The sequence below is a fragment of the Mycobacterium sp. GA-1199 genome, assembly GCF_001500045.1.
Classification (GTDB): domain Bacteria; phylum Actinomycetota; class Actinomycetes; order Mycobacteriales; family Mycobacteriaceae; genus Mycobacterium.
In genome coordinates, this window is the sequence record NZ_LQIX01000005.1 from 1 (window position 1) to 113866 (window position 113866).

At 66.6% G+C, this 113866-nt stretch carries 116 protein-coding genes and 1 tRNA gene; 80 read left to right on the plus strand and 37 right to left on the minus strand.

Annotated elements, in window-relative coordinates:
• Positions 1-195 precede the first annotated feature (195 nt).
• Positions 196-699: a methylated-DNA--[protein]-cysteine S-methyltransferase gene (locus AU198_RS05080; protein WP_064346542.1), complete on the minus strand. Its 504-nt coding sequence runs from the start codon at positions 697-699 to the stop codon at positions 196-198.
• Between the two features lie 244 nt (positions 700-943).
• On the opposite strand from AU198_RS05080, the gene AU198_RS05085 reads away from it, so the two are divergent.
• Positions 944-1510, plus strand: a complete 567-nt coding sequence (locus AU198_RS05085) for a dihydrofolate reductase family protein (RefSeq protein WP_064346427.1) — start codon at positions 944-946, stop codon at positions 1508-1510.
• Between the two features lie 107 nt (positions 1511-1617).
• Here the strand turns inward: AU198_RS05085 and AU198_RS05090 are convergent, their stop codons facing one another.
• On the minus strand, positions 1618-3135 hold the full coding sequence (locus tag AU198_RS05090) for a DNA-3-methyladenine glycosylase 2 family protein (protein ID WP_064346428.1): 1518 nt from the start codon (positions 3133-3135) through the stop codon (positions 1618-1620).
• A 170-nt stretch (positions 3136-3305) separates the two neighbouring features.
• Between AU198_RS05090 and AU198_RS05095 the strand changes: the two genes are divergently transcribed.
• Positions 3306-4130: a mycofactocin-coupled SDR family oxidoreductase gene (locus AU198_RS05095; protein ID WP_064346429.1), complete on the plus strand. Its 825-nt coding sequence runs from the start codon at positions 3306-3308 to the stop codon at positions 4128-4130.
• Positions 4131-4154: 24 nt separating this feature from the next.
• Here the strand turns inward: AU198_RS05095 and AU198_RS05100 are convergent, their stop codons facing one another.
• A complete protein-coding gene (locus tag AU198_RS05100; protein WP_064346430.1) occupies positions 4155-4961 on the minus strand; it encodes a FadR/GntR family transcriptional regulator in 807 nt (268 codons plus the stop codon).
• Between the two features lie 159 nt (positions 4962-5120).
• Here AU198_RS05100 and AU198_RS05105 point away from each other — a divergent pair, with 159 nt between their 5' ends.
• Entirely contained in the window at positions 5121-6293 is a 1173-nt protein-coding gene (locus tag AU198_RS05105) for an amidohydrolase family protein (RefSeq protein WP_064346431.1), read from the plus strand.
• A gap of 16 nt (positions 6294-6309) precedes the next feature.
• Here AU198_RS05105 and AU198_RS05110 read toward each other — a convergent pair whose 3' ends face one another.
• From AU198_RS05110 to AU198_RS05120, 3 genes are read right to left on the minus strand one after another with little or no spacing between them, the layout of a single operon-like run.
• Positions 6310-7527 (minus strand): CaiB/BaiF CoA transferase family protein, encoded by a 1218-nt coding sequence (locus AU198_RS05110; RefSeq protein ID WP_064346432.1) that lies wholly within the window; start codon positions 7525-7527, stop codon positions 6310-6312.
• A 1-nt stretch (position 7528) separates the two neighbouring features.
• Positions 7529-7948, minus strand: a complete 420-nt coding sequence (locus tag AU198_RS05115) for a Zn-ribbon domain-containing OB-fold protein (protein ID WP_064346433.1) — start codon at positions 7946-7948, stop codon at positions 7529-7531.
• A gap of 7 nt (positions 7949-7955) precedes the next feature.
• Positions 7956-9149 (minus strand): thiolase C-terminal domain-containing protein, encoded by a 1194-nt coding sequence (locus tag AU198_RS05120; protein ID WP_064346434.1) that lies wholly within the window; start codon positions 9147-9149, stop codon positions 7956-7958.
• A gap of 114 nt (positions 9150-9263) precedes the next feature.
• Between AU198_RS05120 and AU198_RS05125 the strand changes: the two genes are divergently transcribed.
• Positions 9264-10472, plus strand: coding sequence for a cytochrome P450 (locus AU198_RS05125; protein WP_064346435.1), 1209 nt, complete (start codon positions 9264-9266; stop codon positions 10470-10472).
• Between the two features lie 85 nt (positions 10473-10557).
• On the plus strand, positions 10558-11061 hold the full coding sequence (locus AU198_RS05130; protein ID WP_064346436.1) for a hypothetical protein: 504 nt from the start codon (positions 10558-10560) through the stop codon (positions 11059-11061).
• A gap of 86 nt (positions 11062-11147) precedes the next feature.
• Here AU198_RS05130 and AU198_RS05135 read toward each other — a convergent pair whose 3' ends face one another.
• A complete protein-coding gene (locus AU198_RS05135; RefSeq protein ID WP_231744575.1) occupies positions 11148-11804 on the minus strand; it encodes a TetR/AcrR family transcriptional regulator in 657 nt (218 codons plus the stop codon).
• Positions 11805-11868: 64 nt separating this feature from the next.
• Between AU198_RS05135 and AU198_RS05140 the strand changes: the two genes are divergently transcribed.
• Positions 11869-13302, plus strand: a complete 1434-nt coding sequence (locus tag AU198_RS05140) for a carotenoid oxygenase family protein (RefSeq protein ID WP_064346438.1) — start codon at positions 11869-11871, stop codon at positions 13300-13302.
• Positions 13303-13311: 9 nt separating this feature from the next.
• Positions 13312-14604 (plus strand): glutaminase A, encoded by a 1293-nt coding sequence (gene glsA, locus AU198_RS05145; RefSeq protein ID WP_064346439.1) that lies wholly within the window; start codon positions 13312-13314, stop codon positions 14602-14604.
• Here glsA and AU198_RS05150 read toward each other — a convergent pair.
• Positions 14593-16194 carry an adenylate/guanylate cyclase domain-containing protein gene (locus AU198_RS05150; RefSeq protein WP_064346440.1) on the minus strand — a complete coding sequence of 534 codons (1602 nt, stop codon included), beginning with the start codon at positions 16192-16194 and terminating at the stop codon, positions 14593-14595. The genes glsA and AU198_RS05150 overlap by 12 nt on opposite strands.
• 45 nt (positions 16195-16239) lie before the next feature.
• Between AU198_RS05150 and nucS the strand changes: the two genes are divergently transcribed.
• Both nucS and AU198_RS26560 read left to right on the plus strand, forming a co-directional pair.
• Entirely contained in the window at positions 16240-16911 is a 672-nt protein-coding gene (gene nucS / locus AU198_RS05155; protein ID WP_064346441.1) for an endonuclease NucS, read from the plus strand.
• The gene (locus tag AU198_RS26560) at positions 16911-17207 is read left to right on the plus strand and encodes an Rv1322 family protein (RefSeq protein ID WP_082690874.1); all 297 of its coding nucleotides are present in this window, start codon (positions 16911-16913) and stop codon (positions 17205-17207) included. The genes nucS and AU198_RS26560 overlap by 1 nt, the downstream gene beginning before the upstream one ends.
• A 9-nt stretch (positions 17208-17216) precedes the next feature.
• On the opposite strand, the gene mce is transcribed toward AU198_RS26560, so the two are convergent.
• Positions 17217-17690 (minus strand): methylmalonyl-CoA epimerase, encoded by a 474-nt coding sequence (mce, locus tag AU198_RS05160; RefSeq protein WP_064346442.1) that lies wholly within the window; start codon positions 17688-17690, stop codon positions 17217-17219.
• Between the two features lie 83 nt (positions 17691-17773).
• On the opposite strand from mce, the gene AU198_RS05165 reads away from it, so the two are divergent.
• The 3 genes from AU198_RS05165 to AU198_RS05175 are packed head-to-tail and all read left to right on the plus strand — an operon-like array spanning position 17774 to position 20290.
• Entirely contained in the window at positions 17774-18955 is a 1182-nt protein-coding gene (locus AU198_RS05165; protein WP_064346443.1) for an acetyl-CoA C-acetyltransferase, read from the plus strand.
• A gap of 44 nt (positions 18956-18999) precedes the next feature.
• Positions 19000-19383, plus strand: a complete 384-nt coding sequence (locus AU198_RS05170) for a DUF3817 domain-containing protein (RefSeq protein ID WP_156431497.1) — start codon at positions 19000-19002, stop codon at positions 19381-19383.
• Between the two features lie 13 nt (positions 19384-19396).
• Positions 19397-20290 carry a tetratricopeptide repeat protein gene (locus AU198_RS05175; RefSeq protein WP_197416028.1) on the plus strand — a complete coding sequence of 298 codons (894 nt, stop codon included), beginning with the start codon at positions 19397-19399 and terminating at the stop codon, positions 20288-20290.
• A gap of 88 nt (positions 20291-20378) precedes the next feature.
• Here AU198_RS05175 and glgB read toward each other — a convergent pair whose 3' ends face one another.
• Complete coding sequence (glgB, locus tag AU198_RS05180) at positions 20379-22589, minus strand: 1,4-alpha-glucan branching protein GlgB (RefSeq protein ID WP_064346445.1); 2211 nt, start codon at positions 22587-22589, stop codon at positions 20379-20381.
• A 4-nt stretch (positions 22590-22593) separates the two neighbouring features.
• Complete coding sequence (locus tag AU198_RS05185; RefSeq protein ID WP_064346446.1) at positions 22594-24678, minus strand: alpha-1,4-glucan--maltose-1-phosphate maltosyltransferase; 2085 nt, start codon at positions 24676-24678, stop codon at positions 22594-22596.
• A 231-nt stretch (positions 24679-24909) separates the two neighbouring features.
• Here AU198_RS05185 and glgP point away from each other — a divergent pair, with 231 nt between their 5' ends.
• From glgP to AU198_RS05200, 3 genes are all read left to right on the plus strand, one after another.
• Positions 24910-27534 carry an alpha-glucan family phosphorylase gene (gene glgP / locus AU198_RS05190; RefSeq protein WP_064346447.1) on the plus strand — a complete coding sequence of 875 codons (2625 nt, stop codon included), beginning with the start codon at positions 24910-24912 and terminating at the stop codon, positions 27532-27534.
• Positions 27531-28379, plus strand: a complete 849-nt coding sequence (locus tag AU198_RS05195; RefSeq protein WP_064346448.1) for a virginiamycin B lyase family protein — start codon at positions 27531-27533, stop codon at positions 28377-28379. The genes glgP and AU198_RS05195 overlap by 4 nt, the downstream gene beginning before the upstream one ends.
• Before the next feature lie 105 nt (positions 28380-28484).
• Positions 28485-29216, plus strand: a complete 732-nt coding sequence (locus AU198_RS05200) for an MspA family porin (RefSeq protein ID WP_502689270.1) — start codon at positions 28485-28487, stop codon at positions 29214-29216.
• 6 nt (positions 29217-29222) lie between these two features.
• Here the strand turns inward: AU198_RS05200 and AU198_RS05205 are convergent, their stop codons facing one another.
• The 3 genes from AU198_RS05205 to AU198_RS05215 form a co-directional block, all read right to left on the minus strand.
• Positions 29223-30662, minus strand: a complete 1440-nt coding sequence (locus tag AU198_RS05205) for a neutral zinc metallopeptidase (RefSeq protein WP_064346449.1) — start codon at positions 30660-30662, stop codon at positions 29223-29225.
• Between the two features lie 67 nt (positions 30663-30729).
• Positions 30730-32697, minus strand: coding sequence for an ATP-dependent DNA helicase (locus AU198_RS05210; protein ID WP_064346450.1), 1968 nt, complete (start codon positions 32695-32697; stop codon positions 30730-30732).
• 27 nt (positions 32698-32724) lie between these two features.
• Positions 32725-33984: a nicotinate phosphoribosyltransferase gene (locus AU198_RS05215; RefSeq protein WP_231744577.1), complete on the minus strand. Its 1260-nt coding sequence runs from the start codon at positions 33982-33984 to the stop codon at positions 32725-32727.
• 103 nt (positions 33985-34087) lie between these two features.
• Between AU198_RS05215 and clpS the strand changes: the two genes are divergently transcribed.
• From clpS to AU198_RS05275, 12 genes are read left to right on the plus strand one after another with little or no spacing between them, the layout of a single operon-like run.
• Positions 34088-34402, plus strand: a complete 315-nt coding sequence (gene clpS, locus AU198_RS05220) for an ATP-dependent Clp protease adapter ClpS (protein WP_064346452.1) — start codon at positions 34088-34090, stop codon at positions 34400-34402.
• Positions 34403-34409: 7 nt separating this feature from the next.
• Complete coding sequence (aosR, locus tag AU198_RS05225) at positions 34410-34994, plus strand: oxidative stress transcriptional regulator AosR (RefSeq protein ID WP_064346453.1); 585 nt, start codon at positions 34410-34412, stop codon at positions 34992-34994.
• Complete coding sequence (locus AU198_RS05230; RefSeq protein WP_064346454.1) at positions 34991-36010, plus strand: P1 family peptidase; 1020 nt, start codon at positions 34991-34993, stop codon at positions 36008-36010. The genes aosR and AU198_RS05230 overlap by 4 nt, the downstream gene beginning before the upstream one ends.
• Before the next feature lie 59 nt (positions 36011-36069).
• A complete protein-coding gene (locus AU198_RS05235) occupies positions 36070-36504 on the plus strand; it encodes a M67 family metallopeptidase (RefSeq protein WP_502689268.1) in 435 nt (144 codons plus the stop codon).
• Positions 36505-36517: 13 nt separating this feature from the next.
• Positions 36518-36799 (plus strand): MoaD/ThiS family protein, encoded by a 282-nt coding sequence (locus AU198_RS05240; protein ID WP_064346456.1) that lies wholly within the window; start codon positions 36518-36520, stop codon positions 36797-36799.
• Positions 36800-36809: 10 nt separating this feature from the next.
• Positions 36810-37772, plus strand: a complete 963-nt coding sequence (locus tag AU198_RS05245; protein ID WP_064346457.1) for a cysteine synthase — start codon at positions 36810-36812, stop codon at positions 37770-37772.
• On the plus strand, positions 37763-38446 hold the full coding sequence (locus AU198_RS05250) for a rhomboid family intramembrane serine protease (RefSeq protein WP_064346458.1): 684 nt from the start codon (positions 37763-37765) through the stop codon (positions 38444-38446). Before AU198_RS05245 ends, AU198_RS05250 begins: the two co-directional genes overlap by 10 nt.
• 5 nt (positions 38447-38451) lie before the next feature.
• Positions 38452-39276 (plus strand): glutamate racemase, encoded by an 825-nt coding sequence (murI, locus tag AU198_RS05255; protein WP_064346545.1) that lies wholly within the window; start codon positions 38452-38454, stop codon positions 39274-39276.
• A gap of 58 nt (positions 39277-39334) precedes the next feature.
• Positions 39335-40114: a cyclic nucleotide-degrading phosphodiesterase gene (locus tag AU198_RS05260; RefSeq protein WP_064346459.1), complete on the plus strand. Its 780-nt coding sequence runs from the start codon at positions 39335-39337 to the stop codon at positions 40112-40114.
• A gap of 44 nt (positions 40115-40158) precedes the next feature.
• Positions 40159-40941: a ribonuclease PH gene (rph, locus tag AU198_RS05265; RefSeq protein ID WP_064346460.1), complete on the plus strand. Its 783-nt coding sequence runs from the start codon at positions 40159-40161 to the stop codon at positions 40939-40941.
• On the plus strand, positions 40938-41546 hold the full coding sequence (gene rdgB / locus AU198_RS05270; protein ID WP_064346461.1) for an RdgB/HAM1 family non-canonical purine NTP pyrophosphatase: 609 nt from the start codon (positions 40938-40940) through the stop codon (positions 41544-41546). Before rph ends, rdgB begins: the two co-directional genes overlap by 4 nt.
• A gap of 43 nt (positions 41547-41589) precedes the next feature.
• Positions 41590-43050 carry an MFS transporter gene (locus tag AU198_RS05275; protein WP_064346462.1) on the plus strand — a complete coding sequence of 487 codons (1461 nt, stop codon included), beginning with the start codon at positions 41590-41592 and terminating at the stop codon, positions 43048-43050.
• On the opposite strand, the gene AU198_RS05280 is transcribed toward AU198_RS05275, so the two are convergent.
• Together AU198_RS05280 and AU198_RS05285 are read right to left on the minus strand one after the other, a co-directional pair.
• Positions 43028-43360, minus strand: coding sequence for a DUF3817 domain-containing protein (locus AU198_RS05280; protein ID WP_064346463.1), 333 nt, complete (start codon positions 43358-43360; stop codon positions 43028-43030). The two genes, AU198_RS05275 and AU198_RS05280, sit on opposite strands and share 23 nt — an antisense overlap.
• The gene (locus tag AU198_RS05285; protein ID WP_082690875.1) at positions 43357-43734 is read right to left on the minus strand and encodes a hypothetical protein; all 378 of its coding nucleotides are present in this window, start codon (positions 43732-43734) and stop codon (positions 43357-43359) included. The genes AU198_RS05280 and AU198_RS05285 overlap by 4 nt, the downstream gene beginning before the upstream one ends.
• 94 nt (positions 43735-43828) lie before the next feature.
• Here AU198_RS05285 and AU198_RS05290 point away from each other — a divergent pair.
• Positions 43829-43912 (plus strand) — tRNA-Leu (locus AU198_RS05290).
• Between the two features lie 5 nt (positions 43913-43917).
• On the opposite strand, the gene AU198_RS05295 is transcribed toward AU198_RS05290, so the two are convergent.
• The 3 genes from AU198_RS05295 to AU198_RS05305 all read right to left on the minus strand — a co-directional run bounded on the left by AU198_RS05295 (position 43918) and on the right by AU198_RS05305 (position 45065).
• On the minus strand, positions 43918-44409 hold the full coding sequence (locus tag AU198_RS05295; protein ID WP_064346465.1) for an SRPBCC family protein: 492 nt from the start codon (positions 44407-44409) through the stop codon (positions 43918-43920).
• 35 nt (positions 44410-44444) lie between these two features.
• Positions 44445-44663 (minus strand): hypothetical protein, encoded by a 219-nt coding sequence (locus tag AU198_RS05300; protein ID WP_064346466.1) that lies wholly within the window; start codon positions 44661-44663, stop codon positions 44445-44447.
• Between the two features lie 87 nt (positions 44664-44750).
• Entirely contained in the window at positions 44751-45065 is a 315-nt protein-coding gene (locus AU198_RS05305; RefSeq protein ID WP_064346546.1) for a WhiB family transcriptional regulator, read from the minus strand.
• 124 nt (positions 45066-45189) lie between these two features.
• On the opposite strand from AU198_RS05305, the gene AU198_RS05310 reads away from it, so the two are divergent.
• The gene (locus AU198_RS05310) at positions 45190-45819 is read left to right on the plus strand and encodes a TetR/AcrR family transcriptional regulator (protein ID WP_064346467.1); all 630 of its coding nucleotides are present in this window, start codon (positions 45190-45192) and stop codon (positions 45817-45819) included.
• Between the two features lie 9 nt (positions 45820-45828).
• On the opposite strand, the gene AU198_RS05315 is transcribed toward AU198_RS05310, so the two are convergent.
• A complete protein-coding gene (locus AU198_RS05315; RefSeq protein WP_064346468.1) occupies positions 45829-46680 on the minus strand; it encodes an AraC family transcriptional regulator in 852 nt (283 codons plus the stop codon).
• Positions 46681-46704: 24 nt separating this feature from the next.
• On the opposite strand from AU198_RS05315, the gene AU198_RS05320 reads away from it, so the two are divergent.
• Positions 46705-47967: an amidohydrolase family protein gene (locus AU198_RS05320; protein WP_064346469.1), complete on the plus strand. Its 1263-nt coding sequence runs from the start codon at positions 46705-46707 to the stop codon at positions 47965-47967.
• Positions 47968-48000: 33 nt separating this feature from the next.
• On the opposite strand, the gene AU198_RS05325 is transcribed toward AU198_RS05320, so the two are convergent.
• From AU198_RS05325 to AU198_RS05335, 3 genes are read right to left on the minus strand one after another with little or no spacing between them, the layout of a single operon-like run.
• On the minus strand, positions 48001-48234 hold the full coding sequence (locus tag AU198_RS05325) for a hypothetical protein (RefSeq protein ID WP_064346470.1): 234 nt from the start codon (positions 48232-48234) through the stop codon (positions 48001-48003).
• Positions 48235-48257: 23 nt separating this feature from the next.
• A complete protein-coding gene (locus tag AU198_RS05330; protein WP_064346471.1) occupies positions 48258-49331 on the minus strand; it encodes an NAD(P)H-dependent amine dehydrogenase family protein in 1074 nt (357 codons plus the stop codon).
• 16 nt (positions 49332-49347) lie between these two features.
• Complete coding sequence (locus AU198_RS05335) at positions 49348-50136, minus strand: SDR family NAD(P)-dependent oxidoreductase (protein WP_064346472.1); 789 nt, start codon at positions 50134-50136, stop codon at positions 49348-49350.
• A gap of 74 nt (positions 50137-50210) precedes the next feature.
• On the opposite strand from AU198_RS05335, the gene AU198_RS05340 reads away from it, so the two are divergent.
• From AU198_RS05340 to AU198_RS05405, 15 genes are all read left to right on the plus strand, one after another.
• Entirely contained in the window at positions 50211-50810 is a 600-nt protein-coding gene (locus tag AU198_RS05340; RefSeq protein ID WP_064346473.1) for a TetR family transcriptional regulator, read from the plus strand.
• Positions 50811-50877: 67 nt separating this feature from the next.
• Entirely contained in the window at positions 50878-51567 is a 690-nt protein-coding gene (locus tag AU198_RS05345; RefSeq protein ID WP_064346474.1) for a hypothetical protein, read from the plus strand.
• 59 nt (positions 51568-51626) lie between these two features.
• Positions 51627-52229, plus strand: coding sequence for a TetR family transcriptional regulator (locus tag AU198_RS05350; protein WP_064346475.1), 603 nt, complete (start codon positions 51627-51629; stop codon positions 52227-52229).
• Positions 52230-52383: 154 nt separating this feature from the next.
• Positions 52384-53916, plus strand: coding sequence for a nitric oxide reductase activation protein NorD (locus AU198_RS05355; RefSeq protein WP_064346476.1), 1533 nt, complete (start codon positions 52384-52386; stop codon positions 53914-53916).
• Positions 53917-53947: 31 nt separating this feature from the next.
• On the plus strand, positions 53948-54751 hold the full coding sequence (locus AU198_RS05360) for a CbbQ/NirQ/NorQ/GpvN family protein (protein ID WP_064346477.1): 804 nt from the start codon (positions 53948-53950) through the stop codon (positions 54749-54751).
• A gap of 12 nt (positions 54752-54763) precedes the next feature.
• Positions 54764-54892 carry a hypothetical protein gene (locus tag AU198_RS26785; RefSeq protein WP_255361544.1) on the plus strand — a complete coding sequence of 43 codons (129 nt, stop codon included), beginning with the start codon at positions 54764-54766 and terminating at the stop codon, positions 54890-54892.
• Positions 54889-55572 carry a hypothetical protein gene (locus tag AU198_RS05365; protein ID WP_418769950.1) on the plus strand — a complete coding sequence of 228 codons (684 nt, stop codon included), beginning with the start codon at positions 54889-54891 and terminating at the stop codon, positions 55570-55572. Before AU198_RS26785 ends, AU198_RS05365 begins: the two co-directional genes overlap by 4 nt.
• A gap of 16 nt (positions 55573-55588) precedes the next feature.
• Positions 55589-56026, plus strand: coding sequence for a hypothetical protein (locus AU198_RS05370; protein ID WP_064346479.1), 438 nt, complete (start codon positions 55589-55591; stop codon positions 56024-56026).
• On the plus strand, positions 56023-57246 hold the full coding sequence (locus AU198_RS05375; protein ID WP_064346480.1) for a cytochrome P450: 1224 nt from the start codon (positions 56023-56025) through the stop codon (positions 57244-57246). Before AU198_RS05370 ends, AU198_RS05375 begins: the two co-directional genes overlap by 4 nt.
• Complete coding sequence (locus AU198_RS05380; RefSeq protein ID WP_064346481.1) at positions 57243-58292, plus strand: NAD(P)H-dependent amine dehydrogenase family protein; 1050 nt, start codon at positions 57243-57245, stop codon at positions 58290-58292. Before AU198_RS05375 ends, AU198_RS05380 begins: the two co-directional genes overlap by 4 nt.
• Positions 58285-59343 (plus strand): NAD(P)H-dependent amine dehydrogenase family protein, encoded by a 1059-nt coding sequence (locus tag AU198_RS05385; RefSeq protein WP_064346482.1) that lies wholly within the window; start codon positions 58285-58287, stop codon positions 59341-59343. The genes AU198_RS05380 and AU198_RS05385 overlap by 8 nt, the downstream gene beginning before the upstream one ends.
• Positions 59340-59759, plus strand: coding sequence for a VOC family protein (locus AU198_RS05390; protein ID WP_064346483.1), 420 nt, complete (start codon positions 59340-59342; stop codon positions 59757-59759). The genes AU198_RS05385 and AU198_RS05390 overlap by 4 nt, the downstream gene beginning before the upstream one ends.
• Positions 59756-60931, plus strand: a complete 1176-nt coding sequence (locus AU198_RS05395) for a cytochrome P450 (protein WP_064346484.1) — start codon at positions 59756-59758, stop codon at positions 60929-60931. Before AU198_RS05390 ends, AU198_RS05395 begins: the two co-directional genes overlap by 4 nt.
• Entirely contained in the window at positions 60928-62154 is a 1227-nt protein-coding gene (locus tag AU198_RS05400; RefSeq protein WP_064346547.1) for a cytochrome P450, read from the plus strand. Before AU198_RS05395 ends, AU198_RS05400 begins: the two co-directional genes overlap by 4 nt.
• A complete protein-coding gene (locus AU198_RS05405; protein WP_064346485.1) occupies positions 62154-62723 on the plus strand; it encodes an isomerase in 570 nt (189 codons plus the stop codon). The genes AU198_RS05400 and AU198_RS05405 overlap by 1 nt, the downstream gene beginning before the upstream one ends.
• On the opposite strand, the gene AU198_RS05410 is transcribed toward AU198_RS05405, so the two are convergent.
• From AU198_RS05410 to AU198_RS05435, 6 genes are all read right to left on the minus strand, one after another.
• Positions 62640-63944: an MFS transporter gene (locus AU198_RS05410; protein ID WP_064346548.1), complete on the minus strand. Its 1305-nt coding sequence runs from the start codon at positions 63942-63944 to the stop codon at positions 62640-62642. The genes AU198_RS05405 and AU198_RS05410 overlap by 84 nt on opposite strands.
• A 119-nt stretch (positions 63945-64063) precedes the next feature.
• Positions 64064-65362, minus strand: coding sequence for an MFS transporter (locus tag AU198_RS05415; RefSeq protein ID WP_064346549.1), 1299 nt, complete (start codon positions 65360-65362; stop codon positions 64064-64066).
• A 29-nt stretch (positions 65363-65391) separates the two neighbouring features.
• Positions 65392-66858, minus strand: coding sequence for an adenylate/guanylate cyclase domain-containing protein (locus AU198_RS05420; protein ID WP_064346486.1), 1467 nt, complete (start codon positions 66856-66858; stop codon positions 65392-65394).
• A 13-nt stretch (positions 66859-66871) separates the two neighbouring features.
• Entirely contained in the window at positions 66872-67174 is a 303-nt protein-coding gene (locus AU198_RS05425; protein ID WP_064346487.1) for a hypothetical protein, read from the minus strand.
• Positions 67175-67187: 13 nt separating this feature from the next.
• Positions 67188-68687: a class I adenylate-forming enzyme family protein gene (locus AU198_RS05430; protein WP_064346488.1), complete on the minus strand. Its 1500-nt coding sequence runs from the start codon at positions 68685-68687 to the stop codon at positions 67188-67190.
• A complete protein-coding gene (locus AU198_RS05435) occupies positions 68684-69535 on the minus strand; it encodes an SDR family oxidoreductase (RefSeq protein WP_064346489.1) in 852 nt (283 codons plus the stop codon). The genes AU198_RS05430 and AU198_RS05435 overlap by 4 nt, the downstream gene beginning before the upstream one ends.
• 209 nt (positions 69536-69744) lie before the next feature.
• Here AU198_RS05435 and AU198_RS05440 point away from each other — a divergent pair, with 209 nt between their 5' ends.
• Genes AU198_RS05440 through AU198_RS05455 form a run of 4 tightly spaced genes read left to right on the plus strand, consistent with a single transcriptional unit; the run spans position 69745 to position 73807 of the window.
• Positions 69745-71322 (plus strand): methylmalonyl-CoA mutase family protein, encoded by a 1578-nt coding sequence (locus AU198_RS05440; protein WP_064346490.1) that lies wholly within the window; start codon positions 69745-69747, stop codon positions 71320-71322.
• Positions 71322-71738 (plus strand): cobalamin B12-binding domain-containing protein, encoded by a 417-nt coding sequence (locus AU198_RS05445; protein WP_064346491.1) that lies wholly within the window; start codon positions 71322-71324, stop codon positions 71736-71738. The genes AU198_RS05440 and AU198_RS05445 overlap by 1 nt, the downstream gene beginning before the upstream one ends.
• Before the next feature lie 36 nt (positions 71739-71774).
• Positions 71775-72731, plus strand: a complete 957-nt coding sequence (locus AU198_RS05450; protein WP_064346492.1) for an LLM class F420-dependent oxidoreductase — start codon at positions 71775-71777, stop codon at positions 72729-72731.
• A 20-nt stretch (positions 72732-72751) separates the two neighbouring features.
• Entirely contained in the window at positions 72752-73807 is a 1056-nt protein-coding gene (locus AU198_RS05455; protein ID WP_064346493.1) for a CaiB/BaiF CoA transferase family protein, read from the plus strand.
• On the opposite strand, the gene AU198_RS05460 is transcribed toward AU198_RS05455, so the two are convergent.
• Positions 73795-74106, minus strand: coding sequence for a 2Fe-2S iron-sulfur cluster-binding protein (locus AU198_RS05460; RefSeq protein ID WP_064346494.1), 312 nt, complete (start codon positions 74104-74106; stop codon positions 73795-73797). The two genes, AU198_RS05455 and AU198_RS05460, sit on opposite strands and share 13 nt — an antisense overlap.
• A 112-nt stretch (positions 74107-74218) precedes the next feature.
• On the opposite strand from AU198_RS05460, the gene AU198_RS05465 reads away from it, so the two are divergent.
• The 4 genes from AU198_RS05465 to AU198_RS05480 are packed head-to-tail and all read left to right on the plus strand — an operon-like array spanning position 74219 to position 78257.
• On the plus strand, positions 74219-75616 hold the full coding sequence (locus AU198_RS05465; RefSeq protein WP_064346495.1) for a class I adenylate-forming enzyme family protein: 1398 nt from the start codon (positions 74219-74221) through the stop codon (positions 75614-75616).
• On the plus strand, positions 75601-76413 hold the full coding sequence (locus AU198_RS05470) for an acyl-CoA dehydrogenase family protein (RefSeq protein ID WP_064346496.1): 813 nt from the start codon (positions 75601-75603) through the stop codon (positions 76411-76413). The genes AU198_RS05465 and AU198_RS05470 overlap by 16 nt, the downstream gene beginning before the upstream one ends.
• Positions 76400-77488, plus strand: a complete 1089-nt coding sequence (locus AU198_RS05475; protein ID WP_064346497.1) for an acyl-CoA dehydrogenase family protein — start codon at positions 76400-76402, stop codon at positions 77486-77488. Before AU198_RS05470 ends, AU198_RS05475 begins: the two co-directional genes overlap by 14 nt.
• Before the next feature lies 1 nt (position 77489).
• Positions 77490-78257 (plus strand): enoyl-CoA hydratase/isomerase family protein, encoded by a 768-nt coding sequence (locus tag AU198_RS05480; RefSeq protein ID WP_064346498.1) that lies wholly within the window; start codon positions 77490-77492, stop codon positions 78255-78257.
• Between the two features lie 247 nt (positions 78258-78504).
• On the opposite strand, the gene AU198_RS05485 is transcribed toward AU198_RS05480, so the two are convergent.
• Positions 78505-79269 (minus strand): SDR family NAD(P)-dependent oxidoreductase, encoded by a 765-nt coding sequence (locus AU198_RS05485; RefSeq protein WP_064346499.1) that lies wholly within the window; start codon positions 79267-79269, stop codon positions 78505-78507.
• 74 nt (positions 79270-79343) lie between these two features.
• Between AU198_RS05485 and AU198_RS05490 the strand changes: the two genes are divergently transcribed.
• Entirely contained in the window at positions 79344-80489 is a 1146-nt protein-coding gene (locus tag AU198_RS05490) for a thiolase family protein (protein WP_064346500.1), read from the plus strand.
• Positions 80490-80536: 47 nt separating this feature from the next.
• Positions 80537-81424: a methylmalonyl Co-A mutase-associated GTPase MeaB gene (meaB, locus tag AU198_RS05495; RefSeq protein ID WP_064346501.1), complete on the plus strand. Its 888-nt coding sequence runs from the start codon at positions 80537-80539 to the stop codon at positions 81422-81424.
• Here the strand turns inward: meaB and AU198_RS05500 are convergent.
• Complete coding sequence (locus AU198_RS05500) at positions 81379-82005, minus strand: TetR/AcrR family transcriptional regulator (RefSeq protein ID WP_064346502.1); 627 nt, start codon at positions 82003-82005, stop codon at positions 81379-81381. The two genes, meaB and AU198_RS05500, sit on opposite strands and share 46 nt — an antisense overlap.
• 87 nt (positions 82006-82092) lie before the next feature.
• On the opposite strand from AU198_RS05500, the gene AU198_RS05505 reads away from it, so the two are divergent.
• From AU198_RS05505 to AU198_RS05520, 4 genes are read left to right on the plus strand one after another with little or no spacing between them, the layout of a single operon-like run.
• Positions 82093-82800, plus strand: coding sequence for a hypothetical protein (locus tag AU198_RS05505; protein WP_064346503.1), 708 nt, complete (start codon positions 82093-82095; stop codon positions 82798-82800).
• Positions 82797-83636, plus strand: coding sequence for a hypothetical protein (locus tag AU198_RS05510; RefSeq protein ID WP_064346504.1), 840 nt, complete (start codon positions 82797-82799; stop codon positions 83634-83636). The genes AU198_RS05505 and AU198_RS05510 overlap by 4 nt, the downstream gene beginning before the upstream one ends.
• Complete coding sequence (locus tag AU198_RS05515) at positions 83633-84229, plus strand: cytochrome c oxidase subunit 3 (RefSeq protein WP_064346505.1); 597 nt, start codon at positions 83633-83635, stop codon at positions 84227-84229. Before AU198_RS05510 ends, AU198_RS05515 begins: the two co-directional genes overlap by 4 nt.
• Before the next feature lie 3 nt (positions 84230-84232).
• On the plus strand, positions 84233-84526 hold the full coding sequence (locus AU198_RS05520) for a cytochrome C oxidase subunit IV family protein (protein ID WP_064346506.1): 294 nt from the start codon (positions 84233-84235) through the stop codon (positions 84524-84526).
• 124 nt (positions 84527-84650) lie between these two features.
• On the opposite strand, the gene AU198_RS05525 is transcribed toward AU198_RS05520, so the two are convergent.
• Together AU198_RS05525 and AU198_RS05530 are read right to left on the minus strand one after the other, a co-directional pair.
• Entirely contained in the window at positions 84651-86255 is a 1605-nt protein-coding gene (locus tag AU198_RS05525; protein ID WP_064346507.1) for an FAD-dependent oxidoreductase, read from the minus strand.
• 27 nt (positions 86256-86282) lie between these two features.
• Positions 86283-87008, minus strand: a complete 726-nt coding sequence (locus AU198_RS05530; RefSeq protein ID WP_064346508.1) for an IclR family transcriptional regulator — start codon at positions 87006-87008, stop codon at positions 86283-86285.
• Positions 87009-87149: 141 nt separating this feature from the next.
• Between AU198_RS05530 and AU198_RS05535 the strand changes: the two genes are divergently transcribed.
• Genes AU198_RS05535 through AU198_RS05625 form a run of 19 tightly spaced genes read left to right on the plus strand, consistent with a single transcriptional unit; the run spans position 87150 to position 107900 of the window.
• Complete coding sequence (locus tag AU198_RS05535; protein ID WP_502689269.1) at positions 87150-88070, plus strand: alpha/beta fold hydrolase; 921 nt, start codon at positions 87150-87152, stop codon at positions 88068-88070.
• Positions 88067-89767 (plus strand): bifunctional 3-(3-hydroxy-phenyl)propionate/3-hydroxycinnamic acid hydroxylase, encoded by a 1701-nt coding sequence (locus AU198_RS05540; protein ID WP_064346509.1) that lies wholly within the window; start codon positions 88067-88069, stop codon positions 89765-89767. The genes AU198_RS05535 and AU198_RS05540 overlap by 4 nt, the downstream gene beginning before the upstream one ends.
• Positions 89715-90635: a 3-carboxyethylcatechol 2,3-dioxygenase gene (locus tag AU198_RS05545; protein WP_064346510.1), complete on the plus strand. Its 921-nt coding sequence runs from the start codon at positions 89715-89717 to the stop codon at positions 90633-90635. The genes AU198_RS05540 and AU198_RS05545 overlap by 53 nt, the downstream gene beginning before the upstream one ends.
• Positions 90628-92400 (plus strand): FAD-binding protein, encoded by a 1773-nt coding sequence (locus AU198_RS05550; protein ID WP_064346511.1) that lies wholly within the window; start codon positions 90628-90630, stop codon positions 92398-92400. The genes AU198_RS05545 and AU198_RS05550 overlap by 8 nt, the downstream gene beginning before the upstream one ends.
• On the plus strand, positions 92397-93737 hold the full coding sequence (locus AU198_RS05555; RefSeq protein ID WP_064346512.1) for an LLM class flavin-dependent oxidoreductase: 1341 nt from the start codon (positions 92397-92399) through the stop codon (positions 93735-93737). The genes AU198_RS05550 and AU198_RS05555 overlap by 4 nt, the downstream gene beginning before the upstream one ends.
• Positions 93738-93760: 23 nt before the next feature.
• On the plus strand, positions 93761-94579 hold the full coding sequence (locus tag AU198_RS05560) for a coniferyl-alcohol dehydrogenase (RefSeq protein WP_064346513.1): 819 nt from the start codon (positions 93761-93763) through the stop codon (positions 94577-94579).
• A 30-nt stretch (positions 94580-94609) separates the two neighbouring features.
• Entirely contained in the window at positions 94610-95605 is a 996-nt protein-coding gene (locus tag AU198_RS05565; protein WP_064346514.1) for a cyclase family protein, read from the plus strand.
• Positions 95606-95616: 11 nt separating this feature from the next.
• Positions 95617-96207 (plus strand): NADPH-dependent FMN reductase, encoded by a 591-nt coding sequence (locus AU198_RS05570; RefSeq protein WP_064346551.1) that lies wholly within the window; start codon positions 95617-95619, stop codon positions 96205-96207.
• Positions 96204-97043, plus strand: coding sequence for an alpha/beta fold hydrolase (locus tag AU198_RS05575; protein ID WP_064346515.1), 840 nt, complete (start codon positions 96204-96206; stop codon positions 97041-97043). The genes AU198_RS05570 and AU198_RS05575 overlap by 4 nt, the downstream gene beginning before the upstream one ends.
• On the plus strand, positions 97040-97849 hold the full coding sequence (locus AU198_RS05580) for an SDR family NAD(P)-dependent oxidoreductase (RefSeq protein WP_064346516.1): 810 nt from the start codon (positions 97040-97042) through the stop codon (positions 97847-97849). Before AU198_RS05575 ends, AU198_RS05580 begins: the two co-directional genes overlap by 4 nt.
• Positions 97850-97854: 5 nt before the next feature.
• Positions 97855-98571, plus strand: a complete 717-nt coding sequence (locus AU198_RS05585) for a TetR/AcrR family transcriptional regulator (RefSeq protein WP_064346552.1) — start codon at positions 97855-97857, stop codon at positions 98569-98571.
• Entirely contained in the window at positions 98568-98762 is a 195-nt protein-coding gene (locus tag AU198_RS05590) for a ferredoxin (RefSeq protein WP_064346517.1), read from the plus strand. Before AU198_RS05585 ends, AU198_RS05590 begins: the two co-directional genes overlap by 4 nt.
• A gap of 10 nt (positions 98763-98772) precedes the next feature.
• A complete protein-coding gene (locus AU198_RS05595; RefSeq protein ID WP_064346518.1) occupies positions 98773-100011 on the plus strand; it encodes a cytochrome P450 in 1239 nt (412 codons plus the stop codon).
• A gap of 36 nt (positions 100012-100047) precedes the next feature.
• A complete protein-coding gene (locus tag AU198_RS05600) occupies positions 100048-101217 on the plus strand; it encodes an amidohydrolase family protein (protein WP_064346519.1) in 1170 nt (389 codons plus the stop codon).
• Between the two features lie 59 nt (positions 101218-101276).
• A complete protein-coding gene (locus AU198_RS05605) occupies positions 101277-102452 on the plus strand; it encodes a M24 family metallopeptidase (RefSeq protein ID WP_231744580.1) in 1176 nt (391 codons plus the stop codon).
• A gap of 5 nt (positions 102453-102457) precedes the next feature.
• On the plus strand, positions 102458-103600 hold the full coding sequence (locus AU198_RS05610) for a M24 family metallopeptidase (RefSeq protein ID WP_064346521.1): 1143 nt from the start codon (positions 102458-102460) through the stop codon (positions 103598-103600).
• Between the two features lie 6 nt (positions 103601-103606).
• On the plus strand, positions 103607-104557 hold the full coding sequence (locus tag AU198_RS05615) for an enoyl-CoA hydratase/isomerase family protein (protein WP_064346522.1): 951 nt from the start codon (positions 103607-103609) through the stop codon (positions 104555-104557).
• Positions 104557-107082 carry a CaiB/BaiF CoA-transferase family protein gene (locus AU198_RS05620; protein WP_082690877.1) on the plus strand — a complete coding sequence of 842 codons (2526 nt, stop codon included), beginning with the start codon at positions 104557-104559 and terminating at the stop codon, positions 107080-107082. Before AU198_RS05615 ends, AU198_RS05620 begins: the two co-directional genes overlap by 1 nt.
• Before the next feature lie 8 nt (positions 107083-107090).
• On the plus strand, positions 107091-107900 hold the full coding sequence (locus AU198_RS05625; protein WP_064346523.1) for an SDR family NAD(P)-dependent oxidoreductase: 810 nt from the start codon (positions 107091-107093) through the stop codon (positions 107898-107900).
• A gap of 59 nt (positions 107901-107959) precedes the next feature.
• On the opposite strand, the gene AU198_RS05630 is transcribed toward AU198_RS05625, so the two are convergent.
• Both AU198_RS05630 and AU198_RS05635 read right to left on the minus strand, forming a co-directional pair.
• Positions 107960-108796, minus strand: a complete 837-nt coding sequence (locus AU198_RS05630) for an SDR family NAD(P)-dependent oxidoreductase (RefSeq protein ID WP_064346524.1) — start codon at positions 108794-108796, stop codon at positions 107960-107962.
• Between the two features lie 18 nt (positions 108797-108814).
• Complete coding sequence (locus AU198_RS05635; RefSeq protein ID WP_064346525.1) at positions 108815-109897, minus strand: NAD-dependent epimerase/dehydratase family protein; 1083 nt, start codon at positions 109895-109897, stop codon at positions 108815-108817.
• Positions 109898-109990: 93 nt separating this feature from the next.
• Between AU198_RS05635 and AU198_RS05640 the strand changes: the two genes are divergently transcribed.
• Together AU198_RS05640 and fadD12 are read left to right on the plus strand one after the other, a co-directional pair.
• Positions 109991-110797 (plus strand): lysophospholipid acyltransferase family protein, encoded by an 807-nt coding sequence (locus tag AU198_RS05640; protein WP_064346526.1) that lies wholly within the window; start codon positions 109991-109993, stop codon positions 110795-110797.
• A gap of 3 nt (positions 110798-110800) precedes the next feature.
• Positions 110801-112408, plus strand: a complete 1608-nt coding sequence (fadD12, locus tag AU198_RS05645; RefSeq protein ID WP_064346527.1) for an acyl-CoA ligase FadD12 — start codon at positions 110801-110803, stop codon at positions 112406-112408.
• Here fadD12 and AU198_RS05650 read toward each other — a convergent pair.
• Entirely contained in the window at positions 112405-113838 is a 1434-nt protein-coding gene (locus AU198_RS05650) for a WS/DGAT/MGAT family O-acyltransferase (protein WP_064346528.1), read from the minus strand. The two genes, fadD12 and AU198_RS05650, sit on opposite strands and share 4 nt — an antisense overlap.
• Positions 113839-113866: the final 28 nt, after the last annotated feature.

Here is a 113866-nt window from a genome sequence, read left to right on the forward strand (position 1 = left end):
CGAACCCGGAAGCTAAGCCTGCCAGCGCCAATGATACTGCCCAACCCGGGCGGAAAAGTAGGACACCGCCGAACACAAATTAAGCCCTGTGGCCCCCAATTCGATTGGGGGCCACAGGCATTTGTACGGCACATCTCTTTATCGGGCGCTATTCAATTCGGAGCGTGCCCTGAGCCCCAATTTGTGGCGGCCGGTTCAGTCGAACAAGGTCAACGCCGGTGAGATGCGACTCTTCTCCATGTCGAGCAGCGCCCGCTTCCTGTCGAGGCCGCCGCCGTATCCCGTGAGGCTGCCGTTGGCGCCGATCACTCGATGGCACGGCACGATGATGCCGATCGGGTTGTGCCCGTTGGCCAAACCCACCGCACGGAACGCACCGGCTGCGCCGATCTGGCGGGCGATCTCACCATACGAGCGGGTCTCACCATAGGGAATCGTCAGCAGAGCCGACCAGACCTTCCGCTGGAACGGCGTACCGACCAAGTCCAGGTCCAAGTCGAATCCGGTGAGCTCACCGGCGAAGTAGGCCTCGAGCTGCCCGACAGCCTCGGGGAAGGCGTCATCGTCGGGTATCCAGCCTTCGCGACTGGGCTCATATGTCTGGTCGACCATCCGTAGGTGCCTCAACCGCCGATCCGTACCCGCCAACGTGAGCGGGCCGACGGGGCTGTCCACGACGCGAAAGTGTATGGCTTCCATCGCTTCTCCTTCGGCAGCCACTGCCCGTGAGGTATGCGACTGCCGCTGTTGGCCGGTTGTTGCCGAATCGGACAGGCTTGTCGTGGTCAGCTCACCGCGGATCTCGTGCACTCTCTCACGATGGCACGTGTCCACGGATTGAGCTGGCGGAAATCCGACATCGTCGTCGCGTCGGCTCGTGGGGGCCACCAGGCGACGGTGTGGCGCCGCGATGAATTCTGCGGTCCGGTGCAGTCTGATCATCGTGGGCAGACTCATTTATGGCTTCAACGTCTCGATAGACGGATACATCGCTGATGCGCAGGGCAACATCGACTGGTCCACTCCGAGCGATGAACTGCATCAGTACTGGAACGACTTCGAGCGCGAGACCGCCCTGTCGTTCTATGGGCGGCGGCTCTACGAACTGATGTCCGCGTACTGGCCGACCGCCGACGAGGCCCCGGACGCCACCCCGTTGATCGTCGACTACGCCCGCGTCTGGCGCGATATGCCCAAGGTCGTGTTCTCGCGCACCCTGGAGTCCGTCGAATGGAACGCCCAACTGGAACGCGGCGACCCGGTCGAGGTGGTGACGAAGCTGAAGGCCGAAACCGACGGCAATCTGGAGGTCGCCGGTGCCACGCTGGCCGCACCGATCGTGCAGGCCGGCTTGGTGGACGAGTATCGGCTCGTGTTGGCGCCTACCGCTGTGGGCGGCGGCACTCCGTTCTTTCCGAGGCTGCCGTCATGGATCTCGTTGCGCTTGTTGGAGAACCGCACCTTCCCGTGCGGCACGGTCCTGCTGCGATACGAGGCCGAACGCGACTGATCGAAGAACAACTCCGATCGTCGACACCCTTATCGCCACAAGCGCCATCGCCCTGAAATCTGAAGCCGGCCGATCGGAAACCCTCACTTGCGTTCCTGCGTGAGTGGCTAAACCGTTCGGCGTGGAGTCAGCCCGAGGCGGTCCGCATCCTTCGGAGGCCAGTCGTTGACCGCATGATCGAGCGCGGTCCACAGATGCTGCGTCACGTACGAACGCCACGGTCGCCAACGGACGCTGTGTTCGGTGAGCGACCGCACATCAGCGGGCAGGCCCAGCTGCTCGGCCGCCACCCGCACGCCAAGGTCGGTCACCGGGAATGCGTCGGGGTCTCCCAACCCGCGCATGGCGATGATCTCCGCGGTCCACGGCCCGATTCCCGGCAACGCCTGCAACTGCTCACGTGCTCTGTTCCAATCGCAGCCCGCATCCAGCACCACGTCACCGTCGGCCAGCGCGCGGATCAGCGACGTCAGGGACCGTCGTCTGGATTTCGGAAATGCCAGATGGGCGGGGTCGATCTCGGCGAGATGCTCAACCGCTGGAAAGACATGCGTCAGACCGCCGTTGACATCGGCGATCGGTTGACCGTACGCGGACGCGAGGCGGCCGGCATGGGTGCGCGCCGCCTTTACCGACACCTGTTGGCCGAGGACCGCTCGCACGGCCAGTTCCTGTTCGTCGACGGTGCGGGGGATGCGTTGCCCCGGGGCCTTGGCGACCAGGGCGCTCAAGCCGGCGTCGGCGCCAAGCGCATCGACGACTGCCTCGGGATCGGCATCGAGGTCGAGCAGCCGTCGGCAGCGGGCGATGGCCGTGGCGAGATCGCGGAAATCGTCGAGTGTGACGCGGCACTGCACGTGGTCCGGCTGCGGTGTCAGACAGACGATCCCGTTGCCGTTGGGCAATCGTAGTGTGCGCCGATAAGCGCCGTCGCGCACCTCTTCGACGCCCGGCACCGCACTGGCGGCCAGGTGGCCGAACAATCCCTCGTACGCAAACGGGGTGCGGACCGGCAGTCGCAGCGATATGGTCCCGGCGCCGTCGTCGTTGCGGCCCAGGCGCGTTCGCGCGCGGTGGCGGAGTGCGGTCGGAGGAAGGTCGTACACCGTTCGGACGGTGTCGTTGAACTGGCGGATGCTGGAGAAGCCTGATGCGAATGCGACGTCGCTGAACGGTAATTCGGTGGTCTCGATGAGCACACGTGCCGTTTGCGAACGCTGTGCCCGCGCCAATGCGAGCGGATTGGCGCCGACCTCTGCCTGTAGGAGCCGCTCGACCTGGCGGGTCGTGTATCCGAGCCTGGCGGCCAGTCCGGTGACACCATCGCGGTCGACGACGCCATCGGCGATCAGCCGCATGGCACGCGCAACGACATCGCCACGGACATTCCACTCTGGTGACCCGGGGGAGGCGTCGGGTCGGCAGCGCTTACAGGCGCGAAATCCGGCGTTCTGCGCGGCCGCCGCGGTCGGATAGAACCGCATATTGCGGGCGTACGGCGGGCGGACAGGACAGCTGGGCCGGCAATAGATTCCGGTGGTGAGCACCGCGGTGACGAACCAACCGTCGAACCGGGCGTCCTTGGACTGGACGGCCCGGTAGCAGCGGTCGAAGTCGTCGTACATGTCTCTCACCTTTACACGCGACCACCGACAAGACTGGCGGAAAACCGACATGGTCGTCGGGGGCCGAAGTGGGTACGGCCACCCAGTCGCAGAACGGGATGCTTGACGGCGGAGTCGCGCCCGCCGTACGTTGATCCAAATAGTCGAAGATTCGAGAACCGACGGAGACGATGACGGGTGCGCAGCGGGTCGCGATGATCACGGGGGCGGCTCGCGGGCAGGGCAGGGCCCACGCCGTGCGCCTGGCCGCCGACGGCATCGACGTGATCGCGGTCGACATCTGCGCCGATATCGAGACCATTCCCTATCCCATGGGTACGCGGGAAGAACTCGAGGAAACCTGCCGACTGGTGGAGAAGGCCGGACGGCGGGCCAGCCTCCAAGTTGCCGATGTCCGTGAGTTCGACCAAGTCCGACAAGCCTTTTCGGCCGGTAAGCGCGACCTCGGCGTCGATTGTGCCGACATCGTGATCGCCAACGCCGGCGGATGCGCCTACCCTTCCGACGTCGATGAGGCCCGCGCCTTCAAAGATGCGATCGACATCATGCTGGCCGGCGTGTGGAACACCGTGAAGGCCACCACCCCCGCACTCGTCGAGGCGGGCCGTCCCGGATCGGTGGTGCTGACGAGCTCGACGGCCGCGGTCAAGGGTTTCACCGGAGGTTGGGGTGGTCTCGACGGCTATACCGCCGCGAAGTCGGGCATCCTCGGTTTGATGCGGGTGTTCGCGAATATGCTTGGGCCGCACAACATTCGCGTCAACGCCATACTGCCCACCGGTGTCGACTCCGGGATGACCCGCAACGAGGCGTTTTCCAACTGGATCGCTACCGTCGCCGAGCGGCCACTGGCCAACCTCCGCAATCTTCTGCCAGACGTCAACATCCTTCAGCCCGAAGACATCGCCGACGCGGTGGCATGGCTGGTCTCCGAGCGGGGCCGCTACATCACCGGCGTGTGCCTGCCCGTCGACGCCGGATTCTGCAACGTGTGAAGCAGGGCCCGATCCGCGGGCCCGTCACTGCCAGTCGACAAGGTTGTCGGCCAAGTCCGGCGCAACCTCGAAGATCGCCTGCGACGCAGTGGTCATGTGCTCACGCATGAGTTCGCGCGCCGCGTCCGGATCGCCGGCTTCGATGGCATCGGCGATGCGGATGTGATCGAAGTGCAGGCGGGTTCTCGTCATGTCACTGAAGAGGTTGGCGCCACCTTGCGCGGTGCGGCTGGAAAAGATGTGGCTCACCGACTCGGTGAGGAGGTCCAGCGCCGGGTTCGGGCAGATGTCGCGGACCACGATGTGGAAGCGGCTGCCCGAGTCGACGTAGTCGTGGCTGGACAGATTCTGCTCGGTCACCCGGGCCATCCCGCGGCGGCTCTCCTCGACCATCTGCGCGACTAGGTGCGGATCGGCCGAGCCCTCACGAACCCGCACTGCAGCCCGTTCGGCCGCGAGCGGTTCGAGGTAGATCATCGATTCGTTGACGTCGCGCATCGTGGCGTGGGCCAGCTGCAGATGCATCGTCATCGTCTCGCCGAAGCGTTGCGGTCCGCGGTGGCCGACAACCGGACCGCCGCCGTTGCCCCGGCGGATCTCGACGATTCCCTGTAGTTCGAGCACCCGCAGGGCTTCGCGGATCGAGGCCCGGCCGACGCCGAACTCGGCGGCCATCGCCTGTTCGGTGGGAAGCGGGCTCCCGGCCGACAGTTGGTCCAGTGCGATGCGGCGAACGATGTCCTGGGCGATGCCCAGCGAGAGTTTGCCGCGACGGATGCGGGCAACCAGCTCCTGACGGGGGCCGTCGGCCCGCCAGTCGTCAACCGTCATCCCTCATACCGCCTTGCCCGAAAGAACGCGTGAACACTCGGACATTCAGCGTACTCGTCGTGGTTCGGAAAGCTTGTGTGTCATCCAAATATAGGTATATTTGAACAGCGCCGTCATGACGGACATGGATGCCGTCGACGTCGGTATCAGGAGGATGTCATGCCGCTACAGGAACAGCACCAGATCATCTCCGTCGACGACCATCTGGTGGAGCACCCCCGTGTGTGGGTGGATCGCCTGCCCACGCGGTGGCACGAGAATGCACCGCAGATCAGGGACGTCAACGGCAGCCAGTTGTGGCATTACAACGGCGAGCGGTTTCCCACCATCGGACTCAACGCCGTGGCCGGTAAGCCCCGCGAGGAGTGGGGTGTAGACCCCGTGCGCTACGAGGACATGATCCCCGGGTGCTACGACCCCGCGATGCGCGTCAAGGACATGGATGTCGACGGCGTCCACGCCGCCCTGTGCTTCCCCTCTTTTCCCGGTTTCGCGGGGAGCACGTTCTTCCGCGGCAAGGACAAAGAGCTTGCGCGGCTGTGCATTCAGGCGTGGAACGACTTCTACATCGACGAATGGTGCGCCACGGCGCCAGACCGGTACATCCCGCTGGGGATGGTGCCGTTCTGGGATATCGACGCGGCGGTGGCCGAAGCCGAACGCCTCGTCTCGAAGGGCGCGCGGACCCTTTCGTTCCCCGACACCACATCGGTCTTCGGTCTCCCGTCATTTCACACCGATCACTGGGATCCGCTGTGGCAGCTGTGTTCAGACGCCGACCTTCCGGTGTCGCTGCACTTCGGTGCCGGCGGCTATGTGCCCGGCTTCTCGTTTTCCGGTGCGCCGTTCGCGGCCAAGACGATGAAAAGCAAGGCGGCTCCCTTCGCTGTGGCGATCGCCGTGTTCGCCACGAACTCCTGGTGGACGACGGTCGATCTGTTGTTGTCCGGCAAGCTCCAGCAGTTCCCGAACCTGAAGTTCTCCCTGGCCGAGGGAGGCATTGGCTGGGTTCCCTACATGCTCGAACGAACCGACTTCACCTGGGAACGGCACCGCTACTACCAGGACATCGACTTCGACGCCCGCCCCTCGGAGTTGTTCCACCAACACTTCTGGACCTGCTTCATCGATGACGACCACGGTGTGGAAAGCCGGCACAAGATCGGCGTCGACCGCATCATGCTGGAAAGCGATTTCCCGCATTCGGATTCCAACTGGCCGAACTGCCGTAAACGCGCCGCCGAAGCCCTGGCCGCCGTGCCCGACGACGAGGTGGCGATGATCGCCGAAACCAACGCGCGCAACCTGTTTCACTTTCCGCGTTCGGCCTGAGTCGATACCACCGGCGTCAGGTGATGGCGCCGCCGATCTTCAGGTTCATGATCGTCTCGTCGTCGTATCCGCACGCGCGGAGCAAATCGTCGGTGTGCTCCCCGTGCCCGGGAGCGGGGCGGAGATCTCCCGGCGCCTCGTCGAACTGGACGGGGGCGGGCACCAACGGCAACCGGGCGCCGTTGTCGTAGCTCACCATCGTGAAGAAACCGTTGTCCCAGGCCTGCTGGTCGCTCAGCGTCTCGCGGGGTGACTGCACGACGCTCCACTGCCCTTCCTGGCTGTCGAGCACGGTCTTCCAATGGTCCAGCGGTTGTTCGGCGAACAACTCGTCCAGGAGTTCGACGCAGCGCTCGATGTTCTTGCGCCGGCACGAGGCGGTCGCAAATTGCGGATCGTCGACCCACTCGGGCCGACCGACGGCGCGGCAGAATCCCGGCCAGTACCGGTCGGCTTCGAGCATGGCGAGGAAGACGAAACGGCCATCAGCGGTCCGGTACACGTTGGCAAGCGGATTGCCGGGACGGCGCCGGTCACCCTTGACCAGTTGGTCGCGATCGGTGACATAGCTGCCAGCGATGCTGGATTGCATGGCCCACAGGCCCGCCGACAACAGCGACGCATCGACGACGGCGCCCTCACCCGTGCGCTCGCGGTGATACAGCGCCCCACAGATGCCGCCCGCCAGGTTCAGCCCAGCCTGGATGTCACCAACGGCCGGACCCGGCAGGTTGATGGGGTAGTCGTAATCGGCCGGCATGGCCGCCGTCGCCAAACCGGCGCGCGCCCAGTAGGAAATACCGTCGAAGCCGCCGCGGTCGGCGTCGGGACCCCGGACACCGTGACCGGTTCCCCTGGCGTAGATGATGCGCGGGTTTCGTGCCCGGATGTGTTCGGCGTCGATGTGCAGGCGCTGGCGGGCCGGCCCCAGGAAGTTCGTCAGGAAGACGTCGGCCTGGTCAACGAGCGCCATCAGCGCTTCGTACCCATCTGGATGGGCGATGTCGATTCCCGCGCAACGCTTTCCGCGATTGAGCACTTCCCACAGCATCGTCACCCCGCCGTCACCGGGTTTGACCCCGAACGCTGCCAGTCCGCGAATCGGGTCACCGGTCTCGGGATGCTCGACCTTGATCACGTCGGCTCCCCAGTCGGACAACGCGCTGGCCGCCGCCGGCACGAAGCCGTACAGGGCCACCTCCAGCACCCGCACACCCTGCAGCACCTTGGTCACGTCAATCTCCTTCCGCGCTTTCGGTGATGGGCGCCCACTGCGGCAACTGCGCTCCGCTGGCATCGGGGCGCGTGAAGAACCGCATGCGCTGCCCCTCGTACAGGGGCGGCGCCCCGTCGAGGTGCGCGATCAGTCGGACCGCGGGGTGTGCGGCGAGAGCGACCACCACGACGGTGTACGGAACACCGAATGCGCGATGGACCGGATGATGTACCACCGCCCAGGAATACACGGTCGCCTCACCGTCGATCTCGCGCCAGGCCAGGGTCTTCGAAGCACACCGAGGGCACTGTGGCCGCGGAAGGTGGACCGGTTGATCGCATGCGTTACACCACTGGACCGCGAGCGTTCCGCGTTGTGCTGCTTGCCAGAAACCACCGGTGTCCGGATCGTCGACGACGGGGGAGGGCGCATCGGTCATGGAAGTCCTATGAGGTGGCGGTGAGCATCAGGGCGCCGGTGGCGGTCGGTAGTCCCGACGTCACCAGGCACACCTCGGCGCCGGGCACCTGGCTGGTCGAATGCCCTCGGATCTGCCGCACTCCTTCGACCACGTGGTTGAGTCCGTGGATGTAACCCTCTGACAGGTTTCCGCCCGCCGTGTTGATGGGCAGGCTGCCTCCGACGCGCAATGCGCCGCTCGCGGCGAAGTGACCGCCCCCGCCCTTGGTGGCGAAGCCGTAGTCCTCCAACTGAAGCAGCACGGTGATGGTGAAGCAGTCGTACAGCTGCGCGACGTCGACGTCTTCTGGTCCTAAACCGGCTCTGCGATAGAGGGTTTCGGCTGTCTGTTTCGACGGTTGCTCAACCAGGCTTTCTCGCATCAGTGCCGGGAAGACCAACCCGGGTTGTTGATAGGCGTCGGCGCCCTGGGCCACCGCGCGGATCGACACCGGCGTGGAGGCGGTATCGCGCGCCCGTTCGCTGGAGGTCACCACGACGGCGCACGCGCCGTCTGTTTCCAGACAGTAGTCGTAAAGGCGCAGCGGCTCGGTCACCGGCCGGGAGTCCAGATAGTCGGCCATGGTCATCGGCTTGCCGTGCATCTGCGCGGCGGGGTTGGCATTGGCGTGTTCGCGACAGGCGAGTGCGATCGCACCCAGATGCTCAGGCTCGGTGCCGAATTCGATCATGTGCCGACGGGCGATCAACGCGAACATCTGACCGGGGGCCATCAGGCCGTAGGGGAGGAAGAACTCGTCGTACGAGCCGTTCCCGCCGACGGGTGCGTTCTGGCGCCGCCCCCGGCCGAAACGAGCGCCCGAACGCCCGTTGAGCGAGCGGAACACCAACACTGACCGCGCCAGCCCGGAGGCGATCGCCGCGCAAGCCTGCGCCACCATCCCGGCCGGGGCCGAACCCCCGGTGCCGGTCGATCCCCAGTAGGTCAACGAAGGCAGGCCCAGCACGTCAGCCACATCGTTGTGGCGCACCGCGTCCTGTTCGCAGCGCACGATGCCGTCGATGTCGGCCGGTGTCAGGCCCGCGTCGGCGATCGCGGCGGTACACGCCTGCGCGGCCAGCGCCAGTTCGGTGCGTCCGGACTTCCTGCTGAAGTCGGTGGCGCCGATCCCGACGATCGCGCAGCGGTCACGCAACGGGTGCGTTGACGGCGCGGACATGAAAAGCACCCTAGCGTCAAACACCTCAAATATGACAGTATTCGGACTTGGCCGCCGGACGTGGGCGCGGTTCGCGACGCATGCCGGTGGCAGGTACAAACTCGGAGGTTGTAGATGACCGACACACTCGACGCCGCCGCGCCGGAGATCCCCATCGATCTGTACTCGGCGAAGTCGTTCAGCAACGGCCACCCCTTCGAGCAATACCGATGGCTGCGGGCCAATGCGCCCGTCTACAAGCACCCGGCCCCGGACGGCGGCTTCTTTTGGGCGGTGACGCGTAACGCCGATATCCGCCATATAGAGCACCATCCCGAGCTGTTCCAGTCCTCACCGTCGGTCGGCATCGTGGACGCGGAGATCGAGGTCGGGTTCCTGTCGATGGACGCACCACGACACGCACACTTTCGCAAAGTGATTGCGCCGCGCCTGATCCCGGCGCGGGTCAAGCACATGCTGCCGGACCTGCAGCGGTTGGCCTCCGGCATCGTCGACGAGGTGGCCGGTCTCGGCGAGTGCGACGTCGTCGAGCTGGCCGGTCAGATGGCCGGTTACACGGCGGCGGCCCTGTTGGGCATACCCCGCGAACACGGCCACCGCCTGCACGAGCTGTTCATGATCACGCACAGCTCCCCGGACATCGTGGGGGAGGAGGCGTTTCACGCGGCGTTCATCGAGATGGCCGGCATGGGCTTCGAAGCGTTCGCCGCGAAGAAGGCCAACCCGGCCGATGACGTGTTGAGTGCCTACGCGAACATGGAAGTCGACGGTCGCCCGATCACCGACATGGAATTCATCGGCAACTTCATACTTCTCACCGACGGCAGCCTCGACACGTCGCGCAACCTCATCTCGGGCGGGATGAAGCTGTTGTTCGACCATCCTGACGTCCGCCGACGTCTGGTCGGAGACCTCGACGCGCTCCTGCCCGGTGCGATCGAGGAGATGCTGCGTCTGCTCTCGCCGGTGGTCTACATCCGCCGGCTGGCCACCGAGGACACCGAGCTGGCCGGTCAGCCGATCGCCAAGGGGGACCGCGTGGTCATGTACTACGGCTCCGGGAATCGCGACGAGCGGATCTACGACGACCCCGAAGCCTTCGACATCGACCGTAAACGCAGCGAACACATCGCGTTCGGTGGCGGCGGCCCCCATTTCTGCGTCGGCTCGCATCTGGGCCGGGCGGAAGGCACGGTGATGATCCGTGAGTTGCTCACGCGCCTACCCGACATCGAGCAGGCCGGCCCGGAGACATGGGCGGCGACCAGTCTCACCTCCGGTCTGTCGTCCCTACCGGTGCGGTTCACGCCGAGATCCAGCTAACGGGCCGGTTTCGGCGTGCTAACGATTCGGGCCAGTCTGCCTTCCTCAGGTGCGCAGATGCCCATGTCGTGGTGTCGTGGAAGCAATGTCGAATCGAGGATGGTTTCTGATCGGTGCGGTGGCCGCATGCTCGGCCGCGGCCGCGTTCACCCTGCCGTCGGCCCTCGCGGCACCGGCGACCGACACCCGCGGCTACGTCGACTCGACCGCGCGGTGTGCGGCGCCCTACTCGGCGGTGGTGTTCGGCAGCACCGCCACGTCGCGCGTGGCGATCTGTGAGACACCCAACGGCGGCTACGAATACCGCGGAGTGCGGGTGCGCGACGGCGCGAAACTGATCAAAACCGCGCAGAAGTCGGGCAACACGTTCACGGTCGACAACAACGGGATCACCTACACCGTCTCCGAGGACTCGCTGATCCTCGCGGAGGGCTCACGCGTCATCCGCGACGAGGCAATGTTGGATTTCCATGAGGCCTCCGCGTCGAGCCCCGGCATGTCGCCGCCCGCGGCGAGTTCGGCACCCACCACATCGCAAAAGCCGCTGCCGCCACCGCTGCCCGCGGAAGTGGGGCACGACGACAGCTGACGGGACCGGATCCACGCCCGCCGACTCGCTGCCGATCGAATTTAGAACTCTCGGTTGAGATTTCGTTCCTTCACGGTGTCGAAGGCCTACGGTCCGGACGGGGTCGCCATAGCGGTCGTCAGGGACTGCATCGTGCGGTCGCGCTCGTCGCCCATTCCGACCAGGGTATCGACGATCAACGGTCCGAGTATCTGGGTCAGGCCGTGACCCTCGTGCCCGAAGAACCCGGCGACCTCCAGCAGCACCGCACCGTGGCTGATGCTCCACAGCCGCCCCGCGACGGCCGCCTCCCCGTCGTCGCGGATGCGCCCGGCCGCGATCATTCGACGCACGCCGGTCAGCAGTGCGTCGAACGACGCCGCCCACTCGCTTCGTGCGGTGGCGCTGCCGGTGGCCGTGAGATCGGCGTGGTACCTGTTCAATGACTCGGCGGCGGTGCCGAACATCATCTGGTAGCGCTGCGGGTTCTGCAGCGCGAATTCGCGGTAGCGCGCGCCCATCACGAAGAAGTCGGCGACCGGGTCCTCGGTCGGTGTGACCTGGGTCAGGGCCCGCGTGAAGCGGAGGAACGACTCGCCGGCGATCGCGTCGATCAAACCCGACATGCCCCCGAAGTGGGTGTACACCGCCATCGTCGAGGTTCCGGTCTCGGCGGCGAGGTTGCGCGCGCTCAGCGCGGCAAGGCCGTCGCGCTCGAGAATGCGGATGCCGGCCTCGACCAGGTGCTCCCGAGCGGCGCTCACCCTTGCCATAGTGCCATAACGGTGTTATACAGAGGAGGTCATAACACTGTTATAGGGATGTCCGATGACGAACCGTTACCTTGAAGGCGCCTTCGCGCCGATCCACGACGAGCACACGCTGACCGACCTCGACATCACCGGGACGATTCCCGAACACCTCGACGGCCGTTATCTGCGCAACGGCCCGAACCCGATCGGAGAGCTCGACCCCGAGCTGTATCACTGGTTTGTCGGCGACGGGATGGTGCACGGCATCCGGATTCGCGACGGCAGGGCGGAGTGGTACCGCAACCGGTGGGTCCGTGGTCCGCAGACCGCGCGGGCTCTGGGAGAGCAGCCGCCGAAGGGGCACTTTCCGATCTCGGGAATCGGCGCCAACACCAACGTCATCGGACATGCCGGTAAGACGATCGCGCTGATCGAGTCCGGCGTCACCAACGTCGAACTCACCGACGAGCTCGACACCGTCGGCGCCTGCGATTTCGACGGGACGCTGACCGGTGGCTACACCGCCCATCCCAAGCGCGACCCGGACAGCGGTGAGTTGCACGCCGTCTCCTACAGCATGTACCGCGGCAACACGGTGCAGTACTCGGTGATCGATGCCGACGGGCGCGCGCGACGCACGGTCGACATCGAGGTGGCGGGAAGCCCGATGATGCACGACTTCTCGCTGACCGAGAACCACGTCGTGTTCTACGACCTGCCGGTGACGTTCGACACCGGTATGGCGGTCCAGATGACGGTTCCGCACGGTCTTCGTTTCGTGTCCCGGCTCGTGTTGTCAGCCCTCATCGGCCGGGTGCGCATTCCCGACCCGATCAGCGCGCGGCAACCGCGGGGTCAGACAACCGATCGCCGGTTCCCGTACTCGTGGAACCCTCGGTATCCGGCGCGGGTCGGCGTGATGCCGCGCGAGGGCGGCAATGCCGATGTGCGCTGGTTCGACGTCGAGCCCTGCTACGTGTTCCATCCAATGAACGCCTACGACGACGGCGACACCATCGTGCTCGACGTGGTGCGTCACCCGAAGATGTTCGACACCAACCAGCTTGGACCCGACGAGGGGCCCCCGACGCTCGACCGCTGGACGGTCGACCTCGCCGACGGGAAGGTCCGCGAATCGCGCATCGACGATCGCGGTCAGGAGTTTCCCCGTGTCGATGAACGCCGCGTCGGCAGGCGGCACCGCTACGGGTATGCGCCCAGCGTCGGCGAGGGCGAGGCCGCCGACGTCCTGCTCAAGCACGATCTCGTCGGCGGCAGAACCCAATCGCGGTCGTTCGGTGACGGAAAAGTGCTCGGGGAGTTCGTCTTCGAGCCCTCGTCGCCGGACGCGGCCGAGGACGACGGCGTGTTGATGGGCTATGTCTACGACCGCCGGACCGACCGCAGTGAGCTGGCACTACTCGATGCGCAGACCTTGGAAGACGTCGCGACCATCCGGCTACCGCACCGCGTTCCCGCGGGGTTCCACGGAAACTGGGTACCGGCCTAGGATTGCGCCATGGCCGAACTGGTGCAGTCGCTCCTGGACCAGATTCGGGAGCGCCACGCCGACAACGACGAAGGGGCGCTGGCCGACTACATCCCCGAGCTGAGACGCGTGGACCCCAAGGGATTCGGCCTGTCGTTGTCCATGGCCGATGGCTATGTCTATGAATCCGGTGACACGGCAATCCAGTTCACCATCCAGTCGATATCGAAGCCGTTCACCTACGCGCTCGCGCTCGAGCGCATGGGCATGGACGCCGTCGACGCCAGAATCGGCGTTGAACCCTCCGGCGAGGCGTTCAACCAGATCAGCGTCGACGAAACCACCAAAACGCCGAAGAATCCGATGATCAACGCCGGTGCGATCGCCGCCGCCTCGCTGATACCCGGCGCCACGGCCGACGAGCGGTTCAACCAGATTCACGAGTTCTATTCGGCTTTTGCGGGCCGCGAGCTCGCAATCGATCACGACGTCTACGGTTCAGAGCAGGCCACCGGTAGTCGCAACCGCGCGATCGCCTACATGCTGCAGAGCTTCGGCGTGCTCGACGGCGATCCCGACGAGACTCTCGACGTCTACTTCCGGCAGTGCTCGATCAAGGTGACGAGCACCGATCTGGCCGTCATGGCCGCCACGCTCGCCCGCGGTGGCGTCGAGCCGGTGGCTGGGCGGCGCGTGGCCAGTGCGGCGGTCGTGCAACGCACGCTGAGCGTGATGGTCACGTGCGGGATGTACGACGCGGCAGGGGATTGGGCGAGTGCCGTCGGCATGCCCGCCAAGAGCGGTGTCGGCGGCGGCATCGCGGCCGTGCTGCCCGGGCAGCTCGGAATCGGCGTCTACTCACCGCGGTTGGACGCCAAAGGCAACAGCGTGCGAGGGACCGAAGTGTGTCGCAGCATGTCTGCGGAGCTCGGCCTGCACTTCCTCGCGCACACCCGGGAATCCCGGTCGACGATCCGCAACGCGTACGACGTCGAACCGGGTGTGCGGGTTTTCGAACTGCACGGCGACCTGTTGTTCGCCGGTGCCGAGCAGGTGCTGCGCAGGGTCTATCGCGAGCGCGACGCATTCGACGTCGCGATTCTGGAACTGTCACGGGTCGACGACATCGACGACGCGGCGCGCCGCATGTTCGCGGGCATGCGCGAATCGCTCGTCGCGGCCGGCAAGGAGGGCTACGTGGTCGACCCCGACCGGGTCCTGACCGCAAGCCACACCGAGGGCTTCGATGCCAGGGTGTACGGCACACTCGAGGATGCGCTGAGCGCTACGGCGCACCTCGGCTCCGGTGATTCAGGCGGGTAGGGCCAACCTCGTCGGCTCGTCGTGCCCCCGCAACGTCACCTCATCGCCCAATCGCCAGTGGGCACACTCGGTTTCGCTAGCGCCGCGCAGCGCGTCGGCGCTGGCGAGAATGTGTCCGGGAGTCTCCTTGGCCAGTTCACACAGCCGTGCCGCCTCGTTGACGGGCTCGCCGATGACGGTGTATTCGAAACGTTCCCGGGCGCCGACATTGCCGGCCACCGCCTCACCGGCGGCCACCCCGATGCCGGCGTCGAACTCGGGCACCTCCTCGTGGATGCGCCGCGCGATCGCCCGCGCGGCGGCCAGCGCCGAATCCTCCGGGTTCTCCAGACGCACCGGCGCCCCGAACACCGCGAGTGCACCGTCGCCCTCGAACTTGTTGACGAAGCCGTGGTGACGATCCACCTCCTCGACGACCACGGCGAAGAACCGGTTGAGGAGGTCGACGACCTCGGTCGCGCGCTTGGCCGTGACCAGCTTCGTCGACCCGATGATGTCGACGAAGATCACCGCGACGTGCCGTTCCTCGCCGCCGAGCTTGGGCCGCTGTTTCTCCGCTTCGGCGGCGACCTCGCGGCCGACGTGGCGTCCGAAGATGTCCCGCAGCCGCTCGCGTTCCTTGAGCCCCTGCACCATCGAGTTGAATCCCCGCTGTAGCTCGCCGAGTTCGGTGCCGTCGAAAACGACGAGATTGCAGTCCAGGTCGCCCTCCTCGACGTGCTTGAGAGCCGTTCGCACGACGCGTACCGGGGTGGCGATGAGCCACGACAGCAGCCACATCAGGGTGAGCCCGAAGGCGAGGGCGATCACCGCGATGATCATCACGGCCACCGCGAACTGGGTGGCGGTGAGGTTCCGCAGCGCCAGTGCGAACACCGCAAGCAGAAGGATGCCCAGCACCGGCACCCCGGAACTGAGCAGCCAGACCGTCATCGTTCGCCCCATGACGCCGTGCGCCAACCGCCGCGGAGGACGACCGGCCTCCAGCGCCTGAGCGGCGATCGGGCGCAGAGCGAACTCGGTGATCATGTAACAGGCGGTCGCCACCACGATGCCGGGGAAGCCCACCGCGAGCAGGAACCGCGGAATGAACGCCGGGTCCTGCATGCCGTACAGCACGGTGAGCAGCACCGTGCCGATGCCCCACAGCAGAAGAAGCTTCTTGGCCACACGCCATGGCGCCAGGAACACGTTCCGCTGGTCCTCGCGGGTAGGGTGCCGCTCCTCGATCGCCCACCGCAGCGAGCCGACGGTCCGCGAAGTGATCCACGTCGTGCCAAAGACGAGCGCGACCACCATGTAGGCCGGCACCACGCCCCAGGTCAGCCAGGCCGGTGCGTCGGTGAAGACACTGGGAACGGGGATGGCGACCCCGTTGAGCAGCAGCGAGACCGCGATGCCGAGGATGTTGGTGAACAGTATGAAGAACGTCAGGATCACCTGGATACGGACGCGTCGGCGCGCCTGACTCTCTTGCGGCTTTCCGAGTAACCACGACCCGTATTCCGGGGTGCCCAACCGTCCACTCTGGCCGGTCACCGTCTCCAGGACGCGACCCAGCCGCTGTGCGACGCTCCTGTTGGCGGTCATCGTCCCCTCAGCCTAAATTGCCCGGCGGCCGCCTAAGGTGGTCGGGTGCGTCTCGTGATCGCCCAGTGCACTGTCGACTACGTCGGACGCCTGACCGCACACCTGCCTTCGGCGCGGCGACTGCTGCTGATCAAGGCGGATGGTTCGGTGAGCGTGCACGCCGACGACCGTGCCTACAAACCCCTGAACTGGATGACCCCGCCGTGTCGCCTCACCGAAGACACCTCCGGCCCGACGCCTGTCTGGGTGGTCGAGAACAAGGCCGGTGAGCAGCTGCGGATCACGGTCGAAGAAATCGAACACGACTCGAGCCACGAGCTCGGCGTCGATCCCGGGTTGGTCAAGGACGGCGTCGAAGCGCATCTGCAGGAGCTGCTGGCCGAGCACGTCGAATTGCTGGGAGCGGGTTACACGCTGGTGCGGCGCGAGTACATGACCGCGATCGGCCCGGTCGACCTGCTGTGTCGAGACGCGAACGGCGGTTCGGTCGCGGTCGAGATCAAGCGCCGCGGCGAGATCGACGGGGTCGAGCAGCTCACCCGCTACCTCGAACTGCTCAACCGCGACAGCCTGTTGGCCCCGGTCGCCGGTGTCTTCGCCGCACAGCAGATCAAGCCGCAGGCCCGCACGCTGGCCACCGACCGCGGCATCCGCTGTGTCACGTTGGATTACGACAAGATGCGCGGCATGGACAGCGACGAGTTCCGGTTGTTCTGATGGCCCGCAAGCGGCCTCGTCGGCGTTCCGAGCGGCCGCCACCGCCGCTGTCTGCGTCCCGCCGTGTCGAGACGGGGCCCGACGGCTACGAGTACGAAGTGCGTCCGATCGCCGCCGCGCGTGCCACCAAGACGTACCGGTGTCCGGGGTGTGACCACGAAATCCGGCCCGGGACAGCACATCTCGTGGTGCTTCCGGCCGATATGGGGGAGCGGGCGGCCGACCACCGTCGGCACTGGCACACGCCGTGCTGGACTCACCGCGCCACGCGCGGCCCGACCCGCAGGTGGTCCTAGTGGTCGCCGTCAGTGCTTGTCGGAAGCGGGCTCGACGAGTTCGACGAGGACCCCGCCGGCATCCTTGGGATGAATGAAGTTGATCCTCGAGTTCGCGGTGCCGCGGCGCGGGGCGTCGTAGAGCAGCCGCACGCCGTCGGCGCGCAGGCGCTCGCTGAGCGCGTCGATATCGCTGACGCGATAGGCCAGCTGCTGAAGACCGGGACCGCGCTTGCCGATGAACTTGGCGATCGTCGAGGTCTCCTCGAGCGGCGCCATCAACTGAATCTGCGCACTGCCGACGGGGGCGCCACGCACCGAGAGCATCGCCTCGCGCACACCCTGGTCCTCGTTGATCTCCTCGTGAAGAACGATCATGCCGAGATGATCGTGGTACCACTTGATCGCGGCGTCGAGGTCCGGGACTGCGATCCCCACGTGATCGATCGCCGTCACCAGCGCGCTGGCGAGCGCTGGACGTGCGTCTACGTGTTCGGTGGTCATAACGTAACGGTAGCCTTGAGACAGATGTTTGCGGAATGTGTCATGGAACACACATCGCTATACCCACTTTTTGGAGGTAGTAAATGACCACGTCGGTGATCGTTGCCGGGGCGCGCACACCCGTCGGCAAGCTGATGGGCTCGCTGAAGGACTTCTCGGGTAGCGATCTCGGCGCCATCGCGATCAAGGGGGCGCTGGAGAAGGCCAATGTTCCCTCCTCCGCCGTCGAGTACGTGATCATGGGCCAGGTCCTCACCGCGGGCGCCGGGCAGATGCCGGCCCGGCAGGCGGCTGTCGCGGCGGGCATCGGCTGGGACGTGCCCTCGCTGACCATCAACAAGATGTGCCTGTCGGGTATCGACGCGATCGCGTTGGCCGACCAGTTGATCCGTGCCGGCGAGTTCGACGTCGTCGTGGCCGGCGGCCAGGAATCGATGACCCAGGCGCCGCACCTGCTGATGAACAGCCGGGCGGGCTACAAATACGGCGACGTCACCGTGCTCGACCACATGGCCTACGACGGTCTGCACGACGTATTCACCGACCAGCCGATGGGCGCGCTCACCGAGCAGCGCAACGAGGTCGACCAGTTCACCCGCGCCGAACAGGACGAGTTCGCGGCCCGTTCCCACCAAAAGGCCGCCGCCGCTTGGAAAGACGGCGTCTACGCCGATGAGGTGGTGCCGGTACAGATCCCGCAGCGCAAGGGCGACCCCCTGGAGTTCTCCGAGGACGAAGGCATCCGCGCCAACACCACCGTCGAATCGCTGGCCGGTCTGAAGCCGGCATTCCGCAAGGACGGGACCATCACCGCCGGGTCGGCCTCGCAGATCTCCGACGGTGCGTGCGCGGTCGTCGTGATGAACAAGGCCAAGGCGGAGGAACTGGGGCTGTCGTGGCTGTGTGAGATCGGCGCGCACGGTGTCGTCGCCGGCCCGGACTCCACGCTGCAGTCGCAGCCGGCCAACGCCATCAAGAAGGCGGTTGCGCGCGAGGGAATCTCGGTCGACCAACTCGACGTCATCGAAATCAACGAGGCGTTCTCCGCGGTCGCGCTGGCCTCGACGAAGGAACTCGGGGTCGACCCGGGGAAGGTCAACGTCAACGGCGGTGCGATCGCCATCGGACACCCGATCGGGATGTCGGGTGCCCGCATCACCTTGCATGCCGCGCTCGAGTTGGCCAAGAAGGGTTCCGGTTACGCGGTGGCGGCGCTGTGCGGTGCCGGCGGCCAGGGCGATGCGCTGATCCTGCGGGCCACATAAGGCGCTACGACGCCGTGTAGTAATCAGCTCGCGCTTCGGGCACAATGGCGGCCATGACTCGCCTGCTGAACCAGCGCACCGTCGCGGGATGGTTTCGTTTCGTCGCCTTCCTCGAGGCGGTGAGCTGGGTCGGACTGCTGATCGGTATGTACTTCAAGTACCTCGGCGCCCCGCGCACCGAGATCGGCGTCAAGGTGTTCGGCCCCGCTCACGGAGCCGTCTTCGTCGCGTTCGTCACCCTGGGCCTGCTGGCGGCCGTGATGTTCAGGTGGGGGACCGGTACGTGGTTGCTGGGGATCGTCGCGAGCATCGTGCCGCTCGCCAGCGTGATTTTCCTCATATGGGTGGAGCGCACCGGCCGGTTGGGGGCGGAGCCCGTCGTCGCGCGCATCGCGCAACCGGGGCAGCCGGTTCCCGAAACGACGTGACAAACTTATGGGCGTGAGTCGTCCACGCCCTTCCATCGCGGCCTCGATGGCCGGTGCGGTTGATCTGTCCGCCCTCAAGCAGCGCCCCTCGACCGGCGACGGCGAATCGTCGGCGCCCGCCGGTGGAGTGGAAGTCACCGAGGCGAACCTCGAAGCCGAGGTACTGGTCCGGTCCAACCAGGTTCCCGTCGTGGTGCTGCTCTGGTCACCGCGCAGCGACGCCAGCGTCCAATTGGGCGATGCCCTCGGCCAACTGGCCGCAGCCGACGGCGGTAAGTGGTCGTTGGCGACGGTCAACGTCGACGTCGTTCCCCGTGTGGCGCAGATGTTCGGTGTGCAGGCGATCCCGACCGTGGTCGCGCTGGCCGCCGGCCAACCTCTGTCGAGTTTCCAGGGTATGCAGCCCCCCGAGCAGTTGCGCCGGTGGATCGATTCGCTGCTGAACGCGGTCGCGGGCAAGTTACCCGGCGGCGCTGAGGAGGGAGAGGCCGAACAGGTCGATCCCGAACTCGCACAGGCGCGTTCGCACCTGGATGCCGGTGACTTCGACGCCGCGCGCACCGCATACCAGGCGATCCTCGACGCCAACCCCGGTCACGCCGAGGCCAAGGGCGCTGTGCGCCAGATCGATTTCCTGCAACGCGCCACCTCTCGGACGCCCGACGCGATCGCCGCCGCCGACGCGGACCGCGACAATATCGAGCTGGCGTTCGCCGCCGCCGACGTCGAGGTCCTCCAGCAGAACGTCGTCGCGGCCTTCGACCGGCTCATCGACCTCGTCAAGCGGACGTCGGGCGACGACCGCACCACCGTGCGTACTCGACTCATCGAGCTGTTCGACCTGTTCGATCCGGCCGACCCCGAGGTCATCGCCGGCCGGCGCAAGTTGGCCAACGCGCTGTACTAGCGCCTGGCGCTAGTGTGCGCACAGATCGACAATCGCCCCGAATCCGGCCGAAACGACGATCTGAGCGCACACTAGAGCGCCCTGGCACCTACTCGGGCTCGTATTCGAACCACAGCGCGGACAGCGGAGGCAGCACCATGACCGCCGACGCCGGACGTCCGTGCCACGGCTCGTCGGTTGCCTGCACCGCGCCGTAGTTGCCGATGCCCGACCCGTTGTAGATGTCGGCGTCGGTGTTGAGCACCTCACGCCAGGTGCCCGCGTGCGGCAGACCCAGGCGATAACGCGTGTGCTCGGCCCCGGAGAAGTTGAACACGCACGCCAGCACGGAGCCGTCGTCGCCGTAGCGCAGGAAGCTCAGCACGTTGTTCGCCGAATCGTTGGCGTCGATCCAGCTGTAGCCCTCCGGGCGGGTGTCTTGAGACCACAGCGCTCGCCTGGTGCGGTAGACGGTGTTCATGTCATGCACCATGCGCTGAATGCCCGTCGAGAAGCTGTTCTCGTCAAGCTGGTACCAGTCCACGCCCCGCTCCTCGGACCACTCGGCGCGCTGGCCGAACTCCTGGCCCATGAACAGCAACTGCTTGCCGGGATGCGCCCACTGGTAGGCCAACAGGCTGCGCAGCCCGGCGGCCTTGTTGTGGTCGTTGCCCGGCATCCGGCCCCACAGCGTGCCCTTGCCGTGCACGACCTCGTCGTGGCTGATCGGCAGCACATAGTTCTCGCTGAACGCGTAGAGCATCGAAAACGTGATCTCGTGGTGGTGATAGCTGCGGTGAATCGGATCGCGTTTGATGAACTCCAGCGTGTCGTTCATCCAGCCCATGTTCCACTTCATCGAGAAGCCAAGGCCGCCAAGGTTCGTCGGCCTCGTCACTCCCGGCCAGGAAGTGGACTCCTCGGCGACCGTCACGATACCGGGGGCGGCCTTGTGCACGGTTGCGTTCATCTCCTGCAGGAACTGCACTGCCTCGAGGTTCTCGCGACCGCCGTAGATGTTCGGGGTCCACCCGCCTTCGGGTCGGGAGTAGTCGAGGTAGAGCATCGAGGCGACCGCGTCCACTCGCAGGCCGTCGATGTGGTACTCCTGCAGCCAGTACAACGCGTTGGCCACCAGGAAGTTGCGCACCTCGGCCCGGCCGAAGTCGAAGACGTAAGTGCCCCAATCCAATTGTTCACCGCGGCGGGGGTCGGAGTGCTCGTAGAGCGCGGTGCCGTCGAAACGTCCGAGCGCCCACGCGTCCTTCGGGAAGTGGGCGGGCACCCAGTCCATGATCACACCGATGCCGGCCTGGTGAAGTGTGTCGACCAGATGGCGGAACTCGTCGGGGGAGCCCAGGCGCGACGTCGGCGCGTAGTACGAGGTGACCTGGTAGCCCCAGGAACCGCCGAACGGATGCTCGGCCACGGGCATCAGCTCGACGTGGGTGAAGCCGTTCTCGACGACGTATTCGGTCAGCTGGGTGGCCAGTTCGCGATAGCTCAGGCCCGGGCGCCACGACATCAGATGCACCTCGAGGGTGCTCATCGGCTCGAACACCGGGTTCTGGGCCGCACGGCGCGTCATCCACTCGTCGTCCGCCCACGTGTAGTCGCTCTGGGTCACCTTCGAGGCGGTCTTCGGCGGCACCTCGGTCGCGAACGCCATCGGGTCGGCGCGCTCGCTGACCGAACCGTCTGCCCCGTGGATGCGGAACTTGTACAACCCGCCGATCTCGAAGCCCGGCCAGAACACCTCCCACACGCCGGTCGAACCGAGCACGCGAAGTTGGGCTTCATTGCCGTCCCAATGGTTGAACTCGCCGATCACGCTGACGCCCTTGGCATTCGGGGCCCACACCGCAAACGAGACACCATCGACGACGCCGTCGGGGGTGGTGTAGCGGCGGGGATGCGCGCCCAGAATCTCCCACAGCCGCTCGTGGCGGCCCTCGGAGAACAGGTGCAGATCCATCTCGCCGAGCGTCGGAAGGAACCGGTACGCGTCGGCCACCGTGTGCACCTGGGTCGACTCGTCGCCCGGGTAGTGGACCTCGAGTCGGTAGTCGGCCAGCCCGGTGAACGGCAGCGCCACCGCGAACAGCCCGGATTCTATGTGCTGGAACGCGTACCGCTCACCGCCGATGACCGCGACCACCTCGACGGCATGGGGCCGGTAGGCGCGGATCACGGTGTGGTCGTCGTATTCGTGCGCACCGAGCACCGAATGCGGGTCGTGGTGCTCGCCGGCCAGCAACCGGTTGAGGTCGGCGGTGTGCGGCCGCAGATGTGGGCTGCTCGCTTGTTTGGTCTGCGTCATGTTGTCACTCCCTACGCAGCAGATTGAGTCGTTGGTCGGCGGGCACCTGCGGCATGTTCAACACATGTGCCACCGCGCGCACCGGGTCAAGGCGGACGTAATTGGACTGCCCCCATTGGTATTCGTCACCGGTGATCTCGTCGCGGACCCAGAACCGGTCGTAGGGCTCCATCCCGAGGGCGGGCATGTCCAGCCACAACGTGGCCTCTTCGGGTCCGAACGGGTTGAGCGTGACCACCACCAGCACCTGATCTCCGCTGACGGGATCGAACTTGCTGTAGGCCAGCAGTGCGTCGTTGTCGACGTGGTGGAACGTGATGGTGCGCAACTGATGTAGCGCGGGATGCAGCCGGCGAATCTCGTTGAGCCGGGTGATGAACGGCTCCAGCGATTCACCGTCGGCGAGGGCCGCGTCGTAGTCGCGAGGCCGCAACTCGTACTTCTCGGAGTTGAGGTACTCCTCGCTGCCTTCCCGCACGGGGCGGTGTTCGTACAGTTCGAAGCCCGAGTACACACCCCAGGCCGAACTCATCGTCGACGCCAGCACCGCGCGGATCGCGAACATCCCGGGGCCCCCGTGCTGCAGGCTTTCGTGCAGGATGTCGGGTGTGTTGACGAACAGGTTCGGGCACGCGTAATCGGCGTGCTCGGCGATCTGCTGGCCGAACTCGGTGAGCTCCCACTTCGCGGTGCGCCAGGTGAAGTACGAATACGACTGGGTGAAGCCGAGTTTGGCCAGTCCGTAGAGCCGCGCGGGACGGGTGAACGCCTCCGACAGGAACAGGACGTCGGGATGCTCGTTCTTCACCTGTCCGATCAACCAGGCCCAGAAGTTCGGCGGCTTCGTGTGGGGGTTGTCGACCCGAAAGATCTTGACACCGTGCGAGATCCAGTGCCGAACCACCCGCAGCACCTCTTCGTAGAGCCCGGCCGGGTCGTTGTCGAAGTTCAGCGGATAGATGTCCTGGTACTTCTTCGGCGGGTTCTCCGCGTAGGCGATGGTGCCGTCGGGCAGCACAGTGAACCACTCGGGGTGTTCCCTGGCCCACGGGTGGTCGGGGGCGCACTGCAACGCGAGGTCGAGCGCCACCTCCATACCGTCGTCGCGCGCCGCTGCCACGAACTCGTCGAAGTCCTCGATTGTGCCCAGGTCAGGGTGAACCGCGTCGTGGCCGCCCTCGTCGCTGCCGATCGCCCACGGCGAGCCGACGTCGTCGGGCGCGGCGGTGACGCTGTTGTTGCGGCCCTTGCGGTGCACCTTGCCGATCGGATGGATCGGGGGGAGGTAGACGACGTCGAAGCCCATCCGGGCGATGCGGGGCAGTGCCTTGGTGGCGGTCGCGAACGTGCCGTGCACCGGGTTGCCCTTGGCGTCCCAGCCGCCGGTCGAACGGGGAAAGAACTCGTACCAGGCGCTGAACCGGGCCTCGGGGCGGTCGACCCAGACGCCGTACTGCTTGCCGCGGGTCACCAACTCACGCAGCGGATACTCATCGAGCAGGGTGGTGACCTGCGGTGCCAACGCGGCGCCGGCGCGGGCGAACGGGTCGCCGGGTTGGCGCAGCCGCGCCGCGGCCTCGATGAGCGGATAGCGATGCTGACGCGGCACACCGGTCGAGGCGCGTTCCAGCAGATTGGCTCCGACCAACAGGTCGTTCGACAGCTCCGATTCGCTCTGACCGGCGTCGAGTTTGGCGGTCACGCTTTTGCGCCAGGTCGCCACCGGATCGCCCCAGCCGTCCACCCGGAACGTCCACAGCCCGGCGCAGTCGGGGGTGAACGCACCGTGGAAGACATCGGGAGTCCGCCCGGTCGACATGGGCAGATGTTGAGGCTTCTTGCGCGGCGTGGCCCCGAGCACGGTTTCGATCGGCACCGCTTCGGCGGATACCAGCCCCGGCGGATCGTCGGCAAGCTGGGGATACGCCGTGCCGCGATAGCGCACCACCAAGGTGGCCGCGACCGCGTCGTGGCCCTCGCGCCACACGGTGGCCGCCACCGGAACGATCTCTCCGACGACCGCCTTGGCCGGGTACCGCCCTGCGGAGACGACAGGCGCGACGTCATCGATCTCGATTCGACCGGCCACCTACCACTCCTTCGTCTGGTCCTTCTGCTGGCGCGGCCACCGAGGTGCTTCGCCGGCACCGCCGACGTGACCGCTGCGTCGTCCTGTTCGCGTTCACAGTCAAGATGAATAAGCCTCGTCGCGCCCTATACCCACGTTAGTGCGCAGCCCAACCCGAAGCGGGCCAAGCAGTTCGACCAGCGCCCTGCGAGCCGCAGGATTGTCAGTAATGTTGTCTCGCGTGATAGCCCGATGAAAGCGCTGAGAAGGTTCACCGTCCGAGCGCACCTGCCCGACCGGCTGGCCGCGCTTGAACGGTTGTCGATCAACCTGCGTTGGTCCTGGGATCGGCCGACGCAGGATCTGTTCGAGTCGATCGACCCCGAGCTGTGGAAGCGGGTCGGCTGCGATCCGGTGGGCCTGCTGGGGCAGGTCAGCCCGCAGCGCCTGGACGCGCTGGCCGGCGACGAAGAGTTCCTGCGCCGCCTCGACGGGCTGGCCGCCGATCTCGACGACTATCTCGCCCGGCCGCTGTGGTACCAGCAGGAGGTCGAGCACGGCGCACAGCTGCCCAACGGCATCGCGTACTTCTCGATGGAATTCGGGGTGGCCGAGTCCCTCCCGAACTACTCGGGCGGTCTCGGCATCCTCGCCGGTGACCACCTCAAGGCGGCGTCGGATCTGGGCCTGCCGTTGATCGCCGTCGGGCTGCTCTACCGCTCGGGTTACTTCCGGCAGTCGCTGACCGCCGACGGCTGGCAGCACGAGAGCTATCCGGCCCTGGACCCGCAGGGGCTGCCGCTTCGGCTGCTCACCGACCACGACGGACAACGGGTGCTCATCTCGGTCGCGATGCCCAGCGAGAACGGCTACGACAGCCGGCTGCAGGCGCGGGTGTGGATCGCCCAGGTGGGCCGAATTCCGTTGCTGCTACTGGATTCCGACGTCCCGGAGAACGACCATCAGCTGCGTGGCGTGACCGACCGGCTCTACGGCGGCGATCAGGAGCACCGGATCAAGCAGGAGATCCTGGCCGGTGTCGGTGGGGTACGGGCGATCCGGGCGTTCATCGAACTGGAGGGCAGACCCTCGCCCGAGGTGTTCCACATGAACGAGGGGCATGCCGGCTTCCTCGGTGTCGAGCGCATCCGGGAACTCATCGACGCCGGGCTCGATTTCGACACCGCGCTGACGGTGGTGCGGTCCTCGACGGTGTTCACCACGCATACCCCGGTGCCCGCGGGAATCGACCGATTCCCGGTGGAGATGGTGCGGCGCTACTTCGGCGGCCCGACCGAGGGTCCATCGGGCGCGATGTCGCGGCTGCTGCCCGGCCTTCCGCTCGACCGCATCATCGCGTTCGGCGAAGAGGACGACCCGACCAAGTTCAACATGGCCCACATGGGTCTGCGGCTGGCGCAGCGCGCCAATGGTGTCTCGATGCTGCACGGCAACGTCAGCAGGCACATGTTCAACGAGCTGTGGCGGGGTTTCGATCCCGGCGAGGTGCCGATCGGGTCGATCACGAACGGTGTGCACGCGCCGACCTGGGCGGCGCCGCAGTGGCTGCAACTCGGACGCGAACTGCTCGGCAGCGAGGACCTCACCAGTGCGCGCGAGCCCGGGGTGTGGGGCCGCCTGCAGCAGGTCGACACCGGCCACCTGTGGTGGATCCGCTCGCAGCTGCGCGAGCAACTCGTCGAGGATGTGCGAGCCAGACTGCGTAGATCCTATCTGGAACGCGGTGCGGCAGAAGCCGAGTTGGGTTGGATTGCAACGGCTTTTGATCCCACCGTGCTGACGATCGGGTTCGCGCGGCGGGTGCCCACCTACAAGCGCCTGACATTGATGCTGCGCGAGCCCGATCGGTTGGAGCGGCTGCTGCTCAACGACGAACGGCCGATCCAGCTCATCGTCGCAGGTAAGTCCCATCCCGCCGACGACGGCGGCAAGGCCCTCATCCAGCAGGTGGTGAAATTCGCCGACCGGCCCGAGGTCCGGCACCGGATCGCCTTCTTGCCCGACTACGACATGTCGATGGCCCGCCAGCTGTACTGGGGATGCGACGTGTGGCTGAACAATCCGCTTCGGCCGCTGGAGGCGTGCGGTACATCCGGCATGAAGAGCGCGCTCAACGGTGGGCTGAACCTGTCCATCCGCGACGGGTGGTGGGACGAGTGGTACGACGGCGAGAACGGGTGGGAGATCCCGACCGCCGACGGTCTTGCCGACGAGAACCGGCGTGACGACCTCGAGGCGGCCGCTCTGTACGACCTGCTGGAGACCTCGGTGGCGCCCAAGTTCTACGACCGCGACGAGCGCGGCGTCCCGGCGCGGTGGGTCGAGATGGTTCGGCACACGCTGATCGTGCTGGGTCCCAAGGTGCTGGCGTCGCGCATGGTGCGCGACTACACCGAGAAGTACTACGCGCCGGCGGCCCAGTCGTTGAGGCGGACCGTCGAACCCGGCGGTGACGGTGAACCGTTCGGCGCGGCAAGGGATCTGGCCACCTACCGGCTGCGGGCCCAGGAATCATGGCCCAAGATTCAGATCACCGATGTCGACAGCTACGGTCTGCCGGACACCCCGCTGCTGGGTTCGGAGCTCACACTGACCGCCACCGTGTACCTGGCCGGTCTGCGTCCCGAAGAGGTTGCCGTGCAAGCGGTTTTGGGACGCGTCGACGCGAGCGATCAACTCGTCGATCCCGTCACCGTGCCGATGGTGCACACGGGCGGCGTGGACGCCGGCAGGGAAGTGTTCTCCGCGACCGCGCCGTTGCCCGTCGCGGGACCGGTGGGCTACACCGTGCGCGTGCTGCCGCACCACCCGCTGTTGGCGAGCGACAACGAGCTCGGCCTCGTCACGCTCGCGTGACACCCGCTCGCAAGGTCGCGCTCGACGGCGGACCCTACGGGATCGCGGCGGGTCCGGACACCGCGCTGTGGGTGACCCTCGTGCACGACGGCGCGATCGCGCGGGTGACCGACAGCGGTGAGGTCGCGGTTCATCCCGTGGCACCGGACTGTCGGCCCTCGATCATCACCGTCGGACCCGATGGCGCGTTGTGGTTCACCCGCAACGGCGACGACCACATCGGCCGCATCACCACCGCCGGCGAAGTGAGCGCATTCGAACTGCCCGCGGGAAGCGCTCCGTACGGCATCACGGCGGGCCCCGATGGAGCGCTGTGGTTCACGGCCATGGGCTCCGGCGTGGTCGCCCGGATGTCGGTGGACGGTGAAGTGACGGAGACCCATCCGGTCGGCGGCGCACCCTCGATGATCGTCACGGGTCCCGACGGCGCGCTGTGGTTCACGCTGAATCAGGCGAGCGCAATCGGCCGCCTCACGCTCGCCGGTGACCTGACCGTCCGCGAAACACCCACCGCCGCTTCGGGTCCCGTCGGCATCACCGCGACCCACGACGATGCGCTGTGGTTCACCGAGATCGCCGCCGAGCGCCTCGGGCGGATACCGATCGACGATGCCATTCAGGAGATCGAACTGCCCGGCAAGCCACACGCGGTGATCGCCGATGCCAGCGACGGCGTCTGGGTGACGCTGTGGGGGTCGAGCCAGCTTGCCCGCGTCAGCGGCGACGGGGACATCGTGACGATCGATCTCCCGCCGGGCAGCGAACCGCACGGCCTGGCTGTCGACGCCGAAGGCGCCGTCTGGGTCGCCCTGGAAGCGGGTCACGTCCTGCGAATGCCCACCTGAGCGGGGCAATCGCAGCGATTCTGGGAGCATCCGCACGCGGCACACCGCGGGCGCGGTAGGTTCCGAAGCGTTGCTAACGACGGAGGGTGGCCAGTGACGATTGGGATTGTGCTGCGGCGAGGCGTCACCGTGATCGCGGTCGCGGGGGTGCTCGGCAGCCTGGGCGCCGCATCCGCGTCGGCCGATCCGGAGGCCGACCCGGTCGTGGCCGAAGTGCCCGCCGAAGGGGCGCCCCCTCCGCCGCCTCCGGACGGTGCCGTCGAATCCACCCCGCCCGCGGTGACCGAGACGCCCGACGGTTGGCGTCTGGAGATGAGTGCCGAGAAAGAGACGCAAGCGCCGACACCTCCGCTGACGACGGCCCTGTCGTCGCGCGAATACGTCGTCGGCGGCACCTACAAGGGACGTCTGGTCGGCCCGGGGGGAGACGAGGCGCCGGAGGGCAGCCTCGAAGTCGGCTACGAGATCGGCTGCGGCATCGACATGAGCACCTCGAACGGTGTCTCCCTGACCGGCACCGCGGGTATCAACCCGTCCATCGGGCTGCTGGGGCTCACCATCGTCGGTGGCGGAGAGGACTTCGGAATTCTGCCGAGCCTCGGCGGCAATGTCGGCGGCGGTATCACCGTCGGCCTCAAACCGGGTCTGGTCAGCGTGGTACCGGTGACCAAGAAGAAGTTCACCGGTGCGGAGCCATGGGTGATGGTGAGTAACTTCCGGGTCAAGATCGACGGCTGCGTCGGCGAGTCCTTCATCCGCTCGTATGCATACCTCAGCCACACGACGGAGCAGTCGGAGGCGATCGTCGCCTGGTACGGCGTGACCAAGAAGATCTGAGCGGACTCAGTCGAAGCGCCTGAAGCAGCGATCGGTGTCGCCGAGGACGCCGACGCGGAACGCGTCGATGCGGGAGAAGCCCGAGGGCACCGATTCGCCGTTGACGTCGCTGGCCACCAAGCCGTTCATCAGGATGCCCGACACGGCTTCGTCGACATCGCCCGCGGTCAGCGCCACGGTGTTGCCGTCGGGGGTGGTCACGCTCTTGGAGAGCTTGGTGGTGGCCACTCCGGTCAGGCACGCGGTGCGCAGCGCGGCCTCGGCGTTGTCGAGCACCACGCGGCCGTGCTCGTTCTGAATCGCCTGCATGTACCGCGACACCAGTACCGAATAGGCGGTGTTGTCACCGGTGGCCAGGCTGACCGGGTCCTCGATGTCAGGCTGAGCGCCCATCACTGCCAGCTCATCGAGGTCGACGGCGATCGTGTTGGTCGCCGGGCAGTAGGACACCGGCGGACTCGGCCGCGCGTTCGTGCACTGCGGGGGGTCGAAGCTCAGCTGTGGTGGGTTGGCGGGCGTGAAGAGAATGTTCATCGCGTCCATGACGGCGCGCACCGATTCTTCGGAGACGGGCCATTCACCCGTCTCGTCCTCCTGCAGGAGCACCGGCAGATCGCCCCGGCGTTGGCCGATCTCGCGTAGATCGATGGCCGCGCAGGCCGACGGGCCATCGGTGAAGCCGAACTGGAAGGCCGACAGGCGCTCGAACGCCGAACCGTGTTCGTCGACACCGACTTCGGGGTCGTCCTCGCTCAACAACGGATCCCGGAACGCGATGACGGACGCCAACACGTTGTTGAGTCCTTCGCCGGTCGACAGCGTGAATCGCGGCGAGCTGTCTTCGGCGACCCAGCGCATATAGGCGCCCGCGAGGCAGTCGGCCTGCTGTTCGGATACCAGTGTCGGGGTGTCGTCGTCGACCAGGCCGGCCTGCCTCTGCACGGCGTGGCCGTATTCGTGTGCGAGCACCATCGTCACACCCATGTCGCCGAACTCCTGACGAAGGCTGGGCAGAAGCTCGCCGCGATCCCATCCGATGGTGTTGTCGGTGGTGCAGTAGCCGGCGTTGACCAGGCCGTAGGTGTCGGTGTCGCAGAACCCGGTGCTGTCGAATCCGTTGGCGTCCCAGGAATAGACGCGGTCGATCGGCTCGAAGCGGCCGTCGAAGGCGGTGCCGTAGGCGCCTTCCCAGAATTCTTCGATGTCGCTGATCGCCTGGCGGGCCAGTTCGTCGGAGTCGCGCCCGTCGGTGCCCACCACCGCTCGGGCCGGACCGCGCGCGTCCGGCCGTAGACCGGTGGGGCCGTCGGTCGCCGGCATGCCCGCGACACGGAACGGATCGTTGAACACCGATACGGGTTCGCCTCGCAGCGTGGTGGTGCATCCGGTGACGACGAGCACCGCCGACATCGCGGTCACGGCGCCGACCAGGTGTCGTCGATTCATGGACGCCGCCTTTCGCGTCGAGGCGGCCGCAGGGCGCGCACTGAACCGTTGTCAGGATAGAAAACAATCACCGTGCGCGGAGACGTTCGAGCGCCTGGCGCACGCGCTCGGAGTCGGTGGTCGCCCAGAACGGCGGCAGCGACGCTCGCAGGAATCCGCCGTAGCGGGCGGTGGCCATTCGCGAATCCAGCACGGCGACCACGCCGCGGTCGTCGACGGTGCGCAACAGCCGTCCCGCACCTTGGGCCAACAGCAGTGCCGCGTGGCTGGCGGCGACGGCCATGAAACCGTTGCCGCCTCGGGCGGCCACGGCTCGTTGCCGCGCCGTCAGTAACGGATCGTCGGGGCGCGGGAACGGAATCCGGTCGATGAGCACCAGTGACAATGACGGGCCGGGCACGTCGACGCCCTGCCACAGCGACAGCGTGCCGAACAGCGACGTCTCGGGATCGTCGGCGAACCGCTTGACCAACGCCGACGTGGTGTCCTCGCCCTGGCACAGCACCGGGGTGTGCAGCCGCTCCCGCATGATTTCGGCGGCCGCCTTGGCGGCACGCGTCGAGGAGAAAAGCCCGAGGGTTCGGCCTCCCGCAGCGGTGATCAGCGCGGCGATCTCGTCGAGTTGTTCCGCGGAGCCTGTGCCGTCACGTCCGGGCGGCGGCAGATGCGCTGCGACGTATAGGATCCCGGACTTCGCATGCTCGAAGGGGGATCCGACGTCGATGCCCTTCCACTCGGTCTCCCCGCCCGTCAGCCCCCACGCCGAAGCCATCGCGTCGAACGTGCCGCCAATCGTCAGCGTCGCCGACGTCAGAACGGTCGTGGTGTTCTCAAAAAGCTTGGTGCGCAACAGACCCGACACCGAAAGCGGAGCGACGCGCAGTATCGTCCGCACCGATCCGCGCGTGTCCTCGCGTTCGATCCACACCACGTCCGTGCGGTCGGGGATGGCCGGCAGGAAGGAGTCGAGGACTCGCGAGGCGGTGTCACCGATATCGGTCAACGCGGTGACGGCTTCGGTGCGCGCGGATGCGGCCGCCGGGTCGCTGGGCGCGGTGTCGATCGCCGACCGGGCCCGGAACGCGGCGTCGCGCACCGCGGTGAGGTAGGTCGCCAGTTCGTCGTCGAGGACGTCGATGCGGCCCGGTTCCGTGTCGTGGATGGCCGATGACAGCGTCGCCGTCGCGGCCTCCAGCCGTTGCGCCAGTTCCTCGTCGACCAGCCGAGCTGCCCGGCGGTGTGCGATGCCGAGCGATGTCGCGGACAACTCGCCGGTGGCCACCGAGGTGACGCGGTCGACCAACTCGTGCGCTTCGTCCACGACGAGCAGGTGGTGTTCGGGGAGGACGGCGGCGTCGGAGATCGCGTCGATGGCCAGCAGCGCATGGTTGGTGACGACGACATCAGCGCGGCCGGCCTTCTCCCGCGCCTTCTCGGCGAAACAGTCGGTGCCGAACGGGCATCGAGCCACCCCGATGCATTCGCGCGCCGACACGCTGACCTGTGACCAGGACCGGTCCGGCACACCCGGGGTCAGCTCGTCACGGTCGCCGGTGTCGGTGTCCGACGACCAGGCGATGAGCCGCTTCACGTCTCGACCCAGGGCACTGGTCGCAACCGGTTCGAACAGATCCTGCTGGGGGCGGTCGTCGGGCTCGGTGGCACCGCCGGTCGAACTGCCGTTGTGAATCTTGTTCAGACACAGGTAATTTCCCCGACCTTTCAACAGGGCGAACTCGGGTGCGCGCGGTAGCGCGTCGGCCAGCGATTCCGCCAGTCGCGGAAGGTCGCGGTCGACGAGCTGGCGTTGCAGCGCGATGGTCGCCGTCGACACCACGACGGGTTCGTCGGCGTCGACGGCACGTGCGAGTGCCGGCACGAGGTAAGCCAGCGACTTGCCGGTGCCCGTCCCGGCCTGGACGGCGAGGTGCTCACCGGTGTCGAAGGCATTGATGACGGCCTTGGCCATGTCGACCTGGCCCGCGCGTTCGCGGCCGCCGAGGGCCGCCACGGCGGTGGCCAGTAGCTGGGTGATGTCCGGCGTGTCCGACGTGGTGACCCCCTACGCGCCGGGAGGAATCAGCCGCGTCGGCACTGCGGGTTCGCCGCGGGACAGTTTCAACCCGTCCCACGGCAGGCTGGTCAGGCCGTCCTCGACCCGGGCGCGGGCCGCGTCGAGGCCCAGATCGGCGACGGGTTCGCCCTGCTGCACCAGTGGAACGGTCAGAACCCGCGCGGTGAAGCCGTTGGGATAAGCGGGCGGGCGCCCGTAGGGGAAGACGACCTCTTCGACGATCGTGCCGGTCGCCTTGGCCACCCGGATCGCCTGCTTACGTCCGCCGTGGGATTGCTTGTGGCTGCTGCGTTTCTCCACCGGAAGCCCGTCCACTTCGGTCAGCTTGTAGACCATCCCGGCGGTCGGGGCACCGGAACCGGTGACCAGGGACGTGCCGACGCCGTAGATGTCGACCGGTTCGGCGCGCAGCGCGGCGATCGCGAACTCGTCGAGATCGCCGGAGACGACGATCTTCGTTCCGGTGGCGCCGAGGTCGTCGAGTTGAGCGCGCACTTGGCGCGCGAGCACGCCGAGGTCTCCGGAATCGATGCGCACCGCACCGAGTTCCGGACCGGCGACCTCGACGGCCGTCGCCACGCCGTCGGTGATGTCGTAGGTGTCCACCAGCAGCGTGGTGCTCACTCCGAGCGTCTCGACCTGCGCCCGGAACGCCGCGCGCTCGTCGGGGCCGTCCTGGGTGGTGTGGAGCAGGGTGAACGCGTGCGCGCTGGTGCCCAGCGCCGGAACCCCGTAGTCCCGCTGGGCCGCCAGATTGGACGACCCGGAGAAGCCGGCCAGGTAAGCGGCACGGGCGGCGGCGACTGCGGCGTGCTCGTGGGTGCGCCGCGAGCCCATCTCGATCAGGGGTCGCCCTTCGGCCGCGCTGACCATGCGCGCGGCCGCGGATGCGATCGCGGTGTCGTGGTTGAGGATCGACAACGCCAGGGTTTCGAGTACTACACATTCGCCGAACGTGCCGTGCACCGACAGCACCGGTGAACCCGGGAAGTAGAGCTCGCCCTCGGGGTATCCGTCGACATCGCCTGCGAACCGGTAGTCGGCGAGGTAGGCGAGCGTTTCGGCGTCGAGAAATTCCGCGAGCGACGACAGCGCCTCGTCGTCGAATTCGAACTGCGCCAAAGCATCCACAAACCGTGCGGTGCCGGCCACCACGCCGTAGCGGCGTCCTTCGGGCAGTCGGCGCGCAAAGATCTCGAACGTGGTGCGACGGTGTGCGGTGCCGTCACGCAGCGCGGCCGCGAGCATCGTCAGCTCATACTTGTCGGTGAGCAGGGCCGGGGATGCGGCGGTCACAACTGTCACCGTAGTAGTTCGAAGCGCCGGTAATGCGTTGGCTATCCTGAACGACATGGTGACGCCGGCGAAGGCTCGACCGGGGACTCGCGAAGAGCGGGACGTCAAGTCCGTCGCGACTGAGGACGCCGCCGTCGACGCGCCCTGGGTGACCATCGTGTGGGACGACCCGGTGAACCTGATGACCTACGTGACCTACGTCTTCCAGAAGCTGTTCGGCTACCCCGAGGCGCATGCGACCAAATTGATGCTGCAAGTGCACAACGAGGGCAGGGCGGTGGTCTCGGCGGGCAGCCGCGAGGCGATGGAGATCGACGTGACCAAGCTTCACGCCGCCGGGCTGTGGGCCACCATGCAGCAGGACCGCTGACAGACACGTGCGTAAGTGGAAGCGGGTGGAGACTGCCGATGGAGCGCGCTTCCGGTCGGCCATCGCACCGCACGAGGCCGCCCTGTTGCGGAGCCTGGCCGCCTCGGTGGTGGGCATGTTGGAGGAGCGCGAATCATCCGCGCCCGCAGATGAACTCGAAGCGATCACCGGTATGCGTACCGGCAATTCGACGCCACCCGAAGACGACACGATGAAACGCCTGCTGCCGGACTTCTACCGGCCGCAGACAGAGCACCCCGCCAGCTCCAGCGCCGCCGAGAGCCTCAACAGCGCGCTGCGCGGCCTGCATGAGCCCGACATCATCGATGCGAAACGTGAAGCGGCGCAGACACTTCTGGACACCATGCCGGCGCAGGGCGGCAAGTTCGAGCTGAGCGAGGACGATGCGCACGCCTGGGCCGCCGCCGTCAACGACATGCGCTTGGCGCTGGGCACGATGCTCGCGATCTCGCCGGACGGACCCGACGAACTGCCGCCGGACCATCCGATGGCCGGACACCTCGACGTGTACCAGTGGTTGACCGTGCTGCAGGAGTACCTGGTGCTGGGACTGATGGGTAAGTCGAGATGAGTTCGATCACCGACGTGGCCGGTATCCGGGTGGGACAACACCATCGCCTGGATCCGGACGTGACGTTGGGATCGGGCTGGGCCAGCGGCACCACGGTCGTGTTGACGCCGCCGGGAACCGTGGGCGGTGTCGACGGCAGGGGCGGGGCCCCCGGGACACGGGAGACCGACCTGCTCGACCCGATCAATTCCGTTCAGCACGTCGACGCCCTGGTCTTGAGCGGCGGCAGCGCCTACGGGCTGGCGAGCGCCGACGGGGTGATGCGGTACCTCGAGGAGCAGGGTCGCGGCGTCGCGCTGGACGGCGGCGTGGTGCCCATCGTGCCCGCCGCGGTGGTCTTCGACCTTCCGGTCGGCGGTTGGCAGTGCAGGCCGACCGCCGAGTTCGGCTACGCCGCGGCCGCAAGCGCGGGGACCGAGGTGGCGATCGGCACCGTCGGCGCGGGCACGGGAGCGCGCGCCGGGGTGCTCAAGGGCGGTGTCGGCACGGCGTCGATGCAACTGGACTGCGGCGTCACGGTGGGCGCCCTGGTGATCGTGAACTCCGCGGGTGAGGTGTTCGACACGGCGACCGGCCTGCCATGGCTGGCCTACCAGATCGAGGAGTTCGGGTTGATCCCGCCGCCGGCCGACCAGATCGCGGCCTACGCCGACCGCCATCGGGAATTCAGCCCGCTCAACACGACGATCGCGGTGGTGGCCACCGATGCCGCGATGAGCCCCGCGGCCTGCCGCCGGGTGGCCGTCGCCGCACATGACGGGTTGGCGCGCACCATCCGGCCGTGCCACACGCCGCACGACGGCGACACGGTGTTCGCTCTGGCCACCGGTGCCGTGGAGGTGCCGCTCGATCCCACCACGCCGGCATCGATGACGCCCGAGATGCCGCTGATCACGCAGGTGGGCGCCGCTGCGGCGGACTGTCTGGCCCGCGCGGTGATGGTCGGGGTACTGGCCGCCGAGTCGGTGGCCGGAATACCGGCGTACCGCGACATGTTGCCTGGAGCGTTCGAGTAACCGCGAAACTGCATTCCAGCAGCCGTTTACTCGATTTTTCGCTGCTGGAATACAGTCTCGTGCAGAAAGGGGTAGCTGCTGTGTTGGTGATCCGAGCGGATCTGGTCGACGCCATGGTCGCCCACGCCCGCGCCGACCATCCCGACGAGGCCTGCGGGGTGATCGCGGGACCCGAGGGCTCGGACCGGCCGGAGCGCTTCATCGCGATGACCAACGCCGAGCGGTCGCCGACGTTCTACCGGTTCGACTCGATGGAGCAGCTGCGGGTGTGGCGGGAGATGGACGACGCCGACGAGGTCCCGGTCGTGATCTACCACTCGCACACCGCGACCGAGGCCTATCCCAGCCGCACCGACATCTCATTGGCCCAGGAACCCGACGCCCACTACGTGCTGGTGTCCACCCGCGACCCCGATGAGCACGAACTACGCAGTTACCGCATCGTCGACGGCGTCGTCACCGAAGAACCCGTCAAGATCGTCGAGCAGTACTAGAAAGGCTTCACCGATGGCTGTCACCGTTTCCGTCCCGACCATCCTGCGCACCCACACCGGAGGCGAGAAGCGTGTCACCGCATCCGGCGACACCCTCGCGGCGGTGATCAGCGACCTGGAGGCCAACTACAACGGCATCTCGGAGCGCCTGATGGACAAGGACAACCCCGGCAAGCTGAACCGGTTCGTCAACATCTACGTCAACGACGAGGACGTGCGGTTCTCGGGCGGGCTCGACACCACGGTCGCCGACGGCGATTCGGTGACGATCCTGCCCGCAGTGGCTGGAGGGTAGCGGGCGTCTGATGGCGCGATACGACTCGCTGCTCGAAGCTCTGGGCGGTACACCGCTGGTAGGCCTGCGCCGCCTCTCGCCCGGCTGGGACACCGAGCCCCATGTGCGGCTGTGGGCCAAGCTCGAGGACCGCAATCCCACCGGCTCCATCAAGGACCGTCCGGCGCTGCGGATGATCGAGGAGGCCGAACGGCAGGGCCTGCTGCAGCCCGGTGCGACGATCCTGGAGCCGACGAGCGGAAACACCGGCATCTCGCTGGCGATGGCGGCGCTGCTCAAGGGCTACCAGATGATCTGCGTGATGCCGGAGAACACCTCGATCGAGCGCCGTCAGCTGCTCGAGTTGTACGGTGCGCGGATCATCTACTCGCCCGCCGAGGGTGGTTCGAACACCGCCGTCGCCCACGCGAAAGAGCTTGCGCTGCAGAACCCTTCGTGGGTGATGCTCTATCAGTACGGCAACGAGGCCAACTCGTTGTCGCACTACGAGGGCACCGGTCCGGAGTTGCTGGCGGATCTGCCGGAGATCACCCACTTCGTTGCGGGCCTGGGCACCACCGGCACCCTGATGGGAACCGGGCGGTTCCTGCGCGAGCGCAAGCCGGACGTCAAGATCGTCGCCGCCGAACCCCGGTACGGCGAGGGCGTTTACGCGCTGCGCAACATCGACGAGGGGTTCATCCCCGAGTTGTACGACCCGGACGTGCTCACCACGCGGTTCTCGGTCGGTTCGTACGACGCGATCCGGCGCACCCGCGATCTGGTTCAGGTGGAGGGGATCTTCGCGGGCATCTCCACCGGCGCGGTGCTGCACGCGGCGCTGGGCATGGCGGCCAAGGCGGTCAAGGCCGGCGAGCAGGCCGACATCGCGTTCGTCGTCGCCGACGCGGGTTGGAAGTATCTGTCGACCGGTGCGTACGCCGGTAGCCTGGATGACGCTGAAGACGCGCTTGAAGGGCAGCTATGGGCATGACCGGGTATCCGGGGACCACACCGTCGCAACCGCGCAAACGACCCGCGTGGGTGATCGGCGCCGTCACGGTCTTCAGCTTCGTCGTGCTGCTGTGGGTCATCGAACTGTTCGACTCGCTGTCGAACCATCGCCTCGACGACAACGGCATTCGGCCGATGGAGTCCGACGGCTTGGTGGGCATCCTGTTCGCGCCGCTGTTGCACTCGAACTGGGACCATCTCATCGCCAACACCGTTCCGGCTCTGGTGCTGGGTTTTCTGATGACGCTGGCGGGGATGTCGCGGTTCATCTTCGCCACCGCGATCGTGTGGATCCTCGGCGGTCTGGGTACGTGGCTCATCGGCAATGTCGGCATGCACTGCCCGTATGTGGGGGTGCGCTGCGAGGCCAACCACATCGGCGCTTCCGGGCTGATCTTCGGGTGGCTGGCGTTCCTCATCGTCTTCGGGTTCTTCACCCGTAAGGCCTGGGAGATCATCGTCGGCGTCATCGTGCTGCTCGTCTACGGCAGCGTCCTGCTGGGCGTGCTGCCCGGCACACCGGGGGTGTCGTGGCAGGGCCATCTGAGTGGGGCGGTCGCTGGCGTCATCGCGGCCTATCTGCTGTCCGGCCCGGAGCGCAAGGCTCGCGAGAAGCGCAGAAGCGTGGCATCGAACCCGTACCTGACGTCGTGAGTGCGGTGGTGTCCGCCGACGCGCCCGTCGGCATCTTCGATTCGGGTGTCGGCGGGCTCACGGTCGCCCGCGCGATCATCGACCAGTTGCCCTCCGAGAACATCGTCTACGTCGGCGACACAGCCAATGGCCCGTACGGGCCGCTGTCCATCCCGGACGTTCGCGCACACGCCCTGGCGATCGGTGACGATCTCGTCTCGCGCGGTATCAAGGCGCTCGTCATCGCCTGCAACACGGCGTCGTCGGCATGCCTGCGCGACGCCCGCGAACGCTACGCGCCGGTGCCCGTGATCGAGGTGATCCTGCCCGCGGTGCGCCGCGCGGTCGCGACCACCCGCAACGGTCGCATCGGTGTCATCGGCACCGCGGCCACGATCTCCTCGGGTGCGTACCAGGACGCGTTCGCGGCGGCCCGCGACACCGAGGTGTTCGGGGTGGCCTGCCCCCGGTTCGTCGACTTCGTCGAGCGCGGGGTGACCAGTGGGCGCCAGGTGCTCGGCCTCGCCGAGGGGTATCTCGAACCGCTTCAACGCGCACAGGTGGACACCCTCGTGCTGGGGTGCACCCACTACCCGATGCTGTCGGGACTGATCCAGTTGGCGATGGGCGAGAACGTCACGTTGGTGTCGAGCGCCGAGGAGACCGCCAAGGACTTGCTGAGGGTGCTCACCGAACTCGATTTGCTGCGCCCGCACGACTCCCCGGCGCCGCAGCGGATCTTCGAGGCGACGGGCGACCCGGACGCCTTCACGGCCCTTGCCGCACGGTTTCTCGGGCCGACGCTCGACGGCGTTCGACCTGTTCAACGTCACGTCGGCGCGCCGAGATGATTTCGGTCGCTCAAACGGGCCATGTTTTCGTCAAGCGGGGACCGGGCATGGCAAGCTAGTGAGCGTGCGAATCACCGTACTCGGTTGCTCCGGCAGTGTTGTCGGGCCTGATTCGCCCGCGTCCGGATATCTCGTCACCGCACCCGACACCCCGCCGTTGGTGCTCGACTTCGGCGGTGGCGTGCTCGGTGCGCTGCAACGCCACGCCGATCCCAACGACGTGTACGTGTTGCTGTCGCATCTGCATGCCGACCACTGCCTGGATCTGCCGGGCCTGTTCGTGTGGCGGCGCTACCACCCGGCGCCGGCTCAGGAGCGCGGCATCATGTACGGCCCTGCCAACACGTGGGCCCGCCTTGGTGCGGCGTCATCGCCCGAGGGCGGCGAGATCGACGATTTCTCCGACGTGTTCGAGATCCGCCACTGGGTCGACAACGACACGGTCACCATCGGCTCGCTCAGCGTGACCCCCAAACTGGTCTGCCATCCGACCGAGTCCTACGGCATGCGCATCACCGGCCAGGACGGTGCCACGCTCGTCTACAGCGGCGACACCGGCTACTGCGATCAACTCATCGACCTCGCCCGCGACGCCGACGTCTTCTTGTGTGAGGCGTCGTGGACGCACTCGCCGGATCGGCCGCCCAGGCTGCACCTGTCGGGAACCGAGGCGGGCCGGGCCGCCGCGGAGGCCGGAGTCGGCGAACTGTTGCTGACCCACATTCCGCCGTGGACATCGCGCGAGGACGTCATCAGCGAGGCCAAGGCCGAGTTCGACGGTCCGGTGCACGCGGTGGTGTGCAACGAGACGTTCGACGTCGTGCGCGCGGCGGCCTGATGGTCTCGAGCGATGGGGCCGGAGCCAGCCGATAGGGTTGGCTCGTGTCCCGAAGAGAAGACGGCCGGCTTGACGACGAGCTGAGGCCGGTCCGCATCACCCGTGGTTTCACCACCCATCCCGCCGGTTCGGTGCTGGTGGAGTTCGGCGAAACGCGCGTCATGTGCACCGCAAGTGTCACCGAGGGTGTGCCGCGCTGGCGCAAGGGCTCCGGAAAGGGCTGGCTGACAGCCGAATACGCGATGCTGCCCGCCGCCACGCATGATCGGTCCGATCGCGAGTCGGTCAAGGGCCGCGTCGGTGGCCGCACCCAGGAGATCAGCCGGCTGGTCGGCCGGTCGTTGCGGGCATGCATCGACCTGGCGGCGTTGGGCGAGAACACGATTGCGATCGACTGTGATGTGCTGCAGGCCGACGGCGGTACGCGAACGGCCGCGATCACCGGGGCCTACGTCGCACTGGCCGATGCGGTGACCTACCTGTCGGCGGCGGGCAAGCTGTCGGACCCGCGGCCGCTGTCGTGCGCGATCGCCGCGGTCAGCGTCGGCGTCGTCGACGGGCGCATTCGCACCGACCTGCCGTACACCGAGGACTCGCGCGCGGAGGTGGACATGAACGTCGTGGCCACCGACACTGGCACCCTCGTCGAGATCCAGGGCACCGGGGAGGGCGCGACGTTCCCCCGCTCGACCCTGGACAAGATGCTCGACGCGGCGATGACGGCGTGTGAGCAGATCTTCGAGATTCAGCGCGAGGCATTGGCGCTGCCCTATCCCGGGGTGCTGCCCGAGCCGAAAGACGCGCCCAAGAAGGCGTTCGGAAGCTGACCGAGCTGCTGGTTGCCAGCCGCAACCCGAAGAAGCTGGCCGAGTTGCACCGGGTGCTCGCCGCGGCGGGGGTCTCGGGGCTGAGGCTGCTCTCGCTCGACGACGTGCCCGCCTTCGACGAGGCCCCCGAAACCGGGGCGACGTTCGAAGAGAACGCCTTGGCCAAGGCGCGCGATGCTCATCGCGCCACGGGCCTGGCGACGGTCGCCGACGACTCCGGGCTGGAAGTCGCGGCGTTGAACGGAATGCCCGGCGTGCTCTCGGCGCGGTGGGCCGGCCGGCACGGAGACGACGCCGCGAATACGGCGCTGCTGCTGGCGCACCTGGCCGATGTACCCGACGAGCGGCGCGGCGCGGCGTTCGTGTCGGCCTGCGCGCTGGTGCACGAGGGGGGTGAAATCGTGGTGCGAGGGGAGTGGCCGGGCAGCATCACCCGCGCACCACGTGGCGACGGCGGGTTCGGCTACGACCCGGTGTTCCTGCCCGCCGGATCGGAGCGGACCGCGGCCCAACTCGACGCCGCCGAGAAGGATGCGGCCTCGCATCGGGGGCGGGCGCTGACGGCGCTGCTTCCCGCGTTGCGTGAGTTGGCCACGCGAACCTGAGCGCGAATTTTGTATAGATCAACTAAGCGGTAGCATCCCCGGGGTGCGCCGCCCCTCCGCCCAAGCCGACGTCGGCAGAACGCGGCACCCGGCGATCGTCGTGGCGGTGCTCGCGGCGGCGGGCATCAGCGTGTCCCTGATGCAGACGCTGGTCATCCCGCTCATTCCCGAACTGCCCACGCTGCTGGACACCAGCGCGTCCAACGCGTCGTGGGTGATCACCGCGACGTTGCTCACGGCGGCCGTCGCCACGCCGATGTTCGGCAGGCTCGGCGACATGTACGGGCCCAAGCCCATTTTGATCATCTGCGCCGTGCTGCTCACGGTCGGATCGTTGATCGCGGCGACGACGACGGCGCTGGTCCCGGTGATCATCGGTCGCGGACTGCAGGGCTTCGGGATGCCGATCATCCCGCTGGGCATCAGCGTGATGCGCGCAGCCGTGCCGGCTCATCGGGTCGGCACCGCGATGGGACTGATGAGCGCATCGCTGGGTGTGGGTGGGGCGCTTGGCCTTCCGTTGTCGGCGATGATCGCCGATCGCTTCGACTGGCACGCGTTGTTCTGGTTCGGCGCCGTACTCGGAGTGATGTCGGCGGTGTCTTTCGCCGCACTGGTGCCGCGGCTGCCCTCGGTCTCGGCCGACCGGTTCGACGCGCTGGGCGCGATCGGTCTCGCGGGCGGACTCGTCACGCTGCTGCTGGGCATCTCCAAGGGGGGAAGCTGGGGGTGGACCAGCGCGATCACCGTGACGATGTTCGCCTCGTCGGTGGTGATCTTCGGGTTGTTCGCGCTGTGGCAGTTCCGAACGGCCGCCCCGATCGTCGATCTGCGCACCACGCTGAAACGGCCGGTGCTGACGACGAATCTGGCGTCGATTGCGGTGGGCTTCTCGCTGTTCGCGATGTCGTTGATCGCGCCGCAGATCCTCGAGATGCCCGTGGGGTCGGGCTACGGCCTCGGCCAGTCGATGCTGCAGACGGGTCTGTGGCTGGCCCCCGGCGGGTTGGCGATGATGTTGACGTCCCCGGTGGCGGCTCGGATCGCCGATGCGCGCGGCCCACGGTTCACCTTGTTCGTCGGGTCGACCGTGGTGGCCGCCGGGTATCTGTCGGGGCTGGTGCTGATGAACAGCGCATGGCAGCTGTGCGTGTTCAACGTGATGGTCAGCATCGGCGTGGGTTTCGCGTTCTCGTCGTTACCCGCGTTGATCAATGCCGCCGTGCCGGTGTCGGAAACGGCCGCTGCCAACGGAATCAACGCGCTCGCGCGCTCGCTGGGGACATCGATCTCCAGCGCGGTGATCGGTGCGGTGCTGACGGTGATGACCACGACGGTGGCCGGGCACGAGGTGCCGTCGTTGGCCGGTTTGCGGGTCGCGCTGCTGATCGCGGCGGGTGCGGCCGTCGTCGCCGCGCTCACTGCGCTCGCGATCCCGAAAATCGGTGAAATGAACGAGTCAGAACCGGATCTGGCGCTGGCTACAGACCGTAGCGGTCCTTGATCTCCCTGGTCTGGACCTGCTCGACGATGATGCCGACGAGCGGAATGGTGCCCGCGAGCAGTACGCCGATGGTCTTTCCAATCGGCCAGCGCACCTTGACCGCGAGGTTGGCGGTGAAGAGCAGGTACACGAAGTAGACCCAGCCGTGGACCACCGCGATCCAGTTCAGGCCCTCGACGTGGTAGACGTACTTCATCACCATCTCGTAGCAGAGCGCGATGAGCCAGATGCCCGTCGTCCAGGCCAGCACCCGGTAGCCCAGGAGTGCCTTGCGGACGTTTTCGGCGGAGGTGATCGGCGGTTCGGTCATGTGGCCGGGTGTTCCTTGTCCTTCTCGGCGAGCTCGGCCAGATAGGCGTTGTACTCGCGCAGTGCGGGGTCGTCGACGTCATCGTCGAATCGGGTTGTCGCTGAGGGCTTTTGCGGGAGCAGATCCTCGGGGATCTCGGTGATGTCCCGTTTCGCGGGCTCGGGCGGAGCTTCCTCGTAGCGCACGAACTTGTAGTAGGCGTACACGACGAAGCCGGCGAACAGCGGCCACTGCATCGCGTAGCCGAGATTCTGGAAGCTGCCCGAGGCCGACTCGAAGCGGGTCCACTGCCACCACGCCAGCGCAAGGCAGCCGACGGCCCCGACGATCACCAAAGCGATGAGCGCCGGCCTCCTACGCCGTGTAGTGGACACCTCCCAACGGTACCGCGACGTGCTTAGGGCCGACGAACTCGTCGAGGCGGTCCGACAGGTGTGGGGGAGGCGCGGGGTAGCATCGACACTCGCTGCGGGCGTGGCGCAATTGGCTGACGCGCCGGCTTTAGGTGCCGGTGTTCGAAAGAACGTGTGGGTTCGAGTCCCACCGCCCGCACGAACTCACCTAGCGGCGAAGTACTTCTGCCCGTCGCTGGGAATGCGCCCGAAGCCTGCCTTGAGTAGCGGCGCCAATACTTTGACGGGCACGCTCATCGCGTTCTTCGGTTCGATCGCGACGACCCAGGTGAACCGCGTCTGCTCGCCGTCGGCCTCGACGATGTAATCCTCGGCGAAGCGTTTGAACAGCGGCAACGTCGACTCGTAGACGTAGAAGGACTTCTGATGGCCCTCGTCCCATTCGAAGAAGCGTTCACGTAGGACGGCTCCGCCGAGGGCGGTCACGTCACGGGTGGTCCCGACTCCGAACGGACGCGGTGAGGTCCAGGTGACGTTCTTGACCGCGGGCCCCCACGCCGCGAGCGACTCGTCCGAAGTCAGCGATTTCCACACCTGCTCCGGGGTCGCGGCGTAGCGCTTCTCGTAGCGGAAGACGTGGGGAGCCGACGCCAAGAAGTCAGCGTCAGCGGATACCAGGGGATACCAGCGGGCCATAACCGGCCATCATCGCAGGCGTGTACCGGCGCGCGTCAGTCGTCTGCGCTCTGTTTGCCGAAGCACAGCAGGCTGGCAGTGAAGCTGACCACGGCCACGAGCCCCGCGGCGGCGGCCAACGGTGCGTCGGAGGCACCCCAACTCGACAGGCTCACGGCGACCGCGATGATTGCGGTGAAGATCAAAAAGAGGCCGGTGGTGGCGATCGCCTCGGCGGTCGGGTTGTCGGCGGGGGCGAGAGCGCGCTCGCGCATCGGGGTCTCCTGGTGGCTCGCGGAATCGGTTGCGCTGAGGTTGCCCGCTGGCAACGCCAGTGAAACCCGCGGCCTGAAAGATGCGGTTCAGCCCGCCTTTCGGACGGTGAATCCATTGCGCTCGGCCAGCGACTGTAGTTGCCGCAACGCGAACTGGCGTGCCCGGCCGGTGTCGGGAATGTGGATGCCGGCCCACACCCCGACCGCCCCGGGAGTCTGACACGCCTCCTGGGCGCAGAGCCAACGGCGAGGACATGTCCGGCACAGCTCCTTGGCGCCGTCGTCGGCCCCGAGGGCCCACCGGTCGGGGTCCTGAATGCAGGCGCCGAGCGCCGTGTCCTGGGGCGCGTTGACCGCAACGGGGCGCGTCGTCCGGCCATTCAGCCGCTCGTCGACGGGCATCTGCGTTTCCTTTCGGTCGGGACGGTCCTCCGCCACGAGGATGACAATACACGCGTATCGGTTTCCGACAATACATGCGTATTGGCTACTGTGTGGGGGTGAGCACTCAGACCTGCGGGTATCGATGACGGCGGCGTCGACGGGGCAATACGCCTCCGAGAAACATCAGCGTTCGAGCGTCGAACGGATTCGCGATGCGGCGCTTCAGTGCTTTGCGGCTCGCGGCACGTCGGCGACGTCGCTTCGCGCAGTCGCGGCGGAAGCCGGCGTCTCGCTGGGGTTGGTCCAGCACCACTTCGAAACGAAAGCCAACCTGATCAAGGCCGTCGACGACCACGTGCTCGGGGTGATGAATACCGCACTCATGCAGCGCATGCCCGAATCGACGGTGGACTCCATCACCGACGTGGGGGACCGCGTGACGTCCCTGGTCGCCGACGAACCCGATGTGGTCGCATATGTCGTACGTGCGCTGACCGACGGGAGTTCGCTCGGCACGCAGGTGTTCGACTCGCTCGCCGCCGTCGGCGCCGAGCGCTGGAAGGCGCGCAGGGAAGCCGGGCTGACCCGCCCCGACCTCGACCCGACGTGGGGTGCACTCAACCCGCTGGTGTTGGCCCTGGGCGCCTGGATCCTGCGCGACCACATCGAGCGTCACCTCACCGAACCGTTCGACACCCCCGCCCAACTTCAGCGATGGGGGAGCGCGGTGAACGCGCTGCTTCGCGATGGCCAGATGCGCGACGAGTCGTGACGCTGCCTTTTACAGCGATGTGCCGCCCACCCGCTTGCGGTAGCTCGTCGGCGTCTCCCCGCAGAACTGAGTGAAGGCCCGGGTGAAGGAACTGAGGCTGTCGAAGCCGACCGCCGACGACGTCTCCTGCACCGACTGACCCGGCGCGGCCAGCAATGCCATGGCCTTCAGCATGCGGGCGTGCAGAAGGTATGTGCGCCAGGACAACCCGACCGAATCCTGGAACAGCCGCCGGAGCGTGCGTTCGGACACCGAAACGGCCCGGCTCACCTCTTCGGCGGTGACACCGTCGAGATGCTCCTTGGTGTAGGCCATGGCGGCGGCGACGATCGGATGCTCGGACGTGGGCAGGCTCAACGGCGCCTCGTGGTCGAGTGCCTCGGTCACGAGATTGGCCAGCGTGCGGAAGAACGCGTCGGAGATCTCGTCGCCTTCGGCGCGGTCGATGGGCCAGCGCAGCGCGTAGATCATCATTTCGCGGATCAGTGGGGACACCGCCAGGATGCGCGCCCGGTCGCCGGCATGCGGGATCAACTGCGGGTCGAACATCACCGCGACGGTCCGGACGTCGGGGTTCATGGTCGCCTGATGGTCGAGACCGACGGGAATCCATGCGGCCTGCTGCGGCGGCAGAAGGTAGTGCGCCGAGTCGGTTTCCACCTCGACGACACCGCCGAGCGCGTACTCGATCTGGTGCACGTCGTGCGAGTGCCAACCGGTGATCAGCGCATCGCCCTCATATAAATAGCTGCCGCCCAGCGCTCGACCGCCTCGCCGCAGGTCGATGACGCGTCGGTTCGCGCCGGCCGCCATGTTGGCCGGTTGGGCAAAACCTCTGTCCGATAGCGCAGAGACGGTCATGGGGCTAGACGGTACTACTGGGGTATGAACGTTGACGACCTGATCCTGGTGAGCATCGATGACCACGTCGTGGAACCCCCCGACATGTTCCTGCGACATGTCCCGGCGAAGTACAAGGACGAGGCGCCGATCGTGGTGACCGACGACAAGGGCGTCGATCAGTGGATGTATCAGGGCCGCCCGCAGGGTGTCAGCGGGCTGAACGCGGTGGTGTCGTGGCCGGCCGAGGAGTGGGGCCGGGATCCGGCCGGGTTCGCCGAGATGCGGCCGGGTGTGTACAACGTGCACGAGCGGGTCCGCGACATGAACCGCAACGGCATTCTGGCCTCGATGTGCTTCCCGACGTTCACCGGGTTTTCCGCACGCCATCTCAACATGACCCGCGAAGACGTCACCCTGGTGATGGTGTCGGCCTACAACGACTGGCACATCGACGAGTGGGCCGGGTCCTATCCGGACCGCTTCATCCCGATCGCGATCCTGCCGACGTGGACGCCGGAGGGGATGTGCAACGAGATCCGCAGGGTCGCGGCCAAGGGGTGTCGAGCGGTGACCATGCCGGAACTGCCCCACCTCGAAGGCCTTCCGAGCTATCACGACGAAGAGTACTGGGGCCCGGTGTTCCGTACGCTCTCCGAAGAGAACGTGGTGATGTGCCTGCACATCGGGACCGGCTTCGGCGCGATCAGCATGGCGCCCAACGCCCCGATCGACAACCTGATCATCCTGGCAACCCAGGTCTCGGCGATGTGCGCACAGGACCTGTTGTGGGGTCCGGCGATGCGCAACTATCCGGACCTCAAATTCGCCTTCTCCGAAGGCGGTATCGGCTGGATCCCGTTCTACCTGGACCGCAGCGACCGCCACTACACCAACCAGAAGTGGCTGCGACGCGACTTCGGGGACAAGCTGCCGTCCGACGTGTTCCGCGAGCACTCGCTGGCCTGCTACGTCACCGACAAGACCTCGCTGAAGCTGCGTCACGAGATCGGTATCGACATCATCGCGTGGGAGTGCGATTACCCGCACTCAGACTGCTTCTGGCCCGACGCGCCCGAGCAGGTGCTGGCCGAGCTCGACGCCGTGGGGGCATCGGATTCCGACATCAACAAGATCACGTGGGAGAACTCCTGCCGGTTCTTCAGTTGGGACCCGTTCAAACGCACCCCCAAGGAGCAGGCGACCGCGGGTGCGTTGCGCGCCAAGGCAACCGACGTCGACGTCTCGATCCGGCCGCGCAAGGAGTGGGCGCGGCTCTACGAGCAAAAGCAGCTCGCCAGGGCGTGAGACCTGACGTGCGCGTCGTTGGCTGACGCGCACTCAGGGGCGGCCGGCCGCGTCGCCACGCGGTGCGTCTCCGAGCCGGAGTCGTTGCACCGAGGCAAGAATCGATGCCACGCCGATGCTCAGGAAAAGCACACCCAGCACGAGGAAAATCAGGCCGCCGTGCGCGAAGAAGGTGTAGCCGCGCACGATGCCGAGCGCGATGGCGACGACTCCGCCGAGGATCAGCCAGCGGGCCTGGCGGACGGTGGTCGGAACGAGACTGTTCATCACTGGTGGCTGCGACCCTGCGCTCACCACACCAGTCCGCGGACCATTTCGGCCGGCGGGATGTCCTCGACGGCGATGATGCCCTGCGGGGCGCGGCACACCCAGTCGATGACGTTGACGACGCGGGCCGCGGTTGAGACGCATCCGGCCTCGGTGACATCGAGTACCGGATGAGACAGCAGCGTGTTCACTTCGATGCGCGGCTCGCCTTCCACGATCACCTTGTGGACGCCGGAGTGACCCTCGGGTGGGTACTCCCAGTCCGGCGCGGCCGCCGGTGTGAGCCGGGTGGTGTGCTCGACGGTGATCAGGGGCGCGCCGCCGCGGATTCCCTCGGCGGCGAACCGCACCCCGGCGAGCCCCCCGGGTTCGACGGTCATCATCTTGCATTCGATGCGCCGGTCGGCGTACCAGGGCTCGAAACGCTGCGTGACATCGTCGAGTTCGACACCGAGGTGGTGGGCGATATTGCGCACCAGCCCACCGAACATCGTGGTGATGACCCCGGGCTGGAATGCCATCGCGAGCTCGTCGTCGGCAGTGGTGCCGAATCCCATTGCGGTACCGGTGTACTCGTAGTCATCGTAGTTGCCGTAGTCGAAGACCTCCTGCACCGTGACCGATTCGGCACGGGTCACCAGGCTCAACGCGGCCAGTACCGCGGTGTCACCGGAGTATCCCGGATCGATGCCGTTGACGTAGAGCGACGAATTGCCCGCCGCGCAAGCCTCTTCCAGCGGCACCCGCAGCCAGTCGTCGATCTGCCGAGGTGTCACCAGCCATACCATCGATGTGCCGACCACATTGATCCCGGCGGCCAGGAAGCGCGACATCTCCTCGATCGCCTCCATCGGCCGCGTCTCGCCCAAAGCGGTGTAGACAACGCAATCCGGTTTCAGCGCGATCAGCGCGTCGATGTCGTCGGTCGCGGTGACGCCGGTCGGATCGCTCAGCCCGCACAACTCGGCGGCGTCGCGGCCGATCTTGTCCGGGTTGGCGGCGTGCACCCCGACAAGCTCGAGATCGGGCCGCCCGATGAGCGCCCGCAACGAGTGCTGCCCGACGTTGCCGGTGGAAAATTGGACCACTCTGCGCATCTCGCGTCCGTTTCTATCAGTAGTCGGGTATGGGCAGTGGCAGGTTGTTCGAGTCGATTCCGCCGTCGACGTGGAAGATGGCGTTGGTCGCGTAGCAGTCCTTGGTCGATAGGTAGACACAGAGCCGACCGAGATCCTCGACGTCGCCGAGTCGATGCAGCGGCGTGAGCGAGAGCATCGTGTCCAATGCCCCCGGCATCATATCGAGGCCGGATTGCAGTCCCTCGGTGGCGAACGAGCCGAGTGCGATGGCATTGACACGGATCTTCGGCGCCAACTCCTGGGCCATCGCCCGGGTGAGCGCTTCGAGCCCACCCTTCGCGACGCAGTATGCGGTAAGCGCGCGGATACCGAAACGTGCTGATCCCGAGGAGATGTTGACGATATTGCCGTGTCCGGCCTCGATCATGTGACGAGCGGCGAGTTGACTCATGATGAACGCTGACGTGACACACCAGTCGAAGGTGTGCCGGAAGTCCTCGTCGGTGATGTCGAGAAACGACCCGAACGTCGAACCACCCACATTGTTGATGAGGATGTCGATGCGCCCGAACTCTTTCATCGCCGTGTTCACCACGCGCTCGCCGTCCGGTCGGCTCATCGCGTCGGCCACCAGGGCCAGCCCCTTGCCACCCGAATCCTCGATGCCCTTGATTGTTTCCACGATGTCTGATTCGGTACGTGCCGTGCCGACGACCGCGGCGCCCGCTTCCGCGAGCACCCTCGCGATACCCTGGCCGACTCCCTTGCCGGCTCCGGTGACGATCGCGACCTGCCCGGCGAGGTTGAACTGTTCCAGCGCCATCGCAGACTCCTTCCGAAATTGACTGCAGTCAATCACACGTGTCAATACCCGACCGGTATTGCTATCGTCGGGTCATGGCCGTGGTGGACAAACCCTCAGCGCGCGAGGCAAAACGCCTGCAAACCCGCGAGCGACTGATGGGAGCCGCCATCGCCGAGTTCAAGCGGTCGGGGATGGCCGAGGCCGACGTGGGAGCGATCGTGGCCGCCGCCGGGGTCGCGCACGGCACCTTCTTCTTCCACTTTCCCACCAAACAGCACGTACTGCTCGAGTTGGAGCGCAGGGAAGAAGAGCGCATCGCCAAGCAGCTCGGTCGGTATGCCGATTCCGCTCGCAGCCTGTCCGCTGTGCTCCAGGAGGCCGTTCGACTGGTGCTGGGACTCGAGCGCCGTCTGGGCGCGATGCTGTTCAAAGATTTTTTGGCGCTGCACTTTTCCCAGACGCGACCCACTGACGAGAGCGATGAGCACCCGGTCATCGTCAGGGTCGCTCAGGAGATCGAACGTGCGCAGAAAGCGGGTCGGGTCGCGCCTGACGTCAGCCCGATGAACAGCGCGGTGTTCTTCCTACTCGGTCTCTATGCGCTGTTGACCACCACGCATGAGTGGCCGACGCAGGGCTCGATGCTCGACGACTATGTGGCAAGGACGTTGCGCGGCATCGAAGCCCGATAATAGTTGACTAAAGTCAGCCACACTGCAAAGCTCATGCGCTGAGCGATGCAGGAGGTGGCCCTTGACCATGCCCGCGAATGCTGCGATCACAAGCGGCCTCGACGAGCACATGAAGCGGTCGCGCCAGGTGCAACGACAGGCCGACAAATGGCTGATCGCGGGCAGCATTCTCATCGGCACGGCCGCGCTCGGCGTGTTCGGCCTGCCGCTCTTCTTGCGCGGTGTGTGGATTCTGCGTAACGCGGCACGGGAGGGTCTGACCGTTCGGCCGATGTTGGTGACGCTGCTCGGCTATTGCGTCATCGTCGACGCCGCGATCAACGTCTTCGGATGGGCGCTGGATCTGGTGGCCCACCACACGTTGTTGGCTCGAGTCCTGTTGAACGGCTGGGGCGCGATGTTCGACGCCGGGTATTTCTGGCACTACAACGAACTCTGGCTCGGCGGTGCGGCGGGTCCCGGCGAAAAGGCGCTCGAGGTCGGTCTCATCCTCACCGTCTTCTGCATGCGGATCGCCGCGGCGATCGGCTTCCTGCAGATGAAGCGGTGGGGGCACCAGTGGATGATCATCACCTGCTGGATGGGTGTGGTGATCTGGTGCGTGTACGTGTTCAACATGACCATGTACGCCGACGTGCGTTATGCCGGGGTGATACTGCCGGTGGTCGGCTGGTGGATCTACGACATCTTCTACATCACGCCATTCCTGGCCATTCCCTACCTGCACTCGGTCAACCGGGAGATTTTCTCCGATTGACGTCTCGACTGACTTCACTCATTGACTTGGGTCAGTAAGTACGTTACAAATAGCGAATCATGACGGCACAGGCGAACGTGTCGACGCGTGAGGCGCGGCGGCTGCAGACGCGGGAGCGTATCCTCGCCGCGGCGATCACCGAGTTCACGCGTGCGGGTATGGCCGGGGCGGACGTCAACTCGATCGCGAGGGCCGCAGAGGTCGCACACGGGACGTTCTTCTTCCATTTCCCGAGCAAGGAACATGTGCTCCTGGAGTTGGAGCGCCGCGAGGAGTCCCGAATCGCGGACGAGTTCGCCGATTTCCTGCAGCAGCGTCATGATCTGGCCGCCACCCTGACCGAGCTGGTGGATCTGGTCACCGGCCTGGAGCAGCGGTTCGGCCCCAAACTGTTCAAAGAGGTGCTGGCGCTGCACTTCTCACCTACCCGTCCACACAAGGACGAATGGACCGACCACCCGGTCATCGTCTTGCTCGTCCGCGAGCTGGAGCGGGCGCGCGGCGATGGTGAGGTGCATCTAGAGGTCGACGCGTTCTACAGCGCAACCTTCTTCCTGCTCGGCATCTACGGGGTGCTCACCACCACGGACAACCCCGGTACGCGCGACACGATGCTCACCAAGCTCGTGGCGACCGCCGTTCATGGGCTGGAGGTGCGATGACCCGATCGCACAAACGACGACACGACAGAGGAGTGCACAGTGTGGGCCTGGATCTGGGAGATATTGCGATACGTCGGCGCCTGGGGGGGAGCGGCCCTCGTCATCTGGTTCTGGTACTGGATGTTCTCGAGTCTGGGCACGTTCTAGGGCCACGATGACCGACCTGTCCGACGCGCACGCGATGGCGATCGAACGCAGCTGCGCCGTGACCGCCGTCGCGCTGAGCGACAAACGTCGCGAGGGTGTGCGCCTGGTGACCGGTGAGCACCGCCAGTTCAGCCTGAGCGGATCGTTGGACTACGTGCAGGTGCCGTACCCGTCACTGGGCCGCGACACCTCGCGCAGAACACTGACCTGCGGTGTGGCTCTTCAATGTTCGCCGTCCAAGGATCGGGTCGTCGAGTTCCGGATCAACGAATTGTCCGCACGCGAGCTTCGGGCACTGACGCTCGTCGAGACCGGCGTCGCGCTCGGGTGGGTCGGCGCCAACTGGCCGGGGCTGCTGGCAGAGATGCGGCGCCTGTTGCCGAATGTTGAAGCGCTGCCGCAGGACACCACCGTCGAGTCCATGCTCAACCGCGCAATCTCGTTGGCGCGCACGAGCGATCCATTGTCGGTGCCGTCAGTTGCCGGCAGGTTGCCGTCGGCTTACACGGTGCCGCAGAGCCTGTCCGACAAGATGCGCCGCACCTTCGGCCGGATGCCGTGGACCACGACGCAGAAACGCCTGCCGCGCCCGTACTCCGTTCCTGTCGGCGGCGACGGCGGTGTGCGCAACCCGAACCTGCCCCCGCCGAGCCGGCCGCAGGACAACGATATGGACGTCACTCCCGAGCACCGGCCCGGCATTCCGTATCCAGAGTGGAACGCATGGACCAAGAGCTTCATGCGAGACCATGTGGCGGTCCTGGAACGCCCGCATCCCAGTCGGGACCGCCAGCCGGGCGCGGCGTCGGCGGACCTGCGGAAGTGGTTCACCGAGCACACCCATCGCGCGATGACGAACCGCCTCGAGGACGGTTCCGATCTGGACGTCGAACAGTACGTGCGCCACTACATCGACCTGACCACCGGTGAGGCCATCGAACCGCGCATCTTCCGCGAGCTTCTGCCGAGCAGCCGCGACGTCACGACCGCGCTTCTGCTGGACGGCAGTTCGTCGCTCGGCGTGCACGGGGGCCGGGTCTTCAAGCTGGAGCTCGCATGTGCTGACGCGCTGTCGCGGGCGATGACGCATGCGCGGGAGCGTCATGGCATCTTCATGTTCACCGGCAACACCCGCCACCGTGTCGAGGTGAACTGCCTCAAGGACTTCGAGGACCGGCGGTTCGTGCCGCCGAGCCGGCTCGGACTGTCCGCCGGCGGCTACACCAGGCTCGGCGCACCCCTGAGGCACCTCACGAGCCGGTTGCTCGCGCAGCCCTCCGAGCGGCGACTGCTCATCGTCATAGGAGATGGCCTGATCTCCGACGAGGGCTACGAAGGCCGCTACGCATGGGCCGACGCCGCCCACGCGGTCGAAGAAGCCGCCGAAGCCGGAGTGTCCATCTACTACGTCGGCGTCGGGCCCACCCGGGTGGACCCGCTGCCAGAGGTCTTCGGACCGCGGCGATCCCAACGCATACGACGGGTCGAGGACCTCCCGCGTGTCCTTGCACACGTGCACCGCGAACTGGTCGCCGCATGAACCACCACCACCCGAAGGAGCTGCATCCATCGTGACAACCGACACCTACTACTCGAATGGCAACGAGGTTCAGCTGTTCGAGCAGGCGTACCACCAGCGGCTGCCGGTGATGCTGACCGGTCCGACCGGGTGCGGTAAGACGCGCTTGGTCGAACACATGGGGGCGCTGCTGCGCAGGCCCGTCGTCACGATCAGCTGCCATGACGACCTGACCAGCTCGGACCTCGTCGGCCGGTTCATGGTGACCGGAGGCGACGTCGTGTGGACCGACGGGCCGCTCACCCGGGGCGTGAAGGCCGGCGCGATCTGCTATCTCGACGAGGTGGTCGAGGCCCGCCACGACTCGTTGGCCATCCTGCACTCTCTGACCGATCACCGCCGGGCCCTCTACCTCGACCGCGCCGGCGAAGTGGTCCGAGCGCCCGACACCTTCATGCTGGTGTGCTCCTACAACCCGGCCTACCGCAGTTCGCTCAAAGAGCTCAAACCCTCGTTCCGCCAGCGCTTTGTCACGCTTCCGATGACCTACCTTCCGCCGGATCGTGAGGCCGAGGTGATCGTCGCGGAGGCGGGCATCGAGTTGGCGACCGCTCGACGGCTGGTCGCCTGCGCCACCGCGATCCGCACCGCCGATGAGGCGTTCCACTTCGAGCCGCCGTCGACGCGTGTCCTCGTCACCGCCGCGCAGTTGGTCGCCGCCGGCGCGACGGAATTGGATGCCGCCGAAGCGTGCATCCTTGCGCCGCTCTCCAGTGACGGCGCGGTCACCGACGGCTTACGTGAAGTGGCAGTGGCCAGCCTGACCACGGCTGACAACCCGAATTCCACACGCTAGGAAGGAGTCCGCGTGGACCCGAAGGAGAAGCAGCGCAAGAAGGCGCTCATCATCCTGCAGATCGTCATCTACGGCTATCTGCTGGCGATGTTCTTGATCCAGCTCTATATGTCCTTCGACCGTGGATGGTGGTCGCTGTGACCACCACGGCCACAGTCAGTCTCGAGGACCACCACGAAGAATCCCGGCTCGCGCAACGCCGGGCCGACAAGTGGATGATCATCGGTGCCGCACTGATGGGCATGTGGGCGCCCGGCCTCATCGGCTTCCCGATCTTCATGCGCGGAGTCTGGCTGCAACGCCAGGCCGCGCGCGCGGGACTGTCGGTGCGGCCGATGATCGTCACCCTGATCGGCTATCTGGTGTTGATCGACGGCATGCTCAACAGCCTGGGCTGGGCGCTGGATCTGGTGGCCAACCACACGCTGATCAACCGCGTGCTGATGATCGGCTGGGGCCACATGTTCGACGCCGCGTACTTCTGGCACTACAACGAGCCCTGGGTCGGCGGATCCGCGGTGCCCGGCGAGAAGGCGTATGTCGCGGGCCTGATCCTCACCGTCTTCGCCATGCGGTGTGCGGCGGCGATCGGATTCCTGCAGATGAAGCGGTGGGGGCACCAGTGGATGATCATCACCTGCTGGATGGGCGTGGTGATCTGGTGTGCCTACGTGTTCAACATGACGATGTACGCCGACGCGCGCTACGCGGGCGTGCTGTTCCCCGTCATCGGCTGGTGGATCTACGACATCTTCTACATCACCCCGTTCCTCGCGATCCCGTACCTGCACACGGTCAATCGCGAAATCTTCTCCGACTGAACGCCAGGAGCACACCATGACGCCTACCCCGTCCTCGTCCACCGACGAAAAAGACCCCGCAGAAGATCTGCCCCCGGGTACCACGCCCTACTACGCGCGCATGCACAAGTACATCAAGCGCGCGGTGCTCGTCTGCCTCATCGCCCTTGTCATCGAGGGAGCGTTCACACTGCCGTTCATGGCGGTGTGGTACGGCTACCCGACCCTGAGCCTGACCGAGATCTGCAGCGGTTTGCTCAAGGTCCGCTATTCCGACGACACACTCGAGTGCAAGGTCCCATACCCGATGCTCGGGCCGCCGGAAGGCGCCGAAGGCAAGGACACCGCGCGCGACGAGTGGGGCATCCAACCGGTTCCCAAGTACGACCGGATCGGATTCCGCGAACTGGTGCGCATTCACGAGGAGAGCGAAGCCCGCAAAGCGGCCCAACAGCAGCAGGATTCGGCCCCGTGAGTCGAAGGTCGCCGGAGCAGCACGCGGAGAACTGGGATCTGCGCCACGAGGACTTCAACGATGAGGAGTTCCTCTACGACGTGTACGCCGTGATGCGCCGAAACGCGCCCTTCGCCCACACCGATTCGCCGTTCCTGAGCGCGACGCCCGGCGGCGCATGGGTCGCGGTGCGCTACGAGCAGTGCTACAAGATCCTGCAGGATTGGCAGCACTTCTCCAGCAATCCGACACCGGAGGCCTCCGAGCACCTCGCGGGCGATCTGGTCATCACGTTGGATCCCCCGCGGCAGCAGAAGTTCCGCAAGGTGCTCAACCCGTACTTCTCGCCGGCTCGGATGAAGGCGCTTCGACCTCAGATACGTGAGGAGACGGACCGGCTGATCGACGGCTTCATCGAGCAAGGCGCAGGAGATCTGGCCGAGGTGGCTTGGCGGCAGCCCGGCATCGTGTTCTTCAAGTACCTACTCGGCATGCCGATCGACGATGTTCCGCTGTGCATCGAGCTGACCGACACCGCGCTCAACGGGGCGACCGAAAACTCACGCATGGCCGCATGGGGCGGGCTCTACCAACACATTCACGACGCGGTCGCAGCGCGCACCACCGAGCCCGAGCACGATGACATGATCGACGTGCTGCTGTCGGCCGAGATCGACGGTGAGAAGCTGCCGTTCGACGATGTCGTCTCCAACGCGATGTTGCTGGTGCAAGCCGGCCTCGAGACCACCGCCAATGCAATGTCATTCGCCTTCCATTACCTGGCCACTCACCCGGTGGAACGTGACCAGTTGGCCGGGGACCGCGAGATGCTGCCCCGCGCCGTCGAGGAGTTCATCCGGTTCGGGGGATCGATACATGGAATTCCCCGTACGGTCGCGAAAGAGATTGAGCTGGGAGGGCATACGTTCCACCCCGGCCAGTCGGTCATCGTCAACTACGCCTCAGCTAACCGGGACGAGCGTGAGTTCCGTGACGCCGGCCGGTGCATCCTCGACCGTCGCGAGAACCGCCATCTCGGATTCGGTGCGGGTGTCCATCGATGCCTCGGCTCGAATCTCGCGCGCTTGGAGTTGCAGGTCGGTATCGAGCAGGTGCTGGCGCGGATGCCGGATCTCGCCATCGACCCGGATGCTTCGCCACACTTTCACGGAAGTTCGGTCACGCGCGGGTTTCGTTCGGTGCCCGTGGTCTTCAGCCCCGCCGAACGGTCCGCGGCATGACGTATCGCATCGTTCAGTGGACCACCGGCAACGTCGGCAAGCGATCCGTCCGCGCTGTCGCACTCAACCCGCACCTGGAGCTGGTCGGGTGCTACGCGTGGTCGAAGGACAAGGTCGGCCGCGATGTGGGGGAGCTGTGCGGCATCGACGCGCTCGGCGTGTCCGCGACCGACGACATCGATGCACTGCTGGCGCTGGAGCCGGATTGCGTTGTCTACAACCCGATGTTCGCCGATGTCGACGACATGGTGCGAATACTGAGCGCCGGCATCAACATCGTCTCCACGTCCGAGTTCATCACCGGACACTTCTTCGGCGATGACCGCGACCGCATCGTCGGGGCCTGTCGGGAGGGCGGCTCAACCATCTTCGGCAGCGGCATCAACCCGGGGTTCATCCAACTGTTCGCCGTCGTCTCGGCCGGGCTGTCGGAACGTGTGGACAAGGTGTCGGTCGTGGAGGCCATCGACACCACCATCTACAACTCGCCCGCCACCGAAAAGCCCATGGGCTTCGGGTATCCCATCGACCTGCCGGAACTGAAGTCGATCACCGAAAAGGGCTCGGCGATCTTCCGCGATGGAGTTCTTCTCGTGGCCGACGCGCTCGGCGTCGAACTCGACGAGGTCCGGTGCGACGTCGCCTACGCCCAGACCACCGAAGACCTACACCTGCCCGGGGACTGGCTGATCGCGAAAGGCTGTGTCGCCGGGGTGGACGTCGCCTGGAAAGGCGTCATCGGCGACAAGGAGGTCGTCGAGATCCGCGGTCGGTGGCGCAAGGGGCAGACCCTGGAACCGGATTGGGAACTCGACATGGGCTACACCGTGGAGGTTCAGGGCACGCCGACGATCAAGACCACCCTGAGCTTCCTTCCACCCGAGGGATTCGTCGGCGAGACGTTGGACGACTACATCATGCTGGGCCTGTCGATTGTCGCGATGCCGGCGATCACCGCGATACCCGCCGTCGTGGCCGCACCTCCCGGCATCGCCACGTACAACGATCTGCCGCTTCTGCTTCCGAGGGGAGTGCTCAATGTCTGACAAGAGGTACCGGGTCATTCAGTGGATGACGGGCGACGTCGGTCAAGTCGGGGTGCGACATTTCACGCAGTGCCCGATATTCGACCTCGTCGGCGTCTTGGTGCACAGCAAGGACAAGGTCGGCAAGGACGCCGGTGAGATCGCAGGCATCGGACCGACCGGAGTGGCCACGACCGACGATGTGGAGGCGATGGTCGCACTCGACGCCGACTGCGTGTTCTACACGCCGATCATCATGGACGTCGACACCGTGTGCCGGCTCCTGCGCTCGGGCAAAAATGTCGTCACCACCAGTGGCTTCTTCCATCCGACCGTACGGTTTCGCGAGGGCGGCGACAAGATCCGGGCGGCATGTCAGGACGGTGGCACATCGTTCCACGCCGGTGGCATCCATCCCGGTTACGCGGGCGACATACTTCCGCTCACGCTTGCCCGCGTCGCCAGCAGGGTCGACAGGATCGAGGTATGGGAAGTCGTCAATGTGCTGACCGATGCCCCCATGGACCACATCGACTGGATGGGGTTCGGCAAGGACAAGGGCCAGTTCCTCTCGGAACCAACGATTCTGGGCCTGGGTGTGCCGTTCTTCGCGCAGTCGATGCACATGGTTGCCGACGGCCTCGGGGTGACCATCGACGACGTGACCGCCGCGGACGTGAAGGCCGCCGTCGCCACCGAGGACATCCCGCACGACGAAGGCGCGATCCCGCGGGGAACGGTTGCTGCACAACACCACGAGTGGACCGCCTGGGTCGACGGCAACCCGTTGATCGTGTACCACGCCATCTACCTGACCGCCGGCCCCGATCAACTCGACCCCGCGTGGGATTGGGGAAGGACCCGCTATCGCATCGCCATCGAGGGCGACCCGCCCACCGAACTCACGATGCACGGATTGGTGGCAGCGGACGGGACCATGACACACCCGGGCTACACGTGGACCGCGATGGGTGCCATCAACGCCATTCCCGACGTCTGCGACGGCCCGCCCGGCTGGCTGACCCACCTGGACCTCGGCCTTGTCCGCCCGCGTGGACTGGTCCGGAAATGACGTCCGAACCACTGCAGTTGCACCACGTCGTGTTCGCGGTGGCACCGGAACGGCGGGTCGCGATGGCGTCGCTGTTCACCGACCTCGGCTTCGCATTCGAAGAAGCCGAACTGACCGAACTCGGCGTGCGCGTCCACCTGGATTGGAACCGGGGGATCGAGCTGATCAGCCCGGTTCCCGGCTCGACGGCCTCGGTGGCGAACTACGTCAACGACTTCCTCGAGCGTCGGGGGGACGGGGTCTACACGGTGGTGCTGCGGGTCCCCGACGCCTCGGCGGCGGAATCGGTCGCGCAGCGCTACGGCTCGACCACCCGCTTCCGCCAGGGCTTCTCCGGAGAGGGTTCGTATCTCGACGAGATCGACCTGTCGGTCCTGGGCCTTCCGCTGACGTTTCTGGCCACCAACGTGTCATGAGCGAGGGTTCGGGGCTGACGCAGGTCCTCTACGAGGACCTGCCGATGGCGCGGGACCGCGGTGCAGGCTGGGCCAAGCTGCGCGAGCTCGGCCCGCTGCTCTACGGCGAGGGCTGGTATTACTTCACCCGCCGCGACGATGTGCTTGCCGCACTGCGCGATCCGGAAACGTTCTCGTCGAGAACCGACTACGACGACATGATCAGCCCGGTGCCCCTGGTGCCGCTGGGGTTCGATCCTCCCGAACACACCCGCTACCGCCGGCTCCTGCATCCGTACTTCAGCCCCCAGACGCTGAGCGCGCTGCTGCCGTCGCTGCAGGCGCAGGTGATCGACATCATCGACGAGATCGCCGGCCGTTCCGAGTGTGAAGTGATGGCCGATCTCGCGATCCCGTATCCCTCGCAGGTCTTCCTCACCCTGTTCGGCCTTCCGCTCGACGACCGCGAACGGCTGATCGCATGGAAGGACGCAATCATCGCGGTCAGCCTGGCGACCGATCCCAACAGCGTGGACCTGACCCCGGCAGCCGAACTCTTCGGCTATCTCGCCGAAGCCGTTCAGGCACAGCGGGAGTCGCCACAGGCGGGCATACTGTCCGACGTGCTCCACGGCGAGGATGCGCTGTCCGACGCCGAAGCCACGGGGATGTCGCTGGTGTTCGTCCTCGCGGGCCTGGACACCGTCACCGCCTCGATCGGCGCCGCGATGCTGGAGCTGGCCCGTCGCCCGGATCTGCGCAGGCACCTGCGCGAGAGCCCCGACCACGTCGGCGCGTTCGTCGAGGAGGTGATCCGGTTGGAGCCCGCGGCGCCGGTGCTCGGGCGCGTGACCACCCGGCCGGTGACCGTCGCGGGCGTCACCTTGCCGGCCGGATCACAGGTTCGACTCTGTGTCGGCGCGATCAACCGTGACGGAAGCGATCTCCACTCCGGCGACGACCTGGTGATGGACGGCAAGTTGCACAAGCACTGGGGCTTCGGCGGCGGTCCGCACCGATGCCTGGGGGCCCACCTGGCCCGCATGGAGCTGAGGCTGGTCGTAACCGAATGGCTCACGCGCATATCGGATTTCGACCTGATCGAGGGCTACGTCCCGGAGATTACGTGGCCCTCGGCGACCTGCTCGCTGCGAGAGCTCCCCCTGAGGATCCGCGCGGGGACGACGCCATGACCCTCGGAGCGGCCAAACCCAGCGTCTTCGACGCCGGACTGCCGACGCTGACCTACGACATCACAGCGACCCCCCAGGAGATCTACCCTCAGTTTCGCGCGGCGCAGCAGGAAGCGCCGATCGCGCTCGGCCCGATCGGCCCGGAGGTGCTGTCCTACGAACTGGCCAGGACCGTTCTGCGTGACCCGCGCTTCGGAATCCCGCAGGGCATACACCTGTCCGCACATGGGATCACCTCAGGGGAGTTGTGGGACAGGGTGACCCGCAGCATCCTGAACATGGACGGCGAGGAGCACCGCCGGTTGCGCGGGTTGGTGTCGAAGGCATTCACGCCACGCGGGACGGCGCGCATGGACCCCACCATCCACACCGTGGTCAACGAACTGATCGACCGAGTCGGCGCACGCGGCCGGTGCGAATTCGTCAACGACATCGCCAGGCCGTACCCGATCCCGGTCATCTGCGCGCTTTTGGGCGCGCCCCGCCGGGATTGGCAGCGGTTCTCCCGGTGGGCCGAGGACATCTTCAAGATCGTCAGCTTCGACTGCGATCTGGCCGAGGAAGAGCCGGTGGTCCTCAAGGCGTGGGACGAATTCGACGCCTACATCGACGAGATGATCACCCATCGGCGCGAGGACCTCACCGAAGATCTGCTCTCCGAGCTGATCCGCACCGAAGACGACGGCGACCGACTCAACGCGGGGGAGCTTCGCATGCTGGCGTTCAGCATCCTGATCGTGGGCACCGACACCACCCGAAGCCAACTGGCGGCGTCCATGCAGGTGTTGTGCGAGCATCCCGAGCAATGGGAGTTGCTGCGCGACCAGCCCGGACTCGCGATGAGCGCCGTCGAAGAGACGATGCGACATTCGCCGTCGATGTGCAGCACCGTGCGCAGCGCCATCGGTGACGTCACCATCGGGGAATACACGTTTCCCGCAGGCACATTCATCATCGTGAACACCTACGCGGCCAACCGCGATCCGGCCATCTACGATGATCCGACCCGTTTCGACATCACCCGTGCCGATCCGCCACCGATCCTCACCTTCGGCGGCGGCGCACACTACTGCCTGGGTGCCAACCTCGCCCGACGCGAGCTCTGCGAGGCCCTGGTCATCATCGCGCGACGCATGCCGAACCCGCGCGTCACCGGGCCGGCGCCGTGGAAGCCGCTGCTGGGCATGAGCGGACCGACGAGCCTGCCGATAGAGTTCGGCTGATGCGTTACCAGATCGACCCCGACGTGCTGCACGGCGTCGCTGCCCAGCTCGTCGGACTGCCCACCGGCGAACTGACCACCCGCGCCGTCGAATTGCTCGCCGAGGCGTACCCCGACCTCATCGATGCGGAACCCGGACGGTGGGTGGCGAGCAAAGCAGGCGGAATCCTGGGCAAGGTCCGGTTCGTGTACTTCAGTCCGCGCGAGTACATCGTGATCTTCGGTTCGCCGACGGGCACGCAGGGCTTCTCCGGACGCTACAAGCGGGTGCAGATTCACAAGTTTCTGATGGCCGGACGTATCGACTCCTACGACCTGGAATCCGACGACAGCGCCGCGATGATGTTGCTCCCCGGTGAACGCACATGCCTGGACAAGGGTCAGGCGCGGGGCCTGACGATCCATCCCGGTTCGTGGCACATCGAATACGGACGCGGCGCGGTGGCGACCACCCTGCCGTTCGCGATGGTCGACACGCTGCTGGTGTCACTCGAATGGGAGTCGGTCCGCCGCTCGACGGTCGAGTTCGCGCGGCTGGTCCGCCGCCGGCCGCGTCCACGTACCCGGTAGGAAACACGCCGATATCGCCGAGATCACCGAGACGGCAACCAGATAGGCCACGATCGAGTTGCTGGTCCGCGTCGCCGCGTAGAGCGCGGTGGCGATGGTCGGGGCGAACGCCGAGCCCACCACTTGGGACAGCGTGTAGCCGATCGAGACCCCGCTGTAGCGGACGTCGGGATCGAACGCCAGACTGAACAACGAGCCGGTCACGCCGGCGGCCGGCGCCATCGCGAACCCGAACACCAGCAGAAGCGCGACACCGAAGAGCAGCGCGCTGCCGGTGTTGATCAGGGCGAAGGCCGGGCCGATCGACATGCCCATCAGGATCACCCCGGCCAGGAAGACGGGGTTGCGGCCCAGACGGTCGGAGAGCGCACCGAACATCGGGTAGCTGGCGACCGCTACCACTGCCGCCACGGCCACCCCGAAAAGCGCTTGCGTACGGCCGATCCCGGCAACCGTCGTACCGTACGACACCAGATACGCCACGCAGATGTACGCGAACACCCCCTGGGACAAGTACGCGCCGGCGACCAGCAGGATCTGCTTCCAGTGCCTGCGAAACGCGTCGGCGATCGGCATGCGCACCACTTGTTCGCGCTGCCGCAGCGCCGCAAAGTCCGGGCTCTCCGATATCGACAGCCGGATCACCAGGCCGATGACGATGAGTAGGGCGCTGGCGACGAACGGGAGGCGCCATCCCCACGCCAGGAACTGGTCGTCGGGCAGGCGTGACACCGCCCAGAACGCCAGCGTCGCGCACGCTGTCCCGGCGGGCGCGCCCATCTGCGGGAAGGCCCCGTAGAGCCCCTTGCGCCGGTTCGAAGCGTGCTCGACGGCCATCAGCGTCGCACCGCCCCACTCGCCTCCGACCGCGAAACCCTGCGCCAGCCGCAACACGGTCAACAGGATCGGGGCCGCGAGACCGATCTGGGCATAGGTCGGCAGAAGGCCCATCAGCACCGTCGCGATCCCCATCACGAGCAGCGAGTAGACGAGCATCTTCTTGCGCCCCACCCGGTCCCCGAAGTGACCGAACACCACGCCGCCGAGAGGGCGGGCGACGAACCCGACGCCAAAGGTCGCGAACGACAACAGCAATCCCGTCGCAGGGGACACGGCCGGAAAGAACAGCTCCGGGAAGACCAGCGCGGCTGCGGTGCCGTAGATGAGGAAGTCGTAGAACTCGACCGTTGTTCCGATGAAGCTGGCCAGCCCCACGCGCATCGGCGAGACCGGCGACGACGCCGTCGACATCCTTTGATTGTGTGCCATGCCCGATTTCGGTGCATCCGGTTGCGGTGACCGCAACGAAATACCCCGCAATCGCCGCGCCCGCGTGTGCGCTATGTGTGCACCGTGGCCCGTAGCGGCCGCCGTGCGGTTTCACGCATGGTCAAGAGCGTCGCAAGGGTGACGACGGCGGCGGCGATCACGTAATAGGCGGGTGCGATTTCATTGCCGGTGCGGTCGACGAGCCATGTCGCCACATACGGCGCAGTTCCGCCGAATATGGCGACCGACATGTTGTAGCCGATGGAGTAGCCGCTGGAGCGGACCCTGGTCGCGAACAACTCTGCGCCGGCGGCCAGTGACGCCGACACGAACACCGACTCCAGCGCCGCCAGGGCGGCGTGGGCGGTGACGGCGGCGGCCAGCGAGCCCGAATTCAGCAGCAGGAACAGCGGATAGGCGAAGAGCACGAAGCCTATGGCACCGGAATACAGCAGGGGCTTGCGCCCGATCCGGTCGGACAGCGCGCCCAATGGCGGGATCAGGATGATGGCCACCAAGCTGGCGACGGCAATCGAGACGAACGCGTCGACCTTGGTGAACTCGAGCGTCTCGGTGAAATATGTTGGCAAGTAGGTGAACACGATGTAGAAGCCGACGTTGTGGATCACCACCAGACCGGCGATCTGCAGGATGGGCCGCCACGAGGTGCGCAGCGCCTCGCGCAGCGGCGATGTTGCTACCTCGCCCTGCTCGCGCAGGTTCTCGAACTCCGGCGTGTCTTTCAACCGCAGCCGAATGTAGAGACCGACGACACCGAGCGCACCGGCGATCAGGAAGGGGATCCGCCAGCCGTAGGAGTTCATCGCCGGTTCGGACAGGAGGGTTTCGAGACCGGTGACCGTCAGCGCACCGAAAAGGAAACCGACGACCACCGACCACACCAGAAACGACACGATGAAGCCGCGGTGCCTGTCGGTGGCGTATTCGGCGAGGAAGCACGCTCCGCTGCCGTACTCACCGCCGGCCGAGAAGCCCTGCAGGCACCGCAGAAACAGCAACAGCAGCGGTGCGGCCACGCCGATGGCGGCGTAGCTGGGGACCAGCCCGATGGCCAGAGTCGAAGCCGACATCAGCAGAATCACCAGTGCGAGAACGCGCTGACGTCCGATCCGGTCGCCGAGCGGGCCGAAGAAGAACCCGCCCAACGGCCGCATGAAGAACGCGGCGGCGAAGACGGCGAATGTGTTGAGCAGCGCGGCGGTCTCGTCACCCGGCGGGAAGAACTTCTCGGCGATATAGGTCGCCAACAACCCATAGATGGCGAAGTCGAACCACTCCACGGCGTTGCCGATCGACGCGCCGACAACGGCTTTCCGAATGGCCTGCGAGTCCGCGGTGCGCGCAACCATGCCGCTGTATTCCCCGACGGTCCGCGTCCCTAACCAGGCTCGGCGGCCGGTGTCCACATCTGGGTGGGGGCGGATCGGCCGCGCAGGGTTTCCGATCCCTGTGCCTCCCAGCGCCGTCGTTCCGCCGTGCCGGCACGTTCGAGCGCGCGGCCCGAGCACAGCGCTCGCGCGGGAAACTCCTTGGCGCGGTCGGCCAGTCGGGCCGCCTCGTTGACCGCGTCCCCGACAACGGTGTATTCGTACCGGTTCTCCGCGCCGATGTTGCCCGCGAACACGGGTCCGGCCGAGACCCCGATGCCGAAGTCGAGTGGCAGGCGCTGCAGGTCGGTGACCAGATCGCGTGCGGTCGTCAGCGCCGCCGACGCTGGGTCGTCGACGCGCAGGGGAGCGCCGAAGACGGCGAGCGCCGCATCGCCTTGGAACTTGTTGATCAAGCCGTGCCGCTTATCCACGGCCGCGACGACGATACGGAAGAACTCGTTGAGCAGTTCGGCGACCTCGGCGGGCTCGTGGGTGGCCGCCAACGGGGTGGACCCGACCAGATCGATGAACAGCACCGCAACATCACGTTCGTCGCCGGACAACGACTCGTTCTCCTCGATGGCTCGCCGGACCACGTCCTCGCCGACGTGGCGGCCGAACAGGTCGCGCAGCCTGTCACGTTCACGCAGCCCGGCCACCATACGGTTGAAACCGCGTTGCAGACGGCCGATCTCGGACCACTCGTAGACCTCGACGGACCGGTCGATTTGCCCGCGCTCGACGTCGGCCATCGCCTGGACGACTTCCTGAACGGGGTCGGAAATCGACATGGAGGTCAGGATCAGTGAACGCAGACCGAGCACGACCGCGACCAACGCGAGCACGATCAGCGCCAACTCGATGGCCGCGGTCTCCTCGAGAAGCCATCCGTTGTTCCGCATGATCAGCAGTGCGGCGATGGCGACTCCCGGCAGTGCGGTGCACACGGTCCACATCAGCAGCAGCCGTGCCCGGACTCCGGGCGCCGTCAACGTCGGCGTGCTGGAATCGGTTGCCACGCTGGCCAATACGGGTCGCAACGTCCGCAGGGTGAACAGGAAGCCGGTGCACACCGTGGCGATCGTTCCGAAGAGCATGGCCGATCCGATCACCGCCAGCACCTCGGACCCGGCGTCCAGGTTCAGCGGTACCAGGACCGCGGCGGTGAGCACCCACGGCGCCACCGTGGCCGCGGCCTGGCGGCGCATCATTGTCAACGTCGACCGCCGTTCGGCGGCGGTGGGCTCGCGCCCCGCGCGCAGATACTGCAGCGCCGGGAGCAGGATGTAGGCGGCACTGAACCCGACCGTGGCGGTACCGACCGCGAGCAGCGTCGCGGTGGTGATCACATTTTCGGGCGTGACCACGTCGCGACCGCCCAGCAGTCCGACGATCGCGATGACCTCGACGGCAGTCAGCAGATAGGCCGACGCAAGCCCGGCCACATACCGGGTGAGCAGGCGGCGTGGCCTCACCCAGTGGAAGGTATCAGTCGCTCGCGGGCAGCGGCTTGGCTTCCTTGAGAGACAGCGGCGTGGTGCCCACGCTCAGCGTTCCGGCACCGGCCTTCGTCACCAGCACCTCGGCGCCGTTGTCGTCGACATAACGCTTACCCATCGCGTTGCCGTCAGAGAATTCGGGGTCGATCTGAACGTCGGTACTCTTCTCGGCATCCAGGGGCACCATCGGAACGCCGCCCGCGCGCAGATCGTCGAGGCTGTCCGAGCTGCGCACGACGATCACCTGGGTGTCGCACACCTGGCTCTGCAGTCGCGTGCCGTTCTTGATCATGCTGGGCTCCTTGCTATCTGGTGGCTGTCAACTCGGCGATCAGTTCTCGACGCAGCACCTTGCCGGTCGCATTGGTCGGCAACTCGTCGCGGAACACGACGCGGTCGGGGGTTCGCGATCCGCGCAACTGGCGCCGCACATACTCGCGCAGCTCCTCGGGGTCCGGATTCGCGGGGCCGTCCGGACTGTCGGCCGGGACCACCACCGCGACGATGATCTGACCCCATTGCGGATCCTCGGGCCCCACCACGGCGCAGTCGCGCACCGCCGGATGTTCGACGAGCACGTCCTCGATCTCGGCGGGTGCGATGTTCTCACCGCCGCGGATGATCGTGTCGTCGGAACGCCCGCCGATGAAGAGATAACCGTCTTCGTCGAGCATCGCGATGTCTTTGGTGGGGAACCATCCGTCACCGTCGAGCACCGAGCCGATCTCCGTGTAGCGGCCCGATACCTGCTCGCCGCGGACGAACAGTTCCCCGGTCTCGCCGGGGCCGAGCACCTCGCCGTCGGCGTTGCGGATCTGTACTTCGATCCCTGGCACCGGCTGGCCGACCGAGCCCAGCCTGCGCAGGATGGCTTCGTCGGACGAGGCGAGCGCCTCGCGGTGGTCGTCGGGCCCGAGCACCGCGATGGTCGAGCTGGTCTCGGTCAACCCGTAGGCGTTGACGAAGCCGACCTCCGGCAACAGTGAGAGCGCCTTGCGCACCAACGGAAGTGGCACCTTGGAGCCGCCGTACGCCAGGTTGCGCAGGGTGGGCAGGACCACGTTCTCCGTTTCCAGGGCGGTCACGATGCGGTCCAACATCGTCGGCACGACCGTCGCCGACGTCACGCCCTCGTCGCGCACCAGCCGGATCCATTCCCTGGCGTCGAACTGCGGCAGGTACACCATCTTTCGCCCGGCGTAGAGATTGGACAACGCGGCGCTGACACCGGCGATGTGATACGGCGGGACGCAGATCAACGCGGCGTCGCCGGGCTCCGCGGAATCGAACTCGACCGTGCCGGTGATGTAGCTGGTGAGGTTGCTGTGCGTCAGCTCAACGGCTTTCGGGCGCGATGTGGTACCGGAGGTGAACAGCACGACCCCGACGTCTTCGGGATCAGGGAACTCCGCGGCCGGATCGCTGGTTCGCGCGGCGTCGAGGAACTCGTCGGAACCGATGACCTGCTTGCCCGCGCCGGCGACCATATCGAGGTATTCGGCGTCGGCGACGACGAGCGGTTGGGGGAGGCGATCGATGAGCTCACGAAGGCCGTCGGCGCTGAGCCGGTAGTTCAGCGGCGTCACCGGCACCCCGGCGCGAGCCGAGGAGAACAGCAGAAGGGGCAGCATCGCGCCACCCATGCCGACATAGGCGACGTGGGAAGCACCGGACTCGGCGATGACGCCTGCCCCGCCGTCCGCCAGGGCGCTCAACTCACCTGTGGTCAGCCGCAATCCACCCGACACCACGGCGGTGCGGTCCGGATCGCTCGAGGCCATCTCGAGCAGCAGTGAGATGCTCATGACTTGTCGACGAAGATATCAAGGATGGGGTCGTCCCCACCGCCGTAGCGCGACAGGTCTGTCACGCCGGACTCGGCGAGCAGTTCGGAGTCGATGAAGCATCTGCCGTTCACATCGGCCGCGGGCCGCGACAGGATCAACGCGGCCGCGTCACCCATGATCTGCGGGTCGCGCGACCGGTCCAGCATCTCCTGGAATCCGGGAGCGTTGGCGACTGCAGACGTCGCGATGTAGGTCTCGGGCCACAGGCAGCTGAATCCGATGCCGGTTTCCGCGTATTCGGCGGCCCACCCCAGCGAGAGCAGAGTCATTCCGTACTTCGACAGGGTGTAGGAGGGGTGAGCGCCCAACCAGTGCGGGTTCATGTTCAGTGGCGGCGCCAGCGTGATCACGTGCGCGCCTGCCGGCTCCGCTCCCTGGGCGCGTGCCGCGGACTTGCGCAGGTACGGCAGCGCCGCCTTGGTGAGCAGGAACGTGCCGCGCACGTTGATGTCCATCATCAGGTCGAACTTCTTGGCCGGCAATTGCTCCGTGGGCTCGGTGGCGATGGCGCTGGCGTTGTTGACGACGACGTCCACCCCGCCGAAATGCTCGACGGCCGCATCGACCGCACGTTGCACGTCCTCTTCTTTTCGGACGTCGCCGACCACGGCCACGCCCTTGCCGCCGGCGGCCTCTACCTCGGCGACTGCGGTGTGCACTGTGCCCGGCAGCTTCGGATGCGGTTCGGCCGTCTTGGCCAGTAGCACGACGTTGGCGCCCCGCCTGGCCGCAGCGAGGCCGATCGCGAGACCGATGCCGCGACTGCCGCCGGAGACGACGAGCGTGCGGTCAGTGAAGGCGGACATGGACCTCCTTTGGCTGCGACCTGCGTCGCCCCACGATGCTAGCGGACCTCGAATACAGCCGGTATTGGCGTTCTCATTTTACGCAAGTGCCATATTCGCTGTGTACCGGCTCTTCGCAGGCTTTGGACGGTGGGGGACGCCCCTTCTCCGGTGCACGTTTCCGGCCTGCGGTATTGGCATTCTCATTTTTTGCAAGTACGTTATCCGTGATGAGCGAGCCAGTACAGACCCCGTCGGGGATCCCGCTCGAGCCGGTGTATGGGCCGACGGACCGGGCGACGGAACCGCCTCCGCCGGGCACCTATCCGTTCACGCGCGGGAACTTCGCCACGGGATACCGCGGGAAGACGTGGACGTTCCGCCAGTACTCGGGGTTCGGGACGGCCGAGGAGTCCAATCGGCGTTACCGCTACCTACTCGACCAGGGCGGAACCGGGCTGTCGGTGGCGCTGGATCTGCCCACGCAATGCGGCTACGACTCCGATGACCCCGAGTACGGCGAAGAGGTCGGCCGGGTCGGCGTCGCGGTCGACACGCTCGCCGACGCGGAGATCCTCTTCGACGGCATCCCGCTGGACAAGATCAGCACCAGCTTCACGATCAACGGCACCGCCGCCATCCTGCTGGCGTTCTACGTCGCCGCCGCAGAGAAGAAGGGGGTGCCGCGGGCCAAGCTCACCGGCACCATCCAGAACGACATCCTCAAGGAGTACGCATCGCGCGGCACGTGGATCTGGCCGCCCGAACCGTCGCTGCGGCTGATAGCCGACACCATCGAGTTCTGCGCGGCCGAGGTGCCCAAGTTCAACGCGATCTCGGTTGCCGGTGCGCACTTCCGCGACGCGGGCGCCAACGCGGTGCAGGAGATGGCGTTCACCCTCGCCGACGGCGTCACCTACTGCGACACCGTCGTCGAACGCGGGCGCATGACGATCGACCAGTTCGCACCGCAGATCTCGTTCTTCTTCTACACCCACGGTGACTTCTTCGAGGAGATCGCCAAGTACCGCGCCGGACGGCGGCGCTGGGCCACGATCGTGCGCGAGCGCTACGGGGCCTCGTCGGACAAGGCGTCGATGTTCCGATTCGGCTGTGTGGCCGGTGGCGCATCGCTGTTCGCGCCGCAGGCCCAGAACAACCTCGTCCGCGTCGCCTATGAGGCGATGGCCGCGGTGCTCGGTGGCGTGCAGTCGATGTTCACCGCGGCGTGGGACGAACCGTTCGCACTGCCCAGCGAGGAATCGGCGACCCTGGCGTTGCGTACGCAGCAGATCCTCGCCTACGAGACCGGCGTGACCAAGGTCGCCGACCCGCTCGGCGGGTCGTACTTCGTCGAGGCGCTCACCGACGCGACGGAGGCGAAGATCATCGAGATCATGCACGATCTCGAAACCCACGGCGGGATGGTGCGCGCCATCGAGGACGGATACCTGCAGGGGCTGATCGCCGACGAGGCGTTCAAGATCCATCAGGAGATCGAATCGGGCGAGCGACCGGTGGTCGGGGTCAACAAGTTCGTCTCCGACGAGCCGCCGCCCGAGATCGCGACCTACGAACTCGATGCCGAGGGCCGCGATCTGCAACTCAAGCGGCTCGCGAAGGTCAAGGCCGAGCGCGACGCCACCGCGGTCTCCGCATCACTGGCGGCGCTGGCACGCGCGGCCGAAGGTGACGACAACCTGATGCACAAGCTGGTCGATTGCGCCAACGCCTACTGCACTGTGGGAGAGATGGTTTCGACGTTGAAGTCGGTGTGGGGCGAGTTCCAGCAGCCGGTGGTGTTCTGATGGCGGACTCTTCTACGGCCGGCCCGGTGCGGGTCCTGGTCGCCAAACCCGGCCTCGACGGTCACGATCGCGGCGCCAAGATCGTCGCGCGGACGCTGCGCGACGCGGGCTTCGAGGTGATCTACACCGGAATCCGGCAGCGCATCGAAGACATCGTGTCGATCGCCCTGCAGGAAGACGTCGCGCTGGTTGGGCTTTCGATCCTCTCCGGCGCGCACGTGGCTCTCACCACGCGCACGGTCGAGGCGCTGCGCGCGGCCGACGCCGGCGACATCGCGGTCGTCGTCGGTGGCACCATCCCACAGGGTGATGTGCCCAAGCTCCTGTCCGCGGGCGCGGCTGCGGTGTTCCCCACGGGCACTTCGCTGGACACTCTCGTCGACGAGGTCCGCAAGCTGACATTGAGCGAGCAATGACTCGCTCGCCGCTGAACTCTCGGAGGAAGAACTGACATGCGCCTTGGCGTGATGATCGGGGCCGAACGCGGCGACATGGCGCGCAAGGTCAACAAGCTGGTCTCCGATATCGAGTGGGCCGAATCTGCGGGAATGGATACCGCATGGATGCCGCAGGTGCCCAACGACTTCGACTGTCTGACCATGGTTGCGTTGATGGCCGCGCACACCTCGAAGATCGAGCTCGGCACCGCGGTGGTGCCACTGCAGGCGCAGCACCCGATCGCGCTCGCGCGTCAGGCGCTGTCGGTGCATGCGGTGGCGGGCGGGCGGCTCGCGCTCGGGGTGGGACCGTCGCACCACTGGATCGTGCGCGACATGCTCGGCATCCCCTATGAGAAGCCGGCCGCGTACACCCGCGACTATCTCGAGGTGCTCAACGCCGCACTCGCCGGCCCCGGTGACGTCGACGTCGAAAACGACACCTTCACGGTGCACAACCCGACGGTCCTCGGCGCCGAGAACCCGCTGCCGGTCCTGGTGGCCGCGCTGGGTCCGGTGATGCTGCAGATCGCCGGGGAGCGCGCCGACGGCACCGTGCTGTGGATGGCCGACGAGAAGGCCATCGGCGAGCACATCGCCCCCAAGATCAACAAGGCTGCCGCCGAGGCAGGCAGGTCCGCTCCCCGCATCGTCGCGGGGATACCGGTGTGCCTGTGCGCGAATTCGGAGATCGAAGCCGCCAAGGACCGGGCGAACCGCATCCTCGCCGAAGCCGAGACGTCACCGAACTACCAGCGACTGCTGGACCGTGGCGACGCCCGCGATGTCGGCGATCTCTGCGCGGCCGGCGACGAGGAAGCGATCCTGGCACGCTTCAAGCGATTCGCCGATGCGGGGGTCACGGACCTGTCGGTCCGGCTGCTGCCGATCGGCGACAACCGCGACGAACTGATCGCGTCGAAGTACCGGACGCGCGAGGTGATCGCGGAATTAGCCAAGCAGGTGCGGTGAGCGGCCCGCCGCTGGGTTCAATGAGCGGCCCGCCGCTGGCCGGCATCCGCATCATCGAAGTCGGAGTCATGCTGGCCGGGCCCTACGCCACCATGCTGCTGGCGGACCTCGGCGCGGAGGTCATCAAGGTCGAGCCGCCGGGCGGCGAGATCTCACGGCAGGTCGGTGACAGCTATTTCGCCAGCCTGAACCGCAACAAGAAGAGCGTCGTCCTCGACCTGCGCTCGGAGGACGGCCGACGGCGGCTCGGCGAACTCGTCGCGGATTCCCATGCGCTGCTGGTGAATATGAAGCCGTCAGCGATCAAGAAACTCGGACTGACATACGACTCGCTCAAGCGGTTCAACGAACGCATCGTCTGTGTGGCGCTGACGGGATTCGGGCTCGAGGGCGGCGACGATCCGGCGTTCGACTACGTCATCCAGGCGGCGACCGGCGTCGCGGCCATGACGGGACATCCGGACGAACCGCCGACCTTGCCGGGATACTCCTCGGCCGACAACTCGACCGGGCTGGCCGCGGCGCTGGGGCTGCTGGCGCAGATCGTGTCGGGCCGTGGTGGTCAGGTCGACGTGTCCCTGCGGGATGTGATGTTCTCGCAGCTGAACTACCGCGCATCGGCGTACCTGAACGACGGTGCGGCGCCGTTGCGTTATCCGTTCGGGGCACACTCGTATTACGTTCCGGCGCAACTGTTCGCGACGGCGGACGGCTATCTGGCGCTGTTCATCACCCATGATGGGTTCTGGCGCGCGTTCTCGGACGAAGCAGGTATCGAAGGCTTTCCCACGATGGCCGAACGGTCAGACAAGCGCGACGAGGTGCTGGCGGTCGTGGCCGCGGCGTTGGCCACCGATACCGCCGCGAGTTGGGAGTCCCGGTTGCGTCCCTTGGGTATTCCGGTCGCCGCGGTGCGCACATTGCCCGAGGCGTTGGAGCAGACGCCCGAGGTGATCGTGCAGGCGGGTGATTTCCGGTTGGTGCGCAGTCCGATTCAGATCGTGGGCTATGAACCGGAGTACCGGCCGGCACCCCGCGTCGACGAGCACGGCGACCTTGCGGTTCAGTCGTCGTAGGTCACGCAGATCGTGTCGGTGTCCGGGATCGCTTGGCAGGTGAGGATGTATCCCTCGTCGACCTCGTCCTCGTCGAGAGCGTCGTTGACCCGCATGGTGGCGCTCCCCTCGGTGAGCTTGCCCATGCAGGTGCCGCAGTTGCCGGCTTCGCACGAGAATGGCGGTGACAAGCCGGCCCGCCGGGCGCTCTCCAACAGCGTCTCGTCGGCGACGCGGGTGACCGACACCTTCTTGCGGTCGAGCACGATCGTCACCTGTCCGCCCTGTGCCGGCTGGTCAGGTATCGGATCGGCCGTCATCAACAACTCTCCTGGCACATCGGTTCTAACTGGACGAGAATATCATTCTCGTTAAATGATACGCTATTCTCAAACCGAAATCCGACCCCCGGGGCACTAGTGAGGACAGCGTGTGAGTGAGGCGATCGCGCTCGCCTTCGAGCAGCGTGAATACACGCTGTCGCAGCTCGACGCGCTGAGTGCCGGGATGGCCGCAACCCTAAAATCCCGCGGCGTTCGCGCCGGCGACCGAGTCGCGTTGATGTCGTCCAATCGCCCCGAATTCGTCGTCGCGCTGCGCGCCGTATGGCAGTTGGGGGCCGCGGCGGTCCTACTCAGCCCCGCGTGGAGGCGCGCGGAGATCGAACATGCGCTGGCGCTGACCCGGCCGGCGCACGCGGTCGGCGATCATCCCCTGCTGGCCGAGATCATGCCGATGCTCTCGCTCGACGATCCGATCGAACCCGAGCAGGGGGAGGTCACCGCACCCGATCCCCAGGCCGACGCCCTGTTCGTGTTCAGTTCCGGCACCACCGGTATGCCGAAGGCGGTTCGGCACACCCATGCGGCGTTCGCCGTCGCGGTGCGACACTGGCGCGATGCGCTGCAGCTGTCGTCGTCGGACCGCATGCAGATCATGACCCCGCCGTCACACATCCTGGGCCTGCTCAACATCGTGATGGCGCTCGACACGGGGACCTGGATCCGGCTGCACCGGCGCTTCGACATCGACACCATGTTGCGGCATATCGAAAGCGACCGGCTCACCATCGAGATGGCCGTGGCGCCAATCGCTTTGGCGCTGGCGGCCCATCCGGATCTGGAGTCCCACGACCTATCGTCGCTGCGCTACATCATGTGGTGCGCGACGCCGGTCACCGAGAGCGTCGCACAGGCCGTCACCGCCAGCACCGGGGTGAAGTGGGTGACCGCGTACGGCGCCAGCGAGTTGCCGGTGATCTCGTGTAACGAGCTCGACGGCCGCCACCTCGACACCGTTGGCCGGCCCGTGCCCGGTGCGCGCGTACGCGTGGTGTCCCTGGACACCGGTGCGGTCCTGGAGTCGGGCGAGCCCGGCGAGATCGAGGTGCAGTCGGATTCGGTGATGGCGGGCTACCTGCCGGAGTCGGCGACCGCGGCAGCCTTCCACGACGGGTGGTACCGCACCGGCGACGTCGGCTATCTGGACGACGACGGTTGGCTGCGGATCACCGACCGGTCGAAGGAGATGATCAAGGTGCGCGGCTTTCAGGTTGCGCCCGCCGAGGTCGAGGCCGTGTTGCACGGGCATCCCGCGGTCGATGACTGCGCGGTGTTCGGGGTGCCCGACGCGGCCAACGGCGAGGCGATCGTCGCGGCCGTGAAGACGAATGCCCCTGTGCCGGAGGACGAATTGGCGTCGTGGGTGGGGGAGCGGCTGGCGTCGTACAAGCGGCCCAGCCGGGTGGTCGTCGTGCCCGAGATCCCGCGGTTGCCTTCCGGGAAGGTTCTGCGTCGAGTGTTGAAGGAGCGTCTGTGGACGTCCGTCTGACAAGTGAACAACAACAGTTGAGGGCCGCGGCGGCGAGCTTGGCCGACGACCTCGGTCCTGGGTCGGTCGCCGACCTCGAGGATGCCAGCAGGGTCGCCAGACTGGAGAAGGCCGTGGACGCCACGGGCTTTCGCACGCTTCGCTCGGACGGGGCGTCGGGTGTTGAGGTCGCGATCGTGGCCGAGGAGTTCGCCCGAAGGCTCGTCGACGTGCCGTTCATCGGGCCCTTGCTGGCCGACGACCTTCGCATGCGAGGCGGCGGTGAGCCGGTTGCGGCAGAGGCGGCGGATTCGATCGACCTGACGAAAAGCCTTGCCGGCGTGGTTGAGTCACCCGCCGAACTCGACAGCCTCTCGGACGAGGATGCCGGCCGATGGCGGGCGCTGGCGCTGACGGTCACGTGCGCTGACCTGGTCGGGGCGGCCAGGGGAGCCCAGGATCTGGCCGTCGAGTACGCCAAGGTGCGTGAGCAGTACGGTTCGACGATCGGGTCGTACCAGGCGGTCGGTCACCTGCTGGCCGAGAGCCTGGCACTGATCGAGGGTTCGATCAGCGTGTTGCGGCATGCCGCATGGGCGGTCGACGAACTCCCGGCCGCCGAGGCCGTCGAGGCGGCCCGGGTTGCCAAGATCTACTGTGCGCGAGCGGCGTTGACCGTCTGCGAGACCTCGATCCAGGTGCACGGCGGTATCGGCAACACGTGGGAGTGCTTGGCCCACGTCTACCTGCGCCGGGTGCTGTCCGCCACCGAGACGTGGCCCGTGAAGTTGGAGGAGTTGTCCATTGGACTTTCGTGACGCACCGGAGGAAGCCGCGTTCCGCGACCGTCTGCGCGGCTGGCTGAGCGAGCAGAAGGGCAAGTTCCCGACGTCGGGCGACGAGTACTGGGCCGCCCAGGGTGCGTGGCACCAGGCGCTGTATGAGGCCGGGTTCTTCGGCACCTCGTGGCCGAAAGAGTATGGCGGACAGGATCTGCCTCCGGTCTACGACGTCATCGTCGACGAGGAGATCGCCAAGGCCGGTGCGCCGGCGCGGCCGAGCCTCGGATACCTGGTGGTGGGGCTGTCGCATCACGGAAGCGAGGAGCTTCGCCAACGGTTCCTGCCGGGAATGATCAACGGCACCGAGCGGTGGTGCCAGGGCTTCTCCGAGCCTGGCGCCGGCTCAGATCTGGCGTCGCTGACCACGACGGCGACCAGAGAGGGTGACGAGTACATCATTTATGGTCACAAGATCTGGACCAGCTATTCCGATGTGGCCGACTGGTGTCTGTTGCTGGCTCGTACGGACAAGGATGTGCCCAAGCACAAGGGCATTTCGGCGTTCATCGTGCCGATGCACCAACCGGGGATCGAACAGCGGCCGCTGAAGATGATCAGCGGCGTCACCAAGGAGTTCGGCCAGGTGCTGTTCGACGGGGCCCGGGTGCCCGCGGAGAACATGGTCGGCGCGCCGGGTGAGGGCTGGAAGTTGGCGATGACCGTCGTCAGCCACGAGCGCGAGCCGTCGACGCTCGGGTTCTCGGCCCGCTACGGAAAGCTGGTGCGGCAGTTGGCCTCACGGGTGGACGGCTCGGCTCCCGAGGAGCTGGCGTGGGCGTGGGTGCAGACCGAGATGCTGCGGTTGCACGTGCGCAGGAGGTTGTCCGAACAGCTCGACGGGATGACGCACGGGCCGCAAGGCTCGTTGGACAAGCTGTTGATGACGTGGACCGAGCAGTCCGTCGGTCACGCCGCGCTGGCCACCGTCGGCACCGGCGATCCCGAATTGTTCGGCGCCTACATGTACAGCCGCGCGCAGAGCGTGATGGGCGGTACCTCGCAGATTCAGAAGAACATCATCGCTTCGCGCATTCTCGGATTAGGAGTTTGAGTTGTACGACCTACCACCGGAGATCGACGTCCAGGCCGACGGCGCATTGCGCATCATCACGCTGAACCGGCCGGAATCCTTGAATTCGGTCAACGACGACCTGCATTGCGGGCTCGCCTGGCTGTGGCCGCGGCTGGCCGAGGACCGGGAGGCTCGCGCGGCGGTGATCACCGGTGCGGGACGGGCCTTTTCGGCCGGCGGCGACTTCGGCTACCTCGAGGAGCTGCGTCAGGACGCCGACCTACGCGCCAAGACGATCCTGCACGGCCGCGAGATCGTGCTGGGCATGGCGCGCTGCCGGATTCCGGTGGTGGCGGCCGTCAACGGTCCCGCGATGGGCCTGGGCTGCAGCCTGGTGGCCTTGTCCGACATCGTTTACATCAAAGATGATGCCTACCTTGCCGATCCACACGTTCAGGTCGGATTAGTCGCCGCCGACGGTGGACCGCTGGTGTGGCCGCTGGAGATGAGCTTGCTGCACGCCAAGGAATACGCGCTGACCGGTGCGCGGATTTCGGCCCAGCGCGCCGCCGAGCTGGGGTTGGCGAACCACGTCGTCGAAGATCCGCTGAGCGAGGCGATCGCCTGCGCGAAGAAGATCATGGAGCTGCCGCGCCAGGCGGTCGAAAGCACCAAGCGGCTGTTGAACATTCACCTCGAGCGCTCCGTGCTGGCGGTGCTCGACTACGCCAACACCGCGGAGGAGCAGTCGTTCAAGACCGACGATTTCCGCGAGATCGTCACCCGGCTGAACGCCAAGAAGAAGTAGCGCCCGAGCACACACCTCCAGTGGTGCGAGCGTGCGTGTTTGCACACGACACGCCGCCCATTTTCGCCATTATGGGCACCCTGCCGGCGCGCGAGCGTGCGCAAACTGTCCCCACGGGACGGCGTGTGGACCACCGGCACGGTAGGTCATATGCAAACGCGCACCGTCGCGATGGCGTCACGGTGCGCGAACTCCTGCAGATCCGCGGCGTGTCGTGTGCAAACACGCACGCTCGCGGAACACGGAATTACCTGGGTGGAAAGCGGAGCGCTCCGTCGAGGCGGATGATCTCGCCGTTGAGATAGTCGTTTTCGACGATGCTCTGCGCCAACTGCGCGTACTCCGTCGACCGGCCCATCCGCTTGGGGAACGGCACCTGCGGACCCCAGTACTGCTCGAGTTGGTCGGCGGCCTGTCCATACGCCGGGGTGTTGATGGTCCCGGGCGCGATGGTGACCACGCGGATGCCGAGCGGCGAGAGGTCGCGCGCCGCATTCAGCGTCATGCCGATCACGCCGCCCTTGGCCGCGGCATACGGCAGCTGACCGATCTGACCCTCGTAACCGGCGATCGACGCGGTGTTGATGATCACGCCGCGGGCACCCTCGTCGAGCGGGTCGGATTTCGCGATCTCGGCGGCCGTCAGCCGCATCACGTTGAAGACCGCGGTCAGGTAGAACTCGATCGTCGTCTTGAAGCCGTCGAGGTCCAGCGGGGAGCCGTCCTTGCCGATGAGCCGGCCACCGCTGGCCGGGCCGCCGTGGGTGTCCACCGAGATGCGCAGGGGAGCCAGCGCCGCCGCCTCGGCGATGGCCGCGTTGACGGAGTCCTCCGACGTTGCGTCGGTGCGCACGTAGCGTACGCCGAGCTCGCTTTCCAGCTTCTTGCCCTTGTCGTCGGCCATGTCCGCGACGACGACCTTGGCTCCGGCACCGTGCAGACGCCGGACCGTCGCCTCGCCGAGGCCGCCGGCGCCGCCGACCACGATCGCCGAGCTACCCGCGATCTGCATATGGTTCCCCTTCTTGCAACTGACACTCTCGGCTTGAGAGAATAACATTCTCATTCGTCGAGACGGAGATACCTATGCCTGAAGCCGTGATCGTTTCTGCCCTGCGCACCCCCATCGGCACCGCGATGAAGGGCACGTTGCGAGACACCGATGCCTACGAGATGGCCGAGCATGTGGTCGGCGCAGCCGCCGGTGAGGTGAACGGCCTGGCGATCGACGACGTCATCCTCGGCGAGGGGCTCTACGGCGGCGGGGTGATCGCTCGCCACGCCGCGATCACCGCCGGCCTCACCTCGGTGCCTGGGCTGTCGAACAACCGGCATTGCGCCGCGGGGCAGGCCGCGGTCCAGAGCGCCGCCGCCAGCATTCGCGCGGGCATGGATCAAGTGGTGATCGCCGGTGGCGTCAACTCCGCCTCGACCACGCCCCGCTTCACCCGCCGCGCCAGCAGCGCGAAAGACGCCGCGATGCTCGACTGGTTTCCCCCGACGCACCCCGACCGCGCCGACGCACCGAACATGGACATGTCGATCACCGTCGGCTGGAACGCCGCCGTGCGCGCGGGCGTGACCCGCGAGGAGATGGACGAGTGGGCGCTGGGCTCGCACCGCAAGGCGATCCGGGCGATCGACGAGGGCCGCTTCAAGGACGAGATCGTCCCGATCGAGACGCCCTACGGGCAGTTCGACACCGACGAGCATCCCCGTCGCGACACCAGCATCGAGAAGCTCGCCGCGCTCAAGCCGCTGCATCCCGAGATCGAGGGCTTCTCCATCACTGCGGGCAACGCCTGCGGAGCCAACGACGGGGCCGCCGTGCTGACGCTGGCCAGCGACCGGCTCGGGCTGCCCTCGCTGGGCACCGTCAAGGCGTGGGCGTCGGTCGGTGTCGATCCGGCCTTCACCGGGCTGGCCCCCGTCGAAGCGATCCCGAAAGCCCTCAAGCGCGCCGGTATTTCGCTCGCCGACGTCGACCTGTTCGAAATCAACGAGGCCTTCGCGGCGATGTGCGTGGCGACCGTCAAACTGCTCGACATCGACCCCGACCGCGTCAATGTCAGTGGAAGCGGCTGCTCGCTGGGGCATCCGGTGGCGGCCACCGGCGCGCGCATGCTCGTCACGCTCGTTCACGAATTGCGCAGGCGCGGCGGCGGAATCGGCGTCGCCGCGATGTGCGCGGGCGGCGGCATGGGCTCGGCCACGGTCATCGAGGTGGCCTGAGCCGCCCGGCGGCGACACCAAGCAGGCGATCCGTAGACTGCCATACGATGACCAGCTCAGACCGTCTTGCGGAACTCATCGAGGCGGCGCGCAACGGATCGGCCCGCGCGACCGGCCGATTGCTCAGCATCGTCGAAAGCCCCCGGCGCAGCGAACTTCTCGACACGCTCGGACCTGTCGACACTCCGCGAGTCGTGGGAGTGACCGGGCCGCCGGGCGCGGGGAAATCGACGACGGTCGGTGCGCTCGTCGGTGCGTACCGGGAGCGGGGCGAGCGGGTCGCGGTGTTGGCGGTCGACCCGTCGTCGCCCTACAGCGGGGGAGCGCTGCTCGGCGACCGGATCCGGATGGCCGCCCACATCAACGATCCCGACGTGCTGATCCGGTCCGTCGCGGCGCGCGGGCATCTCGGCGGGTTGGCCGCGGCGGTACCCGCGGCAATCCGTGTTCTGGCGGCGCTGTCCTACGGGCTGGTGGTGCTGGAGACCGTCGGGGTCGGACAGTCGGAGATCGAGATCGCCGCGGTCGCCGATCCAACCGTCGTCATCCTCAATCCCGGCGCAGGCGACGCCGTGCAGGCGGCCAAGGCCGGGTTGCTGGAAGTGGCCGACATCGTGGTGGTGAACAAGGCCGACCGCGAGGGCGCCGACCAGACCGTGCGCGACCTTCGTGCGGAGACCATGGCGCCGGTGCTGAAACTGGTTGCGGCCCAAGGCGACGGCCTGCCCGAACTCGTCGACGCGATCGAAGCGCATCACCGTTCCGACAGTCCGGAACGACGCGCCGCGCGGGCCAGGGCGCAGATCTTGTCGCTGGCGCAGACGCTGCTGCGCACGCATCCGGAACTGGACCGGTTGGCCGCAGCCGTCGCCGACGGCGACGACGACCCCTATACCGCCGCCGAGCGCCTCTTCGTCGTACGGGAGGGGCCCTGAGCCCGCTCCGGTAGGTCGAGCAACCGGCGGGACATCCGAATCAACTGAGCGCGAAGCGTTTCGGCGTCGATATCGGAAACCAGTGGGTGCATCACGGCCACGCTGATCGCACTCGACAGCACCGCGGCGTGCAGTCGGGCCTCCGGGCCGGCATGGGTGCCCAGCAGCGCGGCATACAGGCGTTCGATGAATCGTTGGAACGGCTCATGTTCGGCCTGCAGCCGAAGGATCACCGGATCGAACTGCAGCGCACTGACGACTCCGCGCCGTTCGACGGCCTGGTCGATCATCCGGTCGAGCAAGATCTCCCTTGATTTGAGACCGTGGCCGGCCGCCTCGGCGACTTCGAGCGCGTCCTCGAGACGGCCCATCTCCCGTTCGGTGATCGCGATGACGATCTCTTCCTTCGTCTTGAACTGGCGGTACACCGCCGCCTTGGTCACCCCGATGGAATCGGCGATCATCTGCAGGGAGGTACCGCTGACCCCGTGTTCGGCGATCAATGCCAGCGCTGCGTCCAAGACCCTCGTCTGCGCAGCGGTGCGGGTGATCGCACTGAATCTCTGCTCTGCCGTGGCCATGACGTCGAGGGTAGCCCAGCATTGACCGCCTGGTTGCCGATCGGCTACCGTTCGAGTAGCCGATCGGCAACTAGCTTTGGAGCGCACATGAGACGAACTGATGGTGAGTTGATCATGCTGTGGGTCTTGCCCGCGATGGTGATCATCTGGGCGTCCGCGTTCTTCCTGTTTCCCGGTTTCCTGCATCCGATGTCGCCGACCATGTCCGCGGAGGAGGTCGCGGCTTTCTACCGCGACGAGACGGCCCGAATTCGGTACAGCATGATTCTGTTCAACTGGTTCGGGGTCGGTTTGATCCCGACGGTGATCCTGCTGGCGATGCAAGTGCGCAAGATGGCACACCGCACGCCGATCCTGACCTACTGCCTGATCGCCTGCGCGGGCGGTCCGCCGACGCTGTTCTTGATCGCGAACATGTTCTGGCTTTTGGGGTCCTTCCGGCCCGAACGTTCTCCCGAACTCACCCAACTGCTCAACGATCTGGCCTGGGTCACCTTCACGGTGCTGGTGCCCTATCTGATCGCCCAATGCCTGGTGCTGGCCCTGGCGATCTACTGGGATCGCCGAGACCAGCCGGTCTTCCGGCCGTGGGTGGCGCATTTCAATCTGCTCATCGCCGTCGCGCTGATGCCGGCGGCATTCGGGGCGGTGACCTTCGAGGGCCCGTTGGCGTGGGACGGCGTGCTGTCCTTCTGGGTCAAGAACATCGCGATCGCCGTCTGGATCGTGGTGATGGGGGTTGTTCTCGCCCAGAACATCCGCCGCCAACGCGCAGAAGTCGCGGTCCCCGCATGAGCGCGCTCAGCGCGGAGACGGTAGCGGCGCCCGATCCGCCCAACGATTCACGGCTGGGTCGCCTGGTGTGGAATTTCCGCTACCACCCCAAGCGTGAGCTGTGGTTCGCGTGGTGGGTGATGGTGATCTTCTACCAGTTGTACGGCGTGTTGTTCTTCCTCGTGACGCGGGTGCAACCGCCGCCGAGCCCCGACTGGGACACGCCGTTGGTGGTGCAGTGGTTCGCCGACCGCCATCTCGGCCTGCTCACCGGATTCGGCGTCGTATTCCTGATTTCGGGCATGTGCGCGCCGATGAACGCCCTACTCGCATACTCGATGTGGCGGATGTCGGTGAGTCGCGTCTTCGCCTATTCATACCTGATCATGTACTCGCTCGCGGCCCTGCCCGGCATGCTGGTGATGGCCATCGCGATGACCGTCGGCGCGCTCAGACCGGATCGCGATCCCGAGTTGATCCTGTGGATGTATGACTTCGCGTTCCTGTCGTTCAGCGGAACGATGGGGGTGTTCCTGGTCGGCTCGGTGGTCTGGCTGGTGGCGATCCTGCTCGACAAGAACAACGTGTTCCCGAAATGGTTCGCGTACCTGGGGCTGTGCAACGCGCTGACCGAAGTCGTCGTCGCACCCGCCTGGATCTTTCAACGCGGCGCATTCGCGTGGAACGGTGCGATCGCGTGGTGGATCAACATGGTCGTGTTCATCCTCTACACCGCGGCGTTCATCGTGTTGCTGCGAAAGATGATCGAGCGCGAGGATTTCGGCACCGGGCCGCTGCCCGACCTGCCGCCGAAAGGTGTAACCGAACCCTCGGCCTCGGTGGGGGCGGTGCGATGACCGACGTCGTTGGCGCCACGTCGAAACGGCTCGAGGACAAGCCGCAACGCCGTGTACCCGGCCAGCCGGACATGTGGTTGTTCGTGCTGTTCGAGGCCATGCTGTTCACCGGCTACTTCTCGGTCTACCTGGCGCTGCGCACACAGAATGCGGATCTCTTCCTGGCGTCTCAGGCGGATCTCGATCTGCGGATCGGCGTCTTCAATACCATTGTCCTGCTGACGAGTTCGTGGGCGATCGCGAGGTGCGTCCAGGCTTCACGCGGCGGTTCGTACCGCTCGGCGACGACGTACGCGTATGTGACCGTCGGTCTCGGTGTGACGTTCGTGGTCTCGAAGGTGTTCGAGTGGATTCTGGAGATCCGACTGGGAAACACGTTCACCAGCGATGAGTTCTTCCAGCATTACTTCTTTCTCACGTCACTGCACTGCATCCACGTGTTGATCGGATTCATCGTGTTGGGTGTGGTCCTCTACCAGTTGCGGAGCCCGGCGCGACGCTCGCAGGAGCTCGTCGAGACCGGAGCGACGTACTGGCACACGGTGGACTTCCTGTGGGTGCTGATTTTCGCGATGCTCTACGTGGTGAGGTGATCGGTGACCAACGCTGTGAACAAGAGACTCGTGATCGCCTGGGCGATCCTGACGTTGTTGACGTTGGTCTACGTCTGGATGGATGAAGCGGTCGACCAGAACAGCACGCTGAAGGCCAGCACCGTGGTCACCGTCAGCGCGATCGTCATCGCACTCATCAAGGTGCGCATCATCTTCCGGGAGTTCATGGAGGTGCGCCACGCCCCCGCCTGGCTGTGCCGCCTCACCGACGGGTGGGTGGTCCTCGTCGCGACCTGCCTGTTGAGCAGTTACTTCATCGGAATGGCGGTCGCCTGAACAGCGCTTCACCGACCGGCCCGCGATGCCGAGTGCGCGGTTTCATACGCAACACGCCGCGATGGGCGTATCAGGATGCACAGTCGAGCACTGGCCGGCGCTGAACAGGTGAGCAACAGGCGAGCTACAGGCGAGCCGAGGCCGCACGCCCGGCGCGGTAACCGAACACCATTGCGGGCCCGATCGTTCCACCGGCGCCGCCGTACGCCTTGCCGGTGGCTCCGGCCATCGCGTTGCCCGCGGCGAACAAGCCCGGGATCGCCGATCCGTTGACATGCAGCACCCGGCCGTCGCCGTCGGTGCGGGGACCGCCCTTGGTGCCCATCGCGCCGATCGACACCGGCACGGCATAGTAGGGCGGCGTATCGATCGGGCCGAGGGTGCGGCCGGCGGGCGTCGGTGCTTTGTCGTCACCCCAGTAGCCGTCGTAGGCGCTCGCGCCGCGCTCGAACTCCGGATCGCGGTCATGGGCGACGCTGTCGTTCCAGGATTGCAGTGTGCGTGCCAATCCGTCAGGGTCGATACCGGTCTTCTCGCCGAGCTCCGTCAGGTCTTTCGATGGCGAGAACCATTCCGGGGCAGGACCATCCGGTTCGATGCCGAGGAAGCCGTACTTCTTCAGATGAAGCGAGTCGAAGACGATCCACGCCGGGTCGTTGGCATACCCCAGCTTCGGGTCGAGGTAGTGGAACGGCCCCGCCATCGAGTTGTACTCGCCGGCCTCGTTGAGGAACCGCTTACCCGCCCGGTTGACGATGATGCTGCGCGGTCGGGTCCGTTCCAGTCGAACGCTGCGGCTGCGCGGCTGGCCCTGGAACGTGTCGCCGGGAAGTTGGACGATCGGCACCCACCAGGCCTCGCCCATGTTGGCCAGATCGGCGCCGTGCGCCATCGCCATCCGCAGGCCGTCACCGGTGTTGTTGGGCGGTGAGACGGGTCCCCGCATCGGTCCCCGCAGGTACGCCTCGACGAGTTTGCGGTCCCACTCGAACCCGCCGGTTCCTAGAATCACGCCTCGACGGGCCCGCACGGTGAAGTCGTTGCCGTCCTGCGAAATTCGCACACCCGTGATGCCGAGCGGATCGGCGAGCAGTTCGACCGCGCGCGCGTTGGTCCGTGGTGTCACACCGAGGTCCAGCAGGCCCTTCAGCAGTCCGGCGATCAGGGCCGTGCCCGCCACGCAGTAGTCACCGGATTCGTCGTCGACCGACGCGTGGATGCGCGCGCGGGTTTCGGCGTCGATGCCGACGTTGCTGAAATCCGCCGGGAACGACGTGATCCGGTCGCGCCACTCACCGAGTCGGCCGAGGTCGAACGGCTTGGCGTTGAGCGAACGTCCACCCGACGGCCGCCCACCGGGCAGCTCGGGTTTGTAGTCGGGGAATCCCTCGGCGACCTCGAACCGCAGATCGCTGTGTGCCTCAACAAAATCGAGCATCTCGGGGCCGGTGCGCACGAATGTCTCGACCAGGTTGCCGTCCATGTATCCCAGCGATTGGGCGCGCAGGTAGGCCATCGCGTCCTCGACGGTCAACTCACCCTCGGCGGCCCGGTTGTGCGCGGGAATCCAGATGATGCCGCCCGACACCGCCGTCGTACCGCCCACGGTCGCGGCCTTCTCGTAGATCTCCACCGAAGCGCCATTGGCCGCCGCGGCGAGCGCCGAGGTCAAACCGGCCCCGCCGCTACCGAGTACGACCACGTCGACGTCATGATCCCAATCGGTCACGTGCTGCTCCTTCCGGCTGGAGTGCCCTTAGTTGAGGATCGCGGACAACTCGTCGGCCGCCCTGATGACCGCGTCTCGGCCGCGCGTCAGGACGTCCTCGCGATGCGAGATGAGGTTGATACACGTCGGCGGCGCCGGTGGCCGTCGGCGCACCGGGACCGCGAGGCCGTAGGTGTTGGGCTCGATCTCGCCGTGAGTGATCACCCAGCCCTGCTCGCGGGTCAGCGGCACCAGATCACGTTCGTCGGGACGAGGCGGCATGCTTGCCAGCAGCGCGATCCCCGCGGCGCCCCGGTCCAGCGGATAACGGCTGCCCTCATGAAAGGACAGCTGATAGAAGACGTTGGTCGGCACGACGACGGCGATCGCCACCTGCTGATCACCCTCGGCGACGAGAAGGGACACCGTGCTCGAGAGTTCGTCGGCGAGCCCCCGCAAGGTCGGCAGGCTCAGTTGCCGCACGTTGTTGTCGAACGACGCCCCGAGCACCGCGAGCGCCGCCGCCGAGCGGTAGCGACCGTCCTCGCCCTTGGCCACCAACCGGAACTGCGACAGCGTCGACAACAACCGATAGGCGATGGTCCGGTGCACACCGATGTCGTCGGCGACCTGCTGAGCGGTGAGGCCGCTAGGGGAGCTGGCCACCAGCTGCAAGGCGGCCAAACCCCTTGCCAGCGTCTGCGAGCCCGGCGCCCCGTTGGGTACGACGCTGATCGGCTCCGTCCCCTGCCGGGCTCCGCCCTCCGAAGGCATGGCGTCCCTTCCTCGACTTCCCTTGACATCACGCTGTCGCGAGAGTGATGCTCTGACTATAGTGCACGTGGGTGTGCGATAAATGAGCAGAGTGCTTACAAAATACGAGAATTCGATTCTCGCGGTCAAGAGAGGGTAAGCGTGTCTGAGCCGGATTCGCTGGCGGCGTCCGCGGCCGCCGACGGGCGTGCGGAGGTCGCCGAATTCGAGAGCGTGTGGAGCGATCTGCAGGGCGTTTCGTTCTCTCAGGGCTACCTCGACGCCGGTGGGACCCGCACCCGATACCTGCACGCCGGTGACTCCGATAAGCCGGTGCTCGTCTTCCTGCACGGCTCCGGTGGGCATGCGGAGGCGTACGTGCGCAACCTGGAGGCGCACGCCGAACACTTCTCGGTCTGGTCGATCGACATGCTCGGCCACGGCTACACCGACAAACCGGGGCATCCGCTCGAAGTCCGCCACTATGTGGACCACCTGCTGGCGTTCCTCGACGCGGTCGGGGCCGACCGCGCCCACATCAGCGGCGAGTCGCTCGGTGGATGGGTCGCCGCTCGATTCGCGGTCGACCACCCCGATCGGTTGGACCGGCTGGTGCTCAACACGGCGGGCGGCTCGCAGGCCGATCCCGAGGTGATGAAGCGGATCATCACGCTGTCCATGGCCGCCGCCGAGAACCCGACGTGGGAAACGGTGCAGGCCCGCATCAAGTGGCTGATGGCCGACAAGACCAAGGATTACGACGACATCGTCGCGAGCAGGCAGCGGGTGTACCGGCAACCCGGGTTCGTCGCGGCGATGCGCGACATCATGGCGCTGCAGGATCCAGACATCCGCGCACGCAACCTCCTCGGGCCCGACGAGTACGGATCGATCACCGCGCCGACCCTGGTGGTGTGGACCAGCGACGATCCCACGGCCGACGTCACCGAGGGGCGGCGCATCGCCTCGATGATCCCGGGCGCGCGCTTCGAGGTGATGCCCGGATGCGGTCACTGGCCCCAGTACGAGGACCCCAAGACGTTCAATCGCCTGCACCTGGACTTCCTCTTGGGGCGGCTATGACGACGACCGACGTCGACGTCGTCATCGTCGGCGCAGGACCATCCGGTCTCACATTGGCCAACATCCTTGGGCTGCACGGGGTTCGGACGCTTGTCGTCGAGGAACGCGACACGCTCATCGACTACCCCCGCGGTGTCGGCCTCGACGACGAGGCGCTGCGGACGTTCCAGTCGATCGGCCTGGTCGACCGGGTGCTGCCGCACACCGTGCCCAACCAGATCTTGAGGTTCTTCGACGCCAACCGACGGCTGCTCGCCGAGATGGCACCGCCCGACGCCCGCTTCGGCTGGCCCAAGCGCAACGGCTTCGTACAACCGATGGTCGACGCCGAATTGTTCGGCGGCCTGGACCGATTCGACAACGTGGAGGTCCGGTTCGGGTCCCGGATGGAGTCGTGCGTCGAGGCCGACGGCGCGGTGACGGTTCAGTTCGCCGGCGGCAAGCCGACGGTCACGGCCCGATACGTGGTCGGGTGCGACGGCGGCCGCAGTGCCACCCGCCGGCTGATGGGTGTGTCGTTCGACGGCACCACGTCGTCGACGCGCTGGCTGGTGGTCGACGTCGCCAACGATCCGCTCGGCCATCCGAACAGTGAGGTCGGCGCCGACCCGGCGCGCCCCTATGTGTCGATCTCGATCGCCCACGGCATCCGTCGCTTCGAGTTCCTGATCCATCCTCACGAGACCGACGAACAGGCCGACGATCCGGCGTTCGTCAGAAAGATGTTGGCGCAACGGGTTCCGTATCCCGAGCGGGTCGACATGATCCGCCACCGGGTATACACCCACCACTCGCGCATCGCGGGTTCGTTCCGCAAGGGCCGGATGCTGCTGGCCGGCGACGCCGCGCATCTGATGCCGGTTTGGCAGGGGCAGGGATACAACAGCGGTATCCGCGACGCGGCCAACCTGGGCTGGAAACTGGCAGCGGTGGTGAGCGGACAGGCCGATGACGCCCTGCTGGACACCTACGACGTCGAGCGCCGCAAACATGCCCGCGCGATGATCGACCTGTCCACCATGGTCGGTCGGGTGATTTCGCCGACGAACCGCAGGGTCGCCGCGTTGCGGGACCGGGTCATTCACGCCGCCTCGGTGGTGCCGTCGCTGAAGCGCTACGTGCTCGAGATGCGCTTCAAGCCGATGCCGCGCTATCAACAGGGTGCGGTGTTTCATTCCGCACCGGGTGCCGGTGCCGCCGGCGCGGTCTCGCCGACGGGCACGCTGTTCATCCAGCCGCGCGTCGACACCCGCACGGAGCAGAACGTGCTTCTCGACGACGTGCTCGGACCGGGATTCGCGGTGCTGTGCTGGAGCAACAACCTGCGAGCGATCCTCGGCGACAACGCGTTTCACCGGTGGAAGGTGTTGGGTGCGGAGTTCATCGAAGCGCGTCCGATGACACAGCTGCGCTGGGCGGGGCACGACGACGACGATGTGGTGGTGGTCGGCGACAGGACCGGCGCGCTCAAGGCGTGGTTCGACACCTACACCGACTCGGTGCTGTTCCTGCGTCCCGACCGCTGCATCGCCGGCGCCTGCATCGCCCAGCGCGCCGCCGAACTCAGTGAGTCTCTTTTCGACGTTCTGTGTCTGACCCAGGGAGGAGGCTCCGGTTCTCATGGGCACACTGGCCCTGTGCTGCATGTCGCACAGCCCGCTACTGAACCTTCCGGGACCGTCACGGGAACTCCTTGACGACATCGAGGCGGCGATATCGGAGGCACGTCGGTTTGTCACCGCGTACGCGCCCGAACTCGTCGTGATCTTCTCGCCGGACCACTACAACGGATTCTTCTATCGGACGATGCCGCCGTTCTGCATCGGCACGGCCGCACAGGGTGTCGGTGACTACGGCTCGCACGCCGGGCCGTTGAACGTGCCCGAGGACGTCGCGACCGACTGCGCCCGAGCGGTTCTCGAATCAGGGATCGACGTCGCGATCTCGGCGAGCATGGACGTCGACCACGGGACCGTCCAACCGCTCCAGAGCCTGTTCGCGGATGCGGCGTCGGTGCCGGTGATCCCCGTCTTCATCAACTCGGTGGCCACCCCGCTCGGGCCGGTGCGCCGGGTGCGGGCGCTCGGAGCCGCGCTCGGCACATATCTCGCGACGCTCGACAAGCGTGTCCTCGTCGTGGGATCCGGTGGACTGTCCCACGATCCGCCGGTGCCCACGCTGGCGACCGCGCCGCCGACGGCGCTGGATCGGATCGTGCACGGCGTACCCATGACACCGGAGCAGCGACAGGCCCGCCAGGTCGCGGTGATGGACGCCGCGCAGGCGTTCGCGCACGGCGAGAGTCCGTTGCAGCCGCTGAATCCGGACTGGGACGCGGCCTTCCTGGAGCTGATCGACAACAACCGGCTCGCCGAGGTGGACGGCTGGTCCAACGACTGGATCGAACGCGAGGCCGGCCATTCCGCGCACGAAGTACGCACGTGGATCGCGGCTTTCGCCGCACTTGCCGCGCACGGTCCCTACCGCACCGAACAGCGGTTCTACCGGGCGGCACCGGAATTGATCGCAGGGTTCGCGATCAGGACGGCGGTTCTGGATGTCTGACAGCAAGTTCGACCACACCGTCGATGTGCTCGTCGTCGGCTCAGGTGGCGGCGGAATGACCGCGGCACTGGCCGCCGACGCGTTCGGCCTGGACACGCTCATCGTCGAGAAGTCGGCGCACTTCGGTGGTTCCACCGCGCTGTCGGGTGGCGGTATCTGGGTGCCCGGCGCACCGGCGCAGCGCAAGGCGGGTTACGTGCCGGATCCCGACGGTGTCGTGGAGTACCTACGCCAGATCACCGGCGGCCTGGTCAGCGACGCGCGTCTGCGCCAGTACGTCGACACCGCTCCAGAGATGATGGAGTTCCTCGAAAAGCGCAGCCCGTGGTTCGAATTCGTGTGGAAGCCGGGGTATGCGGACTACTACCCGGAACTGCCGGGCGGGTCCGCGCAGGGCAGCACCATCAACGTACCCGCCATCGACCTGCGCAAGCTCGGCGACGAGGAGCAGCACCTGCTGCAGCCGCTCGCGCTGGCACCGAAGGGTATTTGGTTCGCGCCCAAGGACCTTCGGTTGTTCTACCAGGTCCGCCAGAACTGGCGCGGCAAGGCCGTTCTCGTCAAGCTGATCTGGCGGATGTTCCGTGCGCGCGTCTTCGGGGACCGGATGGCGGCCATCGGCCAGTCGCTGGCCGCCCGCATGCGGCTGGCGCTCAAACAACACGACGTTCCGCTGTGGCTCGACTCGCCGATGAGCGAACTGATCACCGATGTCGACGGGGCGGTGATCGGGGCGGTGGTGGAGCGTGACGGCCACCAGCAGCGGATCAGGGCCCGGCACGGCGTGATCCTGGCCGCGGGCGGATTCGATCACGACATCCAGTGGCGCCGGCAGCACCTACCGCTGCTCGAAAAGGATTGGAGCTTCGGCAATCCGGCGTCCATGGGCGATGCCATCCGGGCAGGGGAGAAGGTGGGCGGATCGACCGATCTGCTCGACGAGGCCTGGTGGTTCCCCGCGATCTGCTGGCCTGATGGGCGGTTGCAGTTCATGCTCAACGAACGCATGATGCCGTCCCAGTTCGTAGTGAACGGTGCGGGTAAGCGGTTCATCAACGAGGCGGCGCCCTACATGGACTTCGCGCACGCGATGATCGAGGGCCACAACAGCGGGGTCACGCACATTCCGTGTTGGCTGATCACCGACATCCGGTCTTTCCACCGGTACGTGGTCGCCGGGCATCTGCCGATTCCGAAGATCCCGTTCGCGCCCGTGCCGACCGGCTGGAAGGTGCCCAAGGCGTGGCTGGAATCCGGTGTCGTGCACGAGGGCAGCAGTTTCAAGGAGCTCGCCGGCAAGATCGGCGTTCCACCGGCCCAGCTGCGCCAGACCGCCGAGCGATTCAACGAACTGGCGCGCAACGGCCACGACGACGACTTCAACCGCGGCGACTCGGCCTACGACAACTACTACGGTGACCCCACGCTGCCGAACCCGAACCTGCACCCGCTGGGTAAGCCGCCCTATTACGCGTTTCAGATCATCCTGGGCGACCTGGGCACCTCCGGGGGGTTGCGCACCGACGAGTACGCCCGGGTACTGCGCGCCGATGACGGCGTGATCAAGGGCCTCTACGCAGTCGGCAACACGTCGGCCGCGGTGATGGGCCGCAGTTACGCGGGCGCCGGCGCCACCATCGGCCCCGCGATGACCTTCGGTTATGTCGCGGCCAAGCACATCGCCGAGCAGCTGTCCGGTTCTGGAATTCAGACCGGCACTAGTACCGATTCGACACTCGATACACATCGGAAGGTAACGAAATGAAGATCTCGCTGTTCTACGAATTCCCACTGCCGCGGCCGTGGAGCGAAGACGACGAGCACAAGCTTTTCCAGGACGGTCTCGACGAGGTGGAGCTCGCCGACAAGGCCGGCTTCTCCACGGTGTGGCTGACCGAGCACCACTTCCTGGAGGAGTACTGCCACTCCACTGCGCCCGAGATCTTCTTGTCCGCGGCGAGCCAGCGGACCGAAAACATCCGCCTGGGCTTCGGCATCATGCACCTTCCGCCGGTCGTCAACCACCCCGCTCGTGTCGCCGAACGGGTTGCGACACTCGACTTGATCTCCAACGGGCGCGTGGAGTTCGGCACCGGCGAGTCGTCGTCGGTCGGCGAACTGGGCGGTTTCGGGGTGGACCCCGCTGACAAACGCGCGATGTGGGAAGAGGCGCTGGAGGTTTCGATCCGCTGTATGACCGAGGAGCCGTTCACCGGTTTCAAGGGCGAGCACATTGAGATGCCCCCGCGCAACGTCGTGCCCAAACCGCTGCAGAAGCCGCACCCGCCCGTCTGGGTCGCGTGCACCCGGCCCGCGTCGGTGGCCATGGCGGCCCAAAAGGGCCTCGGTGCACTGAGTTTCGCCTACACGGGACCGGGACCGCTGACCGAGCGGGTGAACGGCTACTACAAGGAGTTCGAGGAGAACGGCGCGCCGGTCACCCCGCAGATGAACCCGAACATCCTGGCCATCGGTGGTGACTTGTCGATGATGGTGGCGCCTACCGACGAACAGGCCATCGAACGGCTCGGCAAGGGCGGCGGCTTCTTCGCGTTCGGCATCATGCACTACTACATGACCGGTATGCACACCCCCGGCCGTACCGGGGTGTGGAAGCGGCACCTCGAAGAGATCGAGAAGGACCCCAGCATCGTCTACGGGCCCGACCGCGGTCCGATCGGAAGCCCGGAGACGGTGCGCAATTTCCTGCGCGGCTACGAGGAAAGCGGCGTCGACGAGCTGATCCTGCTGCTGACCCCGCGCAGGCACGAAGAGACGATGGAGTCCATCGAGCTGATGGGCAAGGAGGTGCTGCCCGAGTTCATCGAACGCGACGAGAAGGCGCGCGCGGCCAAGGCCAAACGGCTCGAGCCGATCATCGAGAAGGTCGAAGCGCGACGGCAGCCGTCGCAGGCGCCCGTCTTCGACGAGAGCTATGCGTTCGGCGGACTGCCGACGGGCCGCCAGAACTACACGGCCAACGAGGTGTCGCTGGCGATGGACGAGATGAACGCCGGTATCGAGGCGGCGGCCGCCAAACTCAAGTCAGGAGAAGGGTGGGCCAGCCGCAACCCCGATGCGGACGCCAAGAGTGCGCAGTGACGGGCGCCGGCCAGAGATGAGCCATGGGCCGAACTGACGAACTGTGGCGCTACGACGGGCGTCGGGTGGTCGTCACCGGATGCGCCTCGGGCATCGGTGCTCACGTCGCCCGTCAGGTCGCCGACCTCGGTGCCGAGGTGATCGGACTCGACATCAAACCGCCGACCGACCGTGTCGGCGAGTTTGTCGAACTCGATCTGTCGGATCCGGGGTCGATCGAGCGGGCGGCCGACGCCGTCGGCGAACCGATAGACGCGTTGTTCAACGTCGCCGGGGTGTCGTCGGGGATCAAGGACCCGCTGCGGGTCGTGACGATCAATTTCCTGGGCACCCGGCGGTTCACCGAGGCGCTGGTGCCGCGGATGCGTGCCGGGTCGGCGATCGCCAACGTGTCATCGCTTGCGGCGTCGGCGTACCGGCAGAACGCTCCGGTCACCGCCGGGCTGGTCGACACGGACTCGATCGAGGCCGGAATCGAATGGTGTCAGCGCCATCCCGAAGCGCTGGCCGACGGCGGCGGTTACCGGCTGTCGAAGGAGGCCATCATCCTCTACGGCATGGCACAGGTCAACGCATTGGGCGCCAGGGGAATTCGCATCAACTGCACCGCACCCGGGGTGACCGACACCCCGATCCTCGACCAGTTGCGCAGCGCGTACGGCCAGGAGTTCCTCGACTCCTTCCGGACACCGCTGGGCCGGGCCGCCGAGCCGGCCGAGCAGGCCAGCGTCCTGACCTTCCTCAACAGCGGGGCGGCCAGTTATCTGACCGGCCAGGTGATCTGGGTGGACGGCGGCACCACGGGAGAGACGGACCTCGCGGGATCGGTTCGGCGGCGGTGAAGTGAAAGTCGGCACGGCGAAAGGCAATCCATGGCCAGCATGAAGGAGTTCCGTCGCGTCGCAGACGACGTGCGCAACTGGGGCCGTTGGGGTGACGACGACGAGCTCGGCACGCTGAACTTCATCACGCCCGACAAGGTCGCCGAAGCGGCCTCACTCGTGAAGAAAGGGACGGTGATCCCGCTCGGCGGTGACTTCGGATCGAACGGCCCGCAGGGCGCGTTCCAGTTCCGGCCGAACCCCACCCATGTGATGACGGTGGACGGCGGTGACGCGAACACCCTGGCGCAGTACGGTCCTCAGTGGCTGCGCAACTCGGTGGCCCACCAGCTCAGCGAGTTCTTCGTGGACAACCCGTTCCGCTTCAACGACGACATGATCGTGATGCCGCTGCAGGCGGCCACGCAGTGGGACGCGATCTCTCACGTCTACTACGAGGACAAGCTCTACAACGGTTTCCCCGCGGATTCGGTGACCAGTTTCGGGGCGTTTCGACTGGGGATCGAGAAGGTCGACGTCAAGGGCATCACCTCACGGGGTGTGCTGCTCGACGTGGTCAAGCACCGCGGCGCCGACGTCTTTCTCGAGCCCGGAAATCCCGTGACACCGGCAGAACTCGACGACATCGCCAAAGCCCAGGGCGTGACGATCACCCCTGGGGACATCGTCGTCGTGCACACCGGGTGGTGGACGCGGTTCCTGTCGACCGGCGACGGCGCCGAGCCGGGGTCCGGGTTGGACTGGACGTGCGCTCCATGGCTGCACGACCACGATGTCGCCGCGGTCGCTGCCGACAATCTCATGGTCGAGGATCCCGATCCGGCCAACGGAGTGGAAGGCACGTTCCTGCCCATGCACATGATCTGCCTGCGCGACATGGGCCTGATGTTCGGCGAGTACTGGGACCTCAGCGGCCTGGCGGCCGACTGTGCCGCCGACGGTGTCTACGAGTTCCAGTTGATCGCCCCGCCGTTGAAAGTCGTTGGCGCGGTGGGCGCACCCGTCAGCCCGATCGCAATCAAGTAGTGGGTGAGGAAATGACTGCAAGCACCAGAACCGGCGGTGCGCCGTTCGTCGTCGGACTCGGCGGCACCCTCCGGGCGAATTCGTCGACCGAACGCGCGCTGCGGTACTGCCTGGCGGCCGTCGAGCAGCAGGGCGGGCGTACGCGGCTGTTCGCGGGACCCGACTTGGACTTACCGATGTACGCCCCGCACTCGCTGGAGCGCACGCCTGCGGCCCTCGAACTGGTCAGCGCGCTGCGCGATGCGGACGCCGTGGTCGTCGGCTCGCCCGGCTACCACGGAGCGATCTCAGGACTGGTGAAGAACGCGCTGGACTACATCGAGGATCTGCGGGAGGACGCCCGCGTCTACTTGGACAACACGCCGTGGGGCTGTATCAGCTGCGCGTACGGCTGGCAGGCGGCGGTCAACACGCTTGGGCAGTTGCGGTCCATCGGGCACGCGCTGCGGGCGTGGCCGACTCCGCTCGGCGTGGCCATCAACTCCGCCGACGAGATCTGGGACGCGGCAGGGGAGTTGATCCATGACGCCACCCAGAACCAGCTGGACATGCTCGCCACGCAGGTGCTGTTCTTCGCCAAGGCCGCCCGGGAGACGGCGTGACACGGCCCCAACGCAAGTCGGTGCTGGTCGACGGGCTCGTGACCGGCTATCTCGAAGCCGGACAAGGGGATCCGGTCGTCCTGCTGCACGGTGGTGAGTTCGGCGCAGGCGCCGAGATCGGCTGGGAACACAACATTGCCGCGCTCGCCACGGGCTACCGCGTGCTCGCGCTCGACATGCTCGGGTTCGGTGAATCGGCGAAGGTCATCGACTTCAACGACGGCCGCGGTATGCGGATCCGGCACATCGCGCGGTTCTGCGAGGTCGTCGGTGTCGAATCGGCGCATTTCGTGGGCAATTCGATGGGGGCGGTGAACCTGTTCGCCGACGCCACCTCGGAGGCGCCGGTGCTGCCCGCCCGCAGCCTGGTCACCATCTGCGGAGGCGGCGAGATCCAGCGCAACGAACACTCGGCCGCGTTGTACGACTATGACGCGACGTTCGCGGGGATGCGCAGGATCGTCACCGCGCTCTTCCACGACGCCTCCTACCCCAACGACGAGGCATACGTCCAGCGTCGCTACGAAGCCAGCATCGCGCCCGGCGCGTGGGAAGCACTGGCGGCGGCGCGGTTTCGGCGCCCCGGCCTGGAGGCCCCACCACTGCCGTCGAGCGCGCGCGCCTACGAGCGCATCAGCGTGCCGACTCTGGTGGTCGAGGGTGGCGGTGACAAGTTGCTGCCCCGGGGATGGGCGGCCGAGATCGCGGGACAGATCCGCGGGGGCCGCTCCGCGGTGATCGACGCGGCCGGGCACTGCCCGCAGATCGAACAACCGGACGCGGTCAACGAACTACTGCTCGGCTTTCTGGCCGACTTACACGAAGGGGCGGCATGACCGGCGAACTCGAGGGCAAGGTCGCGGTCGTCACCGGCGGCTCGTCCGGACTCGGTGAAGGGTTGGTGCGGCGGTTCTGCGCCGAGGGCGCCAAGGTGGTCGTCGGTGACATCGACCGCGAGGGCGGCGCCCAACTCGTCGCCGACCTCGGCAAGTCCGTCCGCTTCGTCGAGACCGATGTGGCCGAGGTCGAGCAGGTGACCCGTCTGGTTTCCACCGCGGTCGAGGAGTTCGGCGGGCTGCACGTGATGGTCAACAACGCGGGCGTCTCGGGCAAGATGTTCCCGAAGTTCCTCGACGACGACCTCGCCGACTTCCACCAGGTGATGGCCATCAACGTGCTTGCGGTCATGGCCGGTACGCGCGATGCGGCCCGGCACATGTCCGAACACGGCGGCGGGTCGATCATCAACCTGACCTCGATCGGCGGCATCCAGGCCGGCGGTGGGGTGATGACGTACCGGGCGTCGAAGGCTGCCGTCATCCAGTTCACCAAATCGGCGGCGATCGACCTGGCCCACTACGAGGTTCGCGTCAACGCGCTCGCCCCGGGCAACATCCGGACCGCGATCGTGCGCAAGTCGGCGACGGGGGAAGACCTCGAACGGCTCGAGGCGTTCGAGGCCAAGATTCGCGAACAGATGCGCAACGACCGGCCCTTGAAACGCGAAGGCACCGTCGACGACGTCGCCGAGGCCGCGCTGTACCTCGCCGGGGACCGTTCCCGGTATGTCACCGGAACCGTCCTTCCCATCGACGGCGGCACCAGTGCCGGGAAGGTGATCGTCCGTAAACCGAAGCCATGACGGCCATGACAACTTTAAATCAGTCGCTTGACTTAAGGGCCTGGGAGCGGTTGACTGTGACGGTGACCACTGCCAGAAGCGTGCGCACCGAACGAGCCAGCACCACGCGGGAAGCGATCCTGGCCGCCGCCGAGCGACTGTTCGCCGAGCACGGCGTCTATGCAGTATCGAACCGTCAGGTCAGTGAGGCCGCCGGTCAGGGCAACAATGCCGCGGTCGGCTACCACTTCGGCACGAAAGCCGACCTGGTGCGGGCCATCGAGCAGAAGCACCGCGTGTCGACCGAGCGTCTGCTGTCGCGGATGGTCGGCGAGATCGGCGACTCGACCGATCTGCGCGACTGGGTCGCCTGCCTGGTGCGTTCGCTCACCGAACACCTGGCCCAGATCGGGACCCCGACGTGGTACGCGCGCTTCGCCGCGCAGGCCCTGGCCGACCCCGAGTATCACAAGATCGTGGTGAAGGGCGCTCTGGAGTCGCCGTCGGTGCAACGCGTCGTCGTCGGCATCACCCGCTGCCTGCCGGACCTGCCGCCCGCGGTGGTCACCGAACGAAACATCATGGCCCGCAACCTGATGATGCACACCTGCGCCGATTTCGAACGTGCCTTCGCCGAGGGGGCCGACATGCCGCGCACCACCTGGAACTCAGCGGCGTCCGGGCTCATCGACGCGATCGTCGGGTTGTGGCAGGCGCCTGTCACGGAGCACCCGACATCATGAAACTGACTGTCGATCAAGACAAGTGTGTGTCATCCGGTCAGTGCGTGCTCAACGCAAGCGAAATCTTTGACCAGCGCGACGACGACGGTGTCGTGGTCCTGCTGAACGCCAGCCCGGCGGACGACCAGGCCGACGACGCCCGCAAGGCGGCGGCGGCCTGCCCCGCACTCGCCATCCACATCGAGGAATGAGAAGGACTGAATGTCTGAGACCTTGACCGGAACCCCCGACGTCTCCGCGGATATCCCCGAATACCCGATGGAGCGCGACGCCCGCTGCCCGTTCGCCCCGCCGCCGCAGATGCTCGAGATGGGTGAGGTCAAACCGCTTTCGCGGGTGCGGATCTGGAACGGCACCACTCCGTGGCTGATCACCGGGCACGCGGTGGCCCGCGAGTTGTTCGCCGATTCCCGGGTCAGTGTCGACGACCGGATCGAGGGCTTCCCGCACTGGAACGAGCACATGCTGTCCACGGTGTACAAACGGCCGCGCTCGGTGTTCACCTCCGACGCCGAGGAGCACACCCGGTTCCGGCGGATGCTGTCCAAGCCGTTCACCTTCAAGCGGGTGGAGGGACTGCGGCCCGCCATCCAGGAGGTGACCGATGAGTGCATCGACAACATCCTCGCCGGTCCGCAGCCCGCCGACATCGTCACCAAGCTGGCACTGCCGGTGCCCACCCGGGTCATCAGCGAAATGCTCGGCGTGCCTTACGAAGACCACGAGTTCTTCCAGCACCACGCCAATGTCGGCCTGGCCCGCTACGCCTCGGCCGAGGACGGGCAGAAGGGTGCGATGAGCCTGGCGAAATATCTCAGCGATCTGGTCAAGGCCAAGATGGAGAACCCGTCGGAAGACGCGGTGTCCGACCTCGCCGAGCGAGTGAACGCCGGGGAGATCAGCGTCAAGGAGGCCGCGCAGCTGGGCACCGGCCTGCTCATCGCCGGCCACGAGACCACCGCCAACATGATCGGTATCGGCGTGCTGGCGCTGCTGGAAAACCCCGAACAAGCCGCGCTGCTGCGGGATTCCGACGATCCGAAGTTCATCGCCAACGCGGTCGAGGAGCTGATGCGCTATCTGTCGATCATCCAGAACGGCCAGCGCCGCGTCGCGATCGAGGACATCGAGATCGCCGGTGAGACGATCCGCGCGGGTGAGGGCATCATCCTCGACCTGGCGCCTGCCAACTGGGACGCGACCGCTTATCCCGAACCGGACAAGCTCGACCTGAGCCGCGACGCCGGCCAGCAGCTCGGCTTCGGCTACGGAAGGCATCAGTGCGTCGGTCAACAGCTGGCCCGTGCCGAACTGCAGATCGTGTTCCACACATTGCTGCGGCGCATACCGACGCTGCAGCTGGCCGTGCCCTTCGAGGACGTGCCCTTCAAGCATGACCGGCTCGCCTACGGCGTCTACGAACTTCCGGTGACCTGGTAGTCAGGTCCGTTCCCCAGCCCGATTGGAGTGTCAACGATGTCAGCACCAACTACCGCCACCCTGTATCCGCCCGAGGGTTTCGGCGCCCCCAAGCACCGCAAGGGCCACGCCACAGGCGATTTCGGGTTGCCCGCCGGCACCGAGATCTTCTCCGCGGACAACCACATCTCGGTGGCCGACGACATCTTCTACGACCGCTTCCCCGAGGAGCTCAAGGGCGCCGCGCCACGCATCTGGTACGAGGACGGCGCCTACATGGTCGGCATGAAGGGCAAGGCCTGGACCGGCGGCGACTTCGGTCGCGTGCTCATGCAGTACGACGACCTCGCCGGAGCGGCGTCCAACAACATCGAGGCCCGCGTCCGTGAGCTCAAAGAGGACGGTATCGACAAGGAGCTGGCGTTCCCCAACGCGGTGCTGGCGTTGTTCCACTATCCGGACAAGGCCCTGCGCGAGCGCGTTTTCCGGATCTACAACGAGCACATCGCCGATCTGCAGGAACGCAGCAAGGGCCACTTCTACGGTGTCGGGCTGATCAACTGGTGGGATCCCAAGGGCACCAGGAGCACGCTGGAGGAACTGAAGTCGCTGGGGCTGCGAACGTTCCTGCTGCCGCTCAATCCCGGTAAGGACGACGACGGCAACATCTACGACTACGGCAGTACCGACATGGACGCGGTGTGGGACGAGATCGAGGCCGCCGGGGTGCCGGTCAGCCACCACATCGGTGAAACACCGCCCAAGACGCCGTGCCAGCACAACAGCGTCGTGGTCGGGATGATGGTCAACGTCGACTCGTTCCGCGAGCAGTTCGCCAAGTACGTGTTCTCCGGCATCCTCGACCGTCACCCGGCTTTGAAGATCGGCTGGTTCGAGGGCGGGATCGCCTGGGTGCCAACGGCTCTGCAGGACGCCGAGCACATGCTTGCGTCGTACCGGCACATGTTCAACCACCAGCTCGAGCATCCCGTGCGGCACTACTGGGACAACCACATGTGCGCATCGTTCATGGTCGACCCACTCGGCCTGGAGCTCATCGACAAGATCGGCGTCGACAACGTGATGTGGTCGTCGGACTATCCGCACAACGAGTCCACATTCGGCTATTCGGAGAAATCGCTGAAGACGGTCGTGGACGCGGTCGGACCCGAGAACGCCGTGAAGATCGTGTCCACCAACATCAAGAACTTCCTGGGGATCTCGTGACCACATTTGCACCACAATCGACGTCGATCGACATTCCGGACGTTCCCGACCTAGCCCGGATGTACCGGGAATGCGGTGCGCGGCTGCGCGACTCGATGAAGGACAAGGGTGTCGACGCGCTCGTCCTGCTCGGCAACGGCAACGTCGTGTACGCGACCGGCGTCAGCTGGCCGCTGCTCGACGCCGGGCTCTCACACGTGGAACGCCCGGTGGCGATCGTGCTCGCCGACGACCCGCATCCGCACCTGTTCATGCCGTTGCGGGAGGGGTCGTCATCGCAGTGCGAGGTGCCCGAGGATCATGTGCACGGGCCGTTGTACCTCGAATTCGACGAGGGCGTCGAACAATTCGCCAAGGTGCTGGCCGATCTGGTTCCTGCCGGAGGCAAGGTCGCGGTCGACGAGCTCACCGGGGCCATGCGCCGAGCGTCGGCAACGTTGTTCCCGTCGGGTCCTCCGTCGGACGCCGCGCAGGTCGTCGGGCCGGCCAAGCTAATCAAGACGCCCGATCAGATCTCGTGCGTCCGAACCGCCTGCCGTATCACCGAAGAGGCGATGGTCGATGTGCAGAATGCGCTTGCCCCCGGCGTTCGGCAGGTCGACCTTTCGGCGGCATTCGTCCGGCGTGCGTTCGAACTCGGCGCGACGGCCAACATGCTCGAGGCCATCTGGCAGGTGATGCCCACGACGAAGACCAGTGGTTCGGTCTGGACCACCACCGGAGACCTGGCGCTGCCCTTGCTGACCACCGAACGCGAACTCGAACGCGGCGACGTGTTGTGGACCGACGTCAGCATCACCTACAAGGGATACTGCTCCGACTTCGGCCGCACCTGGCTGGTCGGCGAGGAGCCGGACGACCGTCAGCAGGCGCAGTACGAGAAGTGGCGGGAGATCCTGTCGGCCGTGCTGTCGGTCACCAAGGCCGGCGCCACGAGCGGTGACCTGGCACGCGCGGGGATCGCCGCCAACGGCGGCGCCAAGCCGTGGCTACCGCACTTCTACCTCGGTCACGGCATCGGCACCAACGCCGCCGAAATGCCGATGATCGGAACGGATCTGGGTGAGGAATTCGACGACAACTTCGTGTTCCCGGCCGGGATGCTGCTCGTGCTCGAACCCGTGGTGTGGGAGGACGGCACCGGTGGCTATCGAAGCGAGGAGATCGTGGTCATCACCGACGACGGTTATCAGTCCATCACCGATTACCCCTACGCCCCCTACGGACGGAACTGAACTGAATGGCACTCGAGATTCTGCCTGACGCAGCCGATCTGCGGCGCGGTCGCCGTGAGCGCGCGCTGGCCCAGATGGAAGAACGCGACATCGACATCCTGGTGCTGGGCCGGCAGGCCAATGTGCGCTATGTGACCGGTGCCCCGCAGTTGTGGGTGGCGGGCACCCGGCCGTTCGGACCGATCTGCGAGGTCGTCCGCTCGACCGGCGAAATACACCTCAACAGCACCTGGGACGAGGGCATCCCCGACGAGATTCCCCACGACCACCTCTACGGGCTGGCGTGGAATCCGATGACACTCGTCGAGGTGCTCAAGGCGCTGCCCGGGGCCGCCACCGCCAAGCGGGTGGGAACCGATTCGCTGACACCGACATTCGCGCAACTGCTGCCGATGGCGTTTCCCAACGCCGAACTCGTCGACGCCGAGCCGGCGCTGCGGGCGGCACGGCGGATCAAGACTCCCGACGAGATCGCGGTGCTCCGCGGCGCGCTCAGCGTGGCCGAAGCGGCGCTGGATGCCGCCCGAGCGGAGTTGGCGGCCGGAACGACCGAGAAGTCGCTGACCGGTGCGCTGATGGAAGCGATGGCCGCCGGCGGGGTCACCACGCCCGCCACCCAGGACGGCGCCTGGGTGACCAGCAAGGAACACCCGTGGCGGCGTGCCCGCAGCGACGGCCGTATCGAAGACGGCGATCTGGTGGCGTTCTCTGCCGGTGCCCTGGCCGACGGCTACGTCGGCGAAGTCGGCCGCACGTGGCCCGTCGGTGAGGTGGAAGGATCAGCGGTCCCACGGCTTTACGATCGTTGGAACCGGCTGTGGGACAACCTCTTGGACGCGTGCCGGGCGGATCGTCCCGCGAGTGGGCTGCTCACCGCCTACGAGGCGGCCGGCGAGCCGCTGCCCTCGATGCCCGTCGCCCATGGCCTCGGCCTGGGCTACGACTCGCCCGTCGTGACCCCGGCCCTGCGGTCCACCATCGCCGACGAACTGCTCGAACCCGGCATGGTGCTCGCGGTCAGCGGCTACGTCTGGCAGCAGGGTGTGGGGGCCGTCTTCAGCCGCGATGCCGTGCATGTCACCGCAGACGGTGCCGAGGTGCTGACCTCCAGCCCGCTCTGGAGTGGTGCGGGCGTCGGAATCGGTTGACGCGACATGTCGGATTCCGGGAGTCCGCCCGCCCCTGAGGAAATCGTCCTCTACGAGAAGGACCCGGCGACCAAGATCGCGACCATCACGTTCAACCGGCCGGAGTACCTGAACGCACCGACGTCGGCCGCGCGGTTGCGGTACGCCGACCTGCTGCGGGGCGCCACCGTCGACGACGACGTGAAGGTCGTGGTGATCCGCGGAGTCGGCGAGAATCTCGGCAGCGGCGCAGACCTGCCGGAGTTCATGGACGGTGACGACGAGGCACGGCTGGCCGAGCTTCGGGTGGACGATCCGGCCGTCGCCTACCCGCCGAAGGGTTCGTTTCGGCACGGCGCGACGATGGGGCAGTGGTACGCCAACGCCGCAGCGGGCAACCGGGCGTTGCAGGAACTCAAGAAGATCAGCATCGTCGAGGCCAAGGGCTACTGCTATGGCTGGCACTTCTATCAGTGCGCCGACGCGGACCTGGTGATCTCCAGTGACGACGCGCTGTTCGGCCATCCGTCGTTCCGGTACTTCGGCTGGGGCCCGCGGATGTGGACCTGGGTGATGACCATGGGGCTGCGGCCATTCCAGGAGATGGTGTTCACGGGTCGCCCGTTCACCGCCGAAGAGATGCTCGCCTGCAACTTCCTCAACAAGGTCGTGGCGCGCGACCAGCTGGAGGCCGAGGTCGCCAAGTACGCCCACGCGTGCGCGCGGAACCGGCCGGTGGACAGCGTCTTTCAGCAGAAGATGTTCTTCGAGGTGGTCAAACAGTTCCAGGGTGAATACCTCGGCAGCCTGCTGTCGGCGATGTTCGAGTCGATGGGCGGCGCGGCGCGGCCGGACGGCGACGACTTCATGCTCGCCGATGCGATCGATGTGGGCCTGGCGGACGCCGTCAACGACAACGACGACAAGTTCCCGCCCGAGTTCCGGCTGAGCAAGGCCAACCGCAGAAAGAAGGATTAGTGCCGGCGCTGGACGAGTACACCATCGTTGACCTGTCGAGCGGAATCGCAGGCGCCTACGCCACCAAACTGCTCGCCGACGGCGGCGCCACCGTGATCAAAGTCGAGTCGCCGCAGGGCGATCCGCTGCGGAACTGGTCCGCGTCCGGTGCGCACATCGAGCCCGGCACCGACGGGGCACTGTTCAGCTTCCTGGCCTGCTCGAAACACAGCGTCGTCGTCGACCCGCAGCGCGCCGACGATCTCGAGGTGCTGCGCGCGCTGGTGCGGTCGGCCGATGCGGTGGTGTGGTCGCGCGGGTCGGAGGTGGCGGAGCTCGGCGAGTTCTCCCCGGCCGCGCTGGCGGACGCCTACGGTCACCTGACCGTCACCGCGATCACCCCGTTCGGGCTCGACGGACCCTGGGCCGACAAACCCGCCACCGAGTTCACGCTGCAGGCGTGGTCGGGCGGCGTGATCGGACTGGGCCGGGGCGCCCCGGATCGTGCGCCGCTGTTCGTCGCGGGCCAGATCGGGGAGTGGCTCGCGGGCGCGTACGCGGCCGCGGGCACGACGACGGCGGCATCGGGTCTGGTCGACGTCTCGATCCTCGAAGCCCAGATCCTCTGCCTGACTTACTATTCGGTGTCGTTCAACGACACGCTCGGGCGTCCGTTCCGCGACCGCCGCCGATTGACCGTCCCCGGTGTCGCGTCCGCGGCCGACGGGCTGGTGGCGTTGGGGTGCGGCACCGCGCAACAGTGGTTCGACCTGTGCGCGATGGTCGGCCACGACGAGTGGATCGACGAGGGCGGCGATCTGTCGATCACCGAACAGGCCAACATCCACGCCGAGCAGATCTACGAGTGGGTGCGCGAGAACCGCGTCGAGGACATCCTCGAGCTATCCAGCGCGTTTCGGATTCCGAATGCACCCGTCGGAAACGGCGCCACCGTCACCGGTTTCGACCAGTTCGTCGAACGCGGCACGTTCGTCACCAATCCGCGCGACGGCTTCACCCAGCCCGGGCCGCCGTACCGCACCACACCGTCGCTGCTGCGCGAGCCACAGCCCGCGCCCCGGCTCGGCGAGCACACCGATCTGTACCGTTCGCGAACGGTACAACAGGGTCGCGATTGCGCCGGGGACGCGACCCTGGGGTTGGTTTCGCGAACGGTACAACAGGGTCGTGATTTCGCCGGGGACGCGACCCTGGGGTTGGTTTCGCGAACGGTACAACAGGGTCGCGATTCCGCCGGGGATACGACCCTGGGGTTGGTTTCGCGAACACCGTTCGAGGGGCTACGGGTGCTCGATATGACGAGCTTCTGGGCCGGCCCGTCGTGCACCCACATGCTGGCCTTACTGGGCGCCGAGGTGATCCACATCGAATCGGCGGCGCGACCCGACGGCACGCGGCTCATCGCCGGGGTGCCGATCACCGAGGAGCAGTGGTGGGAACGATCGCCGATTTTCTCCGGCCTGAACACCAACAAGAAGAGCGTCACGCTCGACATCCGGACGGAGCGCGGCGTCGAACTGCTGCGCCGGCTGATCACGACCTGCGACGTCGTCGTCGAGAACTACACCCCGCGCGTGCTCGATCAGATCGGTCTGGACTTCGATGCCGTGCACCGGCTGCGCCCCGACGCGATCGTGATGCGCATGCCGGGCTTCGGGCTCGACGGGCCGTGGCGCGACAAGCCCGCGTTCGCCTACGTGATCGAGGACTGTTCCGGAATCACCTGGCTGACCGGCCATCCCGATCAGAATCCGGTCGAGCCGTACTCTGTCGGCGACCCCAACGCCGGTGTGCACGGCCTCAACGCTCTGGTACTCGCGCTGGCGCACCGGCGGCGGACCGGGCAGGGGGTACGGATCGAGGCCGCGATGGTCGACGCCGCGCTCAACGTCGCCGCCGAGCAGGTCATCGAATACTCGGCCTACGGGAATCTGCTGCAGCGGCAGGGCAACCGGGGTCCGGCCGCCGCGCCGCAGAACCTGTACCGCACCAGTGAACTCGACGAGTTCGGCCGCCCGGACGACTGGGTCGCCATCGCGGTGGCCACCGACGAGCAGTGGGCCGGCCTGGTCCACGCCCTCGGCTGCCCGGCGTGGGCGACCGACGAGATGGCCACGGTCGACGGGCGCCGCCGCCACCACGACGCCATCGACGAGCACCTCGGCGCCTGGTGCGCCGGGCGCACCGGTGACGAGATCGTCGAAACGCTCTGGGCGGCAGGTGTTCCGGTGGCCAAGGTGATGCAACCGCACCGTCTCGGCGACCTTCCGCAGCTGGTGTACCGCGGCTTCTACGAGGAGGTCGACCATCCGGTCAACCCTCCGGCGCGGCACAGCACGCTGCCCATGCGCCTCGCGTCGGTGCGCAGCTTCCACCACAGCCCCGCACCGCTGCTGGGACAGCACAACCGCGAGGTCCTCACCGGTCTCGGGCTCAGCGAGGACGAGATCGCGGAACTGGAGGAGCAGGGGGTCATCGGATCGGCTCCCGCGGGTCTCACCATTCGCACGACCAAAACTGGTTGACTCGACCCGTGGCAATCGATCCGTCGAGCATCCTGCTGACCGGGCGCGTCGCGGTCGTCACGGGCGGCGGCGCCGGTATCGGCAAGGGAATCGCCGAAGGGCTCGCCGCCTTCGGGGCGTCCGTCGCGATCTGGGAGCGCGACCCCGACACCTGCGCCGCGACCGCCGAAAGTATCGGCGCGCTGGGTCTCGTCACCGATGTGCGTGACAGCGCGCAGGTGGACACCGCCCTCGAGTCCACCGTCGGCGAGCTCGGCGAGGTGTCGATTCTGGTGAACAACGCCGGTGGGGTGTTCAACTCGCCGATGCTCGAGACGACGGAGAACGGCTGGGATGCGCTGTACAAGGCCAACCTCCGTCACGTGCTGCTGTGCACCCAGCGGGTGGCACGCCGTCTCGTGGCGGCGGGCAGCCCCGGCAGCGTGATCAACGTGACGTCCATCGAGGGTGTGCGCGCCGCACCGGGATACGCCGCATACGCCGCGGCCAAGGCCGGCGTCATCAACTACACGCAGACCGCGGCGTTCGAATTGTCGCCGCACGGCATCCGGGTCAACGCGCTCGCCCCGGACCTCACCCTGACCGAGGGGCTGATGCAGATCTGCGGCGGGACGTTGAACCCCGACATCGCCCCAGGCATACCGATGGGCCGACCGGGTCACGTCGACGAGATTGCGTCGGCCGCAGTATTTCTGGCCTCCGACATGTCAAGCTACATCACCGGCCAGACGCTCCACGTCGACGGCGGGACCCACGCGGCGGGCGGCTGGTATCACCACCCGCAGACGGGCCGCCCGATACTCGGCCCGCCGGGGTGATTTCGGTGTCGAAACGGTCGCTGCCGTGCGCGACTGTTTGGACACCGAAACCGCCGGCGTCAGTGGGTCCAGCCGGCGGCAGCTTGGTCGTCGAAGGTGCGGTCGATGCGCTCGAAGCGACGGCGGATCGAACCGCGAGCCGCGCTGTGCGGCAACACGTAGAGCCGGTTGGCCAGTACCGCCTCAGCGGTGAGCCGGGCGACGTCGCCGGCCTGGACCAGCGGGTCGGTGGGCTCCAACAACATTTGTGAACCGTCGGCCGACGACGACGTGGCCGGTCCGTACTCGGAGCTCCGCACACGCTCGCTGCTGTTCACCAGATCGGTCTCCACGATCATCGGACACAGCACCGATACCCCGATCCCGTTGGCGCGCACCTCGCGGGATAACGTCTCGGCCAGTGCGACGACGCCGTACTTGGCAACGCAGTACGGGCCGAGCCCGACGTTCGGAATCAGCCCCGCGAATGAAGCCGTGAAGATGATGTGGCTCTCGGCCTCCTGGGCGATCAACCGCGGCAAGAACGCCTCGACGCCGTGGATCGGCCCCCACAAGTCCACGTCGATCACGAAACGCCAGTCGTCGTGGCTGGCTTCCGAGATCGGCCCGGCGAACCCGATCCCGGCGTTGTTGAACACCACATGCACGGCGCCGAAGACCCGAAAAGCTTCATCGGCCAACGCGACGACCTCGTCGAGTTTGCGGACGTCGCACACCACGCCGTGAGCGTCGACGCCGTCAGAGCGCAGCCTCGCGACCGCCTCATCCAACGCCGAGCGGTTGATATCGGCCAACATGATGCGCGCCCCGCGCCGGGCGAACTCTTGCGCGGCGGCGAAACCGATACCGCTTGCGCCGCCGGTGATGACCGCTGCGCGGTCGTTGAACGTCTCCACCCGCCGAAGACTAGGCGGTCAGGTCAGATCGCGGGGTCGATCCCACGCCGGCTCGCCCAGCCGGGCGCGGATCGCCGCCCACGGGTCCGCGTACTTGCCGGGTGTGTTGCGGTATGCGCCCCGACGCGCGAGGAGCGCGCGCAAGAGCGGGGCAACAGGCCTCAGCAGTCGCATCGCGTACCGCGTCCAGCCCGCGTTGGCCGCGGCCTCGGCTTTCATGTCGGGCCACGAATAATGCTGGAACCGCAGCGCTTCCTGCGCACGCGTCGTGTCCATCCAATCGGTGACGAACCACGTGTCGTCCCGCTCCGGGTCGCCGGGTCTGCCGGGCGGCAGCACCCCGGGCAGGCCTCGGGCCGCCGCCAGCGCCGCGCCCACGTCGCCCTGGCGGATCCGGTGCGAGTCGTCACCGGCGATCAGCAGGATCTCCCCGACGACGTCGGCGGTGGTCGCCGCGGCGAAGGCCCACGCGACATCGCGGACGTCGACGGTGTGCAATCGGCCGTCGGTCGGAAGGAGGCTCTCGAAGTACAGTGCGTCGGCGCTCATCGGCATCGCGTTGGGATCGGTGCTCAACACACCACCGAGACGCAGCACCACCCACGGCAGTTTCGAGGCCCGCACGATCGCCTCGGCCTCCGCCTTGGTGCCGCTGTACAGATCGCACGGCCGCATCGGGTCATCGGCCCGTACGGGTGCGGCCGTCGTGTGGGGGTTGCGCGCACCGTAGACCGCGTTGCTCGACGCCTGCACGAAGCGCGGCGGCGTCGGCTGCTGTTCGGCGATGCGCACCAGCGTGGCGGTGGCCTCGACGTTGACGCGCCGGGCGAGGCCGGGGTTCTTGTAGATCGGCGGCGGGATCACGGCGGCCAGATGGATGATCGCCTCGGGCGCGATGTCGGCGACAAGTCGCTGCACCTGAGCCTCGTCGGTCAGGTCGGTCCATCGCACCGAGACGCCCCGCGGCAGCTTCGCCTGTGCTTTCCTGTTCGCGGGTGTGTCCAGGTCGGCCACCACCACCGAGCGTCCGAGTTCCGCGAGCCTGCGCGCGGTCGCCGACCCCACCAGGCCGAAGCCGCCGGTCACCAATACCGCCGCCATCCTGCCTCCACCTGCGAATATGACATTCTCTTTTTACGAAAGTAGCATGTTCAGGTCTAGGGGAGGGGCGGCGCGGGGTATGACAGGTACGCCATGAACAGCAATGGGGCGCAGAAGCCGGAAGTCGCCAAGTGGGACCCGGCGTTCACCCGCGGCATCGTCAACACGGTCGGCCCGCTCATCCGGCGGTACTTCCGCGCTGAAGTGCGCGACGTCGACGCCATGCCGGCTGCCGGTGGGGCGCTGTTGGTGTCCAACCACTCGGGCGGCATGCTGACGCCGGACGTGCTGATCTTCGCGCCCGCCTTCTACGAGAAGTTCGGCTTCGACCGCCCCGTGTACACGCTTGGGCACGACGCCATATTCGTCGGGCCGGTCGGCACGTTGCTGCGGCGCGCGGGCGTCATCGGGGCCAATCGGGAGAACGCCGCGAAGGCCTTGCGTGAAGGCGCGGTGGTCCTGGTGTTCCCCGGCGGGGATTACGACTCGTACCGGCCGACGTTCAGCGAGAACGTGATCGACTTCGCCGGCCGTACGGGCTACGTCCGGACCGCGATCGAGGCCGGCGTCCCGATCGTGCCGATGGTCTCGGTCGGCGCTCAGGAGACGCAGCTGTTTCTCGCGCGGGGGGACTCGATCGCCCGGCGCATCGGCCTCAAGCGGCTGCGCGCCGAGATCCTGCCGATCAGCGTCGGATTCCCGTTCGGGGTGTCGGTGTTCTTCCCGCCGAACCTTCCGTTGCCCGCCAAGATCACCACGCGGGTGTTGCCGCCGATTGATGTTCTCGAGCAGTTCGGGGAGGACCCGGACGTGAAGGAGGTCGACGAGTACGTGCGCTCGGTGATGCAGGCCGCGCTCGACGAGCTGGCCGCCGAACGCCGATTCCCGGTGTTGGGCTGAGAGATGGCCGACGTTGTGGGACTCGTGCAGACGCTGTGGCGGGCGGGCCTGATCGCGCCGCTGCGCCCCGACAAATACGTGCGGATGGGTGCGGCGATGCGCCGCGTGGGCATGACGGCGACGGTCGGTTTCGCCGCGGCCGCGCAGCGCTGCCCCGACCGTCCCGGGCTCGTCGATGAACGCGGCACCCTGACCTTCAAGCAGATCGACGATCGCTGCGACGCGGTGGCCACGGCGCTGCAGAACCTTCCCGGCGGCACGCCGAAAACCGTTGCCGTGATGTGCCGCAACCATCGCGGGTTCATCGAGTCGTTGGTGGCATCGAACCGGATGGGCGCCGACGTCTTGCTGCTGAACACCTCGTTCGCGGGACCGGCGCTGGCCGAGGTGGTCGATCGGGAAGGTGCCGACGTCGTCATCTACGACGAGGAGTTCTCCGGGATCGTCGAGCAGGCCATGGCAGACAAGCCGGACGCGACGCGCATCCTCGCCTGGACCGACAAAGCCACCGACGGCCCGACGCTCGATCGGCTCATCGAAGCCAATCTCGGCAAGCGGCCCGCCCCGGCCGAACGCAAGAGCGACATCATCTTGCTGACGTCGGGCACCACCGGGACCCCGAAGGGCGCCAAACGCGGTGAAGGCAGCGGCGGCGCAGGCGATCTCAAGGCGGTTCTGGACCGGACGCCGTGGCGCGCCGAAGAGGCGACCGTCATCGTCGCGCCGATGTTCCACGCGTGGGGCTTTTCGCAGTTGCTGTTCTCCGCGCTGCTGGCCTGCACCATCGTCACGCGGCGCAAATTCGACCCGGAGGCGACGCTGGAGTTGATCGACCGCTACAAGGCGACCGGCCTGGTCGTGGTACCGGTGATGTTCGACCGGATCATGGACCTGCCGGACGAGGTGTTGAATCGCTACAGCGGCAAGTCACTTCGCTTCGCAACGGCCTCGGGTTCCCGGATGCGTCCCGATGTGGTGATCAAGTTCATGGACCGGTTCGGCGACGTCATCTACAACAACTACAACGCCACAGAGGCGGGGATGATCGCCACCGCAACGCCGTCGGACCTGCGAGCGGCGCCCGACACGGCAGGAACCGCCGCCGATGGCACCGAGATCCGCATCTATGACGCGGATTTCAACGAACTTCCCACCGGGCAGACCGGTCAGATCTTCGTCCGCAGCGGCACATTGTTCGACGGATACACCTCCGGCAAGACCAAGGACTTCCACGACGGGTTCATGGCGTCGGGGGATGTCGGTTACCTCGACGAGGCCGGTCGGTTGTTCGTGGTCGGCCGCGACGACGAGATGATCGTCTCGGGCGGTGAGAACGTCTACCCGATCGAGGTCGAGAAGACGCTGGGCCAACACTCCGACGTCAAGGAGGCGGTGGTGCTGGGCGTCGACGACGAGCAGTACGGTCAGCGCCTCGTCGCCTTCGTCGTGCTGAACGACGGTGGAAGCGCCAGCCCCGACGACCTCAAGCAGCACGTCCGCGACAACCTCGCCAACTACAAGGTGCCGCGGCAGATCACGGTCCTCGACGAACTGCCGCGCGGCAGCACCGGCAAGGTGGCGCGGAAGGACCTTCTAGACCGCGTCGACTAGCGGGCCGCTCGCGCCGGGGCCATCGCCGTACCGACCACGGACAACGCGGGAAGTCCTGCTGCAGAGCGGATCTCGTCGAGTCCGTGCACCATCGCGTCGGTGGCTTCGTGGATGTCATTGAAGGTTCGGTCGTCGGACAGGATCGAGATGTCCACCTGGTCGACGTAGCTCCACACCGTCATGTTGAACGCGCTACCGGCCGAGAGCACGCCGATCGAGTAGATCTCGCTCACCGGGGCGCCGCCGATGTGGCCGCGTCGGCGTGGTCCCGGCACGCTCGACACCGCGACGTTCATCAGCGGATTGTGCTTGGCGCGCTGGCTCTGCCAGCGCAGTAGTGCCGGTGTCAGCGGGGGAGGCAGGTATTCCATCAGCTGGCCCTGCAGTTTGGGGCCGAGCAGTTCATAGTTCTCTTTGGCCCGCCCCGTTGCCAGGGAGGTCAACCGGACCCGCTCGAGCGGATCATCGATGTGAACGGGAAGAGATACCGACAGCCCACCGATTTCGTTGCCGGTGATCCGGTCGGGGGACAGGTCCGTGCTGACCGGGACCGACGCCATCAACGGACGGTCCGCGCGCCCGTCGTAACGCAACAACAGTTCTCGCAGCCCACCCGCCGCAGTGGCCAGCACAAGATCGTTGAACGTCACCTCGAGCTGCTTGGCCGTCTCCTTGATCTCGGCCAGCGACAGCGACGCGGTGGCGAACGTGCGTCCCGGCGAGACCACGTGGTTGAGGAACGTCGGCGGCGTGCGGAACATCTTCGCCAGGTCCGGTTGATCGGCGCGCTCTTTGGCGCGGCGCCGCAACTTGGTGAACCCCCGGACGGCGTCACGGGCGAGAGTGGGCAGCGCGGCGACGTTCGTGGCGTGGTCGCGCATCGCGAACTTCATCAGCTCGGAGCGACCCGGGCTGTCACAGACGGCGTAGTCCTCGTGCTCGTGCTGCGTGCCGTCCGCGAGATCCATCAGCCGCGCAAGCAGATTCGCCGATGCCACACCGTCGGCCAGTGTGTGGTGCACCTTGCCGATGAGCGCGAACCGGTCGTCGGCCATTCCCTCGGCGAAGTGGAACTCCCACAGCGGCCGGCTGCGGTCGAGCGGTGTGCTGGCGATCCGGCCGATGACCTCGTCGAGCTCGCGGCGCCCACCCGGGCTCGGCACCTGGACGCGGCGCAGGTGGTAGTCGAGGTCGACCGGGCAGTCCTCGAGCCACATCGGGTGATGCAACTTGAACGGGATGTCGACGAGCCGGTAGCGCAGCGGGTCGAGCAGGTGCAGCCGCCCGGCGATGGTCCGGCGGAACAGGTCGAACGTGAATTCGCCGTCGAATTCGGCGGTGTCGATGATCGCGACCTTCAACGTGTGCGTGTGCAGATTGGGCGTCTCGCTGTAGAGCAGCATCGCGTCCATGCCGTTGAGTCGCTTCACATGCCCACCCCCACCAACCACCGGTACC

Bases quoted from the DNA above. Each gene is read 5' to 3' on its own strand.
- AU198_RS05080 (WP_064346542.1), bottom strand. From the start codon at position 699: ATGGAAGCCATACACTTTCGCGTCGTGGACAGCCCCGTCGGCCCGCTC.
- AU198_RS05090 (WP_064346428.1), bottom strand. From the start codon at position 3,135: ATGTACGACGACTTCGACCGCTGCTACCGGGCCGTCCAGTCCAAGGAC.
- AU198_RS05095 (WP_064346429.1), top strand. From the start codon at position 3,306: ATGACGGGTGCGCAGCGGGTCGCGATGATCACGGGGGCGGCTCGCGGG.
- AU198_RS05100 (WP_064346430.1), bottom strand. From the start codon at position 4,961: ATGACGGTTGACGACTGGCGGGCCGACGGCCCCCGTCAGGAGCTGGTT.
- AU198_RS05105 (WP_064346431.1), top strand. From the start codon at position 5,121: ATGCCGCTACAGGAACAGCACCAGATCATCTCCGTCGACGACCATCTG.
- AU198_RS05115 (WP_064346433.1), bottom strand. From the start codon at position 7,948: ATGACCGATGCGCCCTCCCCCGTCGTCGACGATCCGGACACCGGTGGT.
- AU198_RS05120 (WP_064346434.1), bottom strand. From the start codon at position 9,149: ATGTCCGCGCCGTCAACGCACCCGTTGCGTGACCGCTGCGCGATCGTC.
- AU198_RS05125 (WP_064346435.1), top strand. From the start codon at position 9,264: ATGACCGACACACTCGACGCCGCCGCGCCGGAGATCCCCATCGATCTG.
- AU198_RS05130 (WP_064346436.1), top strand. From the start codon at position 10,558: ATGTCGAATCGAGGATGGTTTCTGATCGGTGCGGTGGCCGCATGCTCG.
- AU198_RS05140 (WP_064346438.1), top strand. From the start codon at position 11,869: ATGACGAACCGTTACCTTGAAGGCGCCTTCGCGCCGATCCACGACGAG.
- glsA (WP_064346439.1), top strand. From the start codon at position 13,312: ATGGCCGAACTGGTGCAGTCGCTCCTGGACCAGATTCGGGAGCGCCAC.
- AU198_RS05150 (WP_064346440.1), bottom strand. From the start codon at position 16,194: ATGACCGCCAACAGGAGCGTCGCACAGCGGCTGGGTCGCGTCCTGGAG.
- AU198_RS26560 (WP_082690874.1), top strand. From the start codon at position 16,911: ATGGCCCGCAAGCGGCCTCGTCGGCGTTCCGAGCGGCCGCCACCGCCG.
- mce (WP_064346442.1), bottom strand. From the start codon at position 17,690: ATGACCACCGAACACGTAGACGCACGTCCAGCGCTCGCCAGCGCGCTG.
- AU198_RS05165 (WP_064346443.1), top strand. From the start codon at position 17,774: ATGACCACGTCGGTGATCGTTGCCGGGGCGCGCACACCCGTCGGCAAG.
- AU198_RS05170 (WP_156431497.1), top strand. From the start codon at position 19,000: ATGGCGGCCATGACTCGCCTGCTGAACCAGCGCACCGTCGCGGGATGG.
- glgB (WP_064346445.1), bottom strand. From the start codon at position 22,589: ATGACGCAGACCAAACAAGCGAGCAGCCCACATCTGCGGCCGCACACC.
- glgP (WP_064346447.1), top strand. From the start codon at position 24,910: ATGAAAGCGCTGAGAAGGTTCACCGTCCGAGCGCACCTGCCCGACCGG.
- AU198_RS05205 (WP_064346449.1), bottom strand. From the start codon at position 30,662: ATGAATCGACGACACCTGGTCGGCGCCGTGACCGCGATGTCGGCGGTG.
- AU198_RS05215 (WP_231744577.1), bottom strand. From the start codon at position 33,984: ATGCTCGCGGCCGCGCTGCGTGACGGCACCGCACACCGTCGCACCACG.
- clpS (WP_064346452.1), top strand. From the start codon at position 34,088: ATGGTGACGCCGGCGAAGGCTCGACCGGGGACTCGCGAAGAGCGGGAC.
- AU198_RS05230 (WP_064346454.1), top strand. From the start codon at position 34,991: ATGAGTTCGATCACCGACGTGGCCGGTATCCGGGTGGGACAACACCAT.
- AU198_RS05240 (WP_064346456.1), top strand. From the start codon at position 36,518: ATGGCTGTCACCGTTTCCGTCCCGACCATCCTGCGCACCCACACCGGA.
- AU198_RS05245 (WP_064346457.1), top strand. From the start codon at position 36,810: ATGGCGCGATACGACTCGCTGCTCGAAGCTCTGGGCGGTACACCGCTG.
- AU198_RS05250 (WP_064346458.1), top strand. From the start codon at position 37,763: ATGGGCATGACCGGGTATCCGGGGACCACACCGTCGCAACCGCGCAAA.
- AU198_RS05280 (WP_064346463.1), bottom strand. From the start codon at position 43,360: ATGACCGAACCGCCGATCACCTCCGCCGAAAACGTCCGCAAGGCACTC.
- AU198_RS05295 (WP_064346465.1), bottom strand. From the start codon at position 44,409: ATGGCCCGCTGGTATCCCCTGGTATCCGCTGACGCTGACTTCTTGGCG.
- AU198_RS05300 (WP_064346466.1), bottom strand. From the start codon at position 44,663: ATGCGCGAGCGCGCTCTCGCCCCCGCCGACAACCCGACCGCCGAGGCG.
- AU198_RS05305 (WP_064346546.1), bottom strand. From the start codon at position 45,065: ATGCCCGTCGACGAGCGGCTGAATGGCCGGACGACGCGCCCCGTTGCG.
- AU198_RS05310 (WP_064346467.1), top strand. From the start codon at position 45,190: ATGACGGCGGCGTCGACGGGGCAATACGCCTCCGAGAAACATCAGCGT.
- AU198_RS05315 (WP_064346468.1), bottom strand. From the start codon at position 46,680: ATGACCGTCTCTGCGCTATCGGACAGAGGTTTTGCCCAACCGGCCAAC.
- AU198_RS05320 (WP_064346469.1), top strand. From the start codon at position 46,705: ATGAACGTTGACGACCTGATCCTGGTGAGCATCGATGACCACGTCGTG.
- AU198_RS05325 (WP_064346470.1), bottom strand. From the start codon at position 48,234: ATGAACAGTCTCGTTCCGACCACCGTCCGCCAGGCCCGCTGGCTGATC.
- AU198_RS05330 (WP_064346471.1), bottom strand. From the start codon at position 49,331: ATGCGCAGAGTGGTCCAATTTTCCACCGGCAACGTCGGGCAGCACTCG.
- AU198_RS05335 (WP_064346472.1), bottom strand. From the start codon at position 50,136: ATGGCGCTGGAACAGTTCAACCTCGCCGGGCAGGTCGCGATCGTCACC.
- AU198_RS05340 (WP_064346473.1), top strand. From the start codon at position 50,211: ATGGCCGTGGTGGACAAACCCTCAGCGCGCGAGGCAAAACGCCTGCAA.
- AU198_RS05345 (WP_064346474.1), top strand. From the start codon at position 50,878: ATGCCCGCGAATGCTGCGATCACAAGCGGCCTCGACGAGCACATGAAG.
- AU198_RS05350 (WP_064346475.1), top strand. From the start codon at position 51,627: ATGACGGCACAGGCGAACGTGTCGACGCGTGAGGCGCGGCGGCTGCAG.
- AU198_RS05355 (WP_064346476.1), top strand. From the start codon at position 52,384: ATGACCGACCTGTCCGACGCGCACGCGATGGCGATCGAACGCAGCTGC.
- AU198_RS05370 (WP_064346479.1), top strand. From the start codon at position 55,589: ATGACGCCTACCCCGTCCTCGTCCACCGACGAAAAAGACCCCGCAGAA.
- AU198_RS05380 (WP_064346481.1), top strand. From the start codon at position 57,243: ATGACGTATCGCATCGTTCAGTGGACCACCGGCAACGTCGGCAAGCGA.
- AU198_RS05385 (WP_064346482.1), top strand. From the start codon at position 58,285: ATGTCTGACAAGAGGTACCGGGTCATTCAGTGGATGACGGGCGACGTC.
- AU198_RS05390 (WP_064346483.1), top strand. From the start codon at position 59,340: ATGACGTCCGAACCACTGCAGTTGCACCACGTCGTGTTCGCGGTGGCA.
- AU198_RS05395 (WP_064346484.1), top strand. From the start codon at position 59,756: ATGAGCGAGGGTTCGGGGCTGACGCAGGTCCTCTACGAGGACCTGCCG.
- AU198_RS05400 (WP_064346547.1), top strand. From the start codon at position 60,928: ATGACCCTCGGAGCGGCCAAACCCAGCGTCTTCGACGCCGGACTGCCG.
- AU198_RS05405 (WP_064346485.1), top strand. From the start codon at position 62,154: ATGCGTTACCAGATCGACCCCGACGTGCTGCACGGCGTCGCTGCCCAG.
- AU198_RS05410 (WP_064346548.1), bottom strand. From the start codon at position 63,944: ATGCGCGTGGGGCTGGCCAGCTTCATCGGAACAACGGTCGAGTTCTAC.
- AU198_RS05415 (WP_064346549.1), bottom strand. From the start codon at position 65,362: ATGGTTGCGCGCACCGCGGACTCGCAGGCCATTCGGAAAGCCGTTGTC.
- AU198_RS05425 (WP_064346487.1), bottom strand. From the start codon at position 67,174: ATGATCAAGAACGGCACGCGACTGCAGAGCCAGGTGTGCGACACCCAG.
- AU198_RS05430 (WP_064346488.1), bottom strand. From the start codon at position 68,687: ATGAGCATCTCACTGCTGCTCGAGATGGCCTCGAGCGATCCGGACCGC.
- AU198_RS05435 (WP_064346489.1), bottom strand. From the start codon at position 69,535: ATGTCCGCCTTCACTGACCGCACGCTCGTCGTCTCCGGCGGCAGTCGC.
- AU198_RS05440 (WP_064346490.1), top strand. From the start codon at position 69,745: ATGAGCGAGCCAGTACAGACCCCGTCGGGGATCCCGCTCGAGCCGGTG.
- AU198_RS05445 (WP_064346491.1), top strand. From the start codon at position 71,322: ATGGCGGACTCTTCTACGGCCGGCCCGGTGCGGGTCCTGGTCGCCAAA.
- AU198_RS05450 (WP_064346492.1), top strand. From the start codon at position 71,775: ATGCGCCTTGGCGTGATGATCGGGGCCGAACGCGGCGACATGGCGCGC.
- AU198_RS05455 (WP_064346493.1), top strand. From the start codon at position 72,752: ATGAGCGGCCCGCCGCTGGCCGGCATCCGCATCATCGAAGTCGGAGTC.
- AU198_RS05460 (WP_064346494.1), bottom strand. From the start codon at position 74,106: ATGACGGCCGATCCGATACCTGACCAGCCGGCACAGGGCGGACAGGTG.
- AU198_RS05485 (WP_064346499.1), bottom strand. From the start codon at position 79,269: ATGCAGATCGCGGGTAGCTCGGCGATCGTGGTCGGCGGCGCCGGCGGC.
- AU198_RS05490 (WP_064346500.1), top strand. From the start codon at position 79,344: ATGCCTGAAGCCGTGATCGTTTCTGCCCTGCGCACCCCCATCGGCACC.
- meaB (WP_064346501.1), top strand. From the start codon at position 80,537: ATGACCAGCTCAGACCGTCTTGCGGAACTCATCGAGGCGGCGCGCAAC.
- AU198_RS05500 (WP_064346502.1), bottom strand. From the start codon at position 82,005: ATGGCCACGGCAGAGCAGAGATTCAGTGCGATCACCCGCACCGCTGCG.
- AU198_RS05505 (WP_064346503.1), top strand. From the start codon at position 82,093: ATGAGACGAACTGATGGTGAGTTGATCATGCTGTGGGTCTTGCCCGCG.
- AU198_RS05510 (WP_064346504.1), top strand. From the start codon at position 82,797: ATGAGCGCGCTCAGCGCGGAGACGGTAGCGGCGCCCGATCCGCCCAAC.
- AU198_RS05515 (WP_064346505.1), top strand. From the start codon at position 83,633: ATGACCGACGTCGTTGGCGCCACGTCGAAACGGCTCGAGGACAAGCCG.
- AU198_RS05530 (WP_064346508.1), bottom strand. From the start codon at position 87,008: ATGCCTTCGGAGGGCGGAGCCCGGCAGGGGACGGAGCCGATCAGCGTC.
- AU198_RS05540 (WP_064346509.1), top strand. From the start codon at position 88,067: ATGACGACGACCGACGTCGACGTCGTCATCGTCGGCGCAGGACCATCC.
- AU198_RS05545 (WP_064346510.1), top strand. From the start codon at position 89,715: ATGTCGCACAGCCCGCTACTGAACCTTCCGGGACCGTCACGGGAACTC.
- AU198_RS05550 (WP_064346511.1), top strand. From the start codon at position 90,628: ATGTCTGACAGCAAGTTCGACCACACCGTCGATGTGCTCGTCGTCGGC.
- AU198_RS05555 (WP_064346512.1), top strand. From the start codon at position 92,397: ATGAAGATCTCGCTGTTCTACGAATTCCCACTGCCGCGGCCGTGGAGC.
- AU198_RS05560 (WP_064346513.1), top strand. From the start codon at position 93,761: ATGGGCCGAACTGACGAACTGTGGCGCTACGACGGGCGTCGGGTGGTC.
- AU198_RS05565 (WP_064346514.1), top strand. From the start codon at position 94,610: ATGGCCAGCATGAAGGAGTTCCGTCGCGTCGCAGACGACGTGCGCAAC.
- AU198_RS05570 (WP_064346551.1), top strand. From the start codon at position 95,617: ATGACTGCAAGCACCAGAACCGGCGGTGCGCCGTTCGTCGTCGGACTC.
- AU198_RS05580 (WP_064346516.1), top strand. From the start codon at position 97,040: ATGACCGGCGAACTCGAGGGCAAGGTCGCGGTCGTCACCGGCGGCTCG.
- AU198_RS05585 (WP_064346552.1), top strand. From the start codon at position 97,855: ATGACAACTTTAAATCAGTCGCTTGACTTAAGGGCCTGGGAGCGGTTG.
- AU198_RS05590 (WP_064346517.1), top strand. From the start codon at position 98,568: ATGAAACTGACTGTCGATCAAGACAAGTGTGTGTCATCCGGTCAGTGC.
- AU198_RS05595 (WP_064346518.1), top strand. From the start codon at position 98,773: ATGTCTGAGACCTTGACCGGAACCCCCGACGTCTCCGCGGATATCCCC.
- AU198_RS05600 (WP_064346519.1), top strand. From the start codon at position 100,048: ATGTCAGCACCAACTACCGCCACCCTGTATCCGCCCGAGGGTTTCGGC.
- AU198_RS05605 (WP_231744580.1), top strand. From the start codon at position 101,277: ATGTACCGGGAATGCGGTGCGCGGCTGCGCGACTCGATGAAGGACAAG.
- AU198_RS05610 (WP_064346521.1), top strand. From the start codon at position 102,458: ATGGCACTCGAGATTCTGCCTGACGCAGCCGATCTGCGGCGCGGTCGC.
- AU198_RS05615 (WP_064346522.1), top strand. From the start codon at position 103,607: ATGTCGGATTCCGGGAGTCCGCCCGCCCCTGAGGAAATCGTCCTCTAC.
- AU198_RS05635 (WP_064346525.1), bottom strand. From the start codon at position 109,897: ATGGCGGCGGTATTGGTGACCGGCGGCTTCGGCCTGGTGGGGTCGGCG.
- AU198_RS05640 (WP_064346526.1), top strand. From the start codon at position 109,991: ATGAACAGCAATGGGGCGCAGAAGCCGGAAGTCGCCAAGTGGGACCCG.
- fadD12 (WP_064346527.1), top strand. From the start codon at position 110,801: ATGGCCGACGTTGTGGGACTCGTGCAGACGCTGTGGCGGGCGGGCCTG.